90 protein-coding genes, 1 tRNA gene and 6 pseudogenes (1 of these 97 running past the window's edge) are annotated in these 115,343 nt (G+C 54.8%); 47 read left to right on the forward strand and 50 right to left on the reverse strand.

Annotated features, from left to right (window positions below):
- Nucleotides 1-107: pseudogene (locus tag ACR0J0_RS12445) on the forward strand (IS5/IS1182 family transposase); the annotation flags it as partial.
- 496 nt (nucleotides 108-603) lie between these two features.
- Here ACR0J0_RS12445 and ACR0J0_RS12450 read toward each other — a convergent pair.
- The gene (locus ACR0J0_RS12450; protein WP_480664667.1) at nucleotides 604-867 is read right to left on the reverse strand and encodes a hypothetical protein; all 264 of its coding nucleotides are present in this window, start codon (nucleotides 865-867) and stop codon (nucleotides 604-606) included.
- Nucleotides 774-1,052: pseudogene (locus tag ACR0J0_RS12455) on the reverse strand (transposase); the annotation flags it as partial. The pseudogene ACR0J0_RS12455 and the gene ACR0J0_RS12450, both read right to left, overlap by 94 nt.
- Before the next feature lie 878 nt (nucleotides 1,053-1,930).
- Here ACR0J0_RS12455 and ACR0J0_RS12460 point away from each other — a divergent pair.
- The gene (locus ACR0J0_RS12460) at nucleotides 1,931-2,422 is read left to right on the forward strand and encodes a transposase (protein WP_480664401.1); all 492 of its coding nucleotides are present in this window, start codon (nucleotides 1,931-1,933) and stop codon (nucleotides 2,420-2,422) included.
- 1,043 nt (nucleotides 2,423-3,465) lie between these two features.
- Here the strand turns inward: ACR0J0_RS12460 and ACR0J0_RS12465 are convergent.
- On the reverse strand, nucleotides 3,466-4,272 hold the full coding sequence (locus ACR0J0_RS12465) for an alpha/beta hydrolase (protein WP_480664403.1): 807 nt from the start codon (nucleotides 4,270-4,272) through the stop codon (nucleotides 3,466-3,468).
- Between the two features lie 201 nt (nucleotides 4,273-4,473).
- Nucleotides 4,474-4,728, reverse strand: coding sequence for an integrase core domain-containing protein (locus tag ACR0J0_RS12470; RefSeq protein WP_480664405.1), 255 nt, complete (start codon nucleotides 4,726-4,728; stop codon nucleotides 4,474-4,476).
- Between the two features lie 736 nt (nucleotides 4,729-5,464).
- On the opposite strand from ACR0J0_RS12470, the gene ACR0J0_RS12475 reads away from it, so the two are divergent.
- Both ACR0J0_RS12475 and ACR0J0_RS12480 read left to right on the forward strand, forming a co-directional pair.
- A complete protein-coding gene (locus ACR0J0_RS12475; RefSeq protein ID WP_480664407.1) occupies nucleotides 5,465-6,925 on the forward strand; it encodes an oligosaccharide flippase family protein in 1,461 nt (486 codons plus the stop codon).
- Nucleotides 6,926-7,072: 147 nt separating this feature from the next.
- Nucleotides 7,073-7,590, forward strand: a pseudogene (locus ACR0J0_RS12480) (DDE-type integrase/transposase/recombinase); the annotation flags it as partial.
- A gap of 216 nt (nucleotides 7,591-7,806) precedes the next feature.
- On the opposite strand, the gene ACR0J0_RS12485 reads toward ACR0J0_RS12480, so the two are convergent.
- The 3 genes from ACR0J0_RS12485 to ACR0J0_RS12495 all read right to left on the reverse strand — a co-directional run bounded on the left by ACR0J0_RS12485 (nucleotide 7,807) and on the right by ACR0J0_RS12495 (nucleotide 9,973).
- Nucleotides 7,807-8,652 carry a sulfotransferase domain-containing protein gene (locus ACR0J0_RS12485; protein ID WP_480664409.1) on the reverse strand — a complete coding sequence of 282 codons (846 nt, stop codon included), beginning with the start codon at nucleotides 8,650-8,652 and terminating at the stop codon, nucleotides 7,807-7,809.
- Nucleotides 8,653-8,805: 153 nt separating this feature from the next.
- On the reverse strand, nucleotides 8,806-9,480 hold the full coding sequence (locus tag ACR0J0_RS12490) for a transposase (RefSeq protein ID WP_480664411.1): 675 nt from the start codon (nucleotides 9,478-9,480) through the stop codon (nucleotides 8,806-8,808).
- Between the two features lie 49 nt (nucleotides 9,481-9,529).
- Nucleotides 9,530-9,973, reverse strand: a complete 444-nt coding sequence (locus ACR0J0_RS12495) for an IS3 family transposase (protein ID WP_480664413.1) — start codon at nucleotides 9,971-9,973, stop codon at nucleotides 9,530-9,532.
- 362 nt (nucleotides 9,974-10,335) lie between these two features.
- Between ACR0J0_RS12495 and ACR0J0_RS12500 the strand changes: the two genes are divergently transcribed.
- Both ACR0J0_RS12500 and ACR0J0_RS12505 read left to right on the forward strand, forming a co-directional pair.
- A complete protein-coding gene (locus tag ACR0J0_RS12500; RefSeq protein WP_480664415.1) occupies nucleotides 10,336-11,511 on the forward strand; it encodes a right-handed parallel beta-helix repeat-containing protein in 1,176 nt (391 codons plus the stop codon).
- 280 nt (nucleotides 11,512-11,791) lie between these two features.
- Complete coding sequence (locus tag ACR0J0_RS12505; protein ID WP_480664658.1) at nucleotides 11,792-12,103, forward strand: transposase; 312 nt, start codon at nucleotides 11,792-11,794, stop codon at nucleotides 12,101-12,103.
- Here ACR0J0_RS12505 and ACR0J0_RS12510 read toward each other — a convergent pair.
- Nucleotides 12,077-12,928, reverse strand: a complete 852-nt coding sequence (locus tag ACR0J0_RS12510) for a glycosyltransferase family protein (RefSeq protein ID WP_480664417.1) — start codon at nucleotides 12,926-12,928, stop codon at nucleotides 12,077-12,079. The genes ACR0J0_RS12505 and ACR0J0_RS12510 overlap by 27 nt on opposite strands.
- Before the next feature lie 369 nt (nucleotides 12,929-13,297).
- On the opposite strand from ACR0J0_RS12510, the pseudogene ACR0J0_RS12515 reads away from it, so the two are divergent.
- Both ACR0J0_RS12515 and ACR0J0_RS12520 read left to right on the forward strand, forming a co-directional pair.
- Nucleotides 13,298-14,027 (forward strand): annotated as a pseudogene (locus ACR0J0_RS12515) (transposase); the annotation flags it as partial.
- Nucleotides 14,027-14,413 carry an HAD-IA family hydrolase gene (locus ACR0J0_RS12520; RefSeq protein WP_480664419.1) on the forward strand — a complete coding sequence of 129 codons (387 nt, stop codon included), beginning with the start codon at nucleotides 14,027-14,029 and terminating at the stop codon, nucleotides 14,411-14,413. The pseudogene ACR0J0_RS12515 and the gene ACR0J0_RS12520, both read left to right, overlap by 1 nt.
- On the opposite strand, the gene ACR0J0_RS12525 is transcribed toward ACR0J0_RS12520, so the two are convergent.
- The 4 genes from ACR0J0_RS12525 to ACR0J0_RS12540 form a co-directional block, all read right to left on the reverse strand.
- A complete protein-coding gene (locus tag ACR0J0_RS12525) occupies nucleotides 14,367-14,495 on the reverse strand; it encodes a hypothetical protein (RefSeq protein WP_480664668.1) in 129 nt (42 codons plus the stop codon). The genes ACR0J0_RS12520 and ACR0J0_RS12525 overlap by 47 nt on opposite strands.
- Nucleotides 14,496-14,577: 82 nt before the next feature.
- A complete protein-coding gene (locus ACR0J0_RS12530; protein WP_480664421.1) occupies nucleotides 14,578-16,773 on the reverse strand; it encodes a GumC family protein in 2,196 nt (731 codons plus the stop codon).
- A gap of 21 nt (nucleotides 16,774-16,794) precedes the next feature.
- Nucleotides 16,795-18,117 carry a polysaccharide biosynthesis/export family protein gene (locus ACR0J0_RS12535; protein WP_480664423.1) on the reverse strand — a complete coding sequence of 441 codons (1,323 nt, stop codon included), beginning with the start codon at nucleotides 18,115-18,117 and terminating at the stop codon, nucleotides 16,795-16,797.
- The gene (locus ACR0J0_RS12540; RefSeq protein ID WP_480664425.1) at nucleotides 18,101-18,673 is read right to left on the reverse strand and encodes a hypothetical protein; all 573 of its coding nucleotides are present in this window, start codon (nucleotides 18,671-18,673) and stop codon (nucleotides 18,101-18,103) included. Before ACR0J0_RS12540 ends, ACR0J0_RS12535 begins: the two co-directional genes overlap by 17 nt.
- Nucleotides 18,674-19,467: 794 nt before the next feature.
- On the opposite strand from ACR0J0_RS12540, the gene ACR0J0_RS12545 reads away from it, so the two are divergent.
- The 7 genes from ACR0J0_RS12545 (at nucleotide 19,468) to ACR0J0_RS12575 (ending at nucleotide 35,897) form a co-directional block, all read left to right on the forward strand.
- Nucleotides 19,468-24,072, forward strand: a complete 4,605-nt coding sequence (locus ACR0J0_RS12545) for a MupA/Atu3671 family FMN-dependent luciferase-like monooxygenase (protein ID WP_480664426.1) — start codon at nucleotides 19,468-19,470, stop codon at nucleotides 24,070-24,072.
- Between the two features lie 38 nt (nucleotides 24,073-24,110).
- Nucleotides 24,111-30,386 carry a type I polyketide synthase gene (locus tag ACR0J0_RS12550; RefSeq protein WP_480664428.1) on the forward strand — a complete coding sequence of 2,092 codons (6,276 nt, stop codon included), beginning with the start codon at nucleotides 24,111-24,113 and terminating at the stop codon, nucleotides 30,384-30,386.
- A 347-nt stretch (nucleotides 30,387-30,733) separates the two neighbouring features.
- A complete protein-coding gene (locus ACR0J0_RS12555) occupies nucleotides 30,734-31,090 on the forward strand; it encodes a holo-ACP synthase (protein ID WP_480664659.1) in 357 nt (118 codons plus the stop codon).
- A gap of 458 nt (nucleotides 31,091-31,548) precedes the next feature.
- Nucleotides 31,549-32,469 (forward strand): glycosyltransferase family 2 protein, encoded by a 921-nt coding sequence (locus ACR0J0_RS12560; protein ID WP_480664430.1) that lies wholly within the window; start codon nucleotides 31,549-31,551, stop codon nucleotides 32,467-32,469.
- The gene (locus tag ACR0J0_RS12565; protein ID WP_480664432.1) at nucleotides 32,469-33,728 is read left to right on the forward strand and encodes an O-antigen ligase family protein; all 1,260 of its coding nucleotides are present in this window, start codon (nucleotides 32,469-32,471) and stop codon (nucleotides 33,726-33,728) included. Before ACR0J0_RS12560 ends, ACR0J0_RS12565 begins: the two co-directional genes overlap by 1 nt.
- A gap of 79 nt (nucleotides 33,729-33,807) precedes the next feature.
- Nucleotides 33,808-34,767 (forward strand): glycosyltransferase family 2 protein, encoded by a 960-nt coding sequence (locus tag ACR0J0_RS12570; RefSeq protein WP_480664434.1) that lies wholly within the window; start codon nucleotides 33,808-33,810, stop codon nucleotides 34,765-34,767.
- Between the two features lie 317 nt (nucleotides 34,768-35,084).
- Entirely contained in the window at nucleotides 35,085-35,897 is an 813-nt protein-coding gene (locus tag ACR0J0_RS12575; RefSeq protein WP_480664660.1) for a sulfotransferase, read from the forward strand.
- A 33-nt stretch (nucleotides 35,898-35,930) separates the two neighbouring features.
- Here the strand turns inward: ACR0J0_RS12575 and ACR0J0_RS12580 are convergent.
- Nucleotides 35,931-36,249: pseudogene (locus ACR0J0_RS12580) on the reverse strand (integrase core domain-containing protein); the annotation flags it as partial.
- A 405-nt stretch (nucleotides 36,250-36,654) separates the two neighbouring features.
- On the opposite strand from ACR0J0_RS12580, the gene ACR0J0_RS12585 reads away from it, so the two are divergent.
- Nucleotides 36,655-38,631: a right-handed parallel beta-helix repeat-containing protein gene (locus ACR0J0_RS12585; RefSeq protein ID WP_480664435.1), complete on the forward strand. Its 1,977-nt coding sequence runs from the start codon at nucleotides 36,655-36,657 to the stop codon at nucleotides 38,629-38,631.
- A gap of 312 nt (nucleotides 38,632-38,943) precedes the next feature.
- Here the strand turns inward: ACR0J0_RS12585 and ACR0J0_RS12590 are convergent, their stop codons facing one another.
- Nucleotides 38,944-39,597 carry a sugar transferase gene (locus ACR0J0_RS12590; RefSeq protein ID WP_480664437.1) on the reverse strand — a complete coding sequence of 218 codons (654 nt, stop codon included), beginning with the start codon at nucleotides 39,595-39,597 and terminating at the stop codon, nucleotides 38,944-38,946.
- 1,039 nt (nucleotides 39,598-40,636) lie between these two features.
- Here ACR0J0_RS12590 and ACR0J0_RS12595 point away from each other — a divergent pair.
- Nucleotides 40,637-41,119 carry an IS6 family transposase gene (locus ACR0J0_RS12595; RefSeq protein ID WP_480664661.1) on the forward strand — a complete coding sequence of 161 codons (483 nt, stop codon included), beginning with the start codon at nucleotides 40,637-40,639 and terminating at the stop codon, nucleotides 41,117-41,119.
- Nucleotides 41,120-41,565: 446 nt separating this feature from the next.
- Here ACR0J0_RS12595 and ACR0J0_RS12600 read toward each other — a convergent pair whose 3' ends face one another.
- The 6 genes and pseudogenes from ACR0J0_RS12600 to ACR0J0_RS12625 all read right to left on the reverse strand — a co-directional run bounded on the left by ACR0J0_RS12600 (nucleotide 41,566) and on the right by ACR0J0_RS12625 (nucleotide 47,220).
- Complete coding sequence (locus ACR0J0_RS12600) at nucleotides 41,566-41,895, reverse strand: TOBE domain-containing protein (RefSeq protein WP_480664439.1); 330 nt, start codon at nucleotides 41,893-41,895, stop codon at nucleotides 41,566-41,568.
- A gap of 319 nt (nucleotides 41,896-42,214) precedes the next feature.
- Nucleotides 42,215-42,880, reverse strand: coding sequence for a D-lyxose/D-mannose family sugar isomerase (locus ACR0J0_RS12605; RefSeq protein WP_480664441.1), 666 nt, complete (start codon nucleotides 42,878-42,880; stop codon nucleotides 42,215-42,217).
- Nucleotides 42,881-42,897: 17 nt separating this feature from the next.
- Nucleotides 42,898-43,824, reverse strand: coding sequence for a carbohydrate kinase family protein (locus ACR0J0_RS12610; protein ID WP_480664442.1), 927 nt, complete (start codon nucleotides 43,822-43,824; stop codon nucleotides 42,898-42,900).
- Between the two features lie 37 nt (nucleotides 43,825-43,861).
- Nucleotides 43,862-44,863: a glucokinase gene (locus ACR0J0_RS12615; protein WP_480664662.1), complete on the reverse strand. Its 1,002-nt coding sequence runs from the start codon at nucleotides 44,861-44,863 to the stop codon at nucleotides 43,862-43,864.
- Nucleotides 44,864-44,881: 18 nt separating this feature from the next.
- A pseudogene (locus tag ACR0J0_RS12620) lies at nucleotides 44,882-46,186 on the reverse strand (GH1 family beta-glucosidase); the annotation flags it as partial.
- Between the two features lie 2 nt (nucleotides 46,187-46,188).
- Entirely contained in the window at nucleotides 46,189-47,220 is a 1,032-nt protein-coding gene (locus ACR0J0_RS12625) for a LacI family DNA-binding transcriptional regulator (RefSeq protein WP_480664444.1), read from the reverse strand.
- 217 nt (nucleotides 47,221-47,437) lie between these two features.
- On the opposite strand from ACR0J0_RS12625, the gene ACR0J0_RS12630 reads away from it, so the two are divergent.
- From ACR0J0_RS12630 to ACR0J0_RS12695, 14 genes are all read left to right on the forward strand, one after another.
- Nucleotides 47,438-48,706, forward strand: a complete 1,269-nt coding sequence (locus ACR0J0_RS12630; protein WP_480664446.1) for an ABC transporter substrate-binding protein — start codon at nucleotides 47,438-47,440, stop codon at nucleotides 48,704-48,706.
- Between the two features lie 65 nt (nucleotides 48,707-48,771).
- Entirely contained in the window at nucleotides 48,772-49,779 is a 1,008-nt protein-coding gene (locus ACR0J0_RS12635) for a carbohydrate ABC transporter permease (RefSeq protein WP_480664448.1), read from the forward strand.
- Nucleotides 49,780-49,782: 3 nt separating this feature from the next.
- The gene (locus ACR0J0_RS12640; RefSeq protein WP_480664450.1) at nucleotides 49,783-50,931 is read left to right on the forward strand and encodes a carbohydrate ABC transporter permease; all 1,149 of its coding nucleotides are present in this window, start codon (nucleotides 49,783-49,785) and stop codon (nucleotides 50,929-50,931) included.
- Nucleotides 50,932-50,940: 9 nt separating this feature from the next.
- A complete protein-coding gene (locus ACR0J0_RS12645) occupies nucleotides 50,941-52,596 on the forward strand; it encodes an alpha-glucosidase (protein WP_480664452.1) in 1,656 nt (551 codons plus the stop codon).
- A 3-nt stretch (nucleotides 52,597-52,599) separates the two neighbouring features.
- A complete protein-coding gene (locus ACR0J0_RS12650) occupies nucleotides 52,600-53,682 on the forward strand; it encodes an ABC transporter ATP-binding protein (RefSeq protein ID WP_480664454.1) in 1,083 nt (360 codons plus the stop codon).
- A gap of 83 nt (nucleotides 53,683-53,765) precedes the next feature.
- The gene (locus ACR0J0_RS12655; RefSeq protein WP_480664456.1) at nucleotides 53,766-54,518 is read left to right on the forward strand and encodes a sugar phosphate isomerase/epimerase family protein; all 753 of its coding nucleotides are present in this window, start codon (nucleotides 53,766-53,768) and stop codon (nucleotides 54,516-54,518) included.
- Entirely contained in the window at nucleotides 54,518-55,591 is a 1,074-nt protein-coding gene (locus ACR0J0_RS12660) for a LacI family DNA-binding transcriptional regulator (RefSeq protein WP_480664458.1), read from the forward strand. Before ACR0J0_RS12655 ends, ACR0J0_RS12660 begins: the two co-directional genes overlap by 1 nt.
- Nucleotides 55,584-56,333 carry a basic amino acid ABC transporter substrate-binding protein gene (locus tag ACR0J0_RS12665; RefSeq protein WP_480664460.1) on the forward strand — a complete coding sequence of 250 codons (750 nt, stop codon included), beginning with the start codon at nucleotides 55,584-55,586 and terminating at the stop codon, nucleotides 56,331-56,333. The genes ACR0J0_RS12660 and ACR0J0_RS12665 overlap by 8 nt, the downstream gene beginning before the upstream one ends.
- A 63-nt stretch (nucleotides 56,334-56,396) precedes the next feature.
- Nucleotides 56,397-58,043, forward strand: coding sequence for an amino acid ABC transporter permease (locus ACR0J0_RS12670; RefSeq protein ID WP_480664462.1), 1,647 nt, complete (start codon nucleotides 56,397-56,399; stop codon nucleotides 58,041-58,043).
- Complete coding sequence (locus ACR0J0_RS12675) at nucleotides 58,040-60,013, forward strand: beta-galactosidase (protein ID WP_480664464.1); 1,974 nt, start codon at nucleotides 58,040-58,042, stop codon at nucleotides 60,011-60,013. Before ACR0J0_RS12670 ends, ACR0J0_RS12675 begins: the two co-directional genes overlap by 4 nt.
- Before the next feature lie 144 nt (nucleotides 60,014-60,157).
- On the forward strand, nucleotides 60,158-61,282 hold the full coding sequence (locus tag ACR0J0_RS12680; protein ID WP_480664466.1) for an extracellular solute-binding protein: 1,125 nt from the start codon (nucleotides 60,158-60,160) through the stop codon (nucleotides 61,280-61,282).
- A 118-nt stretch (nucleotides 61,283-61,400) separates the two neighbouring features.
- Complete coding sequence (locus ACR0J0_RS12685) at nucleotides 61,401-62,513, forward strand: ABC transporter ATP-binding protein (protein ID WP_480664468.1); 1,113 nt, start codon at nucleotides 61,401-61,403, stop codon at nucleotides 62,511-62,513.
- 12 nt (nucleotides 62,514-62,525) lie between these two features.
- Nucleotides 62,526-63,446: an ABC transporter permease gene (locus ACR0J0_RS12690; RefSeq protein WP_155148465.1), complete on the forward strand. Its 921-nt coding sequence runs from the start codon at nucleotides 62,526-62,528 to the stop codon at nucleotides 63,444-63,446.
- Complete coding sequence (locus ACR0J0_RS12695; RefSeq protein ID WP_480664471.1) at nucleotides 63,443-64,708, forward strand: ABC transporter permease; 1,266 nt, start codon at nucleotides 63,443-63,445, stop codon at nucleotides 64,706-64,708. The genes ACR0J0_RS12690 and ACR0J0_RS12695 overlap by 4 nt, the downstream gene beginning before the upstream one ends.
- A gap of 37 nt (nucleotides 64,709-64,745) precedes the next feature.
- Here ACR0J0_RS12695 and ACR0J0_RS12700 read toward each other — a convergent pair whose 3' ends face one another.
- The 10 genes from ACR0J0_RS12700 to ACR0J0_RS12745 all read right to left on the reverse strand — a co-directional run bounded on the left by ACR0J0_RS12700 (nucleotide 64,746) and on the right by ACR0J0_RS12745 (nucleotide 75,988).
- Nucleotides 64,746-66,665, reverse strand: coding sequence for a beta-galactosidase (locus ACR0J0_RS12700; RefSeq protein ID WP_480664473.1), 1,920 nt, complete (start codon nucleotides 66,663-66,665; stop codon nucleotides 64,746-64,748).
- Nucleotides 66,662-67,522 (reverse strand): SMP-30/gluconolactonase/LRE family protein, encoded by an 861-nt coding sequence (locus tag ACR0J0_RS12705; RefSeq protein ID WP_480664475.1) that lies wholly within the window; start codon nucleotides 67,520-67,522, stop codon nucleotides 66,662-66,664. Before ACR0J0_RS12705 ends, ACR0J0_RS12700 begins: the two co-directional genes overlap by 4 nt.
- Entirely contained in the window at nucleotides 67,519-68,124 is a 606-nt protein-coding gene (locus tag ACR0J0_RS12710) for a 2-dehydro-3-deoxy-6-phosphogalactonate aldolase (RefSeq protein ID WP_480664477.1), read from the reverse strand. Before ACR0J0_RS12710 ends, ACR0J0_RS12705 begins: the two co-directional genes overlap by 4 nt.
- Nucleotides 68,121-69,014 (reverse strand): 2-dehydro-3-deoxygalactonokinase, encoded by an 894-nt coding sequence (locus tag ACR0J0_RS12715; RefSeq protein ID WP_480664479.1) that lies wholly within the window; start codon nucleotides 69,012-69,014, stop codon nucleotides 68,121-68,123. The genes ACR0J0_RS12710 and ACR0J0_RS12715 overlap by 4 nt, the downstream gene beginning before the upstream one ends.
- Before the next feature lie 4 nt (nucleotides 69,015-69,018).
- Nucleotides 69,019-69,786 carry an SDR family NAD(P)-dependent oxidoreductase gene (locus tag ACR0J0_RS12720; RefSeq protein ID WP_480664481.1) on the reverse strand — a complete coding sequence of 256 codons (768 nt, stop codon included), beginning with the start codon at nucleotides 69,784-69,786 and terminating at the stop codon, nucleotides 69,019-69,021.
- A complete protein-coding gene (locus ACR0J0_RS12725) occupies nucleotides 69,786-71,495 on the reverse strand; it encodes an IlvD/Edd family dehydratase (RefSeq protein WP_480664482.1) in 1,710 nt (569 codons plus the stop codon). The genes ACR0J0_RS12720 and ACR0J0_RS12725 overlap by 1 nt, the downstream gene beginning before the upstream one ends.
- A 25-nt stretch (nucleotides 71,496-71,520) precedes the next feature.
- Entirely contained in the window at nucleotides 71,521-72,861 is a 1,341-nt protein-coding gene (gene melA, locus ACR0J0_RS12730) for an alpha-galactosidase (protein WP_480664484.1), read from the reverse strand.
- Entirely contained in the window at nucleotides 72,858-73,706 is an 849-nt protein-coding gene (locus tag ACR0J0_RS12735) for a carbohydrate ABC transporter permease (RefSeq protein WP_480664486.1), read from the reverse strand. Before ACR0J0_RS12735 ends, melA begins: the two co-directional genes overlap by 4 nt.
- 1 nt (nucleotide 73,707) lies before the next feature.
- The gene (locus ACR0J0_RS12740) at nucleotides 73,708-74,634 is read right to left on the reverse strand and encodes a carbohydrate ABC transporter permease (RefSeq protein ID WP_480664488.1); all 927 of its coding nucleotides are present in this window, start codon (nucleotides 74,632-74,634) and stop codon (nucleotides 73,708-73,710) included.
- A gap of 94 nt (nucleotides 74,635-74,728) precedes the next feature.
- Nucleotides 74,729-75,988, reverse strand: a complete 1,260-nt coding sequence (locus ACR0J0_RS12745; RefSeq protein WP_480664490.1) for an ABC transporter substrate-binding protein — start codon at nucleotides 75,986-75,988, stop codon at nucleotides 74,729-74,731.
- Between the two features lie 138 nt (nucleotides 75,989-76,126).
- Between ACR0J0_RS12745 and ACR0J0_RS12750 the strand changes: the two genes are divergently transcribed.
- The 8 genes from ACR0J0_RS12750 (at nucleotide 76,127) to ACR0J0_RS12785 (ending at nucleotide 85,998) form a co-directional block, all read left to right on the forward strand.
- Nucleotides 76,127-76,933, forward strand: coding sequence for an IclR family transcriptional regulator (locus ACR0J0_RS12750; protein WP_480664492.1), 807 nt, complete (start codon nucleotides 76,127-76,129; stop codon nucleotides 76,931-76,933).
- A complete protein-coding gene (locus ACR0J0_RS12755) occupies nucleotides 76,930-77,988 on the forward strand; it encodes an ABC transporter ATP-binding protein (RefSeq protein ID WP_480664494.1) in 1,059 nt (352 codons plus the stop codon). The genes ACR0J0_RS12750 and ACR0J0_RS12755 overlap by 4 nt, the downstream gene beginning before the upstream one ends.
- Nucleotides 77,989-78,135: 147 nt before the next feature.
- A complete protein-coding gene (locus tag ACR0J0_RS12760; RefSeq protein ID WP_480664496.1) occupies nucleotides 78,136-79,095 on the forward strand; it encodes a dihydrodipicolinate synthase family protein in 960 nt (319 codons plus the stop codon).
- The gene (locus tag ACR0J0_RS12765; protein WP_480664498.1) at nucleotides 79,086-80,018 is read left to right on the forward strand and encodes a 4-hydroxyproline epimerase; all 933 of its coding nucleotides are present in this window, start codon (nucleotides 79,086-79,088) and stop codon (nucleotides 80,016-80,018) included. Before ACR0J0_RS12760 ends, ACR0J0_RS12765 begins: the two co-directional genes overlap by 10 nt.
- Nucleotides 80,015-81,253, forward strand: coding sequence for an NAD(P)/FAD-dependent oxidoreductase (locus ACR0J0_RS12770; RefSeq protein ID WP_480664500.1), 1,239 nt, complete (start codon nucleotides 80,015-80,017; stop codon nucleotides 81,251-81,253). Before ACR0J0_RS12765 ends, ACR0J0_RS12770 begins: the two co-directional genes overlap by 4 nt.
- Nucleotides 81,254-81,262: 9 nt before the next feature.
- On the forward strand, nucleotides 81,263-82,288 hold the full coding sequence (locus tag ACR0J0_RS12775) for a trans-3-hydroxy-L-proline dehydratase (RefSeq protein WP_480664502.1): 1,026 nt from the start codon (nucleotides 81,263-81,265) through the stop codon (nucleotides 82,286-82,288).
- A gap of 125 nt (nucleotides 82,289-82,413) precedes the next feature.
- The gene (locus ACR0J0_RS12780; RefSeq protein WP_480664504.1) at nucleotides 82,414-83,544 is read left to right on the forward strand and encodes a tetratricopeptide repeat protein; all 1,131 of its coding nucleotides are present in this window, start codon (nucleotides 82,414-82,416) and stop codon (nucleotides 83,542-83,544) included.
- Nucleotides 83,545-83,784: 240 nt separating this feature from the next.
- Entirely contained in the window at nucleotides 83,785-85,998 is a 2,214-nt protein-coding gene (locus tag ACR0J0_RS12785) for an NADP-dependent isocitrate dehydrogenase (protein ID WP_480664506.1), read from the forward strand.
- A gap of 279 nt (nucleotides 85,999-86,277) precedes the next feature.
- On the opposite strand, the gene ACR0J0_RS12790 is transcribed toward ACR0J0_RS12785, so the two are convergent.
- The 12 genes from ACR0J0_RS12790 to ACR0J0_RS12845 form a co-directional block, all read right to left on the reverse strand.
- Entirely contained in the window at nucleotides 86,278-87,387 is a 1,110-nt protein-coding gene (locus ACR0J0_RS12790; protein WP_480664508.1) for a peptidoglycan-binding protein LysM, read from the reverse strand.
- A gap of 41 nt (nucleotides 87,388-87,428) precedes the next feature.
- A complete protein-coding gene (locus tag ACR0J0_RS12795; RefSeq protein WP_480664510.1) occupies nucleotides 87,429-88,691 on the reverse strand; it encodes a type 2 periplasmic-binding domain-containing protein in 1,263 nt (420 codons plus the stop codon).
- Between the two features lie 22 nt (nucleotides 88,692-88,713).
- Entirely contained in the window at nucleotides 88,714-89,499 is a 786-nt protein-coding gene (locus tag ACR0J0_RS12800) for a PP2C family protein-serine/threonine phosphatase (RefSeq protein WP_480664511.1), read from the reverse strand.
- 3 nt (nucleotides 89,500-89,502) lie between these two features.
- Nucleotides 89,503-90,474 carry an FHA domain-containing protein gene (locus ACR0J0_RS12805; RefSeq protein ID WP_480664513.1) on the reverse strand — a complete coding sequence of 324 codons (972 nt, stop codon included), beginning with the start codon at nucleotides 90,472-90,474 and terminating at the stop codon, nucleotides 89,503-89,505.
- Between the two features lie 205 nt (nucleotides 90,475-90,679).
- Nucleotides 90,680-92,860 carry a serine/threonine protein kinase gene (locus ACR0J0_RS12810; RefSeq protein WP_480664515.1) on the reverse strand — a complete coding sequence of 727 codons (2,181 nt, stop codon included), beginning with the start codon at nucleotides 92,858-92,860 and terminating at the stop codon, nucleotides 90,680-90,682.
- 338 nt (nucleotides 92,861-93,198) lie between these two features.
- Nucleotides 93,199-94,485, reverse strand: coding sequence for a dynamin family protein (locus ACR0J0_RS12815; protein ID WP_480664517.1), 1,287 nt, complete (start codon nucleotides 94,483-94,485; stop codon nucleotides 93,199-93,201).
- Entirely contained in the window at nucleotides 94,482-96,524 is a 2,043-nt protein-coding gene (locus tag ACR0J0_RS12820) for a dynamin family protein (protein WP_480664518.1), read from the reverse strand. Before ACR0J0_RS12820 ends, ACR0J0_RS12815 begins: the two co-directional genes overlap by 4 nt.
- Before the next feature lie 66 nt (nucleotides 96,525-96,590).
- Nucleotides 96,591-97,451 carry a hypothetical protein gene (locus ACR0J0_RS12825; RefSeq protein ID WP_480664520.1) on the reverse strand — a complete coding sequence of 287 codons (861 nt, stop codon included), beginning with the start codon at nucleotides 97,449-97,451 and terminating at the stop codon, nucleotides 96,591-96,593.
- Nucleotides 97,452-97,474: 23 nt separating this feature from the next.
- Nucleotides 97,475-97,876 (reverse strand): hypothetical protein, encoded by a 402-nt coding sequence (locus tag ACR0J0_RS12830; RefSeq protein ID WP_480664522.1) that lies wholly within the window; start codon nucleotides 97,874-97,876, stop codon nucleotides 97,475-97,477.
- A 33-nt stretch (nucleotides 97,877-97,909) separates the two neighbouring features.
- Nucleotides 97,910-99,634: a dynamin family protein gene (locus ACR0J0_RS12835; RefSeq protein WP_480664524.1), complete on the reverse strand. Its 1,725-nt coding sequence runs from the start codon at nucleotides 99,632-99,634 to the stop codon at nucleotides 97,910-97,912.
- An 8-nt stretch (nucleotides 99,635-99,642) separates the two neighbouring features.
- Nucleotides 99,643-101,655, reverse strand: a complete 2,013-nt coding sequence (locus tag ACR0J0_RS12840; RefSeq protein ID WP_480664526.1) for a dynamin family protein — start codon at nucleotides 101,653-101,655, stop codon at nucleotides 99,643-99,645.
- Between the two features lie 2 nt (nucleotides 101,656-101,657).
- Complete coding sequence (locus ACR0J0_RS12845) at nucleotides 101,658-102,053, reverse strand: hypothetical protein (protein ID WP_480664663.1); 396 nt, start codon at nucleotides 102,051-102,053, stop codon at nucleotides 101,658-101,660.
- A 789-nt stretch (nucleotides 102,054-102,842) separates the two neighbouring features.
- Here ACR0J0_RS12845 and ACR0J0_RS12850 point away from each other — a divergent pair.
- The 3 genes from ACR0J0_RS12850 (at nucleotide 102,843) to ACR0J0_RS12860 (ending at nucleotide 103,968) form a co-directional block, all read left to right on the forward strand.
- Nucleotides 102,843-102,927, forward strand: a tRNA-Leu gene (locus ACR0J0_RS12850).
- 403 nt (nucleotides 102,928-103,330) lie between these two features.
- A complete protein-coding gene (locus ACR0J0_RS12855; RefSeq protein ID WP_480664528.1) occupies nucleotides 103,331-103,534 on the forward strand; it encodes a hypothetical protein in 204 nt (67 codons plus the stop codon).
- A complete protein-coding gene (locus tag ACR0J0_RS12860) occupies nucleotides 103,531-103,968 on the forward strand; it encodes a hypothetical protein (RefSeq protein WP_480664530.1) in 438 nt (145 codons plus the stop codon). The genes ACR0J0_RS12855 and ACR0J0_RS12860 overlap by 4 nt, the downstream gene beginning before the upstream one ends.
- A gap of 982 nt (nucleotides 103,969-104,950) precedes the next feature.
- Here the strand turns inward: ACR0J0_RS12860 and ubiV are convergent.
- From ubiV to ubiT, 3 genes are read right to left on the reverse strand one after another with little or no spacing between them, the layout of a single operon-like run.
- The gene (gene ubiV / locus ACR0J0_RS12865) at nucleotides 104,951-105,859 is read right to left on the reverse strand and encodes a ubiquinone anaerobic biosynthesis protein UbiV (RefSeq protein WP_480664531.1); all 909 of its coding nucleotides are present in this window, start codon (nucleotides 105,857-105,859) and stop codon (nucleotides 104,951-104,953) included.
- A 4-nt stretch (nucleotides 105,860-105,863) separates the two neighbouring features.
- Nucleotides 105,864-106,841 (reverse strand): ubiquinone anaerobic biosynthesis protein UbiU, encoded by a 978-nt coding sequence (gene ubiU, locus ACR0J0_RS12870; protein WP_480664664.1) that lies wholly within the window; start codon nucleotides 106,839-106,841, stop codon nucleotides 105,864-105,866.
- On the reverse strand, nucleotides 106,841-107,383 hold the full coding sequence (gene ubiT, locus ACR0J0_RS12875; RefSeq protein WP_480664533.1) for a ubiquinone anaerobic biosynthesis accessory factor UbiT: 543 nt from the start codon (nucleotides 107,381-107,383) through the stop codon (nucleotides 106,841-106,843). Before ubiT ends, ubiU begins: the two co-directional genes overlap by 1 nt.
- A 136-nt stretch (nucleotides 107,384-107,519) precedes the next feature.
- Here ubiT and ACR0J0_RS12880 point away from each other — a divergent pair, with 136 nt between their 5' ends.
- Together ACR0J0_RS12880 and ACR0J0_RS12885 are read left to right on the forward strand one after the other, a co-directional pair.
- Nucleotides 107,520-109,028 (forward strand): UbiD family decarboxylase, encoded by a 1,509-nt coding sequence (locus ACR0J0_RS12880; RefSeq protein WP_480664665.1) that lies wholly within the window; start codon nucleotides 107,520-107,522, stop codon nucleotides 109,026-109,028.
- Complete coding sequence (locus ACR0J0_RS12885) at nucleotides 109,025-109,606, forward strand: UbiX family flavin prenyltransferase (RefSeq protein WP_480664535.1); 582 nt, start codon at nucleotides 109,025-109,027, stop codon at nucleotides 109,604-109,606. Before ACR0J0_RS12880 ends, ACR0J0_RS12885 begins: the two co-directional genes overlap by 4 nt.
- A 54-nt stretch (nucleotides 109,607-109,660) precedes the next feature.
- Here the strand turns inward: ACR0J0_RS12885 and ACR0J0_RS12890 are convergent, their stop codons facing one another.
- From ACR0J0_RS12890 to ACR0J0_RS12900, 3 genes are all read right to left on the reverse strand, one after another.
- A complete protein-coding gene (locus ACR0J0_RS12890) occupies nucleotides 109,661-110,272 on the reverse strand; it encodes a HupE/UreJ family protein (protein ID WP_480664537.1) in 612 nt (203 codons plus the stop codon).
- Between the two features lie 331 nt (nucleotides 110,273-110,603).
- The gene (locus ACR0J0_RS12895; protein WP_480664539.1) at nucleotides 110,604-110,909 is read right to left on the reverse strand and encodes a hypothetical protein; all 306 of its coding nucleotides are present in this window, start codon (nucleotides 110,907-110,909) and stop codon (nucleotides 110,604-110,606) included.
- A complete protein-coding gene (locus ACR0J0_RS12900; RefSeq protein ID WP_480664541.1) occupies nucleotides 110,906-111,496 on the reverse strand; it encodes a hypothetical protein in 591 nt (196 codons plus the stop codon). The genes ACR0J0_RS12895 and ACR0J0_RS12900 overlap by 4 nt, the downstream gene beginning before the upstream one ends.
- Between ACR0J0_RS12900 and ACR0J0_RS12905 the strand changes: the two genes are divergently transcribed.
- The 3 genes from ACR0J0_RS12905 (at nucleotide 111,446) to ACR0J0_RS12915 (ending at nucleotide 113,263) form a co-directional block, all read left to right on the forward strand.
- Nucleotides 111,446-112,333, forward strand: a complete 888-nt coding sequence (locus ACR0J0_RS12905) for an IS481 family transposase (RefSeq protein WP_480664666.1) — start codon at nucleotides 111,446-111,448, stop codon at nucleotides 112,331-112,333. The two genes, ACR0J0_RS12900 and ACR0J0_RS12905, sit on opposite strands and share 51 nt — an antisense overlap.
- A gap of 170 nt (nucleotides 112,334-112,503) precedes the next feature.
- Nucleotides 112,504-112,779, forward strand: coding sequence for a hypothetical protein (locus ACR0J0_RS12910; protein ID WP_480664542.1), 276 nt, complete (start codon nucleotides 112,504-112,506; stop codon nucleotides 112,777-112,779).
- Between the two features lie 10 nt (nucleotides 112,780-112,789).
- Nucleotides 112,790-113,263, forward strand: a complete 474-nt coding sequence (locus ACR0J0_RS12915; RefSeq protein ID WP_480664543.1) for a phage holin family protein — start codon at nucleotides 112,790-112,792, stop codon at nucleotides 113,261-113,263.
- A gap of 3 nt (nucleotides 113,264-113,266) precedes the next feature.
- On the opposite strand, the gene ACR0J0_RS12920 is transcribed toward ACR0J0_RS12915, so the two are convergent.
- On the reverse strand, nucleotides 113,267-114,436 hold the full coding sequence (locus tag ACR0J0_RS12920) for an acetate/propionate family kinase (protein WP_480664544.1): 1,170 nt from the start codon (nucleotides 114,434-114,436) through the stop codon (nucleotides 113,267-113,269).
- Nucleotides 114,429-115,343, reverse strand: the 3' portion of a protein-coding gene (locus ACR0J0_RS12925) for a bifunctional enoyl-CoA hydratase/phosphate acetyltransferase (protein ID WP_480664545.1). The gene runs 480 nt beyond the window's last position; the window shows 915 of its 1,395 coding nt (coding positions 481-1,395); its start codon lies beyond the right edge, outside the window; its stop codon occupies nucleotides 114,429-114,431. Before ACR0J0_RS12925 ends, ACR0J0_RS12920 begins: the two co-directional genes overlap by 8 nt.

Below are 115,343 nucleotides of genomic sequence, written 5' to 3' on the forward strand. Positions count from 1 at the left end.
TCGGCAGACTCAAGGACTGGAGACGCGTCGCAACCCGCTATGACCGCTGTCCCAAAGTACTCCTTTCTGCCATCGCGCTCGCAGCAACCGTCATCTATTGGTTATGAATCCTGACCCTAGCGTTCTGACGGCCCCTGTTTTCAAACAGAAATCCATATTTTCGCGTTGCATCACACCTTGCCACGCCCTCGGCTTGTCCCGGATCAAGCGCTCCAGATTGAAAAACTCCAACGCACGGCGAGAAGACTGGCGGCCTGCGGTAGATTAATTGCGGCGAAATCCAGCGCGCCATCCTGCAAACTGAGCCAATAATGTCTGGTGGGTTTGTCGAAGCGAGATTGGATATATGCAATCAGTTGGTTGCGCGTCGTCAGTAGGTCAATCCAGGCCGACGGCTGACTTAGTCATCCCCTCAAACTCACACACATAAGGTTGATCGAGGGCAATCAGACTGGGATTCAGTAATTCGTGGGCCGGACGTGCCGAACAGGCAGTGTAGATCAGGAAAGTCCAGAACAGATCATCCGTCAGTCCTTCATGTTCGTAGAGAAGCTTTACGTCATCAAGATCTCGTGGATGCTGGTGATCCACGGCTGCGTGGAGTTAACCGCCAAACAAATCTTCGAATGAGACGATCTGCATTTCTGCATAGCCAAACGCGTCCGCTACAGCGTCTGAGCTCGCCCGGGTTTCGGGGTCAGGAACAACGCCGCGCGTGACTGACGAGGTCTCAATTTTGGCTTCTGCACCCTCCAGACGCACAAGCGCGCGGGTGGCACCGCCCCACTCTGGTTCAGGGCGTCCATTGTCTCCTCCCAGAGCCCCGCCAGTGTCCAACACCGGAACTGCAGGTAAACGCTCGGCCACTTCCCGAACTCCCCGGGCAGGTCGCGCCTTGGGGCACCCGTCCGCGCAATCCAGAAAATCCCATCAAGAACAAAGCGGTGTTTGGAAGGATTGCGCCCGTTCGGGGCGCGGACCGCTAGGATGAACCGCTCACAAAACGCCCATTCCTCGTCCGACACCAGGTCTCGTGCCAAGTTGGTCTCCATCGCAGTTGCCAGCTTGAATCACGCTCACCGCGCCATCTGAATCCCTATTGTCAACACGCCCTAACGTGCCCTTTTCATTTCCCGACAAGCTTCAACGAGTTCTAGTCCGACTTTAACAGCCGATTGAGTGCAAGTAGTACTACAGCCACTGTAGATCCCGCAAAATACGAAACTATGCAGATAAATAAGTTCGCGCCGAGAAATACGGCAATCACCGATGCGGCAATGCCAGCAGATAATCCAAAAAGGCCGTACGCCGCCACCATACTTGCTCCATTTCACCTCTAGATTGTCTCGCCTAGGGTCATTACAGCTATGTGTATTACAGAATGCCGACTTGGCGAACGCCAACATCTTTAGTGGCAACCGATCAGCGTAATCTTGCCAACAGATATTCGGTGCTAATGATGCAATGTCTTTTGTGCGTGTAAAACGGGTCGCGGCCTTCGAAGTCATAGGAGGTAGAAGTCAACTTGAAAAAGATGGCCTTCCCTCTGGCACGTGGATGAAAGCGGAAGCTTGTTGACTTTCGGATGAACAAAACACCAACGCGGACCGCTCAAAGGTTGGTTCCAAACAACGCGCAAGCGTCTGATTTCGCTGGCTGAGGGGGCTTGGAGATACTCTTGGATTGCAGGGTTTGCGACGAAATGAGAGAAAGCCCTGCAACTTCCAAGGCCCCATGAAGCCGAAACTCCGCGCCCCTGAACAGGACGATCTGCTGCGCCCACGCCTGACCGACATCATCGACTTACAGCACGATTTCGCGCGCCGAACACGCTGTTCTATTGGGAGTTCTTTGAGCGAATAATGGGATGTACCGGCTGCTTCACTCAGCAGGTTAGGCATTGTCTATTTCTGCAAGATGGAGAAGTAGCATGGCGAAGTCCATAATTGTTGAGCTGATGTCGATAGACATCGGAATTTGCAAATCTGCCGTTTGTCCCGAGAAGAACCAGAAGCAGCTTGACCTGCAGGTGCACCATCGCGTTCGGTCCCGCCTGGTGTCGCGTCGAACTGCAACTATCAACCAGATCCGCGCCTGGCATTACGGTGCGGAAGGGGCTGCGTGCTCGAAGAGCTCGTTCGAAACGATCTTGGAAGAGCGCAAAGACGTGATATCCCTGCGGAAGCGTTCGATCTTGATTGGCCTTTATGGTGATTGGTTTTGGCTTGATGATCGGATCGATACAGTTTCGAGGGAGATCGAGTTGATCAGTCATGCCGAAGAGAACTGCGTCATCGTCATGACCATCCCCGGCATTGACGCGAGGATCTCGACCGCGATGGTAGCAGCAGTTGAAACGGGTGAGGCAGTTTGTCGAGGGCGCGACTTCGCGCCATGGGTTGGCCTTGTATCCCGTCAATAGTGCACAGGCGGGCGATCGGTCCTGGGGCGCATCACCAAACGCAGTAGCCAATGTTTGCGAATGCTCTTCGTTCAAGCAGTCAAGGTCATTTTGATGCGCACAAATTGATGGCCGGACTTCAGCTTCGGCGACGGGTTGCCCAAAGCTGCGGAAGGCATGAACAGCAACAAATTGGCAGGCGCCTGGCCAAAAAACTGGCGCGAAGGGCATGGAGCATATTGAAACATAAAACGGCGTTTGACTCACCAAGAGATGAGGTTGCTATCGATGTCAAAACTCCGAGATAATCCAAAGGAATTCGAGACTGACAAAAAGCATGGAACGGAAAATTTCCGCCCCCAGTATCTAACGGCCCATACGGTCTGCATAGACCTTGTAGGTACTGAGATCACAGCGCGCGCGTAACCCCAACAAGACCACGGCCCGCGCGTCGGCCAACAGGCCGAATACATATGAGCGACTCCCGAGAACATACCAGAAATTACTTGCGAACAGTGGCTGGTACATACAAAGGGGCCGATAACAAAATAGAAATTTTTTGCGTGATGGATTGGACCAAGAAAAATCCTCTGTCGTTCTTGCCTCAACCCTTCCAATACGCGCGTCGGAAACAGGGGGTGGGATTGATGCTTCCACTCGAATTGGGCACTGCGGCTTGTTCGAAACCTTAGCGAAATGGCGTCATACACGCCCGAGAAGGTGGGTCAGACCGGCATGCAGCAATTTCGAGAGTTACCCCCGCTCTTGCAATTTTGGCGGTCTAGCGTGCTCTTTTTCTATGAGCTCTTGCGTTCGGCAGCATCGTGGCTTGCGTCGAGTTCGCTGACCAACTGCCGCAAGCGGATCGGCAAGGAAGGTGTGGAGTGGCTGCTGACCAAGACCTGCGCGTCTGCAATCCACAATAGATCAGACAGGTCGCCACTTGGCTATCCACAGTAAAACAAGCTCAAGCCAACCGAACGAACCGGTTTCAAACTCGCCGCTCGCGCCGAAAACCGTGGAATGCGCGAATTCTTCGCTGTCTCGGAACAACTGCTGCCCAACTACTTCTTTAGAAATGACAAGACCTCGCTGGCAAAACCCTGCGTCAATAGATTCGAATGCGTGCCATTGCGGTACGTATGAAACTCCTTTTCGTCGGGAGCTTCCGAAAAAAGTGCCTCGGCCCATTCTAACGGCAGTGCCTTATCCTGAACTCCATGTCCGAACAGCAAGGGTGCTCTAACATGAGCAATATCGGCTACCGCCTCATGGCGCTCATTCCACATAAGCAGGCACATTGGTATGCCCTTCAAGCGCTTACTCTGATACCTACAAAGCTTATCGAAGCCGGCCTCGACAACGAGGCCTTGCACCTCGCGATTTCTGGCCACGTGGACTGCTGGCGAAGTTCCCAAACTGAATCCATAGATGAACCTCTTTTCGGCTGGAACGGGCTCCGGCAAAATCGCATCGAGTTGGTCATAGAGTGCCAGTGCATCCCCCTTTATTGATATCTCTGAAGGACGACCAGAAGCGCCATTTTGACCGCGATAGCGCATAATAACGATGCCGATGCCAAGAGACGCAAAGCTTGCCATATGCTGCGCCATCCTATCTATACCCGCGAAATTGCCGCCAAATGTCAGCAGAATTGGAGCATCCCCTTCGCGTGGAGTAATCCAAGCCTCAATAGACGTTCCGTCGCCGCCAGCAAACTTGACCACCTCATACATCGAAAGGTCCCCTTCCGGACGCACTGCATCTTGCGGAAAGCGATAGATCGAGTGGGTCTGGTAATACCAGATCGCCAAGATAGTCGAAAGAGCGACTGCTAGTACCACCAGTGCCACGAAATGCAGCGTGCTCATTAACAGACTCCAATCAATAATAGCTAAAGTGTCAGTAGCTGTATCATCTGGAGCAAAAAAGGGATGCAGGAGTCAATCCAAGTTGGAAGATGCGAACTTAGAAAAATCTCTACACCCAGGTTGACAGGCAGTTCAGAGATTGTGACCTGAGACCCGAATTTCCACCAGCCGTTGGGAAAATCCGATGGGTGATTTTTGGCCTCATGTGGCCTTATTCTCCAGTCTCGATTTCGTGGCAAATTCCCACGGTGTGAGATTGCCGCGGGACGAGTGGGGTGTGTGTCGGTTTGTGTCTTCCTTCGATGTGGTGATCTTCTCTCTGGCCTCGGTCAGCGATTGGAGCAGGGTTTCGTCAAAGAGCTCTTCCCAGAAGCTGCCTTTGAACGCCTCGATGAAGTCGCTCTGCATTAACTTGCCCGGGCGAGGTAGTGACAGTCGATCCGGGTCACCAGGCACCGTCTTAAGACTGCCATGCTAGTCAGTTCCGTGCCATTATCACTGACATTCGTTCTTGGTTATCCGCGTCGCGCTTTGATCGCGGTCAACTCCCGCTTGACACGTAGTCAGGATAGCGATGTATCTGCAACCAAGGTCACGCACTCACGAATGTAGGCGTCCACGTTAGGCAGCACACGGAACCTGCGCCGGCCGGCAAAGGCATCCGGGACGAAGTCTAGGCTCCACCGCTCATTTGGGCACTCTGGCACCAACATTGGCCTTCGCGCCCCAGAGCTTTTCTTCATCGGCCGCGCTTCCTTACCTGCAAACTCTCTTCGCGATAGAGTTGCCTCAGCTACTTCTTGTTGACCTGCCAACCTTAGCGTTCGAGCATCAAATGCACGGGTCGATAGCCGAACCGCCGACGTTCCGCAGCGACCTGGTTCATCGCCTTGCGCAACTCGGCATTATCCGCTCAAATGCAACGATACCGAACGCTCGACGCCCAGAACGGGTCTCAGTCCAATTGCGATTGCATATGTGCTCCACCGAGCATTCAGTGAATGGGACGGGATAGGTGTTGACCAAAGCCGTTTCCAGGAAGAACTTACCGGGGTGAGAGTCGGAGATTTGCTCCATTTTTTTGGTTGCACGAGGGTAGATCTTGTAGATAATTTATTTACTTGATAAGAATTCTGCCCTAAGGCGATGGGCCACATGTTAACTAGTTAAAAATATTGAGGAAAACGGCCTAATGCCCTCCGACTTCTCAAAGGTTGGTGAGGATGCTCGCTGGGTTGCCGCGATGAACTTCGTGGCGGTTGGCTTGAAGTTTCTGACCATTCCGATACTCGCTAGATTCATCGGCGCAGAGGAGTTTGGGGCTGTCGCGGTTGCGATTGCCGTGTTTCAGCTCATGTCGATGATGTCGGTCCACAGCGTGAATACCGCGCTTGTCGCGGCCGAGGAACACAGTCCGGAATTGTGGCACACAGCATTCCTAATCACCTTAGGTTTGGGTCTTCTTGTGTCGATGACCTTAGTTCTATTTGCACCGCAGATTAGCCAGCTCCTTGGTGCGCCTAGTTCTAGAGTGTTCATCCAAACGATAGGTTTGATTGCTCCTCTGACATTTGTTGCCGAGTTTTTTGTATCCTTGATGAGCAAGAATCTTACCTTTCGGAAGCAGGTTGTTCCAACCATTGTATCGAATCTGGCGTCCGGATTCTCTGCTATTTTGCTTGTTTTTCTGGGGTTTGGGGTCTGGGCATTGATGGCGCAACACATTGTGTTCTCAATTGTGCGCGTAATCGCCATGTCCGTTGTTACGCCGTTTCGTCCACGCATTTACTTCAACTGGCCATTGATTAAGCCTGTGCTGCCTGAAGCAGCGCGGAGCCTTACTGCGATGATAGGCCACTACCTTTCTAACCAGGGTGTGGTTCTAATTGTGACGCGAGTGCTGGATGCCGCCGCCGGCGGGATATTCTTCGTTTGCAACAGGTTCACGGTCCTACCCATGGAAGTTCTGGGCTCCAGTCTTGGTCGCGTAATATTTCCAAATTTTTCGAAACTTAGCCGCGAGGGCGGCGATAGAAAAGAGCTTCTGAGATGGGCACTATCAGTTTCTTCCACAATCCTTTCTCCCATCTATTTCGGGATGTGGGCGGTTGCAGTTCCAATCACGGATGTTCTGTTGGGCGCTCGATGGTCGGAGATTTCTTCGATCTTCGCCATAATGGCAATCGCTGGAGCCTTAAAAGGGCCGCAAGGCGTTTTCTCGTCGTATTTCCAAGGAACTAACCGGTTTGACTTACTTGTGAAGGTGAATTTTCTGAATGCTTTGCTCATATTAGCGTTCGTTACCATGGGCGCATTTCTCAATGGTCTCACTGGTGCGTGCGTAGGAATACTTGCCTCACGTTTCATTACAGTTCTGCTTACTGGAATTGTAGTGTTCAGAATTGAGGCGATGGACTCTGTTTCGGGGTTCTATTCATTCATTCCGAGTATGATAGTGGCTTTTATTATGAGTGTGGTCGTGTTGCTCTTCATATCCCAGGGAGGGGTTTCGGCATTGCATTCGGCGGTTCAGCTAGGACTCGGCGGAATGTTGGGATGTGCCATTTATGTTGGCTGCCTTAGAATCTTTCTGCCTCAGGCACTTCGCGAAGTTATACAAGTCTTGAAGCCGGCATCAGCCCGGCAGCTTTGACCAATCTCAGATAGGTGAGCTCTGAAGCCCATTTTTCAGCCATTTGTGATTGGAGTCTTCCGCGACGAATTTCTGGCTGGGAGAAGGAAAGGGGGCGATGAAAGCAGCGAGATTTACGGACGCACAGAAGGCATTTGTTTTGAAGCAGGTTGGCCGATCAACGTCAAGAAAGTCTGTAGAATTTACCGCTAGATGGAGCTGTAATTGCGGGACAGATCACCAAAACGGCGGTGAAGGCCAATCTGAGGGAGGATCGCTCGGATGCCATGAGGCCCAATGAGGTGTGAGCAATGGACTTCGTTTTTGATCAACTCGCGACTTGCCGTAAGCTGCGCGTCCTGACTGTGGTCGATACACTGTCGCGCCTCTCACCCATCATCGATCCAAGGTTCAGCTGCAAGGGTGAAGACGTTGTTGCCACGCTGGAGCGGGTGTGCCGGTAGATTGGCTATCCGGCGACGATGCGGGTGGATAATGGCAGCGAGTTCATCTCGCGGGATATGGATCTGTGGGCCTACCATAATGGTGTCCCGCTCGACTTCTCACGCCCTGGCAAACCGACCGACAACGCCTTCATCGAAGCGTTCAACTCCAAGTTCAGAGCAGAATGCCTGAACACGCATTGTTTCCTGTCGCCGGCAGACGCTTGCGAAAAGATGGAGGATTGATCCTGATCGGCCCTAGCCTGTCGCTTTGAACTCAAAAGAAGCCGGACGGTTGCAGATCAAACCAGCACGGATCGTGGTAAAAGACTAGCTTGAAGCCAGAATTCACTCGGCGACATTCCTCAAAATTCGGGGGAGTTCGGAGCTTGGCTCACAAGATGTATTTGAAATGGCTGAGGGATGCCCAATATTGGTTATCGCCTCTAAACGTCCACCTTAAAGGGACCAGTCACCAAAGTCCTGGCCAGTTAGCGACCTAAGACGCTGTACATCTTCGAGAACATCCTCCGCCATCCTCTCCTTAACGGATTCTGAAACTCGCAATATTGGAGTTTTCTTACGCGTGGAAAACATAGGCCGGAGCTTTTCGCGAGTTTCCGGACTTAAAGTACTCCAAAGATTATGGAGACGTCGATTCCTTCTAACTCTTTTGAACGGACCGCTGAGTGATGATAACTCGCTGGATGAGTTTGCATGACCAGTCCGAGCAAACGTAATCTTTTGAACGCCAATAAAATCCAGAAACTCGTCAAAAAAAGACTGAGGATTGGCCTTGAGAGACGAAAAACTCAAAACCCTAATCTTATCTTGAGGAAAGAATTCGAGGTATCTCTCTAGGTTTGCGGCGTACTTGCTGGTGTCCAATAGATTAGAGTAAAAGCTACTACCAACAAGATCGTCCGGATTTGGCGGGTTGCGCCCGAGTGCTTGCGCATGCTCATAGTGCGAGATCATTCGTTCGACTGGATCGCGTAAGATGTAAACCAGGCGAACATTCGGGCAATGATCACGTATGCGGTTAGGAACGCCAGGAAAAATTGACTGTTTTGCATAGTTGGGGCTGATTTCACCATGAATCGGCTTGGACGGGTCGAATAGGCCAGAGTACCACAACGGCCCTCTTTTCCAATTCAAGGACTCGACAAAGAAATCCGTTTCTTTTTGGCGCGAAAGCCCAATCACTGGGTGCTCGGAAAGGTGCTCATAAAGGGTCGTGGTTCCACATCTCATAGCTCCAATGACGATAAAATCCGGCACAATCAAATTGTCTTTATCAATCATCGATTATTCCCCGAGTGGTGGGTCTATGCGATAGCCTAGCTCTAATACCCGTTCAAAACTGCAAGTCAACACTTTGCAAGTTTGCTAAACTGTTTCACAATTTGACAAGATATCCAGGTGCAGGTTTCTGTCATTTTTTGAACGGATTTGGTCTTAGGTCCTAGTGATAGACCATCTTTTGGATGTCTCGGAAAGGGCTTCCGGAACAGCGGACGTAATGTCTTTACCGAAAGTGGGCCGCCGTGATTGAACTACATGGGGCAGCTTAGCATCATTGCAATCTTGACCTAATGCGTCGTTGAAGCCAATTGCAATAGGAGAGTTCGCCGCGCGGAGCGAGCCTCGGCTCACGTGCCGCTGTCTAGCCACTGTTTTTGGCCCGCGGATCGTAGGTTTCTCAAATATAATTTTCGCTAATAGGGGACGCACATTGTGCGCCTGCTTCGGGCTTGTGTGATTGTACTGTCTGAGCCAGTCAATGATGACAATCTGGGCCTGCCTCAGCGAGTAGAAGATCTCCAGGTTCAGCAGTTCGCTCCTGAACCGTGCATCGTTGGCTCTTGATGTAGCAGTTCGGCACCGGCGGTCTGTCCAGATAAATGATGTGAACTGGTTGCCCTGATCCGTGCTCATGATCTTAGGCGGGCCGAAGCGGTGCATGGCCTCATTCAGCGCGTCAACGCAAAATCCGGCCTCCAGCGTGTTCGATATCCGCCAAGTCAGAACCTTTCGGGTGTGCCGGTCCAAAGTCGTCACTAGATTCAGGAGCCCACGTCGCTTGGGCAGATAGGTGATGTCTGCGGCCCAGACCTGAATGGGTCGAGCCACCCGCAAACCGCGCAGCAGATAGGGATAGGTCTTGTGCCCTTTCGCCGCCTTACTGGTGTTGGGCTATCTGATAGATGGGCATCAAGCCCATCAGCCGCATCAGGCGACGGATGCGCTTCTCGTTCACCAGATGGCCTTCGTTGCGAAGATGCTGGGTCATCTGCCGAACGCCAAAGAAGGGCGTTCCCAGAAACTGCTCGTCGATCTGGCGCATCAACATCAGGTTCATCGCCGTCTCGCTCTTGGGCGTGTAGTAAAACGACGGCCGCGAGGTCGACAGCCACTTACGCTGCTTGACACTCGACAGGTTGGTATTGGCAGGCTCAACCATCTTGCGCCTCACTTGCCGATCCATGGCTTGAGCTTTTGTGACAAAAAAGTTGGCGACAGCCAACTCCCCGATCTTCGCGTGCAGTTCTTTGACCTGCTCTTCGTCGATCTCTGGGGACTTCTTTCCGCCTGGTTCAAACACGCCGAACGCGCTTTCCAGCATAGCGCGTTTGCAACAGTGGATCATCGTGGGATGGACGCCAAATTGGCTGGCAAGCTCAGCCACAGTTCACTCACCCTTCAAACCCTCAAGCGCGACTTTCGCCTTGAACTAGGGCGAGTGGTTCTTCCGTTTCGACATCTCTGATCTCCTCTTCGTCGAAGATCAGCAGACAACAAATCGCAGCTTACGTCAGTGTCCGAAATTCAGGGGGGTAGCTCAGGGCACTCCAGAGTTCCGGGCCAAACACAGGGAACATTCCGGTTATGTTTATGCCTCCAACCAATTGTTGCCATTGTGTGCGCGTCGTCCCGAAGCTAACGTTAAGCAACTATCGCAGCATTGGGCAGGTTATGGAACCAGAAGTGATCATCTACGATGTGAGTGAACTCGCTGCTGCTTATGAGACGCTCTCTCAGTCGACTGGCGGAACGATCTTTGTTTCGTCTGGCTCTAATCTAGGCTCGATCAACCTGTCCAATGGCGGAGATCAGGCGGTCACGATTGTGTCGGAGGACGCGCTCAATCCTGCCGTGATAGAGTCGATTGATCTCGAGAACGTGAGCAATCTGGAGATTGACGGCGTCTTGGTTTCACGAGATGCGGGCCGCATGCTCAACATTGAAGCCAGCACGAACATCGCTATTCGAAACACTGAATTTGCGTCAGATTCCACTCAAACACTGACCGAAGGTTTGGTGGGCACATCGACTCAGGGCGCTGACATCGGGATCGTCCGCGATACTTCTGGCCTGACTCTCGAGAACAATGAGTTTCACGGTTTCTTCCAGGGTATCACCATGTATGAAACAAATGATGTGCAGATCAACAACAACGAGTGGTACGAATTTCAGGGCGATGGAATCCGGATGGAAGGGGTTCAGCGCGTAGATATCATGAACAACAACTTCTATGATTACTACGGATCTCCCCAATCTGTGAACCACTCTGATTTCATTCAGGTCTGGTCTGTCAACTCGACAGAGACGATAACCAGCGATCTCCGTATCATCTCTAACACGATGCATACGGGCGACGGGACGGCGGCGCAGGGAATTTTCATCAATAATGAAGCATTTTCCAAGCGCGGAATTGGTGATTACTATCAGAACATTGAAGTAGCTGATAACGTGATTTATTCCGCGATGTGGAATGGTATACGAGTCAACGGAACCGATGGTGCTGTGATATCGAACAATACCTTGCTTTGGAACCAGGACGCCTTCGTAGAGTTCGAGGATGGTCGCGTTCTCTCCCAAACCCCCACCATCCGAGCCGATAACTCCATAAATGTCGAGACGTTCGACAATATTGCGAGAACCGTAAGGGTCAACGATGTTGATCAAGAGCAGAACGTGATGCTGGAATATCGGCAAGAAAGCTCAAGCACCTACGCCTATGACTTGTTCCCGGGGCTGAATCTGGGGGCAGACGCCACGCTCGGCGACCTCGCTCTGGTTGAAGGTAGTGGCGTGGAGGGAGCTGGCTCTTCGCTCTCGCAACCGGGTCAGGTCGAAGATGCGCCGAGCGAGAGCGAGTAACGACTATGCTCTGGCATACACGATTTTGCTTTTCGGTCTGACATTCATCCGATATTGGGCATCGCTCAGCCATTCTCAGTACATCATTTAAGCCAAGCGCGGACTTCCTCTGATTTTTGACGAAAGTCGCTGGGTGCGTTCTGGCTTCATGCCAACCTTTCACCACGATCCGTGCTGGTTTGATTTGGATGGCGGCAATGCATTCAGTACGCGTCTACCAATTTCAGTGAACCTCTCAATGGCGCACAAGACCAAAAGTCCAGAACCAATAATCCTTGCTATGGTATCAAGGTGGGAAATAACGACCACAGAGAACGACATTAATTTCGGATATTGTCGCCAGTGGCAAACAAGGATCTCTATCCCCGGGCGGAAGCAGCGCAAGACAACGGTGAAGCACGACAAGCGCCGATACAAACCCCGCAACCGGATCGAGATCATGTTTGGCAGGCTCAAGGATTGGCGCCGCGTGGCAACCCGGTACGACAGGTGCCCGAAGGTCTTCCTCGCAGCAATCGCCCTCGCAGCTCTCGTCATCTATTGGCGATCAGTCCTGACCCTAGGATTAATCGCTTTCCATTCCATAAGCTGAAATGTGCCTTCTGGCAACGACTTCAGGGTCCAGGAATGAAAGGTCCAAGGCTGACAAAGGATGTCCATTTGAATACCGACGCGCGGCCTCGACAAAGTCCGCCGATGTCAAAGCGTCGCGAACCTGAAGCGTATAGTCATTTCCAATTCGTTCAGCTATTTCAGCACCAGCCTCGAATTTGGGAAAAATCGCCGGAGTTCCAATGGACAAAGATGTTATCAGACTTCCTGAGTTGAATTGGCCGCAAAAATTAAAAACGCATGCATTACTAGACTTTATTAGTGATGCCAGTTCCTGATCTCCCAATGCATAATCCAAAATCACTACGCGCTCATCGCTACCTCGTGCCGCTTCGACATCGCGTCGATACGAGCTTTCGATCCGTCCCGCTACCACCAAACGCGAAGCCTTCAGTTTCGCCGAGCGGAACTCGCGGATCATTTCCGATACCCGCTTATATCTCTTGATATATCCGAAAGTGAGAAAAACCGTATCTTGCGGATGAAAGCCAAGACGGCTTCTAGTATCCTCAAGCTGAAAACCACCAAAATAGTTTATGAAGTTTTGGTGCATGACCGTGTGAAACCTTGCGCTCGACAGTTCTGGGAATGAACGCAATAGGGTGATGCGCGCTCCTGAGGACAGCATGGCTACATCTGTTACCTTGCGGAAAAACTCCTGTCGAAGAAGATTCCACACCTCCTTTTGACGAGGACCCCATGCATCGTGCGGTTCAAGGTTGTGGGCAGTCCAAACCACTTTTCCACCGGCATCCCGAATACGTTCCATCGTTCGTAACATATTTCGCGCATAGAAGTCGGCCACCGCTGAAAACCGGCTTCCTAATCTATTGTGAAAAACTCTCTCCGGCCAATGGACATGCATTACTGGGGCGGATCTGAAAGCGAAACTCGGATTATAACTTGATAGTTGAACGCCCTGCATTATCAGAGCCTCAGATAACGTCTTAATGAAAGGGTTATCGTTCCTAACCGTATGGGCAGGGTACATAAGGACGTGGCGCCGGCTCAAAGCGAGGTGCCCTCCTCATGAAAATGCTGCATTCGGTCCGCTCCTTCAGCCAAGCAAACTCAACATGGATGAAATTGAGTGCCTAATCAACAGGTGTTGATTTGCTCCCCTGAAAAGTCCTTGATTTGAGGTTAGCCTGTTCTCCAACCAAGGAGACAAGCGGTGAAGAGAAGCCGTTTCAGCGAGGGGCAAGTTATTGGTGTCCTGAAGGAGCAACAGGCTGGGCTTGGTGCGAAGGAGCTTTGCCGCAAGCTGGGATTAGCGACGCGACCTTCTACAAATAGCGGTCGAAGTATAGCGGCATGGAGGCTTCAGACGCGCGTCGGCTAAAGACTCTGGAATCTTAGAACGCCAAACTAAAGAATATGCTGGCCGAGCAGATGACGAATGTGGCGACGCTGGAAGAGATGCTCGGAAAAACTTTTGAAGCCCAATTCGAGGAGGAATGCTTTGGATCGGGCGATGAAGACCAAAGGCCACAATCAGCGACGCGCTTGTGCGTTGGCCGGGATCGATCCACGTGAATATCGGCGTCGGCCTAAGCACCCTGCCGACACGGAACTGCGGGCAATGATGAAGGAACTGGCGTCCGAGCGGCGCTGGCTCGCCTATCGTCGTCTGCACATCCTGCTGAAGCGCGAAGTCTGGGAGGTGAACTGGAAGAAGCTGAATCGGCTCTACCGCGAAGAAGCGTTAACCGTTCGTAAACGGGGGGGGTCGCAAGCGCGCAGCCGGGACGCGGGCGCCTATCGCGATCCCGCGCGGCCCGAACAAGTGTTGGTCGCTCGAATTCACGTCCGATGCGTTGGAAGATTGTCATCGGTTCCGCGTACTGAATGTCATCGACGACTTCAGCCGTGAACGCCTCGCCGCCTTCTTTGACACATCAATTTGAGGAGTGCGTGTTGCCCCAAGTGCATTGCGTTAAGTGGGCCTCCCCGAAAAATCGAACAGGCTTTGAAGGTAAGCGGTCTGGAGAGTTATTTTGGCTCAAACCTAAACAGTCCCTACATAGTCAACAGTTGGAAACCTGAACCTGACCTTTTCCTCCACGCCGCCCGATGCATGGGATATGCACCAAACTCCTGCATTGTTGTGGAAGACAGCGCGGTTGGAGTTCAAGCCGAAAACGCAGCCGGAATGACCGCGCTGCTCTACGCGCCACATTCCACTGAAAGTTCAGAAAAAACTGCCACTGTTTTCAATGATATGTCTCGACTACCAGAGCTCATTAAAGCCGTGGAAGTCGAGAAAACGGAACCAGGCAAGGTGGGCTGAAACCACCGGTTACGGCCTTATCGCCCGCGTTGTATTCCTTGATCATCCCAATGATCTGCTCGTCACTAAATCTGTGTTTCATAATCCATCCTTCATTTGGACGAATACTATCACCTCAATAACCTGATTTCAGAGAGCTAGGTCAATATCTTTGATATAGCGCTCTAAGTGTAGTTGTAGGTTGGAAGGCGTTCAAAACGAAGAGCGCGTTTATCCGGTGCAATCGTTAGGCATGCACCGATGAGCATTTCGCGGATGACCGGTACGCCTGACAGCACCCGATTGGCTACTCCAGCTGAAGTGCGACCCCAAGTAAATGCTGCAACCGCTCCGGTAATAAATGATGAGTACTCAAGTGCGTCCCCGACGTGTGCGAGAGCAGGTGTGTCAACAATGACCACATCATATCCGATTCCGCCTGTGTTCGGTTTCCCGATAAGTTCGGACAAGCCTAGATAATCACTGGTCGATCTTTCATCTGGAGCACGAGTTCGAAGGAATGACAGTCCGTCATTTATTCGATAGATATCATTCCCTTGGAATGCGGAATCCTCAGAGTTCCCTGGATGCAAGCTTAGAATGGGCGCGAACGCGTTGGACAGGGATCTCTGATGTCGATCGCCATCCACAAGAAGGACGGATTTTCCCATCGACGCCATGTAGAACGCAATATTGGAAGCGAGTACTGACTTACCTTCATTCTGAAGAGGGGAAACCACCGCAATTGCGCAATTACCGCTTGGTCCGCGTTCGATTTCATAAACTACGCGACGAATGGACTCGGCGAAACGAGTGCGAGGTGCATTTATTGCGTAGCTAAGTAGAGCGAGATTCATGCGTTCAGAACGCGAAACCTTCCTCTCGAGATGCAAATTCTGGAGATCAAGACTGCGCAATTCTCTATGAGAAATTCGCGGAATGGTGCCCAGATATGGAACTCCCAGCGATCGCGTTACATCGTCTGACCGGCGCATTCCGTCGTAGACCTGCTCCAAGGCAAACACCAATGCCATGCCAATGATTAGCCCTCCAATGACGGTTCCTACAGCCACCACCGCAAGGCTTGGATTCGAGGACTTGCTTGGCGGTTGTCCATGTTCAATAATTCTTGCCGGACCTACGACGTATCGAGACGATCTAAGACTATCCTGCTGGCGATCAAGCAACACAGCTTCTTCGCTGCGTAACGCATCAAGTGCTCTCTCCTGACGCAACAACTCGTTTCCGACCTTGCTCGAGTTTGCCAAGCCTACGGCCAACTTGGTGCCATAGTCCTCCAATGATTTCAGGATCATCAAGTCACTTTCAATCGAGCTGAGATTTGATCTTCTCAACCAGTTCAACTCGGATCGGTATCTTCTATGTAGATCCTCCTCCGCTTCCAGCAAACCCGCGTTACTGTCTGACGATGACGCCCTTCGTGAACGAAGATCACCAATTAAGTTGGCCAAGGATTGCAACTCAGAAGACTCCAGTTCTGAGGCAATGTACAAGTAGTCTAGGTGCTCTTGATTAGTGATCTTTTCAGAGGCCAGATCAATCACGTCAATCGCAATGGAGTAATCCGCTATCTCTCGACGCTTTTCCGCAATTCGACTGTTGTTTTCCTCTATCTCTCGCTCAATCTGCGTGACTGAGCCCTCGTCGGGCAAAGAAATATTCAGTCTCAGCTCGGAGATTCTATTTTCCGCTTCACGCATCTCCAACGTAAGCTGGGAGAGTTCAGATTCTACCCAAGCGGCTGCGTGCGCGGCTTGATCGACGCGAGCCCTCTCAAAGCTGGATATGTATGCTTCGGCGACATCATTCACAACATTAGCAGACAAGATCGGATCTAACGATTCATACCGAATAGAGATAATGAATGTCTCACCCTCGCGTTCAACAGACAGTCCTTCCCGTAACTGCTCAATAGCTGCTGCTAGGATGCTTTGCTCGTCTATTGAATCTCCCGCCTCTTCTAGGAGTTGCTTGGCCAAAGTGAGATAGGGTTCCTGGCTAGCAACATCCCTGAGAACGATCTCCGAATAGATCTTGTTAATTTCGGAATCCACCACAAGTCGCTCGGCAAAGAAGACGTTTGGGAGCGTCGGCGAGTTGATTCCGTCCAGGTTTCGAGGGTCAATAGAAATCAAGGACTGGCTGACATACTTCTGGGGTGTGGTGAAGTGGTAGTAAAGCCCAGGAATCAGTAGAAGAAAAACGGGGAGAATTACATATGCAATTCTTTGCCGTAGGATCTCGATTGCGTGACGTGCAAAATCAGATAAATCGAAGTTACGCGCGTGTCTGGCTGCGCCCTCATTGCGATGGCCCTCGACTTGATAATCCTTCCGGAAGCTTTTGCTCTCCGAGTTCATCGCTGTGCCCCTACTTAACAATCAATAACTGTCTTCAACGTATAGATTGACGCTTACATAATCCCCTGGCAAGAGTTGACTATCTGGCTGGGACTCTGTGGAACCGAGGAGTTCTCCGTTTCTCCAGATCGATGTGATCAGCTCCAGATCCTGGGAGGATTCAGGTTCGGCAAGCGCCAGGGTTCTAGTTAGATTCGAAATTCGTTCTTCGACTTCCAAAAGAGACGCAACTATTTCCGCCCGCTCGTTAATCGCAGCGATTGCAATCTCGGCCCTTTGCGTTCGCGTGTCGCGATCAGCACGAAGTATCGATACGTTTGCGCTAATCAATGTCCCCTGTGCGGATAGCATGAGCGTTTGTGCATCAGAAAGTTGAGTTTGTAATCTGCTCAAACGATCTGCGGTCAACAGTCCGCGCTCTGAAAGGCTATTGAGCTCTTCATAGGTTTGTTCAAGTTTCGATGCATGCGCAGAGGCGAGCTCCAGTTGGTCTTCCATCAGGTGTACTCTATCTGCGAGCGCATCCGAGGACGCTTGGTTGAATGATACTTCATCTTCAAGAGTCGCAATTATTCTCTTAATTCGATCTCGATGGGCTAGAACGAGTTGATTGAATTTCTCCTCAGAGAGGTCCAATGGACGTTGGATCGGTGCCATATTCGGGTCGTTCTCGGCAAGCGCCAGCGTTGCCCAATGTTCAACCAAAAGTATCGAGCGGCGCGTTTTGGCAGACTTGAGGTCAGATGCCAACTGAATGATCTGAGCTTGTGACATTTCCTCATCCAGAACACTTCGGATCCCACCAGCGAGTGCTATGGCATGGCGCACTGTCATGCCGGTGTGGAATTGTACTGCTCCCGGTGTTGTCACCGATCCTCCAACGAAAACCGGCGCCCTTTGAGCCACCCTCAGATAGACTTCCACACCGGCAAGAGAAATTTGTCGGATTTCTCCGTTTGGCTGCATAATAGAGGTGGTCGTCCCGGCCAGTGAAAGCTGAATTTCGGATTTCAGTTCCTCGATCGTCTTGCCCGACGCTTGGAGGCTTCCAACAAAAGGAAACAAAATTCTTCCGTTTATTTCAACTTTAGACATCTCCCGAACACTGGGGAAGCCAACCAAAGAAAACTCGATCTGGTCTCCGACCAGTATGGTCGCGTCCAATAGTGGCGCCTTTTCGGTTTGTGCATGTACTTTCTCGTTGGGAGCAATCAAAAGTACTAAAAAGAGTGCTATGGAAAGAAGAGATTGAAGTACACGCAAATTGTTCGAGGCGTGTATAGTACGGTCTGCAAGGATGCTGAGACCTGTATTGGAAATGAACTCGTCAACGAAACATTTCATTCGCATACTCCCAAAGTTCTAACTCTGGCTCCATAATCGTCATTAGCTTTTCCATTTGGGCGCTTGATGGCCTAAAATCGTCGCGCCCTCTTTCGTTATAGCTATAGATTCCCAAGTTGGATCCGAAAACGCGACGATACTCTCGCTTGAACTTTTCCAAGTCGTCCAGGAACCCAATAATTGAGAATGCTTTCATGTTTTCCTTCGCTTGATCCAAAGCTTTCTTTTCGGCACCAGAGGGTATCACCGGCGTACCGGAAAAGAACCTTAGGAACGTTAGGCCGTGGGCCCTCGCGACAGGTCCTTCAAGGTAGTTGTCAAAGTCTCTCGGGATGAACCCATCCCTAGATGTGTGGAGGAAGTTCGAAATCGTCCGCGTTACCGGGTCGCGGAGAAGCGTAACAAATCTGTACGAACTCCCAAAATGGCGACGATACAACTCGTCGAACAATACATGGCCAAATACCAGCTGTACACCATGGCACATGTATGTAACCACGAGCTTACGCCGCAACTCATACACGTTTTTGCTGTTCTCGAAGTCATCGAATTGCAAGTCATTTCTGTCCTGTCCATCGATAAGAATTGCGGATGCTCGACGTGTTGCGTTTGCATCCACCACTCCAATTTTTCGACCGAGAGGCACGGTCGCGCTTAGCGCCTCCGAAATTGACGTCCCCCCGCACTTCGGAATATGCATGTAAAAGCAACAACTTGCGGGTCGGCCAGATACTGTAGCGACAGTTCTTCGTGAATACGTTCGGAAGCGCCTTAAGGCTGTGGTCGCCCTTGTCTTCACTTTAATCTCAGCCCTTTCGAACGTAGAACCACTAACTTACTGAGGGTAACATACGTATCTTTGGTGAGCATTGAAAGGCAATCTCCGAAAACTTTCTCGTATGGACCGGTAATTGTGTGGCGTCATGCTGTCGTCTTCAGCGCCTTCTGACAATTGCTGTTTGATCCGAAGCGGCATTCGCGTGCCCTTCGACGGCGCGATGCCGATCCAATGCACCCGACACAGCTCTTGTCCTTCCCCCTTGCAGCCGGGCCGTTAGACATCAGGAACCGCCCTCACACAATCCAACTCACTGAAGATTAGACTGAATGTTGCAAAAACCCGAGCCGAAACCTCAGATCACTTGGGAATTCCGGGTTGGGAACAGTTTTTCCAATAGGTACGGATTGTCTTGGGCTTGTAACCAGATACGTTAGCGGACTTGTAACCAGATACGTTAGGAGTGGCGCGATCTCGGATGATAAGCTAACCTTTCCTTTATGTCTCTGCGCTGGGGCGAGGGAAGTGTTATTGGAAGTGGTATTGCTAGTGTTATTGAGTGAGGGTTCATTATGCTTGAGACGGTCGCAAAGTTAGATACACCTAGCGCTGCGTCAGCGATTTTTGTTGGTGACGGAAGTCTATTGGTGACATGTGCCGAACTTTTCTTGTCTTCAGGCCATTCTATTGCAGGTGTTTCGTCTTCGTCTGAGGAGAACCTAAGCTGGGCGATCAACAGGGGCATCTCGTTGCTCGGGCCGGCGAAGGATCTAGACCTTTCTGGTTTGGAGTTTGATTTCCTATTTAGCGTTGCGAATTTGGAGATTTTGCCTGATCAAGCGATCGGGGCAGCAAAATCTATGGCGATCAATTTCCATGATGGCCCGCTTCCCCAATATGGTGGATTGAATACACCTTCTTGGGCGCTACTGAACGGGGAAAAGCGATACGGCGTGACGTGGCACGAAATGGTCGCTGATGTTGATGCGGGCCGCATCGTTAAGTCCCTGGAGTTTGAAGTTTCACCAAAGGAAACGGCCTACAGTCTGAACACAAAGTGTTACGCGGCTGCAACAGAGGCATTCCAGTCGATCATCGATGAAATATCTGCGAGTAGTCTTGAACTCTCTCAACAAGCGAAGGCACCCACGATCTACAAGAAGTCTCTTCGACCCAGCCAGTACGGGTTCATTGATTTTTCTCAACCTTCATTTGACATAGAACGTCTCGTACGTGCGCTCGACTACGGCGCCTATGATCACCCGCTCGGCCGTGCTAAAATCTGGTTGGAGGAGGGACCCGTTGTTGTGTCCAGGGCAAGTTCGGCGGCGTCGGACGACAATACTGCGGATGCTGGGCGCGTACTGACTATTGAGCCAGATAGCATTACCGTCGCAACTGGACACGGGGTCATAACGTTGTCCGGGATCCTTAGTTGCGACGGAAAGCCTGTCAATCTGAGCACCACATTGCAAAGGGGCCAAAAGCTCCCCCTCATTGGTCGCGATCTCCGGGAACAGATCGATGGTCAGCTGCCGGACTTGGCAAATGCACATGCATCATGGATTGAGGACTTTAGGGCTTCGAGCCCAGTTGATGTAGTTTATCCGCGGACTTTAGGAGATGGTTCGAGTACGCACGAAGCCAGCAATCAATTGCCATTGGGGGCTATTGAGACTGATGTACCGACATTAATTGCCGGCTTCTCATCTTGGCTGGCGATGCTCTCTAACAAGCTACACGTTTCCATTGCTTTAGAAGGTTCGCAATTCCTTCAGAAAGAACGCATGGCGCAAGGATTAGTCCGCGAAGACGTGTTACTCAATTTGGAGATTGATCAGAGCGCCAAGATTTCAGGCTTGGTTTCCGAGGTTAGACGAGCGTCCGAAAAAATTGTGGCAAGGGCCCCAATACTATGTGATGCAATTGCTTGCCTCGCTGACGAGGGCGAGCGTGACCGGGCGGTCGGTGCATTGAATGTGGGCGTTTACGTTGGCAACGGTCGTCCCAAGCCAAGATCTATCACGTTACACGTCGACGAAAATAGCCAAGAGCTATCTCTTGTCGTTGATCCGAGGGTTCACGATCGGACGGTTGCCGAAGTCATGGCGAAACATCTTTCGTTCTTCCTCGAGAAGTTTGTGGACGCACCAGGCAGCCAGATTCAGCAATTGCCCTTAGTCCCTGACAATGAAAAGGAGGTTTTTGATCGACTAAATCTAACGAACCAAGATTTTAGTGACGCCTGCGGCATTGATGAAGTCATATCCGCGATGGCCCGTGAGTTGCCCGATCACCCGGCCGTCGAGTGGAACGACGTCGTCCTATCCTATTCTGACCTAGAGGAACGTGCGGAGAGTTTTTCTAGGTTGCTTCTCCAAAAGGGGGTTGGAGCGCGCAGTATCGTTGGGCTTTGTATGGCGCGTACTCCGGACCTTATTGTCGCGTTACTGGGTATCCTTAAGTGTGGCGCTGCCTACCTACCTCTAGACCCGAGCTACCCGAGAGATCGTCTGCTGTTTATGTTGGAGGATTCCGGGGCGGAATTGGTTGTAACAGATCCAAGTAGCGCTGAACGAATCCAACATTGCGGTGCCGATACGGTCATGGTCGCGGACACACCGAGCATAGGCGGCATCAAGGCGCTTGAGCGAAGTTCTGGCGATCTTGCGTATCTGATCTATACTTCGGGATCCACGGGGAAGCCTAAGGGCGTGATGGTCACTCATCGCAATGTCCTTAACTTTTTTGCGGCAATGGATGCCCGTGTGCCAAGTGAGTCTGGTGGACGCCTGTTGGCCGTTACCAGTCCATCCTTTGATATCTCCGTCCTGGAACTCTGCTGGACCCTGTCTCGTGGCCTCACAGTGATTTTTCAATCACAAGACGCAATCGCCCACAGCAATGGCCCAGGTTTCAGCCTATTTTACTTTTCCTCCGACGCGGCGTCGAGGGGCCGTGAGGCGTATAGGCTTTTGCTGGAAGGAGCTAAGTTCGCTGACGAGAATGGCTTTGAGGCGGTGTGGACGCCAGAGCGGCATTTTCATTCATTTGGAGGATTGTTTCCCAATCCGGCAGTAGCAGGTGCCGCGGTTGCTGCAATCACAAATCACATACATGTCCGAGCCGGAAGCTGCGTGTTTCCGCTACATCACCCAATTAGGGCTGCCGAGGATTGGGCTTTAGTAGACAATTTGAGCGATGGCCGTGCAGGCATCGCGCTTGCTTCTGGTTGGCAGCCGAATGACTTCGTAATTCGCCCTGAGGCATTTGAAGAGCGCAAGCAGCATATGATCGATGGGATTGGCCAGTTGCGCGATCTTTGGCGCGGAGAGAAAGTGGCATTTCCTGGTCATGCAGGGACTCCAGTCGAAGTTTCGACGCTGCCAAGACCTGTCAAAGATGACATTCCAATCTGGATCACAGCAGCCGGAAATCCGGAAACGTTCGAGGTTGCGGGGAAAAACGGCTGCAATGTACTGACCCATTTATTGGGTCAAACCTTCGAAGAGGTGGCTGAGAAGGTTGCAGTCTATCGAAAGGCTTGGGTTGAAGCCGGGCACGCTGGGCAAGGCAAAGTGACTCTCATGCTCCACACTTTCGTCGGGGATGATCACGACTCCGTACAGGATGTGGTTCGTGAGCCAATGATGAACTATCTGCGCGGCGCAATGGACCTTGTAAAAAAGGCTTCGTGGTCGTTCCCGACGTTTGTACAACGCGGCCAGGAAACTGGTCGGACACCGGCGCAACTGTTCGAAGAGGAGGAACTCACAGAAGATGAGACCCAAGCTTTGCTGGAGCATGCATTCCAAAGATACTACAAGACCAGCGGGCTCTTTGGTGCACCAGAAAACTGCGTCGACATAGTTCGGAAGTCGGCGCAGATCGGCGTTGACGAAATTGCTTGCCTGATCGACTTCGGGATTGAAAAGAGCTTAGTCCTCGATCATCTCCCCTATATAAAGAAAGTGATGGATTTGGTCCGCGCGGAAGTCCCGGTCGACGCGAAGGCGTCGGTTGCGAATGATATTCTGAGCAAAAAAGTCACTCATTTACAATGCACTCCGTCGATGGCTTCGATGTTAGTAGCCGACAGCATTGGGAGGGCGGCTCTAAGTGAGTTAGACGTAATGATGGTAGGGGGAGAAGCTTTGCCATTGTCGCTCGCAACCGAGCTACGATCGAACCTTTCGGGAGAGTTTCTAAATATGTACGGACCGACTGAAACCACGATATGGTCCGCAACTCAAACCTTAGACAAAATTGGCGACTTTGTTCCTCTTGGTACACCTGTGGCAAACACTTCAATAAAAGTCGTCAATGAACACGGCGCGGAGTGTCCAAGCCTTGTGCCGGGTGAGATTGTCATTGGCGGGTCAGGTGTAACGAATGGCTATTGGAAGCGACCTGATCTGACTTCAGAACGCTTTATCTCAGACAGATTGGCAGATCATCAAGGAAAGCGCCTCTACCGAACCGGAGACTTAGCACGCAGACATAGCACAGGGGCTATAGAGTTTCTTGGACGCATTGATCACCAAGTAAAGATTCGGGGCCATCGGATCGAACTAGGGGAGATCGAAGCTGCGCTAAGCTCTCATTCGTCGGTGAGAGATGCTGTCGTGCGGCTTTGGGCCGAGCCTTCAGGTTCGCAGCTTGTTGGGTATGTCGTTCCAGTTGACGGTCAGACTGTGGTGGACACTGCAGCACTTCTTGAGGAAATTAGCGAGCGCTTGCCGGAAGTGATGCTTCCAACGTCCATTGTGAGTTTGTCGAAGCTGCCGCAAACACCAAATGGCAAGATTGATAGGAATGCCTTGCCTCCATTGGCTTCCGTCGCCAGACAAAGTGAAGAGGTAGCATCCGCAAACGATCTGGAAGCTTCGATCGCGTCGATCTGGTGCGAAATGCTGGGGATTCAGTCGGTTGGAATGACGGATAACTTCTTTGACCTCGGGGGGCACTCTTTGCTCGTGGTGCAGGTCCAGCGCTGCATAAAGCAAGAGCTGAAGCGTGAGGTCCCAATTACGGATATGTTCCGTTTCACTACAATTCGCGCTTTGGCGGAGCACCTTCAGGATGGAGAAACTCAAGAGACCAAAGGCGCTATGCGTGGTGTGGACCGTGCATCAATCAGGCGCAGCCGGATGACCCGTGGACGCTCGAGAGCATAGTGAGTCAGTGATTTTAGTGTTGTGTAGGGGGCAATCGAATGGTTCAGTCGTATGAAGGTGACAATGGCGACGCCATCGCAATAGTGGGCATGGCGGCGCGTTTGCCTGGTGCCCGAAACCCAGACGAGTACTGGCAAATGCTAAAAGCCGGCCGCCTCGGCACCCGTTGGCTTACCGATGATGAACTCCTCGCAGAGGGCGTGTCACCCGAGGAATTAAGGGATCCAAACTACGTCCGGGCGGCTAACCTTTTGTCAGACATGGAAATGTTTGATGCGGGATTCTTCGGCTTTAGCCCTCGTGAGGCCGATATTCTTGATCCTCAACATCGGCACTTCCTAGAGCTGTGTTGGGAGGTGCTCGAAGACGCCGCGCATATACCGGAGAATTTCGACGGTGCTATTGGTGTGTACGCCGGTTCGGGCATGCAGGCGTATATGCCCTATAACCTTCTATCGAACCCGGAACTTGTAAACGATGTGGGCCTGTTTCTTCTCCGGCACACCGGAAACGACAAGGATTTCCTGACGACGCGAGCTTCTTATCTTTTGGATCTGCAGGGGCCAAGTATCAATATACAAACTGCATGCTCAACGTCTCTGGTCGCGATCCACGAGGCGTGTCAGAGCCTGCTGAGCGGCGAATGCGACATGGCCCTTGCTGGAGGCGTGACGATTGAGTTGCCGCACCGCCGAGGATACCATTATGCCGAGGGTGAAATCCTTTCGCCCGATGGGTTGTGCCGAGCGTTTGACGATGCGGGCACAGGAACCGTATTCGGCAGCGGCGGTGGATTAGTAGCGCTGCGCAGACTAGAAGACGCATTGGCAGATGGCGACAATGTGCGCGCAATCATAGTAAGTAGTGCAATAAATAATGATGGATCGCAGAAGGCAGGTTACCTTGCGCCCAGCGTAGACGGACAGGCTGGTGCTGTCGCTGAGGCTCTTGCGGTCGGAGGCATATCTCCTGATACGGTGTCATACATTGAAGCTCACGGTACAGGAACAGCGGTCGGTGATCCCATAGAGCTCACCGCTCTCAGAGAGGCCTATGGCACAAATCTTCCGTCTGAAAGCTGCGGTATCGGGTCAGTAAAGACGAACATCGGGCATCTTGACACTGCGGCGGGGGTTGCGAGCCTAATTAAAGTGGTTCTGTCACTTGAGAATGAGGCTTTGCCACCAACATTGAATTTTGAGAAACCAAACAGCCGGTTCAACTTCTCAGAAAGCCCATTTTACGTACAGGATACCCTGCAAACTTGGCCAAGAGCATCCGCACCCCGGCGCGCTGGGGTAAATTCCCTCGGAGTAGGGGGGACGAACGCGCATGCCATTCTTGAGGAGGCACCGAAGCGGACCCAAAAACCTAGTAGCGAAGGGTTTAAAATTTTCCCGTTCTCGGCGCGGACCGAGAAATCCGCTGATGCATTACTGAACAAGTGGAGTCTATGGCTTTCGAACGAGAATAAGGGTGTCATAGCAGATGACGCTGCGTTTACGTTGCAAACCGGTCGGCGCCAATTCGACCACCGCCGCGCCGCTATCGCAACTGACCTAAGTGAACTGAAAGACGTTCTGCGTGATCGAACCGCTAGCAAGCGCTTTACGAAGGGCAAAGCAAATTCGAACAAGCCGGGTGTCGTGTTTATGTTTCCGGGTGGCGGGGCGCAGTTTCCTGGGGTCGGGCGCGAGCTCTATGAATCACTACCAGTATTCCGAAGCGCAATTGATGACTGCATCGCTTCACTCCCAGGGGAAGCACCTGCTGATCTGAAAGAAGCAATGTTTGCAAAGCAATCTGACCTAGAGCGCATTGGCCCGATATTGGCACGCCCCACCTATGCATTGCCCACACTGTTCGCGCTTGAATATGCTTACGCCCGGCTATGGATGTCCTGGGGCATCAAGCCGACAGCAATGATTGGTCACAGCGCAGGCGAGTATGTAGCGGCATGTATCGCCGGTGCGCTCACGCTGAAGGACGCCTTGGCAATCATCTTTATCCGCGCCCAACTTTTCGAAGTCGTTCCAGAAGGCAGAATGGTTTCTATCGGTTTGCCAGAACGGGAAGTAAGAGACCTTATTGGTGAAAATCTCGATATCGCTGCCGTGAATGGAGAGTCGGCATGCGTTGTTTCGGGCTCCGAGGCTGCAGTAGAGGAACTGGCGCATAAGCTTTCAGAGCGGGACATTCCGCTAAATAAGTTAAGGATAAATGTGGCGGCGCACTCGCGTATGCTGGACTCACAGTTGGAGGGCTTTCGCCGTAAACTGGAATCGATTAGGTTTTCCGATCTATCAGTCCCATGTATCAGCAACTTGAACGGGGATTGGGCATCTGGCAACGACATGACTACTGTCGATTATTGGGTGCGTCATTTAAGGAACACGGTTCGTTACGGTGACGGCATCTCGAAGGTTTTGGAAAAGCCGAATCAGATTCTCCTTGAGGTTGGTCCGGGGCAGAGCCTTGGAGCACTCGCACAGCTGGCACAATCCGATCACGAGCCCATCAGTGTGCTTTCTTCTACTCGCGCGCCTAACGAAGTAGATTCCGATCTTGCTTTCGCAATGACGACAGCAGCATCTCTTTGGTGTTGCGGAGCTGACATTGACTGGGCGGTGCTCCGAGAAGAAAGAGATCACAAGAAAGTTGCTCTGCCGACTTATGCGTTTGAGAAGGAATATCACTGGATTGAGCCAGGAAGCGGAGGGTATTTACCCGTCGCCGACTCGGAGCAAAGCGAGGTATCCCTCTCACGGATTGAGAACATTTCAAATTGGTTCTCGACGCACGAAATGATCAAGATCCCGTCATCAATCGGGACGGAAGATTGTACTGGTCGTTGGCTGATCTTCGGTGATGATTGCGATTTACATCGAGAACTTGTGGAGCGGATCGGGATTGGTGGCGGAGTAGTTACTTCTGTTTATCGCGGTGACGAGTTTAAAGCGGGGGATCGGGGCTATTGGGTTGCGCCCGGAGACTGGGAGTCTTTCGAGGCGCTCGTGGATGCATTAGAGCAAACTGGAGGCGTCCCTACGAAGATCGTTTACATGTGGCCCTTGGTTGAATTGGAGCAGACTGACTCCTTCATGGGAGCAATTGGTTTTTGTCGGTCCCTTCAGCTGAGCGGCGCGGGAGGCGAACATCGAATTGCTTTCACGACGGGCCTTTCTCCTTCGAATCCTGATCAGTTGCGTGCGCGTCCTACCCAATCCGCGTATTTGGGGCTTAGCAGAGTACTGCCCAGGGAGTGTCCGGGCCTATTTGCACAACAGATAGATCTCGTCGACGTCGGGGATGCCGCGAGCGCAATTCTTGAAACCATTCTGGAGCCGGCACAGCATGAACTTGTAGTTTATGAGGCAGCCAAAAGGTTAACGCAGCGACTTGTTCCAACCGAAACCCAGATCGCGGACGGATTACCGGATCGATTGCGAGAAAACGGAGTCTATTGTATCACAGGCGGGCTTGGTGGCATTGGGTTGAAGCTGGCAAATTATTTGTTCGAGACAGCGCAAGCGAAACTAGCTCTGATTGGACGGTCAGAATTGCCTCCTCGAGAAAAGTGGTCGAGTGAGATCAGTGCTGCACCATTTTCCCAAATGACAGAAGTTCTCCAGGCGCTTATTGACTTGGAGTCCAGAGGAGCAGAGCTGTGCATTGTAAAAGCGGATGTAACTTCAGAAGCAGAAGTAGTTAAGGCACTCGAAAAAATCGTAGAAAAGTTCGGACCGATAAACGGGATCATACACGCAGCTGGCACTATAGATGATGGGCCGCTTGCTTCTAAAACTGCAGATTCAGTGAAGAAGGTCCTAGCCCCGAAGTGGACAGGGACTCGAGTTCTCGACAAATTGATCCCGGATGGTTCTGTGGACTTCTTCGCAGTGTTTTCTTCTACGAGCCTACTGATCGGTCCACCGGGACAGGCTGACTATGCCTCGGCAAATGCGGTAATTTGCGCACACGCCTTAGCTCGAAAAGACGGTCTCTGCATCGATTGGGGCGTTTGGTCCGGCGTTGGTCTTGCACAAAAAACATATGGTGCGGTGTTGCCCGATGGCTGCGTTGAGGATCATCCATTTCTCGGCATCAGAAGTTCGCAAGAATCGAGTGTTTGTTACTCTGCGCTCTATCGACCTCATGATCTTTGGGTACTAAACGAGCACCGGCTCGGCGGCGTTCCAGTGTTTCCTGGCACGGGCTATGTCGAGATTGCAGCTGCGGCGGCTCGTGTTGAGCTTGACCAAAGCACGCTTGAGATCCAAAATCTCTCCTTTGAGGCACCTATGCGATTTGCGGGTGATGTGCCGCGGCTGGTTTTGACTTCTCTGAAGCCATCTGCACTCGGCTACGAACTGGAGATTGCGAGCAAGTCTGTTTTCGGAGATACGACTACAAGGCATGCAGTTGCTGAAGTGCATTCGCCGTCAGAGCACGAAATCCCTACTTGGGCGGACACGTTGCTCGGGGTTCGCGCTGAAGACTGCGAACAGATTGGTATTCGGCACCCCGATCCGGAAGTTCTGGAGTTTGGGGAAAGATGGCGTTCAATCAAGTTCGTCGGCACAGCGCCGGAAGAAATCACACTTGGACTCATCGAGTTGCCGTCTCGGTTTGATGCAGATTTCAATACTTTTGAGACACATCCTTCTCTACTGGATATCGCCGCAACAATCGGGTTGCAATCGATTGAGGATGGATATGGGAATGATGGTCTCTACGTGCCGATTTCCGTGAAGAGCGTGAAGCTTTACGCACCGATCTCGGGAAGCCTCAAAGCGATTGCCCGTTTGGTCGATGCTGAAGTTGGGCGTTTTGCAGTATTTAATGTTGCCGTGACCGACGCTCAGGGCCGGTTGCTGGCGGTGCTTGAGCAGTTTGCCTTGCGACGAGTCTCTTTGTCGACGATCAACGCTAATATTGAGGAAGAAGGGTCGTCACTGATCGAAGAAATGGTGACAAAGGGTATCCGGGCGGAAGACGCGGACGAGGTTTTTGGTCGCGTCTTTAACAGTAAATTGAGCCGCCTCACCGTGAGTTCGATTGAGTTACCGCAGTTGCGGCATGCTTTGTCTGTCTCTCTTGCGCCGACCCAGCAGAGAGAGCCCAATCGTTCAGAAGGTCCTTCCGGCGATTACGCAGACAAAGTTGAAGGAACGATTGCAGAAATCTGGAGCAATCTACTTGGAGTGGAGCGTATTGGTGTTGACGATGACTTCTTTGATCTCGGCGGTCACTCTCTTGCGGCGGTTCGCTTGTTCGCACAAATTCGAAAGGCATATGGCGTTTCACTTCCGTTGTCTTCTCTATTTGAGGCACCGACAATCAGCAAGCTTGCGCTCTTGGTGAAAGAAGAAGCAGATATTCCAGAAGAGCAAGCCGCGGACTCGGTGAAACAAGACGTGACGGAACCTGTAGCAATAGCGTCGGTTCAAGCGCCGGAGGCCAAGCGCGCATGGTCGCCGCTTGTACGCATTTGCGCAGGCGAAACTGGCCGGCAGCCATTGTTCGGCATCCATGGTGCGGGTGGAAATGTGTTGTACTTCAACGCTTTATCTCGGCATCTCGGCGGCGATCAACCGTTCTATGCTCTCGAAGCGCTCGGTGCAGACGGCAGGAATGTGGAGCCGCACCAGACAATCGAAGAGATGGCGGCTTGTTATCTCGATGCAATCCGGACGATCCAGCCACATGGGCCCTACCATCTAACCGGCTATTCTGGTGGTGGTGTTATTGCCTATGAGATTGCCCAAATGCTTCGCAAAGTGAATGACAGGGCAGAATTGGTGATAATGCTCGATACCATTTGCCCTGCGGCGGTTAGTAGGAGTGCTACTCCAATTCAACACTTTAAAAATGCACTAAAAAATCCAAGGTATCCGATCGCTTTGCTCAGGGCGTTAAAAAAGCAAAAAGACACCATGCGGGCTCAGGCCGATATGCTGCTTAGAACGGTGGATCATGCGATGCGTGGAGATGATCTTCCCTTGGATGCTATAGAGTTTAAAATTAGCCGACACTTTGCCAATGTTCAGCGCAAATACGAGGTGACTGGCTATCCCGGTGATATTGTCATAATGCGTGCCATGGAGGCGGGCCTCTTTTTCACGCGAGGTGGTAAGCAGCTTGGTTGGCAGGACTATGTATCCGGCTCGATTGAAGTGATTGAGTTTGATTGTTCGCATGCAACAATGGTGAGCGAACCCACAATCGGAGAAGTTGCAAAGACGATACGCCGCCATCTCGACGCAAAGAACGTAACGGATTTGGGTGGCGCGGATGAAAGACTAGTGTCGTAGCAGTGGCTGAAAAAAGACTCATATACGTATCCTATTTGCCGCTTGGAGGTATTCGAGGAGTCTTTTCGGACACATCGTTTCCAGCGAACATTCTGGAAAAAGCTTCGCGCTACCGATGCGAGGCTGACCGAGTCTCATTCCTTGCGTCTCACCATCTTCAGAGATTGGTCGCCGCCAGTTTTATTGGTGTTGAACCACGCGATGTGAATATTCGGCACTCCAGTACCGGGCGACCGGAGATTCGCGTCCCGGGTGTCCATGGCCCGCAAATACCGCAGATAACTGCCTCAAGACGCAGAGGATTGATTGCGGTTGCTGTCTCCGATGTCCCGACCATAGGAATTGATGTGGAGCTAGATTGCCAGATCGAAGAAGCTATGGATCTCCTTAGTCCATTCTTGGCACAGGAATCCTTGGCGAGAATCTCGCTAAGTGTTGGCAATGAATGCAATCTGGACTTTTTGACTTCATGGACATTGATTGAGGCATGTGGAAAGGCGGTTGGGGACGGTCTGCTTGCTTTCGATGGAGATTTGACGATCAGGCAAGTTGCAAAGAGGAGGTATTATTTGACTTCGTCAAAGGGAAGTTGGCAAGGTTTGAGCCGAAGAGTCCACAATGAGTATGTTATCGCTGTTGCCTGGACGGCTTCTGAAGCGCGTCCCGAAATAAGATGGCTATGTGGCGAAGACCTGTTCCGATGACTAGGTTTTGACCTAAAGACCTGCCCCTGAAATGTCCAGTGTTTAGGTTTAGTCTGTTCACCAAGGAAGGATACAGACTTGAAAAGAAGAAACCGTTCCGGAGTTTAACAGATCATTCGAGTTCAGGAAAGGTATGAAACTTGGCATAGTTCGAATGTCGATGGCGCACCGACTGTCAAAGGATGTTAGAATCTGACAGGTGTTGTTTGGATGCAGCTAAGGGTCAGACCTCAACAGAGAAACTAAAAAGTGCGGTCACTAAGGAGAGCAGGCCGAAATCTGTCAATTGTGTCCTTCCCTCGGGGAACTGGGCCACTACACTGGCTCCGGAAGGGGATTAGTCATGGCGAGGAAGCGACATTCGAACCAAGATATCTTGAAGCTGCTGCGTGGACGGTACTGATTGCCGACGCCTGAGAAATAATGTAGATTACACACGTAAATGGTTGAGTAAGTATATGGCTAAAGGTAATAAAATCCTTGTTGCAGTGCTCACTATGTCCAAGGCTGCAGCTGATCTTGAAGGGCTGCTAAATGGTCTTCGATCGTTATTGATGCCTAAAGGTTCAGAAGTCTATTTTGTTCTCATTCAAAACGGTGTCTCATCACCGACTATAGGCTCGAGCGAATTAGGCCTTACCGATTATAGAAACCCAAATGTCATTTCTGTGGAGAGGTTGGGCATTCCGCAGGCTAGGAATGCTGCATTGAAGTATGCGCAGGAAATGGGTTTCGATTGGTTGGCTTTCTTCGACGACGATGCAATCCCAGATCCCTATTGGATTATCGAGTTATTGGCTCCAACGAGTCGCGGCGGAGTAGATGCTGTTGCCGGGCCTCAGGTGCCTGTGTTCGCCGGAGATACCAAGACGAGGATAAATAGTTCCAAAGTCTATCAGGAGATGAAATGCGCATATGGCACTCAAAGGACATGGGCTGCGACCAACAATGTTATGTTCTCGGTCCAATTTACTGAGGAAATGGGTCTCGAGTTCAACGAGGAAATGCAGTCGGGCGGCAGCGACAAAGAGTTCTTCCTTAGATTCCATTCCTCTGGAGGTAATATTTTTTGGACGGATCGAGCAATTGTTGCGGAGAATATACCGACAAGCCGCTTAACACTCTCATGGATACGTCGCAGAGAGTGGCGCAAGGGAGCTACGGAATTCACAATTCAGAGTGGGGTTCATCGGAGTTTCCGTGCAGCTTCGCTGTGTGCACTTAAATCCATTTACTACTTTCTATCTGCAGCTATCAATCTGCTTCAGACCCTCGACAGCCGAAAATCAGGCTACGTAGATGCGATCGCAGACATAAGTCACGCAGCGGGGCTGGTTTTTGGTATTTCACCTTACTTTCGGCCTCGGAAATATACCTAATGCTTCCGGCGGAATATGGACCAAACCAGATCGGTTCGACGGACGTATTTTCCAAAGTGGTAACTGTCGCATATGCGCTATTTGTGTATTTAATTGCTACTGGATTGTTTGCGCCACTTGGACTTCATCCGACACTTTGGCTGATGGCGTATGCAATATTTATTTTACTAGTTGTTTCAAACTTTGTTGAGTTTCTTGGCGAGGTTATTGACAATCTCGTTTATGTACTTTTTGGGCTTCTTTGCTTGGTGTCCGCGTTATGGTCAGCTGCCCCGGAAGACACGGCCCGCTTTGGAATTCAAGCAACATTCTCGATTCTGATTGCATTGTTTATTGGTATGCGACTCAAGCCTACTGAGCTGTTTTATACTTTTTTGATAGTCTCGGTTCTCGGAGTTGCTATGTCTTGGATCAATCAGGGAGGGTTACTTTTCTCGCCGGTGAATGATAATGGTCTCTTTAGAGGTGCATTCGGTGGAAAGAACTCGTACGGAGAGGCCGCAATGGCGTTGGCTCTGGCATGCCCGATGGCCCTGTTCCTGCTGAGTTCGCGACACGTCTTCATAAAGCTTGCATTGACTGCCGTTCTTGTGGGGGGCTTCCAATTATTATTGAAAAGCCAATCCGCTTCGGGACTGCTGTTGTCAATCGGCGGGGTCATTCTCGTCGTATCAACGCAGATTTTCTTCCGGAGCAAGCTGGCCAGAGCCTTGATGGCGCTATTTTTCTCCATTGTAGTTTCACTTGCTTTAATTACAGCAATAGTGTTTGGCATTGACCTCTGGGGCGCACTACTCGATTCAGTCAACAAAGAAAGTACCCTGACGGGAAGAACTGTTCTATGGGGCCATGCAATGGCGCTTATTCAGGAGCACCCAATTTTGGGAATCGGCGCAAATGGGTTCTGGAATGGGGCCGAGTATAGGAATGAAGTAAGCGCGCTACAGAACATTTATGGTGATCAGGTTCTATCTTTTCATAACCTGGCTTTTGAACTCGCGGTATCCCTTGGAGTATTCGGGCCAATAGTTCATGCCTTAATGGGCTTGAAGACCTTCAAGCTTGGCCTCCTCTATGCCTTTCGGAATGGAGAACCACTGGGTATTTGGGTCTGCGTTTTAGTACTGTGCCTTTACGTTCAGGCTCTTTTTGGCACGACCCTCTATAAGCCACATGAAGCATCTCTGATGCTACTGGTTAGCTTTGGCGTTTCATTGGGCAGAGCCGTCTATCGCGTTGGGGCACCGTATGATTCCTAAGGTGATTTCAAGGGTGGGGAGGTGTGATGTCGACGCTCGCCGTCGGCGCCAATTGTTCGCATCCGGTAGGGAAATCCTTGTGGTTATCCCGACGCTCAATGAAGAAAGGAAGATAGAAGAGTGCTTGCAAAGCCTATATTCTGGTTCGGTGCGCATGGAAGACGCAAGCGTGTTTGTAGCCGATGGCGGCAGTGAGGACAGAACACTAGAGATTTTGACCAAACTATGTGAACAGTATCCGAATCTTCACATAATAAAGAATGAGCAGCGCTTGCAGTCAGCTGCCGTAAACTTGGTTTGCTTCGATCATGCAACGGAGGATCATAAATATCTTGTTCGTTGTGATGCTCATAGCATTTACCCACCAGATTTTGTGGGCCAAGTGGCGGACGGTCTTGCAGGCGACCGGATTGCTTCGTTGGTGGTTTCGATGGATGCTAAAGGAGACTCTGGATTCGGAGAGGCCTTGGCATGGGTGGTTGATACCCGTCTAGGATCCGGCGGCGCTCCCCACAGAGGTAAGAGTATTTCTCGAGAGGTTTCCCATGGGCACCATGCTGGCTTTAATATTCGCTGGTTTCGTGAGATTGGGGGATACGATGAGACTTTTAGCCACAATGAGGATGCGGAATTTGATCTGCGATTGACGAAAGCGGGTGGCGTAATCTGGTTAGAAAGTAGTCTCGGAATTACTTACATAGTTCGTAGGACGCCTTTCCTGCTTGCCAAACAATACTATAATTATGGTTTGGGGAGGGCCAAGACCCTACGGAAGCATTCAATGATGCCGCAACCTCGACAACTCATTCCTGTCGTAAATTTCTTGCTTCTGGTCTCGTCCTTTCTAGGATCTTTTATTGATCCTCTTTTCTTGGTTTGGCCCCTGACTTATTTCGCGATATTGATCGCAGTATCGGTGTGCTGCAGTGTTTCCTTGGGAAAGCTTCATGGAGCTTCAGCTGGAGTGGCATTGGCCATTATTCACAATTGCTGGGCAATTGGTTTTTTAAAGGGTGTGTTCAGGAGAAATCAATTTTAACGGAATACCCTATCTGACTTGGTCCATTGTTATGTTTTGGAATGTGAGGACAGAGAAAGGCGAACATGCGGCACAAGCCGGAGGAAATAGTTCAGAAGCAGCGTCAGTTGGAGCGCCTCATCTGCCAGACATGCCACACCAGAACAGGGGTGGGAGTCGTATGTTAGGCGGGAAACACGATATGCCTGTCCTACTGACTCATAAAATGGGCCGTAATGTCTCAAGGTCGCGTTCAATGGACACTCAATCAATTACTGAGCTTTCAGAACAATCAACTTACGCTATCACAGGTACCAATTCCCCTCTATCGTGAAACTATGAAACTTTTGGGATACATACCAAAGCCGCTTAAAACTTCGTTTGGTGGCTTAGCGCTAGAGATTGGTGCACATGCCCGACTTGCTGTGAGTAACACTATTTCTGGTAGAACTCGACCGACTAAGAAGTTTGTTATCTTTGGGCGTGGGCGATCTGGCTCAACACTACTTGTTGATATGCTCGATAGTCACCCTGACATCAGATGTCTCGGTGAGATCATGAGGTACCCTCCTATCCGACCAGTACAATACGCGGAAGCCGCTTTGGGTTGCGCAGGTGGAAATGTTGTCGGATTCAAGTTGCTAAGCTACCAGATAAGGAATCTCTGGCGTGACTCTCACAAGAGTAACTTGCGCCAATGGATAGTCGATAACAGGGTCATAGTATTTAGAGTGCAGCGCAGTGACTTGCTCCGCCACGCGGTTTCCAACCTATACGCTAGACATCGAAGGGCATTTCACTCTACAGACGCGAAGTCGAGTTTTCACCGCCCGTTTCATATTGATCCAAACGAACTGATTAAGTGGATGGAAGGCAGCGAAGGCCATTTAGAATTCGAAAATTCTTGGTTGGAAGATATTGAATTCGAGAATATCACCTACGAATGCGATCTTGCAGATGGCGTTCAGCAAGAAGCAACGAGAAACCGACTATTGGACATACTTGAGCTGGATAGAAGCGAGTATGCTACCAAGTATAAGCGCGTAACTCCAAGGTGCCTTCAAACTCTGATCGAGAATTATGACGAGGTTCACAGGCACTTGAAGGGCACGAAGTACGAGGTGTTTCTTCCGACGGGTGCTAAAGATTGAGCATGCTTAACCTGCTCCCCTGAGAGTTCGAGTTTATAGGTTAGCTCTGTTCAGGTTTTGGCCTTCCTTTGACCGGTTAGCATATTCGTATGGCGTCAGGCCGGCGAGGTTCGAATGAGGCCGGTTGTGATTCGCGCCATGCCGCAATCATGCCGCAATCATGCGGCAGGCATGGCGCAGAGATGGGAATTGGCGTTCGTTCAGGCATTTTGTGATTCTAGTCGGCGCGCCATGCCGTAATCATGCAGCAGGCATGGCACACAGATGGGAATAGGCGTTCGTTCAGGCATTCCTCTCGCATCCGCCCGCTGGAGATTTCGACCACGCCGTGCTGCGCTGGCTTTCCCGGCGCGCCGCCCGATCTGTTAGTTCCAATTTGATTGTAAGTGCATGATTGGACTGGTTTCCATTAAGATGATGCATCCGGGACCCGGTGGTCGGTCGTCCAATGCACTGCGGCAGATTCCCGCCAACAATTGGTCGCATCAAGTGGGATCTCGCCGATCGCATCGCCTCGCTAATGACAATACTCAGAGCGCTAAACTATATACCGCTTAGATCTTCATTGTGGACTGGATCTGGACGGTATGTTTCTCGGACAGGGACAATGATCCACATAAAAGACACAATAGCATGGCTGATTTAAGCCCAAACGGAAACATTGGCTTCAATTTAGCCACTTTAACTTGGCCTAGCGAACGGTCGCTGCCAGCGTCCCGAAGTTAGCATCGAAGCAGAAAGAGAAGGAAAACAGGTCATGGAACCAGAAGTGATCATCTATGATGCGAGCGAACTCGCTGCTGCTTATGAGACGCTCTCTCAGTCGACTGGCGGCACAATCATTGTTGCATCTGGCGCTAATCTAGGCTCGATCAACCTGTCCAATGGCGGAGATCAGGCGGTCACGATTGTGTCGGAAGACCCGGCCAATCCTGCCGTGATAGAGTCGATTGACCTCGAGAACGTGAGCAATCTGGAGATTGACGGCGTCTTGGTTTCACGAGATGCGGGCCGCATGCTCAACATTGAAGCCAGCACGAACATCACTATTCGAAACTCTGAATTTGCGTCAGATGCCACTCAAACACTGACCGAAGATTTGGTGGGCACATCGGCTCAGGGCGCTGACATCGGGATCGTCCGCGATACTTCTGGCCTGACTCTCGAGAACAATGAGTTTCACGGTTTCTTTCAGGGCATCACCATGTATGAAACAAGTGATGTGCAGATCAACAACAACGAGTGGTACGAATTTCAGGGCGATGGAATCCGGATGGAAGGGGTTCAGCGCGTAGATATCATGAACAACAACTTCTATGATTACTACGGATCTCCCCATTCTGTGAACCACTCTGATTTCATTCAGGTCTGGTCTGTCAACTCGACGGAGACAATAACCAGCGATCTCCGTATCATATCTAACACGATGCATACGGGCGACGGGACGGCGGCGCAGGGAATTTTCATCAATAATGAAGCATTTTCCAAGCGCGGAATTGGTGATTATTATCAGAACATTGAAGTATCTGATAACGTGATTTATTCCGGGATGTGGAATGGTATACGGGTCAACGGAACCGATGGTGCTGTGATATCGAACAATACCTTGCTTTGGAACCAGGACGCCTTCGTAGAGTTCGAGGATGGTCGCGTTCTCTCCCAAACCCCCACCATCCGAGCCGACAACTCCATAAATGTCGAGACGTTCGACAATATTGCGAGAACCGTAAGGGTCAACGATGTTGATCAAGAGCAGAACGTGATGCTGGAATATCGGCAAGAAAGCTCAAGCACCTACGCCTATGACTTGTTCCCGGGGCTGAATCTGGGGGCAGACGCCACGCTCGCCGACCTCGCTCTGGTTGAAGGTAGTGGCGTGGAGGGAGCTGGAGCTTCGCTCTCGCAACCGGGTCAGGTCGAAGATGCGCCGAGCGAACCTGTGTCGCCGCCGCCCGAGAGCGAACCAGTGTCGCCGCCGTCCGAGAGCGAAACCGTGTCGCCGCCGTCCGAGGGCGAGACCGTGTCGCCGCCACCTGAGGACGAGACCGTTGTACCACCCGCAGAAGAAGAAGTTGAAGACAATCCCGACCCGGTGACCGAGCCGAGCGGCGAAGCAGGAATGACCATTCACGGCACCTCAAGCGCCGAGACCATTTCTGGAACAATCGGCGACGATAACATTTTTGGCTATGATCGTGCCGATGTCATTTTTGGCGGAGACGGCAATGACCTGATAGAAGGCGGCGGGGGGTTCGACGACCTCAACGGCGGGCGCGGAGATGATGACCTTCGTGGCGGATCAGGCCACGATGTCCTTAACGGTGGAGAAGGCGCCGACACTCTTTCGGGCGATGCTGGCAATGACACGCTCAACGGTGGCGAAGGTTCAGACGTGATTCAAGGGGGCCGTGGAGGAGATCTGCTGCACGGAGATGCTGGCAACGATTTCTTGTTCGGCGGGATGGGGTCTGACGAGCTATGGGGTGGTGAAGGAGACGACACAATGACCGGTGGAGGAGGGCGTGACGTATTCCACATAGGCCCTGCGAGCGGAAACGATATAATAACCGATTTCCGAATCGGGAAGGACCTCCTCGCGCTGGAATCTGATCCAACGAGCGCTATCCAGACGGACAATGGGTTGCTATTGAGATTTGTTGACGATAGCAGTCTGCATTTGGACGGTGTTACTCTTGAAGAGTACCAGACTGAGTCGGAATTTTTCCTACTCTAACTGTCTTCAAGGGTTTAAGTAACATAATGTATTGATAGTCCAGACACACTGAGGTTTGATTGGCCTCAGGTGTCTGGACCACCGCGCGCCGGTCCTATTTTCCTAAATCCAATACGAATGAGTGCTGAACTCTCCCTTCAAATTCCCTCGTTGCATTGACGTTGCACACTGAAATCAGGCCACTGATTTTTTGGTTATCCGTCCGAATATCGACGGATCCTGTGTAACGGCAGTTTCATTCGATCCGGGGGCAGTTAGAACTACTCCATATAGTATGCATGGCCTCTATTTCTAATCCTATTGGTCAAAGCGTCAGCACGATCCTCGTTGGACGAGAACAACATGAACTGTTTTGAAAACCAGCCAAATGTCGCGCATAAATGTCCAGTTTCCAACATACTCAGAGTCCATTTGAACCCGTTCTTCGTATCCGATTCCACTTCTGCCATGCGTTTGCCAAACTCCAGTTATTCCGGGGCAAGCGCGCAGGTAGCTATGCAACTGTCTTCCATAGTATGACATTTCGCCACTCTGTATCGGACGAGGTCCTACGATACTCATGTCGCCCCGGAGCACATTGATAAATTGCGGCAGTTCGTCGAGGCTGGACTTTCGGAGAAAACTTCCAATGAACGGAATGATTCTTGGATCATTCTTGATTTTTCGGCTGCGGTTATACTCTTTTCGGATTTCCGGGTCAGACTTGAGAAGCTCTTCTAGCGCTCTCTCCGCATCGACCACCATTGTTCTAAATTTGATGCATTGAAACCTTTTCCCATTAAAACCAATGCGCTCCTGCTTGAAGAATACGGGGCCAGGCGCGAAAAGCTTCACGAGTACAATCACCAAGAGAAACAGGGGTAAGAACGCAATGATGGCCATTGTCGAAAAGACGACATCAAAGGCGCGCTTCGATGAGCCCCCAATCGGTGATGTGTATGTGGCAGAGTTGACGACGTCTTCCATTCGTTCCCCCAGTTACTAGTTACCGAAATTTCTTCCAATCGCCGCAGCAGAATACGACCACTGAAAGTAAGCCCGGAGGGAACACCTATCGGAGACTGTTGAAAAGGATCCTCGGGCAAAGCCCGGTTAAAAACTATCCCACCATTACAATCCAAAGCGAAATGCACCACAAATCTCGTCGCCGCGTACCAATACGCACAAATATTTATGATGCCCCACTCCGAGCACACTAATAGGAACACAGTACTACAAGGCTAGAGTTGAGCGCAACCATTTCTGTCCTTCCCCGTAGAACTGGGCCACTACACTGGCTGCAGCAGGGGGTCTTTCATGGCGAGGAAGCGACACTCGGACGAAGACATCTTGAAGTTGCTGCGTGGAATCGAGTTGAAGCTGAGTGCTGGATCGGATGTGGCCTCAGCGTGCCGCAGCTGAATAGCCCGGAGAAAGAGAACGCGCGGTTGAAGAAGATCTTCACCGAACTCGAACTGGACAAGCTCGTTTTCAAGGAAAGCCTTAACCACCTTAAGCCCGGGGCCTGACCACGGAGAAGCTCCGTCAGGCCGTCATCCATACACGCCAGAAGCTCGCGACGTCCGAGCGGCGGACGTGCCGGGTGCTCGGCTTAGGTATACTAGGTGTGGCCTCCATTATGGGGCCAAGCGCATTGACTGAGTTTAATCCGAGTAATCTGGCACAACTGGCAATCCTTGGGGCGGCGCTGTCCTATGCTTTTGCCGGTGTCTGGGGCAGAACTGCCCTTTCGGGCCAACGACCACTTGTGAACGCACTTGGTATGCTGATCGGCAGCACAGTGCTTATGTTTCTGATTGTTCTGTTGCAAAGTTTTGCTGGCCGATCACCTATTTGTAGATATCCACGGGAAGCACGTTGAACTGCCCGCCAATGACTTTGGGCAGGTTCTGTCGCAAACTCTGCCTCACCTGCCAGACCGAACGCAATTCTGTTAACGCGTGCTGGGACATAACCGGAGCAAACCGTGGCGATCTCATGTAAGGGCACGCATTTTCTGAAAGACGTGATCTTGCATGCGGTTTTTTCTACCTGCGCTACGGCGTGTCATACCGGGATCTGGAAGAAATCATGGCGGAACGTGGGCGTTGATCTGGATCATGCAACGCTAAACCGCTGGGTCAGCCGAAATGGAGGCCTCATTGCTGAAGCAGCGCGGTATAGAATGCGCCCCGCAGACTGTTCTTGGCGCATGGATGAGACATATGTGAAAGTGAAGGGCGAGTGGGTTTATCTTGACCGAGCGATCGACAAACACGGCAAGACACTTGAACTCATGTTGTCCGAGCGCCGGAATAAAGCCGCAGCGACGAAGTTCTTCGCTCGCGCGTTTGACGTGAACGGTCTACCGCGCAAGATCGTCATCGACAAAAGTGGCGCCAATACAGCTGGCATCAAGGCGATCAACAAGATGCTCATATGCTACGGCCGTCCGATCCCAATCGAAATGGTCATGCGGAAATACCTCAATAACATCATTGAACAATGATCACCGGTTCATCAAACGAAGGATCAGACCCATGCCGGGATTCAAATCTTTAACTTAAGCCGCATCTATCCTGGCGGACATAGAACTGGTCAACATGATCCGCAAAGGTCAATTCACTCTCGAACTCCATCCGTTTCAGCAGTTCGCCCAACTTGCGGGGTAAACCGCTCACCAATTCCACTGATGCTCTGCCATCTAATAAGTTTGCAACAGAACCAAATGGTCTACCGTTGCTTCGGGAAACAGACAGCGCTCAACGTTCCAAGCGGCAACTGTGAACTCTGCAGGCAAAAGTGCAGACTGTGCCACGCCACCCAGTTGCACTGCGTTCATAGCAGGCAGGGCGGACAACAATGCCCTATGAGCTCCGGCCGTGCGAAGGGCCGAGAGGATACTCGCTCTCTGTTCGTCCGTGACCGCTGGCAGGTCCGCAAAGGTCTGGGTAATCACAGTCTTTGCCCCGTCGCCTTATCAAAAAGCCGCAGCGCGTTTGGCTTCAGGCTGATGCGTGTTTCGCCGATTTTCGCTGCGTGGTCCTTACCCACCAAAACAGTGAAGGGTTGATCAGCAGTCACCCCGTGCAACAGGCGGTGGGCACCAAGTTCTTCAAGGATGTCAACGCGGAATGTGACACTGCCGTGATCGTCCAGCACAACATCCTCAGGGCGAATACCCATCGTGACCGCCCCAGAGTAAGCCTCTTGCACAGACAACGGCCCGCCATAGCCGTTGATCCGGACCTGCCCCTGACCCATTTCCGTCTCGATCAGGTTCATCGGCGGGGCACCCATGAACGAGGCAACGAAAGTTGAAGCCGGGTTGTGATAAATTTCGGAGGGGGTGCCGACCTGTTCGATGCGGCCAGCGTTTAGAACGAAGATGCGGTCTTGGAGGCGTTGTCAACTGTGCGGTTCGACGACATTAACATCGCGGGATGGCCGACCTTTGATCTGTCGACCGTTTGCAATCCGACCGATGACACGGTCGAGCGTTTCATCTGGCTGTTGGAACGACGGTTGGCAAACCCCGCGAAACAAAGCGAGACGATTCTGATCGACCCCTATTTCGTGCCCCGCGGGACTCACAGACTGCTTTTTAGTAGTCGGATACCAGCAGGAAGTCCGGCTCTGCGTCTTCTTCTATGGTTGCAAAGCGCGGGATGGGGTCCTCGAACACGTTGTCAGTTCGGTCGTCGTTCACGGTTGAGACCTCGCCAATCAGGCAATCGCCTTTTTCCGCCCAGAACGCGTGCCAAATGCCGGGCATCAACGTTACGCTTTGGCCGGGCTTCAAACGCAGCAATTCGCCGGGCTGAATTGTGACTGGACAGCTATCGCTGGGAACCACCACCGGGTTGTCACGGTCGATCCCGCCATCGGGGTCCGAGGCATAAATTTCCATCACCAGATCGCCGCCACCCCGGTTGATGATGTCTTCAGCTTTGACGATGTGGCGATGCATAGGAGACAGTTGCTTTTCCCGCGAAGCCAGTAGCTTTTCTGCGTAGAGCATCCCCCGGCCTTTGTTCAGGTCCTGAACGTCGCCATTGCGAAGCGTAAAGAGAAACAAACCTAGCTCATCAAAACGGCCCTGACCGTAGTCGGTGATGTCCCAACCAAGACCGCGACTACGGATGTCCTGTGCCTGAGAGCTGCGCATCTGTTCGGGTGACCAGGTCGCAAAGGGCGGCAGAACCGCCCCGAATGAGTGGATGAAAGCCTGTGCTTCAGACTTAATTTCGTTGATTTCTGATCTTTTCATCTGCGTCCCTCGTGGGGTCAAAGTTCATGCGCCCAGGGCGGGTTCGCCCCAGCGCGGGAGACGGTGATGGCAGCCACTTTTGCACCTTTCAAAAGGGCGGCCCGCAAGTCGCCTGTGCTCAGTGCTCTTAGTTCGGTTTTGGACAGCCGGCCCAACCGGTCCAGCTCGGCCAGAACTCCGGCGTTGAAAGTGTCCCCGGCACCGACCGTGTCAGCCACTTCGACTGCCTGAACTGGCACCGAGGTTTCTGAACTGTCCGCCAGATAGCCGACAGCACCCTCGCGACCACGGGTGACGATTACCACTGCAGGTCCTGCCTGCAGCAGCAAAGGAACCTTTTCTGCCAGAGTTTCAGGCCCTGGGATGATCCAGTCCAGATCCTCATCTGAAACCTTCACGATATCGGACTGTGCAATCATACTATTCAGCCGGGTACGATATCGGGTCTGATCCTTGATGAATCCGGGTCGGATATTCGGGTCCAACATAACTGCCCGATCCGATCCGTGGCGATTCAGCAGCGCGGCGTAGGCGTCTGCACAGGGTTCGCAGGCGAGGCTGATACCGCCGAAATACAAGGCCGAAGCGGCGGGCAATTGCGTCGGCATGTCCTCGGGCAATAGCATTCGGCCAGCCGAGTTTTCGTCTACAAAGCTGTATGTTGCGTGCCCATCCTGAAGTTGGACAAAGGCTAGCGTCGTGGGGCGGTCCGAATGGATTATATGGCTTGTGTCCACGTGACTGTCTTGCAGCGCTTCCGCCAATTGCTGGCCAAACATGTCGGAGGACAGGCCGGTCAATAGCCCGACCGGTGCACCCAGACGCCCAAGTGCAATAGCGGTATTGAAGATCGCGCCTCCCGAGTGGGGCACGAACCCTTGCGCACCTGAGGCGGTCGGTTCGGCGATCATGTCGATCAGGGCTTCACCGCAGCACAGGATCATGCCGAGGTCCTTTCTGTAATGGGGTCAGGCGGCCAGTTTACCGCGCGAGCGCACTTTTGCAGAAATTGTTAGCGCCAACAATGCCAAATTCATCCTGTTCGGACACATACAGGTTCATTGAGCGGCGCAATTCACTGAACCGCCCGCCAGCATTGAAGGCATCCCGGAACGCATCCTTAAACAGCCATCGGTTCTTTTCGGCCACTCCGCCTACAAGAAAGACACCGCCTGTGGGCATGAATGCAACGGCTAAATCGCCCATCAATGCCCCAAGATGGGTTGTGAACATGTGGGCTGCTTTGACGGCGACCGGGTTAGTTTTTGATTGCGCGTCCTGTAAAATATCCTTGGCGGTGCGCAGTGGGGCGTCAGATTGGCCAGCGGCCAAGCTGGCCGCCTTGTAAAGAATTGGCAAGCCGGTACCGCTTAGGAACATTTCCGCTTCCAAAACGAGGCTGTCGTCGAAGAAACAGTCCGGGGCGACGTGGCGAGCGGCTTTGAAGATTTCCACTTCATCCTCGTGGCGAGGTGAAAGACCAACATGCCCGCCTTCACCGGACGCAGTGTGGTATCGCCCTTCCGAATACAACAGAGCACCAACGCCAAGCCCTGTACCCGGGCCCACCACTAGACGCGTTCCAGCGGGTGGGGTTGCTGCCCCCTGCAGAACTTCGACATCGTCGCCAGTGATTTCGGCGACGGACCATGCAGCGGCAGTAAAGTCGTTGATAACAAACGTATGCTGCGCGCCGGTTGCCTTGCCTATGTCGCGCTCTGACAGATCTAGATGCGCATTCGTCAACCGGATCGTCCCGTCCTTGACCGGGCCAGCTCCGGCCGCAACGACAGCGCGGGGATCGGTGCCAAGCTCGTCGCGCAGGCTGTGAAAGGCGTCCAGCAACTCGGACAGCGAGCCGGTCGGGTATTTGCGAAGGTCCGTCAGTTCTCCGTTTGAAATAACACCCAGACGGGTATTGGTTCCGCCAATATCCGCAACAAGGTTCCAATGTTCGTGCATGGCGCCTGCAGGTTGGGCCATCGGCAGAGAAACGGAACTTCCGGCCAGAGCGGTTTTCAACGCGTTGTACGACGCCTTGGGTGTGCGCTCCAGCGTATCAAAGTCGACGTCGACCAGCCCGAACCGCTTTTCATAGCCAAAGGACCATTCGTAATTGTCCAGCAACGACCAAATGAAATAGCCCTTGACCGGTACGCCTTGCTCAATTGCGTTTTGGACTGCGGCCAGATGTCCGTTCAGGTAGTCGATGCGGTCGTCATCCTGCTGACGCTCGGGGCTGGCCATGCCGTTTTCGGTGACAAAGATCGGCAGATCGCCAGTGTGATCGCGCATGGTGCGTGTCAGGAAGCGTGTCAGGGCGTCAGGCTCAATCTCCCACCCCATCTGGGTCTTGGGCAGCGGGCCGGGGATTTCCTTCAGGCTGGGCCACGCAGTTTCATCGGGCGCAATCAGTTTGCGGGTGTAGTAGTTCAATCCGCACCAGTCGACGGGTGTGCCGATGGTGTCGAAATCGTCCTGCCAGCCAGAGGGTAGGTGAGGTTCCAGCCCGTCCAGCACGTTTTGCGGATAGGCTTTATTGAACACCCCGCTCAGGAAAAAGCGGTTATAAATTCCGTCATAAAGATCAGCAGCCTTGCGTGCGCCGGGGCTGTCATCGGCGGGTTCAGCCCATTCCAGATTAAACACAGCGCCCAAGTTGGACATTCCCAAACCGCGCATCGCCTCAATGGCACGACCATGAGCAAGCAGGACATGATGCATCGCACGGGCTGTGGCGCGGATGTCGCGCAGGCCCGGTGCGTGATGGCCTTCAAAATGGCTCAGCCAGCTGACGCACCAGGGTTCATTGATTGGGGCTACGCTGTACATGCGGTCCCCGACCCGGCCCATTATAATCTCGGTGAAATCTGCGAACCAATGTGCGATATCGCGATTTCGCCATCCGCCAAGATCGGCGAGGGGCGAGGGCAGCTCCCAGTGGTACAGGGTCGCACAGGGGCGAATGCCGCGTTCCAGAAGTGCGTCGGCCAGGCGATCGTAATAGTCCAAGCCAGCTTGGTTCACCGTACCACGCCCTTCGGGCAACACGCGCGCCCAACTGGTTGAGAAGCGATAGCAGTCGAAACCGGCATCACGCACCAGATCGAAATCCTGCGGATAGCGATGTAGATGGTCACAAGCCAGATCGCCATTCTCATTGCGCACCACATTGCCGGGTGATGCTGCAAATGTATCCCAATGGGTCTGCCCAGCGCCGCCCTGAGCGTGTCCTTCGATCTGGTAGGCAGAAGTTGCAACGCCAAAGAGGAAGTCTTTGGGGAAATCCGAACGCGTGTATTTCATTTTCAGAACCTGTTTGGGGCGGGGCCGGTCGAGCCGCCAACTACCAGTTCGGCCTCCAGCAATCTAGTTTTTACGGGATCTTCCGGGGATTTGATGCGCTCGATCAACATCTCTGCCGCCATTTCACCGGCCTGACGAACCGAGGATCGGGTGGCCGTGAAAATCGGCACATCCTGACCGTTCTTGAGGTATGAGAGGTCGTCATCATGGGCAATGACCGAGACATCTTTTCCCATTTCCAACCCCGCCTCGTTTAGCGCGCGCCGCACGCCAATGGCAGAAATCATCGATGACGTCAGAATGGCGGTTGGCGGTTCATCCAGACGCAGCATGTCGCGCGTTTCGTGATGCCCATAGACCTCGGTCATCTCGGCGCTGCGCATCAGATCGGGGTCGGGGGACAGGCCGGCATCATCTAGCGCCTCAAGATACCCTGCACGTCGGCGTTGGGCGAAATCCATATCCTCAAGCCCGTTGATCAGCGCGATGCGGCGATGTCCAAGATCGATCAGAAACCGGGTCGCGCGCAGGAATGAGCTTTTATTGTTCACGTCAATCCAATCATAGGGCACGTCCACGCCAGTTGATCTGCCGTGTACGATGAACGGCACACCCATCCGGTTCAAGACCTCGATTCTGTGTTCGTTGACCTTTGGGCCTTGCAGAACCACCCCATCGACCGCGCCGCGTTGAAACAGGCTGCGATATGCCTCCTCGATCGAGGTGTCGTCGGCGTTGGTGAACATCATGTCATAGCCATGATCTCCATACTTGCGGGCGGCACCGGCGACGAAATCCCCGAAGATCGGGTTCACCATTTCATGCTGTGACGAACTTGGGATCACGTGACCAATTACCATGGATCGTCCAGTCGCCAAGCCCTTGGCTCGGCTGTTCGGACGGTATCCGTGTTTGGCTGCGGCGGCCTGAACACGAATGCGCGTGTCCTCATTTACCTCGGGATAGCCATTCAGCGCGCGGCTGACCGTGGTCTGGGACAGGCCGAGAATTTCTGAGAGCTGCTTTAGGTTCATCGTCGATTCAAAGCGCCTTCAATTTTTTCTGTTTCGTGTATTGCGGGCGGTTTTCACCCTTAGACACGTTTTTCCCTGATTGGGTTTCAATATTAATATTTTGGGGCGCAGTAAACAGATTATTGACATATTTTGAATGTTAGCGGATAAAGCTCAACATCCAAAGCGCTTTGAAAATGAGTCTTGCAGGCGCTTAGTAATGTTGGGAGGAAGCTTCATGAAACACTCGCTTTATGCAGGAGCGGCGACGTTCGCCCTGATGGCGGGCGCGGCGCAGGCCGACAAGGTTACCGTGTTCGGCCCATGGCTGGGGCCTGATCAGGAGAATGTCGAAAAGGTGCTGGATGGCTTTGCCGCCGCAACCGGGCACGAATACGCCTATGTCGGATCGGATAGCTTCGAACAGCAAATCAGAATCGATGCCGAGGCAGGGTCGGCGCCCAATGTAGCAGTGTTCCCCCAGCCCGGCTTGGCTTCGGATATGGCCAAGGCGGGGTTTCTGACACCGCTTGGCGATGGGACTGCAGACTGGATTCGTGACAACTATGCCGCCGGGCAGTCGTGGGTTGATCTGGGGACCTATGCGGGTCCTGGCGGCCAGGATCATCTGTATGGCTTTTTCTACAAGGTCGACGTGAAGTCGCTTGTCTGGTTTGTGCCCGAGAACTTTGAAGATGCCGGGTACGAAGTCCCCACCACGATGGAGGAACTGAAGGCGCTGACAGACCAGATCGTGGCCGATGGCGAAACGCCGTGGTGCATCGGTTTGGGCTCCGGTGGCGCGACTGGCTGGCCGGCGACCGACTGGGTCGAGGACATGATGCTGCGCACACAATCGCCTGAGGATTATGATGCCTGGGTCGCAAACGAGCTGAAGTTCAACGATCCGAAGGTTGTTGCTGCGATCGAAGAATTCGGCGCGTTTGCCCGCAATGATGACTATGTGGCCGGTGGTGCCGGTGCAGTTGCCACAACAGATTTCCGCGACAGCCCGAAGGGCATGTTCAGCTCGCCTCCGCAGTGTTACATGCACCGCCAGGCCTCGTTCATTCCGGCCTTCTTCCCGGAAGGCACGGTTGTAGGTGAGGATGCTGATTTCTTCTATTTCCCGGCGTACGAAAGCAAGGACCTTGGCAGCCCTGTACTGGGTGCCGGTACGGTTTGGGCGATCACAAACGACAGCCCCGGCGCGCATGCGTTGATCGAATACCTGCAAACGCCAGAGGCGCACGAAACATGGATGGCGCTGACCGGCTTCCTGACACCGCATAAGGGCGTCGATACCTCGGTGTTCTCAGACCCGACTTTGAAGAAGATGAACGACATTCTTCTGGGGGCGACAACCTTCCGGTTTGACGGGTCCGACCTGATGCCAGGTGGTGTGGGCGCGGGCACGTTCTGGACGGGAATGGTCGACTATACCGGGGGTACTCCGGCGCAAGAGGTTGCCGATGAAATCCAGTCTTCCTGGGACGCATTGGACTAATCGATTGAAACCGGGCGACCCGCAAAAGCGGGCCGCCTGACCCCTCCGTCGCAAGGGAGAGCGGCATGCATCCGGCATTTCAGGGCCTGCTGACCATCGCCATCGGCGTGTCAGGTTGCGTGGGCTATTTCTACCTATCCAATCAGTTTCTGGACAAAGTTCTGTTCCCGCCTCGCGGGCCGAACGCTGGCCGTAACATCAACCGCGCGAACATGATCCGGCCTTGGTTGTTCCTGTTTCCGGCGTTGGCTGCGTTGGGGCTGTATCTGGCCTATCCGGTCGTCGAAACGCTGCGCCTTTCGCTGACGGATCGGGTCCCGGGCGGTGGGTACGAATGGGTTGGCTTGGACAACTATGTCCAGATGGCCAACGAACCCAAGTTTTGGGAAGCGATGCGCAACAATATGTTCTGGCTGATCGTCGTGCCCGCCATGTCGACAGCCTTTGGCCTGCTTGTAGCGCAACTGACTGACCGCATCCGTTGGGGGAACATCGCCAAGTCTCTGATCTTTATGCCCATGGCGATCTCGTTCGTGGGGGCCTCGGTCATCTGGAAACTGGTCTACGACACCCGCCCGGCCGAGCAGGATCAGATCGGCATGCTCAACGCGCTGTACCTGTTTTTCGGCGGGACCGAGCCGCAGACCTGGCTGACGATCCCTTTCTGGAACAGTTTCTTCCTGATGGTTGTCCTGATCTGGATTCAAACCGGGTTTGCCATGGTCATTCTGTCAGCTGCCCTGCGTGGCATCCCCGAGGAGACCGTCGAAGCGGCCATTCTGGATGGCGCCAACCCGTTTCAGATCTTTTTCCGGATCAAAGTGCCTCAGATCAAGACAACAATACTGGTCGTATGGACCACGATCACGATTACCGTTCTGAAGGTCTTCGACATCGTCTTCGCCATGACCAACGGCCAGTGGGAGACGCAGGTTTTGGCCAACTACATGTATGACAAGCTGTTTCGGGCCAATGACTGGGGCGTGGGCTCAGCCTCGGCCATGGTGATCATGTTGCTGGTCGCTCCGATCCTCGTTTGGAACGTGCGCAATGCGCGCAAAGAGATGGAGTAGGCCGTGAACGATATTGCTGGAACCAAACCTGCCCTCAGATGGGTAGTTCACGCCTCGGTCATCTTCCTGGTGGTTCTGTGGGTCGTGCCAACTCTTGGGCTGCTGATCTCATCCTTCCGCACGGCTGACCAGATTGCGACCAGCGGTTGGTGGCGGTCGCTGTTTCCGTCCGAGCAGAACCTGACTCTGCGCAGCGCGGCACCTGACACGCAGGTGCTGGAAAACGGAATGTACGTGATCGAGGGCAACCTATTTGGCGACGAAACCAAAGCCGCGATTTCAAAATGGGGTGTCAGCTCCAGGGCCGTTGATGCATTCGCCCCCGGAGATACTGCAGAATTGCGCAAAGGTGGGACAATCACGGTCGATGCCAAAGGCAACTACCGGATGCAGAACTTGGAGGAGTTCACGGGCAGCCGCGGGTCACGTGTCTTCGTAACGGCCGAATTGCCCCCTGAGTTCACCTTGGACAATTACCATAAGGTCTTGCTGGCCGAGGACAGCACCGACAGCATGGGGCGGGCGTTCTTCAATACGCTGACCGTAACAATTCCGGCCACCATTATCCCGATCCTCGTTGCAGCTTTTGCGGCATATGCCTTGGCGTGGATGGATTTCCCCGGACGAGCGCTGCTTATTGCTGCCGTCGTGGGTTTGCTGGTCGTCCCACTGCAGTTGGCCCTGATCCCGCTTTTGAAATTCCACCTCAATATTGGCATTGGTAAAGGTTATCTGGGGGTCTGGCTGGCCCATACTGGTTTCGGCATGCCTCTGGCGATCTACCTGTTGCGCAACTACATGGCCGGGCTGCCTCGAGACCTGATCGAAAACGCACGGGTTGATGGCGCGACCGAATTCCAAATCTTTACCAAGCTGATCCTGCCGCTCAGCTTCCCGGCGCTGGCGTCATTCGCAATCTTCCAGTTCCTCTGGACGTGGAATGACTTGTTGGTCGCTAAGGTCTTCCTGATCGACGCGTCGGGCCAAACTACCGTTATGACCAACCGCATCGTCGAGCTATTGGGCACACGCGGCGGCAACTGGGAAATCCTCGCCACGGCGGCATTTGTTTCAATCGCCGTACCGCTGGCTGTCTTCTTCGCAATGCAAAAATACCTGGTCCGTGGCCTGTTGGCCGGGTCCGTCAAATAGAGGCGTCTGATGAACGTGCAGAACACCGTGGAACTCAACAAAGCAACCAAAGCATCGTCCGACTGGTGGCGTGGCGGGGTCATCTATCAGATCTATCCGCGCAGCTTTCAGGACAGCAATGGTGATGGAATCGGAGACTTGAAAGGTATCACCCAGCGCTTGGAATACATCGCTTCGCTGGGCGTTGACGCCATCTGGATTTCTCCGTTCTTTAAGTCGCCGATGAAGGATTTCGGGTATGATGTCAGCGACTATCGCGATGTCGATCCGATGTTCGGGACCATGAAGGACTTTAAAGAACTTCTGGATCGCGCGCATGTGCACGGTCTGAAGGTGATGATCGATCTGGTGCTGTCGCACACATCGGATCAGCACCCATGGTTCAAAGAAAGCCGGTCCAATCGCGAGAATGACAAGTCCGACTGGTACGTCTGGGCTGATCCCAAGCCCGACGGCACGCCGCCGAACAACTGGCTGTCGATCTTTGGCGGTTCGGCTTGGCAGTGGGATTCTCGCCGCCTGCAGTATTACCTGCACAACTTCCTCACGTCGCAACCGGACCTGAATTTTCATTGCGCGGATGTGCAGGATGCCTTGTTGGATGTGGCGCGGTTCTGGTTAGATCTCGGCGTCGATGGGTTCCGATTGGATACCATCAACTTCTATTTCCACGACAAGCAACTGCGTGACAATCCTGGCCTGCCCATGGATCAGCGCAATGCTTCAATCGCGCCGATGGTGAACCCGTATAATCATCAGGATCACCTCTATTCCAAGAGCCAGCCCGAGAACATTGCCTTCCTTGAGCGGTTACGCGCGCTGACCGACGAGTATGAGGGCCGCGCCTGTTTGGGCGAGGTCGGTGACGCACAGCGCGGACTCGAGATCATGGGCGAATACACCAGCGGCGATAAGCGCATGCACATGTGTTATGCGTTTGAGTTCCTGGAAAAGCGCGTTTTGACAGCGACTTACGCCAAGCAAGTGTTCGACCAACTGGAAGAGAAGGCGGGCGACGCGTGGCCATGCTGGGCATTCTCGAACCACGACGTTCAGCGTCACGCGTCCCGGTGGGAGTTGGACGACGCGGCGCTCCGTCAGCACGCAGTTCTGATGATGTGCCTTCGCGGATCAGCTTGCCTGTATCAAGGCGAGGAACTGGGCCTGCCCGAAGCGGATGTTCCCTTTGAGCTCCTGCAAGACCCCTATGGCATTGAATTCTGGCCGGAATTCAAAGGGCGCGATGGTTGCCGCACGCCTATGGTCTGGGCCGCGCAGGACGAACAATCCGGTTTCACTTCAGGAACCCCCTGGCTACCGGTTAGCCAGACTCAGGCTGACCAAGCTGTTGACCGATTGGAACAGGAGGCCAACTCGATGTTGCACCACTATCGCCGCGCCATCGCGCTGCGTCATGCGCATTCTGCGCTGATGTCCGGTCGGCAGATCGATATGAAACAGTCGGGCCCAATCCTGTCGTTCCTGCGCGAGAATGGCACCGAACAGGTGTTCTGCGCGTTCAATCTGGAGACAGAACCAGCAAGGGTCACTCTGCCGGACGGCGAATGGCAGGTTATCGGGGAGGAATTGGGCAGCGTCGTAGGGGCGGGTACAGTGACCCTCGGCGCGGCCCAATTCTGTCTGATGCAGCGGGTGCGGGGGTAAGCTATGTCGGAACTCAATCTCACGGATGTGGCGAAGACCTATGGCAATGTCGATGTCCTCAAGAACATCAATCTGGATATTGAACGCGGTGAGTTGATCGTGTTTGTCGGTCCCTCCGGCTGCGGTAAATCCACTTTGTTGCGCATGATTGCGGGGCTCGAAAAGATCACCGGCGGGACGCTGGAGATCGAGGGGCAGGTCATGAATGACGTTCCCCCGGCACAAAGGGGCATCGCAATGGTGTTCCAGAGTTACGCGCTATACCCGCACATGACGGTGCGCGAGAATATGGCCTTTGCTCTGAAGATCGCCAAAATGCCGTCGGACGAGGTAGACGCAGCCGTCGAGCGCGCTGCTCGTATTCTGCAGCTTGAACCGTTTCTGGACCGCCTGCCCAAGGCTCTGTCCGGTGGTCAGCGCCAGCGGGTCGCCATTGGTCGGGCCATCGTGCGTGATCCGAAGGTATACTTGTTTGATGAACCTCTTTCTAACCTTGACGCCGCTTTGCGGGTCGCTACGCGGATCGAGATCGCACGTTTGAAAGAGGCGATGCCGGACAGCACGATGATCTATGTCACTCACGATCAGGTCGAGGCGATGACGTTGGCCAGTCGGATCGTGGTCCTTGCCAACAAGGGAATTGCGCAGGTGGGTACACCGCTTGAGTTGTACGAAACGCCTGACAACGAGTTTGTCGCCCAGTTCATTGGCTCCCCGGCAATGAACCTGTTGCCGGGCGTCATCACGCAGACTGGAGAGCAAACCGTCGTAAAGCTTGATGGCGGCGGGACCGCGGTTTCCGACATCGCCACAACAGAGGCAGACGCGGGAAAGCAAGTGAACATTGGGGTCCGTCCCGAGGATTTTCACCCAGTCGACGCCAATCCGATTTTGGAAGGTGTCGTGGATTTCACTGAAGCTCTGGGTGAGGTCACGCTGCTCTACTTCGCAGCCAAGGACGGCGAAGACGCCACTATCGCCAAACTGCCGGGTGTTCAGAAAAATATGCGGGGACAAAGTGTCGCCGTATCAGCAGAACCGGAAAAGGTTCACCTGTTTCATCAGGGGCTTTCCATGCGGCATTAACCCAGGCGGCAGCCAAGCTTGACAAGAGCAGCGTCCCTGTTTCAAGCTAATTGAAACGTTTCAATTGGCTATGGCACCTGTCTATGCGAATTTCGGCGCAGCTTTATACCGTGCGGAAAGTTGGGGATCTAAAGACCCAGCTTGAATTGGTTGCGGGCTGCGGATTTACCGACATTGAAACCATCGGGTTCCACGACAGCACGCCAATTCAGGTCGCGCAGCTGGCTCAACAGGCGGGGCTTACCGTTCGGTCCGCACATTTTGATTGGACCGAGTTCGAAACCCGCTTTGACGAAATAGTGGACTTTCTAGGGCTGGTGGATTGCCCAGTGGCCATCATGCCTTGGTTGGCGCCCGAAGAAAGACCCCAATCAACTGACAGCTGGGTCGCGATGGCGCAGCAACTGACCGTATGGGCCGACCAGTTGTCGCATCATGGGGTTCGCCTGGCCTATCACAACCATGATTTTGACCTACTGGGGCGAATTGGTGAAACACCGTTGGACATCATCCTGTCGCATCACAACCTGCACTGGCAGCCAGATCTGGGATGGCTGGTTCTAACTGATCCAAACCCGATCGAGTTGCTGCGCAGGTATTCCGACAAGATCGTTTCCGTTCATGCCAAGGACGTCAACCCGTCAGGCGGGCAGGGCGATGAACGTTGGCGCGACTTAGGCCACGGAGTGGTTGATTGGGCTACGGTTTTGGGTGTTTTGGCCAACAGCAATTGCGCCGATCTGTTTGTCGAACATGACGAAACGCCAAATGCGCCCAAGACATTGCGAACAGGGCGCAAGTATCTGTCCCTGCATCTGTTGGCTGGGGCAGGGTAATGGCCCGCGCGACCATCAAATCGATCTCCAAGGAAACCGGTTATTCGGTCGGGACGGTTTCGAATGCGTTGCGAGGGTCAGAGACAGTCAGGGAAGAAACGCGAACGGAAATTCAAGCCGCTGCTGCCCGACTTGGCTATCGCGTGAACATGGATGGGTTGAAACTGCGCACCAATAAATCCTACCGCGTTGCGGTTTTGGTCAGTGTGTCCGCCGATGCAGAGGAAGAGTGGGAAGGCGTGGAATTCACCCGTATTCTGGCTGGGATTTCGACCGCTCTGAAAGGGTCTCGGTATGAGCTGAGCGTTTTCAATGTAGCCAACCTGGAAGACGCGATGGGGGCATTGAGGAAGATCGTTCAGGACGGGCTTGCCGATGGCGTCATCTTTTCTGGAACGCTGCATCACGATCCGCGCATCGCTTTTCTTCAGCAAAACGCATTCCCTTTTGTCACAATGGGGATGAGCGACGGCGAAACCCCTCATGCCTATGTAGATATCGACAGTCAGGCAGCAGCTTACGATGCGACCGAGCGACTGGTGCGATTGGGGCATCGGCGCATTTCCTTGGTGAACCCTCCATGTGATCTGATTTATGCGACGCAACGCCAACAGGGGTACGCGCAGGCATTGTCAGCCGAAGGTTTACCAGTCGATTCCTCATTGATTTTCAACGGACCGACGACGGCGCGGACCGGGCGGCAAGCCTTTGAGGCAATGATGCAACTAACCGATCGTCCCACGGCATGCATTTGCGCCAACGAAGCGATGACCCTGGGTGTTTTGTCCGCTGCTCACAAGGCAGGCGTCTGCATTGGGCAGGACCTGGTCGTTATCTCGACGGATGACCTGCAACTCAGCCGATACTTCGTGCCGCCGCCCAGCACCTATTATGTCCCCATTGAGGAAACCAGCCGCCTGCTGGGAGAGTTTATCCTGAAAGCTCTGGACGGGGCGAAGCCATCGGAGACCCAAAAAAAGATCAGGGCCAACCTAATCGAGCGGCAACCTGACACCCATGCGCAGAAAAGTGCGCACAACGTGAACCAACAGAGGAGTACTGAAGATGATTAAGAGACTATTGGCTGCAGCAGCAGTGACTGCCATCTTCGCGCCAACGGCGTTTGCTGCTGATCTTGAGGGTCGTGTGCTGAAGATCGGCACCGACGCAACCTATCCCCCGATGGAAACCGTAGACGAGACGACCGGGCAAATCGTGGGCTTTGATGTCGACGTTATGAATGCAATCTGCGAGCAGGTTAACTGCGTCCCGAATTTCGTGAACACTGCGTGGGACGGTATTTTTGCGGCACTTCAGCAGGGTGAATTTGATCTGGTGATTTCAGGCGTTTCTATCACGCCAGAACGCGAGGAAAGCATGGACTTTTCCGAGCCGTACATCGTCGTCAGCCAGGCAATCCTGTTGCAGGTCGATAATGCCGACATGACGCTGGACGATTTCAAAGCGGGCGGGCAGAAACTGGCCGCGCAAACGGGAACCACCAACGCGCAACTGGCCGAAGAACTGGTCGGGCGTGAGAATGTCAGCCTGTACGACAACTTTTCGGCCGCGATTCTGGCGCTGCAGAATGCGGATGTGCAGGGCGTCATCATCGACGGCACCTCGGCCGCAGCATATGAACAGGAATTTGCGGGCGAGCTGACCGTAGGGATCACCGGTCTGCAGTCGGATCCGTTGGGCATCGTGTTTCAGGAAGGCGACGCCACAGTTGATGCCATCAATGAAGGACTGGCGGCTATCAAAGCCGACGGCACGCTGGACAAGCTTGTCGCAAAATATTGGGGCACGGAATAACCGCCCACAGCTCAAGTGACCCGACGGCGCGCACGTCGGGTCAAATCTCAGCAGAGAGGTTTCATGACCCGTCTAAGCTCGATCCGCCCGAGCAATCTTGTTCTGCTCGCCGCCGCTCCGTTCATTGTCTATCTGTTTGCATCATCCTCGAAATACCTCAGATCGCTGACGGCGATCCTTGGGATCGGTGATAATGCGGGCCCGATTTTCATCGGGTTCCTGTTGGTGCTTTCCGTGGCCGTTCTGGGGTACCTCAGCGCGCGTGTGGCCAGGTTTCGTGATGCCGCTCCGCGCTGGTCGCGTGTCGTTGCAATTGGCGCACTGCCGGCGGCTGCCGCGCTTTCTGTCCTGAGTTTCGTGGCGCCCCACGCCCTCATGCCATTTGCTGAATCCGTGTTCTTTCACGCGCTAAGTGAGAACACTTCAACCTTGATCGACCGTTCCTCGCAACCGTGGGCGCTGTTCCCAGACGCCGTTTTGCGAGTTCAGGCGGGGCTTCAGGCGGTTTTGATTGTCTACGCGCTCCTCATTGCGGCGATCGCGGTAAGTGGACACCTTCCCTCAAAGGTTCAGGGGATCACTCAGCCCGGGTTTGAGATCCTGACCGGCGCGACGCTGTTCTATCTACTCTTCATGGCGCATTGGCAGTTTGCGACAGGCGTCGCGATCACGTTCAGGGCGGCTATTTTCGCTTATATATTTGCCGCCATTCTGGGCTTGATTTGGGTCGGGCTGCAGTCGTTTAAGCCCAAGGCACGTACGACGGTTGTATACGGGTCGATCAGTCTAACGCTGCTGGCTGTGTCGGCTTTCTTTTTCATGCAACCACAGGTCAACTACGTGCTTGTTGGCAGCACCGAAGCCCGTATCGCAATCGTGCGTGGCACGCCGCAGGCGCAAGCGGACAATATCCGTTTTGGCGAGTTTGAGGGCGGCGGTGAGCAACAATACCGCATCCGCAGCGCCACCGACCCGGCCAGCGCACTTGAGCAGATCGAAACCGTCGACAGTGTGTCCGGTGCATTTGTTCCGATTGAGACCCACACGCAGGGCCATCCAGTGATTTGGCAGACCAGCTTTCTGCCGGACAAGTACCGAAATCCGGCGCTGACCTTCGCCGTTCTTGGCTTTCTGCTTCTGACCCTGACCATTGGTGGTGCGCAGCACAAGCTGCATCCGTTGGCAGTCGGATCCGAGTTCTTCGTGGATACCATCCGGGGCATTCCGATGCTGGTGATCATCCTTTACATCGGTCTGCCATTGGCGGGGGCAGTCAAAGATGCGACGGGCGGTGGTATCGACATGACCAACATGACGCGCGGTGTGATTGCCATTTCCGTCGGATACTCTGCCTATATGGCCGAGATTTTTCGCTCGGGTATCGAAGCGATCCCGCGCGGGCAAATCGAGGCGGGAGGATCACTTGGCCTGTCGCGCTGGCAGACCGCACGGTTGATTATCCTGCCGCAGGCTTTGCGTATCGTGACGCCGCCCCTGGGCAATGAGTTCATCGCCATGATCAAGGACACATCGCTGTTGTCCATCTTGTCGGTGCGCGACATGACACAGCGTATGCGAGAGTTTCAGGCGGCCAGTTTCCTTCCTTTTGCGCCATTTAACACTGCGGCCATCCTTTATGTCGTAATCACCTTGGGTTGCGCCAGTTTCCTAAAGTGGATTGAACGCCGCACAGCGAGGGAAGGCAGATGAGTAAGCTTGAGCTTGGCGTTTGTTATTACCCTGAACAATGGGACAGATCACTGTGGCGCGACGATGCTGAACGGATGGTCGAAATGGGTCTCGACTGGGTGCGTATCGCGGAATTCACCTGGGGGCTGGTTGAACCCGTGCGAGGCCAGTTCAACTGGGATTGGTTGGACGATGTGATCGGCATTCTGGGCGAGGCCGGTCTGCGTGTCATGATGTCGACGCCCACGGCCTCGCCCCCGAAATGGCTGATTGATGAGTACCCTGAGATATTGCCGGTTGGTCCTGATGGTCGAACCAGAGGGTTCGGTTCTCGCAGACATTACTGCTTTTCCAGCGATGTCTACCTTGCCGAGGCTCAACGGATCGCGACCGAATACGCCCGCCGATACGGGCAAAACCAGTTTGTACACGCCTGGCAGATCGACAATGAATACAACGATCATGATACGGTGCTCAGCTATTCGGTAGCCGCGCGGGACGGGTTTAGAAAATGGTTGTCAGACCGGTACGGTACTATCGAAACCCTGAACCGAACTTGGGGCGCAGTGTTCTGGGGATCGGTCTATTCCGATTTCGATCAGATCGAGTTGCCCAACGGATTGGTTGCAAATCCAAACCCGACCCATGCGTTGGACTTCATGCGCTATTCTTCCGACCGAGTTCGCCTGTTTAACCGGGCACAGGTGGACATTCTGCGCGAGTTTTCTACGGGCCGGGACATTACCCACAACTTCATGGCGGGCAGTTTCGAATTTGACCACCACGCCGTAGCCAAGGATTTGGATATCGTTGGCTTCGACAGCTATCCGCTGGGCAACCTAATAGGTTCCACGCTGTCAGATGATGACAAGCGCCGATACCTTCGAACCGGTGCACCGGATTATCAGGGTTTTCACTGCGATCTCTATCGCAGTCAGGGCAATGGGCGGATGTGGGTCCTGGAGCAGCAACCTGGCCCGGTCGATTGGGCATCCAAAAATCCGTCGCCTGCTGACGGAATGATCCGGCTGTGGACATGGGCTGCCTATGCGCATGGTGCCCAAGCTGTGATGTTCTTTCGATGGCGTCAGGCCAAATACGCGCAAGAGCAGTTTCACACCGCGCTGTTGCGATCAGATGGTAGCATCGATCAGGCTGCAATCGAAATGGCGCAAGTTGCGGCGGAACGCGCCGCGCTTCCAGCGGCAGAACGAGACCGCGCACAAGTGGCAATGGTGCTAGATTACCCATCAATCTGGGCCGCAAATATACTGCCCCACGACGAAGACTTTCCTAACACTCATATAGCGCGAGAATGGTACGCGGCACTGCGGTCCCTTGGGGTCGATCTGGATTTTTTGGGTCCGGACGACGATATCTCGGGATACGCTCTGATCGTTATTCCGCAATGTATGATTGTCTCGGCCGAGTTGGCCACAAAGCTGAAGGGATGCGGTGCGCGCCTTCTGATTGGTGCCCGCTCTGGTAGCAAGACGGAAGACATGCACACGCCGCGAAATCTGGCCCCCGGAGTATTGGGGGATCTGACAGGCGTGAAGGTCCTGCGGGTCGAATCACTGCCCGACCTTGCGGAGGAATCGGTGCATCTGGTGGATGGCGCAACGCACGGTTTTTCCGGCTGGCGCGAGATTCTGGAATCAGATGCCACTGTAACAGCACGTTTTTCCAGCAAATACCGGGACAACAGCCCAGCGATTGTCCGTTCAGATAAGGCAACCTATCTGGCAATGGTTCCCCGCGGTTCGTTGTTGAAGTCTGTCCTTCAAGAGGTTTTGAAATGGGCGGAAATTCCCGTTTTGGATTGCGGTTCTGATCTTAGAGTCACACGTCGTGGGGCACTGAGTTTCGCCTTTAACTTTGGGGATACAGAGCGCCGCCTGCCTGCGAGCGAAACGCGCAATTTTCTTGTGGGCTCGTCTTTGATCCCGTCCTGTGGGGTTTCAATCTGGGCTGATGACCCTGCGAATTGAATTTGGCTGGATGCAAAGTGAAAGCGCCAACTGGATATATGAAATTTTTCAACTGTCACTTTTGGCCTGACAATACCGCCGCAAAGTTCTAGCGTGACAACCATAACAACAAAACAACACAGTCCAATAACGGGAGATCCAAAAATGGCTGAACGGAAAAACCTTTCCAGACGCTCTGTCCTGAAAGGCGCGGGGGCGGCTGCTCTGGCTGCGCCTCTTTACAGCAAGAGCGCGCTGGCATCTTCGGGTGAAATCAACATTCTGATGTGGTCGGATTACCTGCCGCCTGCGTTCCTGCAAGAGTTTGAAACTCTGACAGGAATCAAAGTGAACTACACCGGCATTGGGTCGAACGAAGAAATCATCAACAAGATGAAGGCCACCAAGGGCCAAGGCTTTGACATCGTCTCGCCGACCAACAACCGCTCTCTCCAGTGGGAGCCGCTGGAACTGCTGCAGCCCTTCGACATGAGCAAGGTTCCGATCGATCTGGTGAACCCTGCAATGGCGCAGATCGGCACCGATGCGTGGAACTTTGGCGACAGCGGCGTGCACTGGTTGCCACACATCTGGGGCACCGAAGGCATCGCCTATCGCACCGACCTCTGGCTGCCCGAAGGCGATGCGCCGTCCTATGGCGACGTCTGGTCGGAAGAGAACGCAGGCAAGACCATGGGTCGCGCGCATTCGATGATGCTGGGTGCAGGTCTGTATATGGAGCGCTCAGGCGAGATGGAGCCGGGCTCTGTTTGGGCCGCATACGGCGACGAAGAAACCATGCGCAAGGTCTGGGGCCAGATCACCGACTGGTGCATCGAGCGGAAGAACCGGATCAAACTGATCTGGAACGATGCCGACACCCAAAAGAACGGCCTGCTGAACGAAGGCGTTGTTGTTGGTCAGACCTGGGATGGTCCGCCGCTCGCACTGAAATCGGCGGGTGAGCCGGTCCACTATCAGGCTCCCATCGAAGGTGCGATGGCATGGGTCGACGGTATGTCGATGCCGACCGGCGCGCAGAACATCGATCAGGTCTATGCCTTTATCGACTTCGCGTATCAGGCCAAGCCTGCGGGTGTTGCCATTGACAGCCACGGCTATAACTCGCCGGTTCTGGGTGCGGACCAATATGCCGGCGACACCTACAAAAAGAACTTTGCCGAGGCCTATCCAGGCGACTCGCTGGCGAACCTGAACCCATGGCCTGCTGAGGCTCCGTGGTACGCCGAAACCCGGACCGAGTTCGTCAACAAGTTCAAAAGCGCTTAATCGCTATGCAAACCTGCCCTCCGCCAATGTGCGGAGGGCTATGAACCCGCGCGTCGTGACGGCGTGACGGATCCATTTTCGGTGCGAAGGGGAATCGCGCCAGACGGAGATACCAAAAATGAGTGCAGGGGTCGGTGTAGATCTTGAAAACCTGTGGATCCGCTTCGGAGACTTTGTCGCCGTGCGGGACGCCAATGTGAATATCAACGGGGGCGACTTCTTTTCGTTCCTCGGCCCCTCGGGCTGTGGTAAGACGACGATCCTCCGAGCGGTCTCGGGCTTTTTGGACCCCAGTGAGGGCAAAGTCCTGATCGGCGGAAAGGATATGCGCGGTATTGGGCCGAATAAACGTCCGACAGCACTGATTTTTCAGAACCTTGCGCTGTTTCCGCTGATGAAAGTCTGGGAGAACATCACCTTCTCGCTTGAGATCAAGGGAGCCAGCACCGCTGAGCGCCGAAAGCGCGCCGATGAGCTTTTGGACATGATCGCATTGCCGGGGCAGGGCGACAAACTGCCGAGTGAGCTATCTGGTGGTCAGCGTCAGCGCGTCGCGATTGCCCGCGCCCTGTGCGCCGAACCTGATGTGCTGTTGCTTGACGAGCCGCTGTCGGCGCTTGACCTCAAGCTGCGTCAACACATGCGCACCGAATTGCGCGAGATCCAGCAACGCGTCGGCATCACTTTCATCTACATCACCCACGACCAGGGGGAAGCTCTGACCATGTCGGACAATATCGCCGTTATGCGGGCGGGGGTGATAGACCAGATCGCTGATGGCAAGACGATTTACAATGATCCGAACACCGCATTTGCAGCGTCATTTGTTGGGGAAAACAACGTGTTCCGCGGCAAAATTAAACAAGTCATGGGGAATGAGGCGCTAATCGCGACGAACCGCTCCGGTGATTTGGTGGCTCGCATTTCGACTGCCAATCAAGGGAAAATGAAAGAAGGCGACGACGCCATGATGTTCATTCGCCCCGAAGCATTTGCGATTGCCCCGGATGGTGCCACAGGCGATCACTTTGTGACCGCTCGGGTGAACCATGAGGAATTTGAAGGTAACGTCTTCAATATCTTCACCGAAGGCGACGGCGGCAAAGAGATCAAGGTGTCTCTGCCGAACCTCGGCCAGTCCTTCGAGGACCACACCGGCCAGAACATCACGCTGGAATACGAGACCCGCAATGCGGTTTTGGTTCCGGCTGGTGAACTGGCCGCAGAATAAGGAGGCCAGACAATGCCCGGCTTCCTGAAAGAATTCTTCAACCGTAACGGCACCGGCATGGGGCTCGCGATCTTGGGGCTCGTCCTGTTCTGGACCATCGGCCTGATCATCCTGCCCCAGCTGTCGATGCTAGACTTTTCCTTCCGTCCGAACCTGCCACCGCCAGAGATTGGTGGGCCCAAGGACGTCTATACGCTGGAGAACTACAAATACCTGATCTACGGACCCGAAGGGGGCAGCCAGTCTTATAATGCTGTCGACCTGCGGGTGTTCTTCCGGACGCTGATTGCGGCGGTCTGTGTAACGATCTTCAACCTGATCATCTGTTATCCGATCGCCTATTACCTCGGTCAGTCCAAGGGCAGCCATATCCGCATCTTTGCGATCATGCTGATCATCCCTTACTGGATCAACGAGATCCTGCGGGCCTTTGCGTTGCGGATCATCTTTGGCGAAACCGGTGTTCTGAATACCCTGTTCATGGGGTTGGGTATCTTTGATACGCCATTCGACTTCATTCGCAACGACATCGCGCTCTATGCTGGTCTGGGCTATGCCTACATCCTGCTAATGATCTTCCCGATGTATAACGTCATTGAAAGTCTGGACGGGAACCAGATCGAGGCCGCGCGTGACCTTGGTGCGCCCTGGTGGCGGATTCACTGGCGGGTGGTCATTCCCTATGCCAAGCCGGGCATCAGTTCTGGCTGTACGATGGTCTTCATGTTGAGCGCCGGTGCGCTGGCTGCACCGCAGATTCTGGGCGGGCCCTCGTCCTTGTGGTTCACACAGCTGATCTATCAGCAGTTCAACGACAACAATGACTGGCCGCAAGGTGCAGCTTACGCCATCGTTCTTCTGGTGACCTGTATCCTGTTCGTTCTGGCGATGATGCGCCTGTTCAAGGTGAACATGGGGGACATCGGGAAATGAACAATTCCTTCCTTCGTGTAAGCATCTGGGCCTATCTGGTCATCTTCTTCCTGTACCTGCTTGGTCCGTTGGTGATCATGTCGGTCACGGCGTTCAACTCTTCGGCTTTCCCGAGGATGACGCCGTGGGAATGCCTGACCTTCCAGTGGTTTGGCGAGCTGTTTCAGGATCAACGTATCCTGAACGGCATCAAGAACTCGCTGATCATTGGCGCTGGCACAGTTGTTCTGTCTGTGGCAATGGGTCTGGCCGGTGCGCTGATGCTGACCCAGATCTGGCCTAAGCTACGCGCGACCTACTACACCATCATAATCGCGCCGATCCTGATCCCGGGTGTTGTTCTGGGTATCTCGACACTGGTGTTCTGGGATCGGATCAACCGGATGCTGGGGCTGGGTGCTGACAGCTTTCTGTCGAACGGTATTTTCCTGACAGTGATCGGCCAGTCCACCTTTATCGCCAGCTATTGCATGTTGGTGCTGGTGGCGCGTTTGCAAAGGTACGACATCGCGTTGACCGAGGCAGCTTTGGACCTTGGCGCGACACATGCGCAGGCATTCCGCAAGATCTTGCTGCCTTTCATGCGTCCCGCGATTGCGTCGGCGGCGGTGCTGGCGTTCCTCGCCTCGTTCGAGAACTACAACACCACCACATTCACCTTTGGTGAGTACCCGACGCTGACGATCGAATTGGCACAGAAAGTCCGCTATGGCATCACGCCTGCGATCTCGGCACTAGCCTTCCTCATCGTGGCGTTGACGGTGTTCTTTGCGCTGCTGAATGAAGCCAAGCTGAAACGTCAGGAATTGGTGGCAGCGGCTCGTAAGAAGGCAACGGTTGAAGAACTGGCAGGCAAGATCAAACTGCCGAGCTTCTTTTCAGGTAACATGGCTGCCGTTTTGCTCGTCGTGTTCGCAGTTGCCACAATCACCGTGGTTGGCACCGCGACGGCCTATAACCCCGGCCAGTGTATCGCCAACGTCAAAGAACAAAAACGCCTAGAAGCCGAACAGCGTATTCAAGAATTGCGCAAGCAGCGCGAGGAACAACGCAAAAAGCGTGAGGCTGAAGAGGCTGAACAGGGTGGCGCACAGCAATCCACGCCTAAGCCATCTAACAATAGCGGCTTTGGCAACGTGTTCGCCCCAAACTCTTTGGGCGGTGATGCAGAAGAAGAGGGCTCAGATTCCGAAACTCCGCCGTCTAACAACGGCGGGTTTGGAGGGGCGTTCGACCCCAACAGCCTTCAAACTGACCAATAGGTGCAGTGTCTAAACAATGAAATGCGCCCGAGGAGGTTTACCCCTCTTCGGGCGTTTCGTTTTTCAAAATTGCAACATCGCAGGCGTCAATGACCTGACCATTCCACGCAACCGGTTGGGCGTTGTAGTTGATAAGGAAAGTGTGGGCAACGGTATCGCGGCGTCGCAGTCCCTCAGGCATCGGGTTCAGGGCCACTCCGGTCTCGCGCGCCGCCATTTCGATCACCCGGTCCCACAGTGCCTCATCCGGAAAACCCGCCAGATACCAGAGGCCCTTTTCGCCTATCAGCGCAGGTGTTCTGTCCGCAAATCTCAACAATTTGGAAGCTGATCCGGACAGCCGATCAATCCAATGCTGCGCTGCGCCGCCGCCGTTGACCGGCCGCTGCACGTTGGGTGGTAGCGTCTCGACCAGATCGACCTCGCAATTCAGGCTGGTCAGATCCGGGCGACCTTTTGCCGGGATCTGGAAATCATGTGTGATTGCACCGCTGCGCGGTCCAAGGATGACCAGATCGCCCCCTTCGGTGAGCCGACGCTCCAGATCACTGTCCAATGTCGCAAGCCCGGGGGCAAGAATGATTGCATAGCCATTGTTCGGGATGTCGGTTGGCGAAACGAAATCAACAGAAAGACCAGCCCGTCGCAGAGCCCGATAAGCCGAGAAGACCAATCTGAAATAGTCAAATCCGGCGCCCTGCGGCTGTGTTGTCCATGCCCAGTCGGATGCATAGTCGAACAGGATGGCGACCTGTGCTGGTGTCTGAACCACGTCGCCGAGGTCTCTCAGAGTATCCGCGGTCTGTTTCGCCTCGGTCAATCCGGGGGCAGGGCGGTTGTCCGGTGTCAGCAAACCGGCATGCATTTGCTCTTGCGCAAAAGGTGCTTGCCTCCAGCGAAAATAACTGACGACCTCGGCCCCATGCGCCACGGCCTCAAGCGACCAAAGCCGTACCATGCCGGGCAGGGGGGCTGGATTGTAAGGCGCCCAGTTCACCGGTCCGGGTTGCTGTTCCATCACCCACCAACGCCCACTGCCGACTGCCCGATATAGGTCATGGTGAAAGGCTTGCATGTCCGGGTCGCCCTGTTGGAGGAATGCAGTTTTATGAGCCTCGTCAGCTTCCAGCCGGTCGGAAAGGAACCCGATCGGATAGCTGTCCCATGTGGCGATATCCAGATCCTCACCGACTTTGAAATGGTCGAAATCCAGAATCCGCCCCATGTAGTTGTGCAACAGCGGTGCATCTGTCAAAGGACGCAGCACATCAACTTGAGCCTTGTTGAATACGGCCACCTGATCCGAGCTGAAGCGTCGGAACGCCAGCACGTGCGCTGGATTGGGTTCGGTCACTGTCAGGTTGGGTAAATCGATCTGGTCGAAATCGCCGTACTCCATTGACCAGAATATGTTGCCCCATGCCTCATTCAGCGCATCAATGCTGGTGTATTGGTCCTTCAGCCAAAGCTGAAAGGCGTGCAGAGCAGATGGGCTGTAGCTGACCGTGGTGTCGTGACATCCATATTCGTTGTCGATCTGCCAGGCGGCGATATGAGGGTTACGTCCATAGCGTTCACCCATAGTCCGGGCAATGCGGACGGATTCCTCAATATAGCCCAGATGGCTAAAGCAGTAATGCCTGCGCGACCCGAACTTGCGGGCATTTCCCTGCGCGTCCACTGCTAACATGTCTGGATGTTTTTCGATCATCCATCGCGGAGGCGTCGCGGTCGGGGTTCCTAAGACAACTTTAAGCCCGGCATCTCCCAACGTTTCAATCGCACGGTCCAGCCAGTCAAAATGCAGCTCGCCGGGCTTGGGCTCCATCCGGCTCCATGCGAACTCGCCGATCCGAACCCAGGCCAGCCCCGTTTCGACCATAAGGGCTGCGTCTTCGGCCCATTTGGCTTCGGGCCAATGTTCCGGGTAATAGCAAACGCCAAGTTCTGCTTTCATAGAAGGACTCTGTGTTCCGATTGACCCTTGCTGACGCCCATGGCGGCAAAGGTCATGCCATTGGTTGGTTGGGTTCTTAGCGCGTCGGCATCCAGACCATCGCGCGCCGTGGTGCAGAACAGAGTTGTCAGATCTTTTCCGCCGAACGCAGGGCATGAGGTGTGCGCGGCCTGAAAGGGCACTGCCCGCAGAAACCGACCAGTCGAATCGTACGCGGCAACACGGCTGGCACCCCATTGGGCGATCCAGACATTGCCGTCAGCATCAACAACCGCGCCGTCGGGATAGAGGCCATCGTCTCTCAAATCCAGAAACACAACGCTTTTGCCGTCAGGCCAGCCAGAGTCCGGGTCAAGGGACCTGCGCATAACCTGTTGCGTGACCGTATCCGCGTAATATGCGCAGGATCGATCCGGTGCAAAACAGATCGTATTCGAAATTGTGACACCCGGCACCAGCTGGCGAAGCTCTCCTTGCCAGAACCGATAGATCGCGCCTGCCCTGTCTTCCGCGTTCTTCCCCATGGTTCCGATCCAGAACCCGCCCCAAGGATCCGCGCGCCCGTCGTTGGAACGCGTGACTGGGTTGTCCGCCTCGAGCGGTACGATCAGATCTTTTTGGCCACTGAGCAGCTCAAACCGCCACAGCCCGGTTTCAGAGGCCAGCAGCAATACATCATGGTCCACCCATCCAGCGGCCGAGACGTGTTCGGAAAACTGCCAACTGTGTTGTTCGCCTGCGTCTTGCGTCATCAATCGCTTGTTGACGATATCGAACCAGAACAACTGTTGCCGTTCCGGATGCCATAATGGACCTTCGCCAAGCTCGCATGGGCGGTCGTCAAAAATAGAACTCATCCAGCGGCCTCATCGTATGCTGCGATGATCCGGTTTGCCCGATCCGCAACGTCAGGAACCGCCATGCCAGGTTTGAACAGGGCCGATCCGATGCCGAATCCATCGGCGCCAGCCTCGATCCACTCGGCGAAGTTTTCCGGACCCGCGCCACCGACCGCATAAACCAGAGTGCCGGTTGGCAACACAGGCCGTAAAGCGGCTAAACCGGTCAGACCGGCCATGACGCCGGGAAACAACTTCAACCCGGTGGCGCCAGCCTTGAGCGCGGCAAACGCCTCGGTTGGGGTATAGACGCCAGGCCAGCTCTGCATATTCATTGCGACAGATCGGGTGATCACATCGGTGTCGCAATTCGGCGAAACGATCAGTTTGCCACCGACGCCCGCAACCGCCTCTACTTGTTCGGGGCTCAGCACAGTTCCAGCACCGATGAGGGCTTGGTCGCCAAACTCTGTGGCCAACAAAGCAATGCTGTCCAGCGGATCGGGCGAATTCAGGGGTACTTCGATCTTATCAATGCCTGCGTTGATCAGGGCGCGGCCCACTTCCACGGCCTCGGAAGGGTTTAGGCCGCGCAAAATTGCGATGATAGGGCGGTTCATGCGGTTTGCCTCGTTAGTTTTCGGGCCTGCGAAAGACCAGCCAAGGTGCATTGCGTGGCATTTGCAGTCTCCACGAAAGCCCCCTGAAGTTGCAGCGCACTGGCATAGATTTGAGAGATACCGTCGGCCCCGATAATCGCCAGTTGCTGCCCCAGCCAATAGGGGCGCGTTGCGGCCAGTTCCGCACCGATCAAAAGCCCGGACAATCGGGACCGGGCGGTCGCCTTGTCCTGATTATGCAGCAAATCCGCAGCGCGAAGGCCAAACAGGCGCGCGGCCAGTTGCTCGGGCTTCGACAGTGTGTCAGCGGCGGCTTCGGCAAAAGCGACCTCGTCCCAACCGTCTCCGACCGAGTGTTTCAATACCGATTGCTTGCTCAAAAGCTCAAACATCTCGCCAGTCATGAAGGTTCGAAAGCTCACGATTTCTCCGGCGCTGACCTGAACCCATTTTGTGTGTGTCCCGGGAAGGCAGATGACACCGTCCCAGTTCTGATGGTTTGCCAAAAACCCGGCGATTTGGGTTTCCTCACCGCGCATGACATCCGGCGGCGTGTTCTGTTTCAGGCCGGGCACAACAAATGCCCGTATCCGAGCATCGGTATTCGGCACGCGAATTGGTGCCACCGGAACCGGGGCTGAGGGAACAGCCGAGTACGGCGCCTCAACCCAACCTTGCCGCGCGCCGACCATGCCACAGGCCACAACGTCGACGGGATCGGCATCCAACCAGTCTTCGATCAGGTCCAGCAGTGACGATTCAAACTCATCTTTACCGAGCCGCGCCATACCAAGGTCAGACTGCGCCTGAGCCACGACTGTTTCCCCCTGCATCGCCCAGGCTCGCAGATGAGATGTTCCCCAGTCGACTGCAATCCACTCTGCTCTCATGGCGTTACCCCGTAACTACGACACCGCCATCCACTGCCATGCACTGGCCGGTCATCGCGCGGCTGGCATCGGAGGCAAGGAACAATGTCGGTGCGATCATGTCTTCGGGAGTCAGGTGTTCTTTCAGGCATTGCCGGTCCATATGGGCAGCCAGATCCTCGGGTGTGGCCCACATGTCCAACTGCTTTTGCGTCAGGACCCATCCGGGGGCCAACGCATTCACGCGGATTTTTTGCGGCCCCAACTCGCGCGCCAAAGACCGTGTCATCCCAGTGATCCCGGCATTCGAAGTCGTATAAATCGGGTAACCCGCATTCCCCATCATATAGCTGATCGAGCTGAAGTTGACGATTGATCCCCCTTTGCCGGCCATTTGGCGCGCAGCCTCCTGACAGGCGAAATAGTAGGCCTTGAGGTTCACCTCGATCATCCAGTCCCAGAACTCGGTAGTTGTTTCATCAAGCGAGTGGCGTTTGTCATTGGCTGCGTTGTTGATCAGTACGTCCATTGGACCATGGGCTTCTGCCGCTTTTTGCATCGTGACGTGCAGCAATTCCGTATCCGTCATGTCGCCTTGCATGAACAGGGGCGCACGTCCGTGCTTGTCCCGCATTTCCTCAACGAAAGCACTGGCGTCTGAACGGCCGATAAAGGCAACGTTTGCGCCTTGGGTTAAAAACCCATCCGTCAGGGCTGCCCCTACGCCAGAGCCGCCGCCGGTGATATAGACCGAAGCGCCGTTTAGATCGGGAAAAGTGGCTGGTTGATCCATCAGTGGCTCTCTCTGGTGACAAGGCGGGTGTCTTTGCCGACAAGGAAATCAAGATCCGCTCCCTGATCCGCCTGCAGCACGTGGTCGATATAGAGTTTTGCGTATCCGCGGGTGTAATGCGGATCGTCCGGTTGCCACGCGGCGCGGCGTGCGTCCAGTTCCTTTTGGTCGACCAGCAGCTCCAGTTCGCCCTTACTGGCGGAAACGCGGATACGGTCGCCGGTTTTGACCAGCGCAAGCGGACCGCCAGCCTGTGCTTCAGGGCTGACATGCAGGATAACGGTTCCAAAGGCGGTGCCGGACATGCGGGCATCCGAAATGCGGATCATGTCACGGACGCCTTCCTTGACCAACTTTGCCGGGATAGGCATGTTTCCAACCTCCGGCATTCCGGGATAACCTTTTGGGCCGCAACCTTTGAGTACAAGAATGGTTTCGGGCGTTACCGGAAGATCGTCCCGATCGATATTGGCCTTGAGGTCCTCGATGCTTTCGAAAACGTAAGCTTCGGCTTCGGTTTCCAGCAGGGCATCTGTTGCCGCCGAAGGCTTCACAATGGCTCCGTTCGGTGCGAGATTGCCGCGCAGGACTCGCAGACCAGCGGCGGGTTTCACCGGGTCGTTGAAGGGGCGGATGACGTCTGTGTTGAAGCACTCGGCACCTTCGTAGTGGGCTGAGATATCCTTATTCAAAACAGTTTTCGCAGGCCGCAAAAAGGATTTGAGCTCGGACAACACAACAGGAACGCCGCCAGCATAACAGAAGTCTTCCATCAGGTATTTGCCCGAGGGCATGCAGTTGACCAGCAGAGGGATGTCCGACCCAATTTCGAAGTCCTTGAGTGTCAGGTCCACTCCAACACGACCGGCCAGCGCCAGCAGATGGACTACGGCATTGGTCGATCCGCCCACGGCAGCGTTGGCCAGAATTGCGTTTTCAAATGCTTCTTTAGTCAGGATGTCCGAAGGCTTCAGGTCTTCATCCACCATCTCAACGATCCGTTTTCCGGTCAGATGCGCCAGCGCCATCCGGCGGGCGTCTACAGCGGGCAGGGCAGCGTTAGTGGGCAGGCTCATTCCCATCGCTTCGACCAAAGACGCCATCGTTGACGCCGTGCCCATGGTCATGCAGACACCCGCGCTGCGCGACATGCCGGACTCGGCGCTCATGAAGTCCTTCAGGGTCATCTCTCCGGCGCGCACAGCTTCGGAGAACTTCCACACATCCGTTCCCGACCCAATATCCTTGCCGCGGTACTTCCCGTTTAACATCGGTCCTGAACTAACGACGATCGAAGGCAGATCGACCGAAGCCGCCCCCATCAGCTGCCCCGGAGTGGTCTTGTCGCATCCACCCAGCAGAACGACTCCGTCAATCCCATAGGCGCGGATCGATTCCTCGACATCCATGGCCAGCAGATTGCGGAATAGCATGGCTGTGGGCTTCATTTGCGTCTCGCCCAGTGACATCACCGGGAACTCAACCGGGAAGCCGCCAGCCTCCCACACGCCGCGTTTGACGCCCTCGGCCAAGTCACGCAGGCCCGAATTGCAGGGTGTGAGCTCGGACCACGTATTGCAGATGCCGATGATGGGGCGGCCATCAAAGGCGTGATCGGGAAAGCCCTGGTTCTTCATCCAAGACCGGTGGATGAAACCATCCTTGTCCAGCTTGCCATACCAATGCTGTGAGCGGCGTTTTCTTATCATTGTTTTCAGCCTTCTAAAGTTCGGTTCAGGCGGCCTTGGCGGGTTTGCACCAATCGGGCAACCAATCGGCGTGCGCGACTAACAGATCATTTACCATGCTGCGGATCTGCCGCAGATCCAGCTCGGCAGCTGTATGAGGATCCATCATGGCCGCGTGATAGATATGTTCGGGGTTCTGCTCAACCAAAGCCCGCACTGTCAGCTCTTGCACGTTGATCTGCGTGCGCATCAGGGCGACCAGCTGCGGGGGAATGTCCGTGACGACCGATGGCTGAACGCCATTGGAATCCACAAGGCACGGTGTTTCGACCGCAGCGCCCAAAGGCAGTTGCGGAATTTGACCGGTGTTGGGCAGGTTGCCGTAAGCCACATAAGGGGTGTCAGTTGCGATCGCGTTCATAAGATCGGCCGCAAATTCGTGGCTGCGGACGACCTCGATATTACGCCCGTCGGTCAGGGTTTTGGCCTGTTCTTTCCAGTTTGCGACCTGTTCCTCGCATCGGGTTGGATATTCATCCAGAGGGATACTGAACTGCTCGATCAGATCTTGCCGTCCGTCTTTGATGAACCAGGGAACGTATTCGGCCAGATGCTCCGAACTTTCGGTGCAGAAATAACCCAGATGGTCCATCACCTCGTACCGCACTTTGTTGGGACAGCGCGGCATCAGTAGCGGTGGTTTGGGGATGCGCCCGTTGGCATAGCCCTGACGCAACGCCGGATAGAGATCACGGCCTTCGTGTTCCAGCCGCAAGAAGAAGGCGACGTGGTTCACACCGGCGACTTTGTACCGGAATTCGGACTTCGGCAGGTCCAGATCGTGGGCCAGTTCCTCAACCGTGTTTTGTACCGAATGACAAAGCCCCACATGTTTCAGCGCCGGGAACCGCTCGGCCAGGGCCCACGTATTGATGGCCATAGGATTGACGTATTGCAGCAGCGTCGCGTTCGGGCAGAGCTGCATCATGTCCTGTGCCACATCCCACAGTACCGGAACCGTACGCAGGCCGCGCATGATGCCGCCAACACCCAGTGTATCCGCAATGGTCTGGCGCAAGCCGTATTGCTTGGGGATTTCGAAATCCGTCACTGTGCAAGGCTCGTATCCCCCGACCTGAAAGGCCGTGATGACGAAATCTGCACCGTCCAACGCGGCACGGCGATCAGTGTGAGTGGACACGGTAGCACCGGTTCCGACAGAGCGTATCATTGCCTTGGCTACGGCTTCACTTTCGGCAAGACGTACCGTATCGATATCCATCAGCGCAAAGTGGCTGTTGGCAAGCGCTGGGGTCAGCAGAGCGTCGCCCACGATATTCTGCATGAAGATCGTGGAGCCCGCGCCGATGAAGGTAATTTTTGTCATTTTACAGCTCCGAGGGTCAGGCCCGCGATGAAGTGTTTCTGCATGAGGAAGAACATGGCCACCGGCGGCAGCGCCGCGACGATGGAGCCGGCACTCATTAACTGATAGGCTGCGCGAAATTGCGCGTTAAAGCTGGTGATCCCGGCGGTCACAGGTTGGCTTTCTGCGCCTTGGGTCAGGACAACAGCCCAGAAGTAGTCGTTCCAGATAAAGGTAAAGATCAGCACGCTGAGCGCCGCAATGGCGGGTTTCATCAAGGGAAGAACAACGTACCAGAAGATCCGCCATTCGCTGATACCTTCAACGCGCGCCGCTTCGATCAGTTCAAAGGGCAGGGCGCGGATGAAGTTGCGCATGAACAGCGTGCAGAACCCGGTTTGAAACGCGATGTGGAACAGGACCAGCCCGGTTTTGGTGTTGTAGAGGCCCAGTTGCAGGGTCAGATCGCGCACCGGAACCATCAGAATCTGGAACGGTACGAAGTTGCCCGCAACGAACATGAAGAAAATCCAGAGGTTCGATTTGAATTTGTAGATTCCCAGCGCAAAGCCGGTCATGCAACTCAGCGCGACGGCTCCGATCACCGTTGGGATGGTGATCAGGAACGAATTCATCAGATACCGTGGCATGTCCGAGTTGAAGAAGACCTGCCCATAGTTGAAAGCGCCTTCAAAACTGGATGGCATGCCCCAGTAATTGGCGTTGGTAAAATCGGCCGCGGGTTTGACCGAAAACAACGCGACTGCAAGCAGAGGCCCCAGCCAAAGCAACAGTGCCAAAGGCAGCATGGCCTGATAGGTGATTTGCGCCGCGCGGGGTTGTTTTTCGATAGGTTTGGGAAACATCTCAGTGCCCCTTTTCTTCGCGGTACATCGACCACAGGAAATAAGCGATGAAGCACAGCATGATGAGGAACAGGATCACCGCGATAGCAGCGCCATATCCCATGCGGAAGCCGTATTCGGACAAGGCGACCTCGAACATGTAATAGGCTAGTACGCGGGACGACCCGAACGGACCGCCCTGGGTCATGATCGAGATCAGGTCGAAGGAGCGCAGAGCGCCGATGATCGTCACGACAAAGGCGATGAAAGTCGCGGGGCGCAGTTGCGGAAGGATGATGTGCCAGAGCATCCGAAAGCCCTTTGCCCCGTCCAGGCGACCTGCCTCGATCTGCTCGGGGTCGACGGCGTTCAGGCCGGTCAGATACAGGATCATACAATAGGCCGTTTGTGGCCAAAGACCGGCGAAGATGATGCCGTACGTAACAAACCGTTCGTCGCCTAGAACGTTTAGCGGGCCGAGACCAAATAGGCTGAGGAACTCATTCAACAGACCAAAGGTCGGATCGTAGAACCACGTGAAAACAAGGCCGACGACGACCTGTGAAATAACAAACGGGAAGAAAAACAGCGACTTGTACAGGCGAATGCCCCAGACGGTCTGGTTCAGGAACAACGCGATGAACAAGCCTGCCGGGATTGCCAGAAGATACAGGATCAGCCAGATCAGGTTGTTCTTGAGCGAAGTATAGAACGCATCGCGGTCAACCCACTCCCAATAAAGGTCTTCGTAGTTTCGAAAGCCGACATATTCCGCCGCCCCAAGCCCGTCCCACTCATAGAGCGACAGGTTGAAGGATTGGAACACCGGAATGATCACGTAGACCATGAAGAAAAGCAGGCCCGGTGCCAGAAATAGCCAGGGCGCAATGCGCTGTTGGTTTCTGTGGAACCAGCTTTCCTGTTCGGGGATATCGACGGCAACGGTCATGAGAAATCTCTGGGGTCGAGGGGCAGGCGGGACGCAACCCGCCTGGAAATTGGTTCAAGTGCGGCCCAGCATGGTGCGGGGCCGCAGCTACTCATCAGTTTTCGTAGATGCGCTGACGTGCTCGTTCCAGCTTGGACAGGATGCGGTCGGCATTGTCCGGCTTGACCATGAACTCCTGGAAGCCTTCCATCGATACTTTGGCCATTTCGGCCGGTGCATCGCGGTCCCAGAATTGGGCAACGCCACCGGGGCTGTTCGACGACAGCATGGTGAAGCCTTGCTGCAGGAATTTGTCGTCGTCCACAGAAGATTGAGCGTTGACCGGCAGCTGGCCCAGGTTCGACCCATTGTTGATCTCGGTCTGTTCGTCGGGAGAGACAACAAACCGCAGGAATTCACGTGCTGCTTCTTTGTTCGACGCATTGGCAGGGATGTGGAACGTGTCGGTCGGGGCGTCTTCGGCCAGTTCAACATCTGGGTTGATCGCGACGAACTGGTAGAAGTCCAGTTGATCATCGGTCAGGCCAGCCTCGCGCAACGGTGCCACGGCAAAGTTGCCCATCAGATAAGCGGCGGCTTCTCCGTTGACCATGAAGGGCAGAGCCTCTTGCCAGCTATAGGTCTGGTGGTTGTCGATGAATGCGCCCATGTCGATCAACTGCTTCCAGTTGGCGAAGGTTTGCTTGACACGGTCATCCTCCCAGCTGACTTCGCCATTGGCCAGTTGTTGATGAAAATCAAAGCCATTTGTTCGCATGTTCAAGTAGTCAAACCAACCACCAGCGGTCCAAAGAAACTTGGTGCCGATGGTATAGCAGGCCCGGCCTGAGTCGACGATCTTCTGGCAGTTTGCCAGCTCTTCTTCCCATGTGGTCGGCTCACTCAGACCCAGTTCGTCAAAGATGTCTTTGCGATAATAGACACCCCACTGGTAGTAGGTGTAGGGCACGCCCCACTGCTTGCCGTCGATGGTCATCGCGCCTTTGGTCGACGCGAGGTTGTCGGCAATCGCCGGCTCGGCCCACAGGTCGGACACATCTTCGAACAGACCGGCATCAACGTATGGTTTCATCCGATTGGCGGCATACCACGTCGCAACGTCGGGCGTATCTGCAGTCAGGAAGTTCCGGATCTGGGTTTTGTACGCTTCACGGTCGATCACCGTGGTTTCGATTTCCAGACCAGGATGTTGTTCCGCAAAACGCTCGATCATCGCTTCCATCGTCGCACGCGGCGCGGGGTTCGATGTGTCGAGGAAGATTCTCAGTTCGCCGGTGAGTTCGGCAGCGACAGGTGCAGCGAGTGCGACACTGGCTGCCAGAGCCGCGGCAGTGCGCGTGAACATGGAATGCATGGTTTCCTCCCTTAGCTTCCATTTAGTTCCAAATAATGAAACTGTGTTTTATATATTGAAAACTACACATCGACTCGGTTAGTCTTGTCAAGACCCTTGCGCCGACGGCCTTGGGAAACGGGAGGAGAATGAACATCCGTGGCTGGTGACGGTACAATAGGAAAAGCATGTGATGTGCTGGATCAGGTCGCGGCTTTTGCCCGCCCGGTTCGATTTGCTGAATTGCTGGACAGCAGCGATTTCCCCAAGGCGACTCTTTATCGGTTTCTGCAAACCCTGACCAATCAGGGCATGTTGTCTTACGATCCCGAGCGGCAGACTTATGCGCCCGGAATGCGCTTGGTGAGGTTGGCCCACGCCGCGTGGACGCAAAGCTCTTTGGCGCCAATAGCACGGCCGTTTCTGGACGCTCTCAGCCGCGAGACGGGGGAAACCGTCCATTTGGCGCAGCTGGATGCCGGTCAGGTGTTGTATGTGGACAAACGCAACGCGGCCCAGCCGATTGAAATGTTTTCGCAGGCCGGTAAGGTCGGTCCGGCCTATTGCACCGGTGTTGGTAAAGCCATGATGGCGTTTCTGGATGAAGATGCGCAAAACAGGGCGCTTTCTCAGCAGAGTTACCACCAGTTTACGGAAAAAACGCTGACCTCAGAAAACGCGCTGCGCGCCGATCTGGAATTGATCCGAGACCGAGGCTACGCCGTCGACGATGAAGAACATGAGCCCGGCATCATTTGCATAGCCTGTCCGATCCTGACGTCGACCGGCCGCATGCTGGGCGCAATCTCGGTCACCGGGTCCACGGAACGAATGGATTTCGATCAACTGGAAACCTGGGTGCCGCGCGTCCGCCGCGTCGCCGAGCAGATTGGATCAGAAGCACAAGCCTGGCGGTTTCCCGAAACCCGCCCGAATGTAAAAAACGACAGGATGCAAGCAACATGACGGGTGTAACTCTGAATCAAGCGGTTAAACGCTACGGCCAGACTCAAGTCATTCACGGTATCGATCTTCAGATCGAGGATGGCGAGTTTTGCGTGTTTGTTGGTCCCTCGGGGTGCGGTAAGTCCACTCTCTTGCGGATGATTGCGGGCCTTGAAGAAACGTCGGAGGGCCAAATTCACATTGGTCCACGCGATGTGACGCATGTAGACCCAGCCAAACGCGGTGTTGCGATGGTTTTTCAGACCTATGCCCTCTATCCGCACATGACCGTAGCCGAAAACATGGGGTTTGGCCTGCGCATGAATGGCGTGGCCAAGTCTGATATAGACCAAAAGGTTCAGGAAGCGTCGAGTATCCTGAAGCTTGACCAGTACCTCAAGCGCAAGCCCAAGGCATTGTCTGGCGGTCAGCGACAGCGGGTTGCTATCGGTCGCGCAATTGTTCGTGGCCCTGAGGTGTTTTTGTTTGACGAACCCCTGTCCAACCTCGACGCGGAGCTACGCGTTGAAATGCGGGTCGAGATTGCACGGCTACACAATGAAATCGGTGCGACCATGATCTATGTGACCCATGATCAGGTCGAGGCAATGACCATGGCCGATAAAATTGTGGTGTTGCGCGACGGCAGGATTGAGCAAGTTGGTGCGCCGATGGACTTGTATCGCGATCCCGACAACCGATTTGTGGCCGGTTTCATAGGGTCTCCGGCGATGAACTTTCTAGATTGCGACTTTGTGGACGGAAAGGTTTCGCACCCGGCGCTTAGTGAGCCGTTGACAATCCCAGTCAATGTGCCTGCGGGATTGGACAAAGTAACCCTGGGCATCCGTCCGGAACATATCGAAGTTGATCGTTCGGGCGACACTTGCTCAGTCGATCTGACCGAGGCACTTGGCGGTGTAAGCTATTCATACCTGCTGACGCCGAACGGAGATAAACTGATTGTCGAGGAGCGGGACGACCAGCGCAGCAGGCAGGGTGACAAGATCGGCATCGTCGTTCGTCCTGAACGGGCTATGTTGTTTGATCCGGACACGGGCTACAGGCTCCGCTGACGTCTTCGCGAACTTTTTTTGGGCGCGTCTGGTCATCGATCAGGCGCGTTTTCCTTTTTTCTGGATTTTGTATCCAATATCCGTTATGGCGATTCCGAAGGGCTTGCCAAGCCGCCCCAAACGCCGATTGTTTTAAGGAAGCACCCCATGTCGACCAACGTTTTCACCGGCACGATGCCGGCGCTGATGACACCATGCAAACCTGACCGCACCCCTGACTTTGACGCATTGGTGCGCAAGGGAAAGCAGATGATTGAAGCGGGCATGTCGGCGGTGGTCTATTGCGGATCAATGGGGGATTGGCCCCTGTTGACCGATGCGCAGCGGATGGAAGGGGTCGAACGCTTGATCGATGCTGGATTGCCCGTCGTGGTCGGTACTGGCGCTATCAACACCAAGTCCGCTGTCGCCCATGCAGCCCATGCGCAAAAGGTGGGCGCAGTTGGCTTGATGGTCATTCCACGGGTTTTGTCGCGGGGTAGCTCTCCGACCGCGCAAAGGAACCACTTCAAGGCAATCTTGTCTGCCGCGCCGGAAGTTCCGGCAATCATCTACAACAGTCCATATTATGGCTTTGCCACCCGCGCGGACCTGTTCTTTGCCCTGCGCGTCGAACATCCGAACCTGATTGGCTTCAAGGAGTTCGGCGGCAAGGACGACCTGCGCTACGCCGCCGAGAACATCACCAGCCAGGACGATCAGGTCACTCTGATGGTGGGTGTGGACACCGAGGTCTACCACGGCTTTGTCAATTGCGGTGCGACTGGGTCGATCACCGGGATCGGTACAGCCCTGCCGCGCGAGGCTTTGTTGCTGGCGTCCTTGTCAAAAAAGGCGGCAGATGGAAACGCCGAAGCCCGGCAGCGGGCGCAAGAGCTGACCGAGGCGATTCAAGTGCTGTCCAGTTTTGACGAAGGGCCGGATCTGGTGCTGTACTACAAGCACCTGCTGGTGCTGAACGGTGAGCCGGAATATCGCCTGCATTTCAACGAAACCGATGAATTGACCGATGCGCAACGTAACTATTGCGAACAGCAATACGACCTGTTCCGCACCTGGTTTGCAGAATGGTCCAAGCAGGGTGGGGTGATCACTGAATGCGAGTGATCGACAGCCACACCGGGGGTGAGCCGACGCGTGTCATTCTGGACGGCGCCCCCGATCTAGGCTCCGGATCGTTGGCGGAGCGCGCCCGGCGATTGGCGACCCAGCATGAGGCGTTCTATCGATCTGTAATGTTGGAGCCGCGGGGTCAGCCCGCTATGGTTGGCGCCTTACTGGTCGAACCTGTTGATCCGACGTGTGTCACAGGCGTGATCTACTTCGACGTGGACGCCGTTCTGGGAATGTGCGGGCACGGGACCATTGGCCTGGCCGTAACGCTGGCGCATATGGACCGAATTGGCATCGGCAGTCATCGGATCGAAACCCCAGCCGGCGTGGTGACGGTTGAACTCCTTGATCGCAACACCGTCACCGTGACAAACATCGAAAGCCGCAGAGTTCGCCAAGGCATTGAGCTTGACGTCCCTGGTCACGGCAAAGTGACAGGAGATGTGGCTTACGGAGGAAACTGGTTCTTTATCGTCGATCCCAGCCCGATACCGGTGAATCCCGGCAATATCCCGAAGCTGACCGATATGACGGTCGCCATTCGCAAGGCGTCAATTGCGCAGGAGGTTGGCGGCGAAGAAGGCGAGCCGATTGACCACGTCATCTTTCAGGATGCGTCGCCGGACCCGTCTGTCCACAGTCGCAACTTCGTTCTTTGCCCTGACGACACTTACGACCGTTCGCCGTGTGGCACTGGGAGCTCGGCCCGGCTGGCCTGTCTGGCCGCAGATGGGCGCCTGGCACCCGGACAGGAGATCGTACAGGAAAGCGTTATCGGCAGCACATATCGATTGTCTTACCAGCCGGGTCGGGAAGGGGGCGTGATCCCGTCAATCACCGGGCAGGCGTTTGTCATGGCAGATTCGAAACTGCTGTTCGACGAAAATGATCCTTTCAGGGCAGGGATCGAGACATGACCCCACAGGTTGTTGTCATCGGTGCCGGTGTTATTGGCATTACGACAGCGCTCGAGCTTCAACGACGCGGGCACTCTGTTCTTGTAGTGGATAGGAAAGGTGTCGCCGCAGAAACCTCGGCGGGCAATGCGGGGGCTTTTGCGTTCTCTGAAGTGGAGCCGCTGGCGACACCTGGTATAATGCGCAAGGCCCCGATGTGGCTGCTGGACCCGTTGGGCCCTCTGTCTATTCCCCCAGCATACGCATTGCAAATCGCACCCTGGATGTACCGTTTTTGGCGCGCTAGCCGATCAGGTCGCTACAAGGACGCGCTGAGCGCACAAGCGGGCCTGATGGAACTGTCCCGCCAAGCGTTGGAACGGCTGGTTCCATTCGTGAAAGCAGAACCGTTGCTGCAACGCGATGGGCAGATGCAGCTGTATGAAAGCGATGCAGAATTTCGTGCTAGCCTGCCGACTTGGGACCTGCGGCGCGAACATGGGGTCGAATTTGAGCTACTCAAAAGCCCTGCTGCAATAGCAGAAAAGCAACCCGGTCTCAGCGCGCGCTTTACCCATGCAGGTTTTACTCCGAACTGGCTGAATACTACTGACCCCAAGAAATGGGTGGATCATCTGGCGCAGGTCTTCTGCCACCGAGGTGGCCAGATTGAACGGCGGGACGTTCGTGCGCTGGCACCGTTGGAGAATGGTGTGCGGATCACATTTTCGAACGGTTCTCTGGAGGTTTCCAAAGCGGTGATTGCGGCAGGCGCATGGTCTCATCACATCGCTCGTACTTTGGGTGATAGCATCCCTCTGGAAACAGAGCGTGGATACAACACGACGTTGCCCGAAGGTGCATTTGACCTGCGAACGCACCTGACCTTTTCGCGCCACGGCTTTGTGGCTAGCAGGATCAATGGCGGTGTACGTGTCGGCGGGGCAGTGGAACTGGGCGGGCTGACCCTGCCACCCAATTTCAAGCGTGCCGACACTCTGCTGAAAAAGGCCACGGAATTCATGCCGGGCCTGAAAACTGAAGGTGGCACGCAGTGGATGGGGTTCCGCCCTTCAATGCCTGACAGCCTTCCGGTAATCGGCGCTTCACCCAATGCGCTCAGCGTTATTTACGCGTTTGGCCACGGGCATCTGGGCTTGACCCAATCTGCTGGAACCGCCGAACTTGTCGGAGCGATGATCGATGCGGTCGAGACTCCGATTTCCCTAGTGCCTTACTCGGCCACGCGGTTTTAATGAGGGCATATGCGCAGCACCAAAACCATCCACGTTGTTTCTGCCCACGCGGAAGGCGAGGTCGGCGACGTCATCGTAGGGGGTGTATCACCACCGCCGGGTAAAACCCTGTGGGAGCAACGCTCTTTCATTGCGCAAGACCAGACCCTACGAAATTTCGTGCTGAACGAGCCCCGCGGTGGCGTATTTCGTCATGTCAATCTGCTGGTTCCGCCCATTCATCCAGAGGCGGATGCCGCCTTTATCATTATGGAGCCTGAAGACACGCCGCCCATGTCCGGCTCGAATTCGATCTGTGTCGCAACGGTTTTGCTGGATGGCGGGATCATCCCGATGCACGAACCCGAGACGACTCTGACGCTCGAAGCGCCCGGAGGGCTGGTCCGCGTGCGAGCCGAATGCCGGGACGGCAAGGCAGAACGAGTATTCGTTCAGAACCTGCCGAGCTTTGTCGACAAACTCTCGGTCCCTTTGGAAGTTCCTGGCATTGGCACCTTGACTGTTGACACAGCCTATGGCGGTGACAGTTTTGTCGTGATCGACGCCAAATCCCTTGGGTTTGAGATAACTGAGGATGAGGCCCACGACATCGCGCGACTGGGCGTCGCGATCACCAATTCGGCCAATGAACAATTGGGGTTCACGCATCCAGACAATCCGGACTGGAACCACATTTCTTTTTGCGCCTTCTGCGGACCGCTCGGGCAAACCGCAACGGGGCTGCGCGGCAAATCCGCCGTTGCGATCCAACCCGGCAAGGTCGACCGTTCACCCACCGGAACAGCCGTCTCCGCGCGCATGGCTTTAATGGCGGCGAAAGGGCAGATGAGGGTTGACCAGACGTTCGAGGCAATATCGATCATTGGTTCGCGCTTTACCGGCAGGATTGTTCAGGAAACTCAGGTCGGCGGGCGCGCGGCCATTATCCCCGAGATTAGCGGCCGTGGTTGGATCACTGGCACGCATCAGCACATGCTGGACCCGGACGATCCCTGGCCGGGCGGATATCGCCTGAGCGATACCTGGGGAGTCTGATCAATCATCGCGATTGCTCCTGTGACTTTTTCGTATCACTTACAGATAGTTGGCTGCGCGCCTCTCTTGAGAATCTGTGTCTACCTACCACCTTAAGGTGAGTGGTATTCACCTGCGGAGCCCATATGCACATACGCCTTGCAGCATTAATTGTTGTGTTTGCCACCTTGCTGCTGTCGTTAAACTCCACCCCTTCCTACTCTCAGTTGTCCGCTTCATGTTTGGGGAACAAGGGCGGCTTGACCAAGGTGGTTGCGGCCTGCACGACGCTGATGAATGCGGAGGGACTAACCCCCGTGCAGCAAAACGCTCTCCTAAGGGCGCGTGGCTGGGCCTACTACTGCGGCAAAAGGTATGACAAAGCGATCGTGGACTATAACAGCGCTTTGAAATCGCTGCCGGGTGACTCAGTTTCGCTGCTTAGGCGGGCTTTCGTGCATGACGTTTTGGGCAATGTCGACGCTGCGGACTCGGATTATTCCGAAGTGCTGCAATCCGACCCCGACAGAATCTCAGGGCTTTTCTACAAGTCGAAATTTGACGAATGGCAGGGAAAGCATGCCGATGCCATGAAAGGATATGAGCGGGTTCTTGAAATCGATCCTGATTACAAGAACGTGGGCCAGTATTTGCACCGAATGCATCATGAACTCTATGGGATCGATGGTGCAAAAGAGTTTCTGAAAGAGGCGAAACGGCGATGGCCAAATCAAGTCTGGGTTTATGATACCCAGGTTCAATTCGATCTGATGTTTAGCCGCGATCATGAAAGTGCGATGAACGCCCTGACACAACTGGCACAACTCAAACCCGGAATAGAGTACGAAGCATTGCTGCCGGCGATTGTTCACCTGAAAATTGGAATAGAGGAAGAGGGGATCAAATACGTCAAGGATTATGCGGAACGACATCTGGAATACGACTTGGCCAATAGAAATCTGATCGGAAGATGGTACCAAAAGGCTCATAGCATGCTGGTTATTGGGCAAGACCGACAATGGATGTATCGGTATTTGCTTTTAGCAATGCTTGAACGGCCGGACCTGGCCAAGAAAGAGATCGCTGCTTTTCTCAAAAATTCAGGAAAAAACGGTCGACGCGCAATTCTTCGTATCATCCGCGGCGCGGGGATAGAGGTGTCGCAAGAAGCATGGGCGGGCTCTGTCCAGCAATTGAACAAAGCGATAGACGAGTATCTCGATCATCTCGGACGGACCAGCGGCTTTAGGAAATATGGGCCTCCGGAAAGAGGCTAATGCCGCGCCAATAGCGGTTGTTAGTACGCAATGAACGCTCAAATTCTGCGATTTCAGCAACCCCGTGTCAATTTGCGCGGCCTCTAGACGATTGATCCCGGGCCAAACGTCATTTATGGGAGGCCCTGTCAAAACAGAGTCACCGTTGGGCGGTAGGTTAAACGCGCCCATCCCTCGCCACGCATTTGTGGCACACTCTTGGATCGCACGCCCCGAAAGGCTTAAAAAAGGTAAAAGAATATGGCAGATAAATCGAACTTCGACATATTGTATACCATTGTAGACGAAGCGCCCGAGCTGGCCAGCGCCTCGTTCCTGCCCATCATTCGCAAGTTCGCTTCGGCGGCGGGCGTCAGCGTTGGTACCAAAGACATTTCCCTTGCGGGCCGTATTCTGGCGACCTTCCCGGAAAACCTGACCGACGCACAGCGTATCACCGATGATCTGGCCGCTTTGGGCGAGCTGGTAAAAACCCCCGATGCTAATGTGATCAAGCTGCCGAACATTTCGGCCTCGGTCCCGCAGCTGGTGGCGGCAATCGAAGAGCTGCAGTCGCAGGGTTACGATATCCCGAACTATCCTGAAGAGCCCTCGACAGATGACGAGAAAGCAATCCGCGCGCGTTACGACGCCATCAAGGGTTCGGCCGTGAACCCGGTTCTGCGTGAAGGTAACAGCGACCGTCGTGCCGCCCGGGCCGTGAAAAACTACGCGCAGAAAAACCCGCATTCGATGGGCGAATGGATGTCGGACAGCAAAACAAAAGTGTCCTCCATGTCCGGCAATGATTTCTATGCCAATGAAAAATCCGCCACCATCACCGCTGCGCAAGCCGGCGATGCCAAGATCGAATTTGTTGGCAAGGACGGGAGCGTGACTGTTCTGAAAGATGCCTGGCCTCTGGCGGAAGGCACTGTTGCCGATGCGACCTTCATGTCGGTCAACGCACTGTCTTCATTTCTGGCGGACGCGATTGAGGACACCAAAAAAGACGGCACCATGTTCTCGCTGCATATGAAGGCGACGATGATGAAGGTCTCCGACCCGATCATTTTCGGCTATGCGGTAAAGGTCTGGCTGGCGCCGGTGTTCGAGAAGTTCGGTGCAGAGCTGGACGCTTTGGGTGTGAACCCGAACTCGGGCCTTGGTGATCTGTTGGATCGCGTGAAAGACAATGCCGACATCATGGCGGCAATTGATGCGATCAAGGCAGACCGTCCTTCAATGTACATGGTGGACTCGGACAAGGGTATCACCAACCTGCACGTGCCTTCGGACGTGATCATCGACGCCTCGATGCCCGCTGTGATCCGGGCGGGCGGCAAGGGCTGGGATGAGACCGGCGCCAAGGGCGACACCAACTGCGTGATCCCAGATCGTTGCTATGCGCCCGTCTATGACGAGACCATCAACTTCTTCAAGGCCAACGGCGCACTGAACCCGGCCACTGCCGGTGCCGTGGCAAACGTGGGCCTGATGGCGCAAAAGGCCGAGGAATACGGCTCGCACCCGACGACCTTCGAAGCACCCGCCGACGGCACCATCCGTATCGTTCTGACCAATGGTGACGTGCTGCACTCGCATGACGTCGAAAAAGGCGACATCTGGCGTGCCTGCACCGTCAAGAAAGCGCCGATCGAAAACTGGATTCAACTGGCGATGGATCGTCAGCGCCTGACCGGTTCCGAGGCGATCTTCTGGCTGGATGCGAACCGCGCCCATGATGCAGAGCTGATCAAGTACGTCAAACCAGCGCTTGAGGCCACGGGCGTAGCTGACAAGTTCCTGATCATGGCCCCGCGTGAGGCAACCCGTCAGTCGCTGGAGACCATCACAGCGGGCAAGGACAGCATTGCCATTACCGGTAACGTGCTGCGCGATTATCTGACCGACCTGTTCCCGATTTTGGAACTGGGCACCTCGGCCAAAATGCTGTCGATCGTCAAACTGATGAATGGCGGTGGACTGTTCGAGACGGGCGCGGGCGGTTCGGCACCGAAACACGTGCAGCAGCTGGTCGAAGAAAACCACCTGCGCTGGGACTCGATGGGTGAGTTCTGCGCTTTGGGTGAATCGCTGAACTTCCTGGCCGACAGCAAAGGTAACGCCAAAGCAGGTGTTCTGGGTGCCGCAGCCGAAGCTGCTACGCAAGGCATTCTGGACAACAACAAGTCGCCCAGCCGCAAAGTCGGTCAGCCCGATAACCGCGACAGCCACTACTGGTTTGCACGTTACTGGGCCCAAGCTTTGGCCGCGCAGTCGGATGACCCAGAACTGGCAGCCGAGTTTGCTCCGGTCGCCAAGGAACTGGCAGACAAAGAAGGTCAGATTCTGTCCGAACTGGAGTCTGCACAGGGTGCGGCAGCGGACCTGGGTGGGTACTATCACACCGATCCGGCAAAAACTGCGGCGGTCATGCGTCCCAGCGCAACACTGAACGCGATCATCGACTGATAGACAGTACCCAGGCCCTGCGGCGTGGGTGTTTTTGTTATTTGAGACAGTTGCACGAAAAAGGGCCGACCCCCAAAGTCGGCCCTTTTTGAGTGAGTGGTAAGGCCAGAGCCTCACCGGTACAGTTGAATCCATGTTAACCCGTCGACAATTTTTCGGTATTAGGGGTTTCCCGTAGTCATTCGGGTTCCACCAAAGAACAAAACGCTGATCCTCTGGATTTGAACGAAAAAGGGCTGGTCAGTAGACCAGCCCTCGGACACTCGGAATTCCGAATGATCAGTTTGAAGCTGCCATCAGCTTTTCGTTGTGTTCGCGCAGCGTGTCCGAAACGATTGCGTACCATTCGCCGGATTCACGCATCTCGTTCAGGCCTTTGTTCAGCATCGCCAGGTACTGCTTGCCGAACGGGTTGCTGCGGTGGCTGATGAAGCGCAGCGAGGACAGCGAGGTCACGAAGGGGTTTTCAACCAGATCGTTCTGGTTCAGGCCCATTTCCACCATGGTGTCCGAGAACAGCTGAACTTCGAAGGTCGCAACATCTGCGGTGCCGGTCAGAACGGCGTCAAGGCATTCGCGCGCGGTGATCGGCTGCATCAGCGTCATGGTTTCGCCGTTGTGCAGACCTTCCTGCTCCATATCGTGGATGAACCAGCCGTCCATACGGCAGACCGTGGCGCCTTGAAGCTGATCAAAGGTCGTAGCGCTTGCATACTGACTTTCCGGGAGCGTGTAGAAGCCAACCACGATGTCATAAACCGGAACGGACGAGTCGAACTGAGTGCAGCGCACTTCGGTTTCCCAGGACCATTCGTAGGTACGGTTGGTGCAGTCCGGCATGTTCCAGGCCATCGACACGTCGAACGCGCCGAGCGGCAGCAAGGTTTCCAGATGCGAGTTCCAGTCGTCGACGAAGCTGACCGAATAGTCGCGCGCGTTGCCGCCACGCTGCAGCGCGGTGGTTCCAAGACGGGTGATCGCGCCGCCGCCGTTCAGCGATTCATCGGCGAATGGGGCCCAGCCGTTACCTGTAACCAGCTTGATCGGCGGCTGATAGACGCTCGAACGCTTGACGCTGGCTGCACGGGCTTCTTCCGCCGCGATGATTTCCTGGGCAGTCTGACCGTTGGGCAGGCTACCGTCGGCACAGGGCAGGGCCAGAACCAGACCCGGCTCAAGTGCGTTCGGGTTGGTGATGATGTTGCGGTTTGCGTTAAAGATCGGCTGATAGTTTGAGGTGCCGTACGCTGCAATGGCGATGGTGGCCATCGTGTCGCCGTCTGCGACCGTGTAGTTTGTACAGGCTTCCTGTGCTGCGGCTGCGCCGGCGCTCAGGGCAGTGACGGCGGTGGCCGACATCACAACTTTCTTCAGATTTAATTCAAACATGTCCACTTCCTCCAGACTTTTTAGTCAGGCCAATTGGGGCCTTAGCCATTTTCCATTTGATGACGCAGAGCGGTTGAAACGATGTCTCGCCACTCTCCGGATTGCTGCATGATCGCCAGACCCTGATTGAGCGTCTCAAGGATCGCTTCCCCATCCGGATTATCTTTGTGGGTCATGACGTTAAGCGACTTGATTGCCGCCAGATTGGGGTTCTCGATGATACGGTGCTCATAGCCCAGCCGTCCGATCGCTTCGACAGCCAGGTGCGCTTCGATTGCTACGATATCGGTTGTGCCGTCCATAAGTGCATGAAAGCACTCATCCGGGGAAACCGGGCGCATAAGCGTGATGGCCGGTTCGTACAGCCCAACGGCATCCATATGTGACAGTGACCAGCCTTCGGGACGGCAAATGGTTGTGCCCGCAAAATCCGCATATGTCAGCGTTTGCTCATAGCCCGAACCTTCGCGGGCAAAGAACGTGTCCACAACTTCGTAGAACGGGTTCGAGAAGTTGTATGTTTCGCACCGCGCACGGTCCTTTTCCGACAGAGCCTCGGCCTCTTCGCAGTTCGGACGCGACCACGGGAAGGTTGCATCGAACGCCAGAGTCGGCATCAGCAGATCCAGATGTGACGACCAGTCGTTGACGAACTGGATCTTATAGGACTGCTCGGGCGCGGCGCGCAGCATCGCGGTTTCGACCAGATAGGTGTAGAGACCTCGATTTGGCAGCGCTTCGTCCGTGAAGGGCGCGTAGTTGCCACCTGTGATCAGCAGTAGTTGGCGGTCACGGATCTCCGGGCGTTCTCCGCCATCCGCGTTGCGGATCAGCGCAGCGGCCTCGGCCCGGGCCGCTTCGATTTCTTCCTTAGCTGCGGCTTTTGCTTCAACAACCGCGTCTTCGCTGGCTTTTTTGGCCTCAGCTTCCGCTTCGGCAACCCGGGCTTCTGCTTCGGCAATGGCTTTGGCGGCGCGATCTTCGGCAGCCTTAACCAGCTCTGCGGCCATCTCGGCGGCCATAGCCTCGGCTTCGGTTTGCGGAGCGGCCGGAGCACGCCCGATGTCTTCCAGACAAGGCATCGTCAGAACATCACCGACCCGAATGATGTTCGGATTATTACCGATCACATCCCGGTTCGCGTCATAGATGATGCGAAAATCTTCGGTCGAATACACTTCGATAGTTAGCTCACGAAGGCTATCGCCGCGTTGAATTTCATACGTTGAGCACGCCTGTTGCGCCGAAGCTGTGCCCGCTGCGGCAGCAAGTGCCAGGCTGGATATGATCAGATGGGGTCTCATGGGTCCTGTTGCTTTGCCTTGTTTAGTTTTTTGTGAGTTTCACGACGCCGATCGAAGCGTTGTCCTGATCCGGATCGCCTTTGGTCTTCAGCGCTTTCTGCAGCGTTCCGGCGATGTCTTGCGCAAGTCCGTTTGCGTTGGCCTGAAGAATGGACTGAATTTCCGCGTTGCTGAGGTATTGCAGGCCATCGCTGCCCAAAACCAAAATATCCGAGGGCGTAAGATCGAGCGGGTCTTCGGGGCAATCGACCTTTGGGATTGCCGCCCCCATGATGACTGATGTCAGCTGATTGCGGTCGGGATGCGCAAGGGCCTCGGCCTCGGTCAGGGTGCCCTCGGCCCGCTGAGCATCGATCACCGGCGCCATTGAGTGGTCTTCGTTGATCTGAGACAACGTGCCGTCCCGGAACAGGTAAAGCGGACTGTCACCGATCGAGATCCAGAACAGCCGCCGCCCCAGCAAAAGGACGCCCAACAGGGTCGACCCCATGTTGAATCCGGCACCTTGCTCTTCGCAATGGTTGGCGATTGCCGCATTGGCCTGCATTGCGGCCAGGGGTAGGGCGTCGATCAGGGCGGATTCAGACGGTGTGCCAGCTTCAAGCTCCGCATCCAGCGAGTCACGCCAGGCCTGGATCACCAGTTCCGAGGCCACTTCACCTGCTGCGTGCCCGCCCATGCCGTCGGCGACGACGACATATCCAGCGTTCGCTGCGTCAAACATACGTGATGCAACCGCGTCTTCCTGCGTTTCGCGCTGGCCCTTGTCCAGGATCAGCGCAATATCATATGCCGGTGTCGCCAGCATCTATCAGGAATCCCGCCAGTCAAAGCCGTCATCACAGAAGGCGGCAAAACGGATCGAGGTTTCGCTGATCCGGATCAGGTCGCCGCTCGACAGGGCGACGGTGCTGAGAACCGGTTTACCATTCAGGCGCACCAGGTTGGCTTTGCCGCCGTGGCCCAGATAGCATTTGCGATCTTCCGGGTCATAGGCAATAACCGCGTGGTTGCTGCGGGAAATGCCAGTGTCGCCAAAGTCCAGCTGAATAGCCTGATCGTCATTGCGGCCAATCTGCATCAAACCTTCGGTGAGTGTGACGCTGGCACCGCGACCCGGACCGCCGGTTACAACCAGCCACCCGACCGGGAAGGATTGTTCGGCATTTTCGGTTTTCGCTACTGGTTCCGCTGTTTCAATCAGGTCCTGAACATGGGTGTCGGCGCGTTCGAAACCCAGGAATGTCGTCTTGACGCGGCCACGGCGATCCTCAGCCAGAGCGGGCTGCGGTTCCTGCGGCGCTTCGGTCACTGGTTCTTGGACGGAAGGCTCGTTTGCCACCACATTGACAACCTGTTCGGGCTCGGAAACCTCCACCTCAACGATGGTTTCCTCGACTGCTTCTTCAGGGGCGGCTTCGGCACTTTCCGCGGCTGCGGTGTGCAGCGTCACGACAGGCTCGGCTTCAGGTGTCTCGTCGGAAACGTCCTGCACCTCTGCAATGACTTCCGCCACAACGACGTCATCTTCCGCTTGAGCTACTTCGGCGTCTTCACCCTCGGAAAAATCGGGCATCTTTTCTTCGGGAACCAACTCTTCGGCTTCTTCGTAGCTGTCGGAAGACGACATGTTGCCACCAGCCAACGCTTCGCGCAGCGCGTTAAAGTCAGCAATCGGTTCGGCTTTTTCCGTCTCGGTCGCTGAAGTTTCTTCGGCTTCGGTCTCTTTGGGTTTGCCGGCACCTTCGAGAAGCCGGCTAAGAGGGCTTTTGTATTTAAACATGGTGTCGACACCTTTGATTTTGGCATAGGACAGGCGTCCTATGGAGCTGCTTCTAACCTCTGCGCGCACTTGCACAACGGCACGAATATTTCTGATAACAAACTCACTTTTGACTTCCGCGGCGGGCCGGTTCCCGCCAGGGGCGCCAACTCAGGCGCTGCCCTCAGCAAACACACGCTGGCAGATCACGTACGAACCGGTCAGATCACTCCTGCGCCAACGGCATGTTGGCATTTGTCTCGACCCCAATGCGCAAGACGTTGAACCTTGCCTGAGGTTGATTTTCGGAAACAAGCGCTGCCAGCAAGGCATCCAGGCTTTCCGCGGCATTAACCGTCGTGCCGGAATTCGCCTCAGAGACCAGAACATCGCCCTCCTGCAATGTGCCCTCCGCTTCAGGTGGTACAGAACTTATCACTGTCTTCCAGCCTTCGCCGTCTTTGTTCTGAATGGTAAAGACATAGCCGTTTTCCAGACCAAGAACGCGCATGGCCGGAAGCGCCAACAATCCGTTTTGGGGACGCGTTTCACCCAAAGGCCGATACCGGGCAGAGACGCGGATATAACCATCCTGATCCACCTTCAGATCATTCAGCACCTGAGCGGCAAAACTTGTGTCCGCTTGTACGGGTTTGCCATTCAGAGTGTAGATCGTTGCACCGCGTTGAACCCACTCACCGACAATCGCCGGGTCCATGTCTGCGTCAACTCCGGTGACGGCGATCACGTTCCCGGTCGAAGCACGTCGCCGAGATGTCTGAAACGGAATTTCCACGTCCCAATGCGAGAATGCGACCTGCTGCTCCGCCAGTTCAACTGGTTCCGCTGGAATGGCCGGAGCGGCCTCTGCAGGTGCTGCTTCCGCCACCTCAGCTTCAGCTACTTCCGTAGCTGCGGTTTCTACCTCGTCCGTGGCGACCGGGGTTTCCTGGGCCTGCTCGACAGGCTCTGGCTTGGCTTCCGCTTCCGACGGAGTGGGCTCAGCTTGTACTTGTGCTGGTTCAACCACGGCTTCGGAAACCTGCTCGACTGGTTCCTCTGCGGGTGTATCAACTGCTGCCGTTTCTTCGACGACGCCTGTCTCTGCCGGCGTTTGCACGGACGCGGTCTCTTGTGGAGGAGTTTTTTGCTCTCCGGACATCAGAAAAAACCCGCCCGCCGCCAAGGCCGCGACGACCGCCGCGCCGACCACAATTTTGCCCGCTCCGCTTGATCCGTTTTTGACAACGGTATCCACGGCAACTGCGGCTTCCTCTTTTGGCGTGAACTTGGCCAGTTCGTCGTCTTTTTTGTCCTCATTGCCCAATGCAATGTCGGTGTTTCCTGCCAGAAGAGCGGTGACGACAGCTTCGGCATTCTCGCTCTCGGCCTTAATTCTGGCCTTTTCCGCTTCTTCGTCTTTGTGGTCCATCGCAACAATCACGGAAACGGGCCGGTAATCGAAGCTGTCGAACATCACACTGGGACCGCGGAACATGCGCAACCAGTCCAGAGCGGTCTGCAGACGATCGGTTGCGTGAACTTCCATCGCCTTGTCAATGGCCTCCAGGAACCCTTCAGGGTATCCTTCAAAGCGCCCCGCCAGCGGCGAGTAAGGGTCATCCTGACCGTTGTTGAATGCGTTCAGACGGGTCTGACCATCGATCGGTCGCTCACCGCTGATCGCGTGATACAAAGTCGCCGCAAGAACATAGAGGTCACTGCTTGGCCCTTGTTCTGCGCCGCGAACGTAAAATTCGTGGGGCGAATACCCGTCCTTGATGACGCGCAGGGTCAACAGCGCAGCAGACTGGTTTGCAGCCTGTTCCCGGGCTGCGCCAAAGTCGATCAGAACCGGATCGCCGTTTTCATCGATCAGAATGTTGTCGGGCGAGATATCGCGGTGCAACATGCCACTTTGGTGGATGAACGAGACCGCGGACAGCATTTTCTCGGTCACCTGAATGATAAAATCTGGTCCCGCTTTGTTATCCTGGTTTTCCACGTAATCCAGCAGATCACAGCCGCGGATGTAGTCCATTGCTATGTACGCTGTGTCATTGTCTTCGAAAACCTGATGCACGTTGACGATGTTGGGATGCACCAGGCGCGCATGGTTGCGGGCTTCCTGAATGAACAGATCGATGATCGAACGCAGATCGTCCTTGTAACCCGGCTCAACGGGTTCAACCAAATCGCCATTACGGCGGCAAAGTGCACCCGGATAGCATTCCTTGATCACAACTTCGCGTTCCAGGCTGTCGCGAGCAAGGTAAGTGATCCCAAATCCGCCATTGCTGATAAAACGCAGGATTTCGTACTGCCCGCGCAACAGCTTGGCGCCGGGTTGAAGTCCTTCAATTTTCGGTTCGTCGCGCGTCGCGCCGACGGCCTGGTTGTGGCTCATTTCTTTCCGCCCGTTCTAATCGTTTTGCGGCTTCATACCTTGGGCAAACAGCCCGCGAACTCACAACCAAACACAACCGCAGGACACTGAAGAACGTTAGACGTTTCAAATTTGACTTTATTGGGGCCGCCTCATGGCTTCACTAAGAACCAAGCTTGTGAGAAATCAATATATGGGTTCATAAAACCCGACCACATCTATATATAGGATTTACCTTGGCAAAATCTGCGGACTGAATGCCCGTATTTTGGAGAATGGTCTCTGATTCCGAAACAATCGCCATGCGATTCTTCGGGTCTCGAATCGCTGCGCTGCGGCTCAATTATAGCGAGAAGGGGTCAGGTTCCGGTTTTCGGCTGCACTGAATCCACCCGGCTGCCGGCCCAGGCGAGATTGTCGCTGAGCTGCGCGAGGATGCTGATCGCATCCTTTAGTGGGGCATCACCGCTTTCGAATTGCAGCAACAACAGCAGGTCGGTGGCCTTTTCGAACTCACCGGGAATCCAGTCTGCCTCTGGGGCGATTTCGCCGCCCTGCTCCAAACGTTCGGCGAAATCTTCAACAATTTCCTGACAGCTGTTCAGGAAAGCGGCTGGTTCGATGTTGGACGTCTCGCGGAGATCATCGTAGATGCTTGCAATCGCCGCCAGCCAGTCCTCGAGGATCGGGTTCTCAAGCGGGGGAAGGGCGGATTCCAGCGTCGCGTGGATCGAGGGCGCTTCAGTTTTCGAGGGTTCCGCTTTTCCGATGTCCAGACTTTCCAGATAGGGCAGAAAATCCTGCTCGAGATCCTTCTGTGCGGCTTCCAGGTCTTTCAAACGCCGCGCTGACGCTATTTCCAGAACCTGCTCAGCCAGATTCTGGCCGCCGCAGGTTTCCCAAAGATCAAAATCTGGCTCAGGTTCTTGCGCCATAGCGCGGACAGCGACTGGGGTGCCGATGGGCACGACGGACCGGAACATGTCGCCCTTTTCCTTCTCCAGACGGGCCAAAACGCGATCCAAAGCGTCGCGCACCGGGGGAAGGTCTGTGTGGGTAACAGCAAGCAAACTGTTTGAGCGCAGCTCTTGCGGAACCTGTGCCCACAGGTGGCGCTCGGTCTCGCGCCAGGCGTTGGTTCCGTTCGTGCACCAAATCGCACAATCGACATAGGACAGCAGGTCCAACGTTGGTTTGTAGGTGTCATCAAGCGCACCCGTGCCCGGCAGATCGAACAGAGAAATTTCCTGCAGCGCGGGTGTGTTCAGCCCAACCGAGATGAAATCCGGGTTGTCGGCCGCAGCTTTCTCCAATGCGATTCCGGAATAGACTTTGGGTTCCTTGTCCCACCACCCAACAGTGGTTTCGGGGGCATCGGCATAAGCCACAATGACCAAAGGCAGTTTCAGGTGCTGAGGGCCGGTTGGCAGAATGTCGGCCCCGGCCAGCATGTTGGCAAGGCTGGATTTCCCGGCGCCGAATTCTCCGGCGAAACCGATATTGACCGCATTCGAAAGCCGTTCGGCATGGGCCAGAGCGCGCTCGCGCATCTTGTCCAAGGCCGCATCTGACGGCAGGGTTTCGGTAGCGGTCAGGAAGCGCTCGAGCTTGCGTACTTCCTGTTCGGTTCCGGGAAATTCAATCATTCCGCAGCCTCTGCTAATTTCTTGTCGGCACTATCGGTGCCGAACACTGCATCCAGATCATCTGCAACCCGTTGCGCTTGATCGAATGCCGCCTGCGCTTCTGCGCGTACATTGGTTTGGCCGGTTCCGACCCGTTGTTCAAGATGTCCGGCCAACAATGCCAGGTAATGGTCAAGCACGGTGTTCAGGCGTTCCAGCAGATCAGCCCTGGCCGTATCGACCAGATCGTCGCCAATCATCTCGAATTCCTGTACGATCATCCGTTCGGCCCTAGAGACCACGCTTTTGCGCGAGATCAATCGCGACAGCCAGCTTACGCGCAACTCGACGGTTATGCCCCGGGTCAGTGCGGTGGTATCCGGGCGGAACCAGCGAACCGCGCTGGTGTTCATCCGGTTGTCCGTGGGATCTTGCCAGCCGGGCAGGGCGCGCAAAGCCGCATTGCTGTTCATATCTATAGCATAAAGCTCGCTGAGCATGCGTTGCCGAACAACCTGCGTGGCACCCTGAACCAATTCGCGCATACGATCCCGCAAGGGCGAAAAGTTCAGTTCGGTTTCGCCCCCTTTGGCCAGCAAGGGCGAGTCGCCGTTCGGTCCGCGAACGACGCCTGAAACCGCCTCGGCCACGGTGTCATCCATAACGCCGCGCAAGTTGGCGAGAACGTCATCCATGTCGTCGATGATCTCTGACGTTTTCTGCGAGACCAGCGCGCGCAGTTCAGCCAGCGTCTTGTCGTTATCGTCCCCGTCGGTCACGTCGGCAGTACCGTCATCGTCGATCGCACGCAGATGCGCTTTGGACCGTTCCAGTTCACCTTGGGCAAAACTGTTTAGATGCTGCCATGCCATCTTGAGTTGTTCATCCCGAGGTCCCTGGGTCAACGCATTTGTGACATGGCGGCGCAGATCCGGCAGACCCGAGGCAATCATTGCGGCAAAGCGCAGTACACCTTCGCGGCTGATCGGGCCGGGGCCTTGTTTGATCTCTTCGACACCGTCCAGATACTGCTTCATCTGCTCGGGATGCGCGCGCAGCCAGGCCAGGACGTGATCGTGATTAACACCCGTTTCGTCGCCGGTCAGCGCATAATGGGCCCACTGGGCGCTGCCCATCAGAACATCGATGTCGGAATTGCCAAGAGCTTTCTCCAGACCATCCAACACGTCCGCCCGGACTTTGCCAGCGTCCTCTGCGCCGCCCCCCAACTCATCCACGCGGTTTATGAAAACCACGATCTGACCCAATTCCAACGCCTGCATCAGGCGGAACAATTTGAGGTCGGCCCGCGAAAGCGCCTGGTGCGCAGACAGAACAACCACAAAGAAATCCGATTCCTTGAGGTACTGACGCGAGATTTCCTCGCGGATCAATAGCGGGTCATTAACGCCCGGTGTATCGGTTACGGTCAAAGGGAAGGGGAAGTGGCCGATGTCGAAATAGACCTCGGCCTTCCGGGTAATATCGCTGTACAGACCGCGGTCCGAACCCGGATCGTGTTCCTCTCCATCGGTGGGATCATCACCTGCGCAGACATAGCGGGCCAGATCGTCCGAGGTCAGGTGTTCCAGATCGTGATGCTGGCCCAGCAACTGTTCATAGCTGTCGCCAAGACGCAGTTGGGCGCGGGTCTTCATCGCCTCGACCTGCTCTTCGATCATCTCGCGTTTATAGCTGTCCTCGTCATCCGGAAACATGTTGCGCAGCTCTTCGCCCTCGGCGATCAGCGCCTGCCATTGGCGGTTGTCGAAGAAATGAAACTCGGCCCCTTCGGTGCGGCCTGATGGATGCCCGAAATGCATATCGGTTATCACTGTCGTCCAGGGGTTCACATCCGACGGCAAGTATTCGGCCTGTCCGGTAAAGCCGTTGATAAGGCGTGATTTTCCAGCCTTGATCTGCCCAACAAATGCGATTGATGGCTTCAGATTCGAAAGATCATTTACGATGCGCGAAATGAACTGACGGGTTTCGTCATTACTGACCCCGTTCATGTCTTCGGCAATACGGATTAACTCGCGACGGTTGTTTTCACTCATACTGTTACCCTGGAAACTGATAATCACGGATTGAATTAGTCGAAAAATTGAATGTTAAGGGCGCAATCATTCGGCACGCCCCGTCAGAGATGTCCACACGTTCACGATGGCGCCAAGTTTACGTGCGTCGTGAACAACCATGGAAAGTTGGTCGCCGTCGTTCAATACGGCCAGTCCTGGGCCTTTGCCACCAGAAGGGCGCATCACAATCAACTGCGGGTGACCCAGCTCTGCGGCCGCATCACTATCCCATCCAGCAAGATCGCGGGCGAATTTGCCCAGCAAGCTCTGATCGGCATGCAGCGGCTGATCCTGGGCGCAATCGCCGCCAGACTGAATTGTCGCGCCGTCTTGAGCATTGGCTTGAATGCGACCCAGAGCAAATCGTTCCGCGTCGCCATAGAATCTGCTGGCCAGACCAGCCGGTTCATCTGCTTGTTCATCAGGTGCGTCGGTCTCTGGATCGTTTGGCACCACGGACATAATGGGGTCTGAAGGAAGTTCTATAGACGTGCAGGCATTTGCGATTTCACTGAATGTTATGCCGACGTCATCCGCCTCAAGCATGGTATCCGGTCGCAAAGAAACCAAGTTCAACGGCGCTGGCGCTGCGGCGATATCAGAAACCAGTTGGGCCAGTTGGCCAGCCAGCGCCTCGCGTTGTTCGGTTTCAAAATCCGGCGCAACGCCGAACCGAACGCGAAATACGTCAGTAACCCGAGAGCTGTTGACTTCAATCGCCAGACAATCTCCATTGCTGGCCGTGAATTCCAGCCGGCGCGGTAAGACAGTGCCACGGATGGTTTGCAGCACCTTTTCGCGACGCTCGACAGCACTATCACCCGGAAGAATGACAGCCGGGTCCAGCCGCGCTACCGATGAGCGGCCAATATCCTCGAGCAGGTCGAGTATGTCTGTATCCATCATGCCGTGACCCCCTCTGGTCCCGTCTAAACTGCGGCCGCAACCGGCCCCAGGCTGAGATGTGATTTCGTCAGCGCCAACCCAACGTTTGCGCTATTGCGGCAGATGTAGCAGACCACATGGTCTGGATAAGCCTGCGTCCGCAAGAAAATGTTCAGCCTATCCTTCGAAAACACCGCGATTTCCCCAAATCCCGGGTTTTCTGAAGCCGCGCCCTCTGATTGCCGCAGCAATGCTTCAAACGCACTCACGCCACGGCCCTGAAACAGGTTCGCGACCGCGATCGCCAGCGTGTCCAACGCCTCGGCATCTGCCTGGTCGTTGACGCTGGCCCCAAGCAACATCCCCGTTTCCATATCGACGTACCCGGCCGCAACGCAGTCGGGTATCGTTTCCATGGCGGTTTTCAGTGCGTTTTCGATAGACATCCGGTGCCCCGTCTTTTCCACCTTGGAATCACGTTACAAGACATGCCATTCAGCCCCGCTCTTATTGCCGGTTTTCGGGATCGATGGAACGTCTTCTTTTGCCCGGCGGGCACTATGTTCCGCCGCGATTTTGTCGAACTCCTCAAGGAATGCATTGAAAACCTTTTTCAGCCCTTCAGGGTCTTCAGGAAGGTCTTCGCCCACCGTGATTTCGCGCCACATCGCTGATGCACTAAGCGACGAACCAGCTTCGACATTCAGCAGGTCCTCAAGCGTTTCGGTCTCGGTTTCCTGAACTGCACCATTTGGCATCGGAACGACCTGTGTTTCGATCAGGCCGCTCGTTTCAGGCTCCGGTTCAAACTCATCATCCGAAGCGCCGGATTGCTCGGACAGCAAAGCGGCAATCGACGAAACGGATACATCTGCGCTTTGCGTTTCTACGGCGGGTTCGTTGGCTTCAACCTGTTCAGGCGTGTCCGCCAACTTGTCCCCAAGTGAGGACATAAAATGGTCTTGGCTATCCGGGTCGGCTGCAGGTTGCTCGCCTTCCGCCTCAACCTCAAGGTCGATGGCCTCGTCCTCTTCCAGTTCGTCCTCATCCAGTTCCAGAAACGCGTTTTCGGTGGAAGGCGCATCCGTTATGTCGCTCAGGTTCAGCGGTTGGCTGGGCGTTTCGCGGAAGAAAGACCGAAGTTCATCTTCTTCTGTGTCCACCGACGGTGTGACCTCATCCGGTATCGCCGCCATTTCGGCCCGCATCCGCTCCGCCTCATCAGCGTTGATGCGGGGCGCGCGTTCGGTATCGTCTGCGCGAAGCTCGACACGGGCAGGACGTACCGGAAAGCTGGTGACAACGTCGTCTTTCTCATCCTGGTCCGTCTGACTCAGAACGGGATTTACCAACTTCAGAGGTGTCGTCTGATCCGCGCTTTCGGCACGTTTACTCGGCCGGAACGGCTGTACCCTCGGGGTTTCGGCAAGGCTGTTGTCGATCTGATATCGCGCCAGCATGTCCGCGCGGTTGTCCATGATCTGTTCGGTGATTTCAAGAAAGCTGTCCACCATCTTGCCGCCACCGCTGCGACTCCACAGCTCGGCATCGCCGCTCTTGTCACGTGCCGTGATCGCGTCGCGAGCCGAGAACAAAATCGACCGGTTGAACAGGTGTCCAGCCTCTCGATTCACGCGGCGCAGCACTTTCTGGCGGTCCTTGGAACCCAACGTATCGGCACGGGTAACCAGCAGCAACGAGTTGTGCTGCAACCGTTCCGGCAAAGCCACCCAAGTCGCCCGCTCAGTCTCGCGCCAGGCTTGCGTTGCGTGCGTGCACCACAGCACCCCGTTGGCCTGACCAACGGCGCGGCGCCAGACGTCTGTTGAAATCTTGGGGTCCGAGATACCGGGCGTGTCGATCAGATCAACCGCCTCTAGAATGTCAGATTCGAGGAAAATGCGAACGAATTGCGCGTCGTTGACACCGACGGATTCCAAATTATCCAGCTCGATGTCTTCGCGTGAGCCATCGTGGCGCTGAACGTATGCGGATTGTTTGCCCCAGCTGAACCAGACCGGCGGCAACTGCGTAGCCGTTACCTGAGTCGGCAAGGTATGCGACCGAAGCAAAAAATTCATCAGCGTAGATTTGCCTGCGCTGAATTCTCCCATGAGTGCAAAGACGGGCTTGCGGCGGGACCACTGCTCGATGCGTTCCCATGCCTTGGGCGAGACGAAACGGGTTTGTGAGTCTTTTGCCATATCGCTACTTATGCTGCCTCGTTACTAAGATCTTTCAGGATGTCGCCTAGAATATCGTCTCGCGATTTCTGTGGCGTCAGTCCTGCCATCAGCGCTGCGTTGCGATTGGGGTCATTCTCGGCCGTGGCCGAAATGTTCAGCAACGTCTCCTTCTGCTCGCGCATGAAATCCGAAAGGACGGCGCGCACGTTTTCCAACACTGCGGCAACCTGATTTTCCTCGATATCTTTGGTGATCGAGTTCGCCTCTGACGCGATCAGGCGTGTGTAATCCGCCGCGTAGGCTTCGAATCCTTTACGACGTTGCCACCAACGACGCCACCAGGTGCTTTGTAAGTCCAGCGCGATGGTTCGTCCAATGCCCAGCGGTGGCGGGACACGCGGAACAATCGGCGCTTCGATGCTGAATTCACCCAGATGGTTACCCAAAATCTTCTGGTACAGGGCCTCAATGTCCGTCGCCGCTGCACTGTATAGCGCGCCAGCGTCTTTGCGCATCGACCTCGCAAAGCTGAAGTACGCCGCTTTTTGCAGCGTCCGCAGCCCTGCAGGGTCATACTGCCAGGTGCCTTGTTCACCGTTCAACTCCAGATGCGCAATCAGCGAATCCGTCGCGCGTTTGACAAAGTTGGATTCAGCTGAATTCAGCCTTTCCAAGACTTTGGTACGCAGGGAAGCGGTCAGTTCAGCCGCTTTCTTTTCGTACTGATCTGCGATCGTAGCAACCGCTTCCTCGGGCGACACGCCGTCCAGATCACGGACCAAACCTTCGCCGCCCGAAAGATTCTTGGCAACTGCAGTCGCGCGAATCTGGCTGGCGATGTTGCGGGCACGGTGGCGCACGCGATCCAGAAGGCGGTTGCCTGCGCCCTCAGCGATGCGTTCGTTCATTGCTAACAACAGATCTGGCAGCCCAGACAGCGCCCAGATCTTGTCGAGCGAGGGGGCCTGATCGCCGAACCCGGCAGCCAGATAAAACGTGTTCAATGCCTCGCGTGATTCATCAGACAGAATCTCGGGATTTCCCGTCAATGCGGCCTCGGCCCAAAGCGCACTGCCGAAAACGACGCTTGTGTTCGCGTCGATATTGTTTTGCTTCAGTGTGTCCTGAATCCGATCACGGATTTCCGGCACCTGATTAACTGGGTCGGCCAGTTCGTCAATCCGATTTACAAACAGGATGATCTGGCGATTTTCGAACTGCGCAATGATCCGCATCAGCGCCATGTCCATGGTCGTCAGAGCCTGGCTAGCAGCCAGAACAACGACGCAAACTTCGGACCCGCGCAGGCTGCGCAAAGTGATCTGCTCGCGCACCATGAATGTATCGTTTACACCGGGTGTGTCGCAAAGTTTCAGCGAGATGGGATATTGCGGAATGTCCATGAACAGTTCCGCCGACTTCGTCACATCCGCAAACCGTCCGGTTTTTGGGTTGATGTCCGGGTCGTCTTCGTCACCCAGGCACACATAGCGCTGTATCAGTTCTTCGTCGAAATAGTCGTACTGATGGCTCTGCCCCAGGATCAGGTCGAAATGCTGGCCCAACCGCGCTTCGGACTTCGCCTTCATCTCGCCGATCTGGCGGCGAATATCGTCCATCTCGTCATCGGCACCGGCCCGGTTGGCCAGTTCGCCGAGGCGACCGCCGCCGACCATCAGGTTGTCCCACTCCTCCTGTTCGAAGAATGTGAATTTGGCCTTTTTGTCCCCTTCTGTGCGGGTGTTGATGTTCAGCGTGGTCACCACCGAGGTCCACGGGTTCACGTCCGACGGCAATAGGGCAGGGCGCCCGGCAAGGATGTTCACGATCGAGGACTTGCCCGCCTTGACCTGTCCGACCATTGTGACACTGGCCGTGAAATTCTCCATCCGTGTCTTGAGCGTGGCAAGCCGTGCGGACGATCGCGCATCCGCCACCTCTGTCAATTGGTCGATCTGTGCCGTCAGCGAGCTCATGGCCGATGTCATGGGCGTCAGCGCTTCATTTCCGACTGACAAAAGGTGGTCGTTGCGCGCCATGTTCAGCCTCCGGTTCCTGTCGCAGCCAACTGATGTGCTGGCGTGCTCGTCAAAGTGTCGATGCGGGCGATCAGGTTCAGCGCATTACCCAGAATGGCAGCCTCAGCCCCTGGCGAGATCGATTCATATGCGCGGCAATCTGCCAGCACCTCAATCGAGCTGAAACGTTCACTGTTCTCGAGGCGCGCGACGCGGCGACCGGTCGGAAAACCCTCGGATTTGCTCTCAGGCAGCGGCATACGAGAATTGGCAAGCAGGTATTGCCGCCCCGAGTGCGTGCGAAGCGAAATGCCGAAACCAGTGTTTGGATATTCCCGGTTCAGGGCTTTGAGTTCACCAAGAAAACTTTCGCGCGCAAGACCAACGGCTTCTTGCTCGGCAGCAGCGGAGTTCATCATTTTGGTCACGGTTCAGACCCTTGTACTGGAGTTGAGCGAAAAACTCGTACGGCGCCCGTGGGCAAAAAAGACTCATTAACTCCCAGCGCCCATCAATTACTTTCAAGGCGGTCTTATTTTGACGCGAATAAGATTTTTTGGCGTTTGAATTGTGGCGCAATTGTGTTGGCGACGTAGGCTTCACCCGCAACCTTAGGGCGTATCACGCACTAAAGTGAGTGTCGGGTCAGTTTGTCGCCAGGATTGGTTCACAACAGGAGTCTTAAACCGTAGTGCGTGAAAAGAAGCGCGCGGTATTACTGTAAATTATTGATGTATATTATTATTTGTGGACATTTTAAGCTCTCCGCTCCGCTAGGTTTGCCTTGGAGCAAACGAAAGCCAAGAAGCCTCCAGCCGAACGGTCGATCTTGTAGCTCGCACACACTCACGTTTCGATCAAAAGGTCACTCAACGTAAGCGCGTTTAAGTTTGTAGATAATTCGCACCTAGTGTCTCCAATTTGTAAACAATTGCAGCGACTGGTTCGGTAAGATTATTTGTTATTTATTTTTTTGAAAATACCTGAAACTCACGACGCTTTTCAGTAGCGTCATCTGGCAGCGCAGGCACGAGGTGACCCTCGGTCGACCACCAAGTCACCTAAACGTCGCAAACGTTCTGCAAAGCGCTTTTGCGATTGTTGCGTGTTCGCTGTCAATAATCTTGCACGCGGTGTAATTTTCCCTCTCGCACTCTGCTGAAAGCTTTGCTATTCACCCCCTCATTCTGGCACGTCGTGTCAGGGTTGCGGGTGTGGCGAAATTGGTAGACGCACCAGATTTAGGTTCTGGCGCCGCAAGGCGTGGGGGTTCAAGTCCCTCCACCCGCACCACGCTGTTTTCCCAAAGAAAAATCCTGGTCACCTCTGTTGTTGAATAACGGGCGGAATTTCAGTTTCCCACATTGTTTCCCAGTTTCCAGTTACGGTTTTGTTCTATTCCGCATTCAGAGTCGGCGCGGTTAAGCGCGCTGCGAAAGCCGTTTTTGGTTGGCTCGGCTACGGTACTTTCTGACCATCTCGAGCGTCTTGTAGGCGCAAGGGGCTCGAGCGTGCGAAAGCGGCCAATTTTCAGAACATTTGTGAACGAATGATCTTGCGCTGATTTTAGAAACCCGTAGCCAACGGAACAGTATACCACGGCAGTCCTTCCTGACAATTCCGAAGCAGTGTCTGACATCGACGCTGTACCGCCAACTACCCCTAGGAAAACGGTCGCAGGAACCTTAAACCGGCGTTGGCCGATCAGGTCGAGATGCGCCTGCTGCCCAAGTTGCGCGGCATAGAAGTAGAAAACCTCGGCGGCCAAATTCAGAAGCTTTCGGATTATGTCGAAGTGGATCTCAGCGATTCGGAGCTGGCCGAAGCAATCCGCGAATATGTTCGGCAGGCCGAAGATGAAACAGGGCAATTTGTGTGGCGGGGGGTCACGCGCGGATGAGGCTGATCCGCCGGCCTTGGGCGCAACGTGCCGAAGATCCTGATGAAGCGATCTTTGGCCCGGCGGATTGTCCGCTGGGGGATGCGAACGCACGAGAAAACGCTCGATCCCGACACGCCGTCCTTTTGACGCGCGGTGATCAAGAGCTGCGTCTCTTTCCCTATCCCAAGACCGGTCTCAGCAACGCGGACGTAAAGGTCGCCGGATTACCCGCCCGTCCAAAGATCGGATTTGAGCCTCGTACGGAAGAAGAAGAGAAGGCAGTTGCGGCCTCAGGGTCAGATTCCGCCGCGCTCCGGGCAAACGTCGGCTTAACCGAAACCTCTCAGAGTGAGTTTTCGTCCCCTGCCGAAATGGGTTCCACACTGGGCGGAAAAGAAGCAATGGTGATGGACCAGCGGTTTCGGCATCACCGATTTACCGAGAACACATAGCCGGCAGGTGAGTTGCAGAGGCCGGCAGCTGCGGTGGCCCGGATGGCGAAGGCCGGGGGAAATCAAGCGACTGATCCATCGCCGCCGTGCGAAGGCCTCTTAATCGGAAAGCGGCAACCAAATCGTCTTTCCGGTTTCCTGTCCCGCCCAATCTCCGTTTCCGACTGACCATCCTCCTGGATGCGGGTGCGGGGGTTTTCAACCGGTTCCAAGCTCTACAAATAGGGCGTCAGGCAATAGAAATTCTCTGATTTGGGGGCTGGTTTGCCCCAGATTTTAGCCCTCAGCCCTCTAAGCATTATAATCAGTGTTATGTTCATAAACTGTGCGCCACATACTTTGTCGTTTGACACAGATAAATCCAAGCGCCCCGAAAAATAGAGCAGTTTTTAACAAGGCAGGCAACTTGGCGTACGTCATTAAATCTCACAAATAGACCCAGTAATGGGGTATCCGTTCGCCTCTATCAACCGCTGCGCCACTTTCACTAACATCGGTCGCGCGTTCTCAATTTTCCTCGCTGAAAACCCGTGCATTTTTTCCTTTTTTGTTTGTTGGGGCATACATCTACCAGGCGTTGAACAGGATGGTCTGGACCGTTCACCCGTGATCAGAAGTGGTGGTTGGGATTTTGGAGCGGTTCAAGACGATTTTGGTTACTCTCTGAAAAGCGCAAACCGATCAACGAACTGATCTGGAAACGATTCTGCAAGACCATGAAGCTACGTAGCGTTGCGGCATTGCCGGCAAGGACAATCCCGGATGCCATCAACACAACTGCGCAGGTTTTCGTCTTTGCGACCCTGCTGCAGTGGTTTCTCAACCTACCTATCGTGCCCCGGAGCATTATTGATTAATTGCGCCAAAAAACTATGTCCAAAGCAGTGGAAGTCTTGCCGCTTCCCGATTCAGTTAACCCCTGGTCGAGCCCCATGACCGCAACGTGGCGACAACGCATCGTTTGCCGCCGACGTCACAGGTTTTACGAGCGTTGACCGTCGGCACCGGTCCAGGCAGCGCCACAGGCTCCTGTCAAAAACCCATCACTCAGGCGGATGTTTGCGTCGACGGATTGCAGTTCACGTGCCAACTCTCCCGGTGTGAGGTTCTGATCGATCCGCTGGCGATACAGCCCACAAAGCCGCGTGAACCCGCGCGATTGCGGGGAAAGGCGTAAGGCCCTGACCCCGGCAGCTTGCAGTTTTTCGATCTGATGATCAGTACATGCGTATGTATCAGACAGCGTCTGCACCCCGTTCATTGCCAAAAAGGGCCTTCCATCTCGGGTTTGCACGTCCAACCCATCCGGGTCATCTTCGCATGCAAACTGGCAGTTGTCCTTGGTTCGACCATGCAGCCGAGCGTGATAACAGCGCCCGGAAATCGCCAAGGGTAGCCGCCCATGGCCCCAGGCCTCTACTGCCAGATCCAAATCGCCAGCAACTTTCGCCAGAGCTTCGACCGAACTGATGGGCAGTTCTGGCGGCAGACAAACGCGCCGCGCGCCGCAAGAGGCCAGCCATCGCAGCGTGCCTTCGTTGTAGACGTTGACAAGCGGTCCAACGGAAAACTGGGTGTTCTTAGGTAGATACGCCAGCGCCGTCAGGTCGTTGATTTCGACAGTGACACCCATCTCGATCAATTCCGCAGTCAGCTTGCGTTCGCGTTTCAGCGTCACCAGAGCAAGGCTTGTGAGGGCAACGTCCTTCCCGGCATCTGCAAGTCTGGAAAGCGCTTCGGGAATTCGGTCCTGATAAAACGGCAATCGTTTGGAACACACGAGTTCACCTACCACGACGCGATCCACGGGCGCTTGTGCCAGTTCGGTGTAAAAATCGCTCCAGGTTTCAGCGGACCAAAAGAATTGAGCGGGCCCGACGGTTAGTTCCATTTGGCTATCTCCACGTCTTTTTGTAAGCGCCAGTCGTCATGGCCTGTCCCTCGGACAGCCGCGCGAGCATTCCTTCGGGTAACGGGCGTCCTGCATCCAATGCGTCTACAGCTGCGCGGAAATTGCGGACGACCTGCGCGACGTAGGACTTCGACCGCTGCCGCCCTTCGATTTTCAGAGCCGTCACACCGGCCTTTTGCAATTGCGGGATCAACTTTTCGGCGTTGAGGCTAACCGGATCTTCGAACAGATGCCCGGTCTTCTCTCCCGCGGAAAAACACCCTTTGCACAGCGTCGGATATGGCGCGGGCTCACCCTTGTCGACACGGTGAATGAGATACCCGCCGAGGCGGGCGTCCAATACGCCATGATCTTCGGTGTAATCCACATGGCTGGCGGGCGAGCAGACGCCGTTCATGTTCGGGGATAGTCCAGTGGCGTAAGACGATAGCGAACAACGCCCCTCGGCCATGACGCAAAGCCCACCAAAGACAAAAACTTCAGTCTCAACATCGGTTTCGGCATTGATCGCGGCAATCTCGGGCACGGAAAGGACACGCGGCAGGACGACCCGTTTGACGCCAAAGGTGTCGGCATAGAAATTAATGACATCGGCATTGGCCGCAGCTGCCTGCACGGATAGGTGCCGCCGCAATGTCGGGTGGTTGCGGGACGCATGATCCAGTAAACCGAGGTCGGCCAGAATGACCGCATCTGCGCCACAGACCTCGGCATCGTTAATAGCTCGGTGCCAGATTCCCTCGTCGCCTGCACGTGGGAACGTGTTGATGGCAACCAGCACTTTTGCACCGTGCTGATGCGCAAAGTTAACCCCATCGCGCATTTCCGTTCGATTGAAATTCAAACCGGGGAAGTTGCGCGCATTGGTTTCATCATTAAACCCGCAATAGACGGTATGCGCCCCCGCCTTGACGGCGGCGCGCAAAGCAGCGGGGGTGCCTGCCGGGCAGACAATTTCCATTACCATATCGCTGAATCCTCTGGCCGTGTCAGGCAAAGGCCCGTCCGGTTTTCCGCAAACGCAATCAGGTTTTGTAACGGGCGCGCAAACGGTCCTGACAGCGCGGCCGCCTCTGCGGCCAAATCCAGCTCGGCGTCGTCTATGGCGTTGCGCAAAGCCAGCACTGCACCTGTGTCGCCCTCGACCACCAGATCACGTGAAAAGAACAGGGCATCTCCGTCAAAGGCGCCGTGGACCAACCCAAGCAGCGCCGCCAGAGGGCCGGATATCCGCGCGGACGCAACCGTGTGCCGCCTGGTCAATTTTATTTTTGGCTGCCCGCCATTTGGATTGAGGCGCAGGACAATCGGCAGATCGACCGGATCAAGAACGAATTCCGTCCGGTCGTATTCGCCAAGACGATTGAACAGGCCGGGATGGTTCCTTGCGATTTTGCGCGCAAACACCGTCAGCGAAAGCGACAAAGGTGCAAGCGGCAATGCGCGCAGACCCGCCGCCAACACGGCAGGGCAATACGGCATCGGAATTTGAGGATCGGACAAACAGACCTCCTGCTGCCTCAACAAAGCTGATTATGGCTGCCTTCCTACGGTGCGCGCTCTGTGGGGGAATTGACTGTTGTCAATTCTGGCCCGCGATCTTGTTGCTAGGAGAACGGAAGTTTTACGGAGCTTCCTCATTCGCACTCTACCGCCATACCCCACGCTTCGCCATTTCCTGAGCTGGTGCGAAACAACGGATCAGTTCCGCTCGATTCCTGATCCGGTTTCGGTGCGCCACCAAATGACCGCGGTGCATCGGGCCGTGTTAGAGGCGCAAGGGCCGGTTTTGCAGTTTGATCACCCGTTGAGTGATCGAGACGTGCGATCCGACGTCCCCGTCGTTGTGAACATTTTCGGAACCACCGCACGTGTTGCGGCCGGACTTGGTGTAGATTTGGACGGGCTGGATGGGCTGGGGCAGTTTCTGGCCGCGCTTCGCGCCCCAGCCCCACCGGATGGGATACGCGATGCTTTTTCGCGTTGGCCAATGTTGAAAGCGGCGCTTGCAACCCGTCCCAAAATCATCAAATCGGCACCCGTTCAAAGCATAGTACACATTGATGCCGACGTTGATTTATCGATGATTCCGGTTCAGACGCATTGGCCGGGCGATGCTGGGCCGCTTATTACATGGCCGGTGGTGATCACCCGCCCTTATGCTGGCGAAGCGGACAGCGTTGGCGGATACAATGCGGGCATCTACCGTGTGCAGGTACTTGACCAAAACCGCCTGATCATGCGCTGGCTACCACATCGCGGCGGTGCCGCCCATCATCGCAGCTGGGCAACGCACAACGAAAAGATGCCTGTTGCAATCGCTCTGGGTGCGAACCCGGCAACGCTGCTCTCGGCGGCACTACCGCTTCCGGAAAACGTATCGGAAATGACCTTTGCAGGCGCATTGAACGGTTCGCGCCCACGGATGGTGCCCGCCAAGACCGTGCCCCTTCTGGTCCCGGCGGACGCTGAAATCGTGCTGGAGGGTTGGGTAGCACCAACCGAGACCGCGCCCGAAGGCCCATTCGGCGATCACACCGGCTATTACAATCCGGCTGAGCCATTTCCTGTGATGCATGTCAGCGCAATAACCCACCGGGAAGCGCCGCTGTATCTATCCACCTATACCGGCCGCCCACCAGACGAGCCCGCGATCATCGGAGAGGTGTTCAATCGTCTCGCCCTGCCCACTATCCGTGCTCAAATTCCGGAAATACACGACCTCTGGCTGCCGCCGGCTGCCTGTTCCTATCGCATCGCGGTTGTCAGTATCGACAAGCGTTATCCGGGACAGGCGCGGCGGGTGATGATGGCGCTTTGGGGAATGCTGCCGCAGTTCAGTTACACCAAAATGATTGTGGCGGTGGACACCGATATCGACCCCAGAGACTGGGACGACATTGCCTGGGCGCTGGCGACGCGCATGGACCCGTCCCGGGACGTGATGTTATTGGAGAATACCCCCATGGACTATCTCGATTTCGCCTCCCCCCAGCCTGGGCTGGCGGGCAAGATGGGCATAGATGCCACCACAAAAATCGGCAGCGAAACGAGCAGAGAATGGGGGGACGTCATGCACATCTCGGACGCGGATTTGGCTTTTGCCGAAAAGCTGATCGCACGCACTCTGCCAGAGCTGCGCCAATGACTTCGCCGCGCGTCGTATTGGGCGTTTCCGGAGCATCAGGGGCAGTTCTTGGGCTGGCAGTGGCGAGATTGCTGTTGGCGCGGAATGTCGAAACGGATCTGGTTGTCAGCCCGGCCGCAAAACTCACACTGGCGCAGGAATGCGGCCCCGATGCTTTTGACGAACTTTGCAAGCTGGCGACCCGCTGTCATGCCAATCAAAATGTAGGTGCCAGCATCGCATCGGGCTCGGTCCCTGTGTCCGGGATGATTGTCACGCCCTGTTCCATGCGATCTCTGGCAGCAATCGCGAATGGTCTGGATGATAACCTTTTGACGCGCGCGGCCAGTGTGCAACTCAAGGAACGTCGGCCACTCGTTTTGCTGACCCGCGAAGCGCCGCTGACGCTGGCGCATCTACGAAATATGACGCTCGCAGCGGAAATGGGCGCTGTAATTATGCCCCCGGTTCCGCCATTTTATCTGGGACTGCGCGATATGTCCGGTGTCGTCGACCAAATAGCGGCGCGCGCCGTCGATCAACTGCGAGTTTGCGAACCGGTGGCTGAGCGCTGGCAGCCTTCGGAAGAGCAAGCCTGATACCCAAATCCGACCACCTCTAAATCCAACTACAGTGTTAGCCCTGGCGGAAAATCACAGGAAAAAGTCTGCCCGCTCGACCACCCAGTTCATCGCGATCAGGCTGGCGGCGGTGGCGACGGCTGCGCGGGAACCGATCCAGATAGGCCCTGGCTGCTTACGCAGAAACAAGACCAGCGGCCAAACCAGTAGCACGATCAACAACTGCCCGACTTCGACACCGACATTGAAGGCCAGCAGGCTGTGCCAGACATTTGGTTCATCCACGCGCAGGATCTGGTGCAGCATTAAGGAAAAACCAAACCCATGCAGCAACCCGATACCCGAGGTGATTGCAAAGGCCCACAGATCTACGTGTCCTTGCTCCGGCGGTCGGACGGCCATCACGGCGGCATAGATGATCGACAAGGCAATCAACAGTTCAACCGTTGATATGAACCACGCGCCACTGGGCGCGATGCCAAAGAAACCAAGGATCAGGGTCACCGTATGACCAAGAGTAAAGCCGGTGGCTCGCGCCAACAGGCTGTGCAGGTTCATCGCACCGATGATCATGCACAGAACGAACAGAACGTGGTCCGGGCCTTCCAAAATGTGGCGGATGCCTTCGACCAAAAAAGGTCGAGGCCGCAGCAGCTGCCGAGCCTGACACAACGACCGGGTCATGCATCGGGCCTGTAGCGCGAAACGTTCGGGTCTGATGCCCGTCGTTGTCCAATATCAGGTTCGCCGTATCCCCCTGCCCCGGCAGGCCGGGATGGGAGGTGTAGAGCAAGCTGTAGGTACTGACCGACCCGGCATAATAGCGCAGATGGAGGTCTACCATTACGTCGCCTACATAGGTCTCATCCTGCGCGGCGAACACATCCCCGTTGGCCGGTGCGCTCTGCGCCATTGCCAAAGTTGCAAAGCCCGGCTCCGACCCCAGAGGATGCAACCTCAGAGCCATGATCGAAGCTGTCTGAGCCTGCCCGTCCACTGAAAGCGTCAGTGTGCCTTAGGCGAGTGTCGCCAACCCACTCGGATCGCTAAGTACAGCCGGCAGATCGACGTAATACATCAGCACGCCGTTTTCGACCTGATTGTGCGTGTAAGGTGCAGGTGTGAGCTGCCTGCCCGGGCCTTCTGGGCCAACAAACTCGGCGACCACATGGGACATCGGCAGGCGAAGATAGACGTCCAACCTCTCGTCAGAATGCACCAAATGATGAACCCGCACGTTCTGGTTCAGATTGAAATGCGAAAAAGCGGCGTTGCCGGTCATCCAAAAGACTAATGCAATTGGGAAAACAATTGGTCTCATGAATTACCTCCTTGCAGGAAAGCCTGATTTTTCATTCGGGCTTCAAGGATCGTCAGCCCTGAAAGGAACCACGAACCTTCTATTTGCTCGACGTCCAGGGCGGCCCGGTACGAAACAACCCGCTGGTGCATGTGCCCCCAGTGACCGGCACTGACCCATGCGTCCCATCGGGCCAATATCTGATCGCCACCGATTGCCGAGGGTTTCACATCCTCAACGACCAAGTTTCCAAAGTCTTTGGTCTGAGCATTTGCATCGGATGGCAACGCGACTGTCAGGCCTCGGTTCAGTTTCGCCTTGATTTCTGGTGCGCGCTCTGAAGCGACAAAGTTGCATAAGGCGCGCGAAATTCTTGCATCTTCCGTTTCAAGGCGCGCGGCGGCCAGATTCGAAACAATGGCCTCGGTAATTTGTGACGCCGTTGCGGTAACGGGAACGGTTTTTGACGGAAAGCTGAACTCGACCGTGGTCGACCTCAGGGCCCCAGAAATTACGACGGTCGTTAGCTGGACCGCAACGCAACCTTTGCAAGGCAAATCTGCCGAGAGGACACGCACGCCATCAGAGCAGCAATACAGCGGTCGCAAGCTTCGATCTCGGATCTGAGCAGAGAGCTTGGGATCAACCCCAAGACGGTCGCGAAGTGGCGCAAACGCCAATCTGTCGAAGACCAGAAGACTGGGCCGCGAGAGCTGCGCTCAACCATTCTTAGCCAAGACGAGGAAGCTATGGTCGTTGCGTTCCGGTGGCACACCCTGCTGCCACTGGACGACTGTCTCTATGCTTTGCAGCCATCAATTTCACATCTCACACGATCTTCTCTGCATCGCTGCTTGCAGCGTCACGGGATATCACGCCTTCCAGACATGGATGGGGACAAGCCCAAACGGCAGAAGTTCAAACGATATCCCATTGGCTATTTTCAAATCGATATCTCCGAAGTCAGAACCGAAGAAGGAAAGCTATTTCTCTTTGTGGCCATTGACCGAACCAGCAAGTTTGCGGTGGCGCAACTGGTGGAGAAGGTCAATCGCAAGACGACGTGGAAATTCCTTGAACATCTTCTGAAAGCCGTACCTTACCGTATCCACACGATTCTGACGGACAACGGCATCCAATTCGCCGAGCAGCCGCGCAATCGCAACACTATCTATTCCCGGCCCATGCGGTTCGACATGATCTGTGAGGCCAACGGCATCGAGCATCGGCTGACCAAGCCAAACCATCCGTGGACCAATGGCCAGGTTGAGCGCACGAACCGCACGATCAAGGGCGCAACCGACAAACGATACCACTATGAAAGCCATGATCAGCTTCGCACACATCTGGCCGACTTCCTTGATGCGTGCAACTTCGTTCGTCGCCACAAGACGCTCTCTGATTTCACGCCCTACGAATACATCTGCAAAATCTGGACATCATAACCAGATCGGTTCATCCTAAGTCTGATCCACCAGATAACCGGGACGGAACACCTAATGCTCGATTTGGCACACGCCCCTTTCCCGAATTCAAAAAATCGAATTAACATGGCTCGCGACAAAGGAAAAAATCGCGAGCCATTTTTTTACGCTCCCGTTCAAGGACCTGAGTGATGGTAACCAAAACACAGCTTGAAGCTGAAGTCGCAGAGTTGCGTCGCCAGTTGGCCGAACAAAGTAGCGCGCAGACCGCAGCATCGACCCCAAAAGAAGATGAGATGTCTGACCTGGGCAAATCGACGTCGGAGGGAATTGCCGACAGTCTTGAAGCATGGTCCACGCAGATCGAAGAAGTGATGACCGAACTCGAAGAATTTCCGCACAAAAAGCCGGTCCTTTTCGCACTTGGCATCTTCACGCTTGGCTATCTTTTAGGCCGATCCCGGTAGGAGCCCGATCATGAGCCGCATTTCACGCAACATCTCGATCATTCTGCGCGCCGAAAGGCTAATCGCCCAAAGACAATTGGCCGTCGCTGCCAAGCGCACGGGGTTTTATGCCGCCGCCGGGTTGGCCGTTGGCCTCGCGGTCATCATGTTAAACGTCGCCGGGTTTTTCTGGTTGTCCGAGACGATGTCAAAATCTCTGGCGGCTGTCATAGTGGCCGGGGTGAACCTTGTTCTGGCCGTGCTCCTCGCCTTGGTGGCGAATTCCATGACCGCCGAAGGCGACACCTCTGCAGCGGTAGAATTGCGGGACATGGCGCTGCACGACATCGAGGAAGAAGTGACCGACAGCCTCGCGGAGGCACGCAACACAATTGTCGGCCTCAGGCGTGACCCAATTGGCATGTTGTCGCCCGATATAATCAGTTCGCTTCTTGGCGTCCTGCTGCGATACGCGCGGCGCAGAAAGAACAAACCGGATCAGTAGAGATCAGGCCAATCTGGCCGCTGCCCGCGCGATGACCATCTCTTCGTTCGTAGGAATGGCCAGAATTCGTACCCTGCTGAAGTCCGTCGACAAAACGGTGCCGTTATCCGCATTTCGGTTAGGGTCCATTTCAATCCCGATCCAACGCATGCCCTCGCAGACCATCTGCCGGATACGCGCAGCGTTTTCGCCGATGCCTCCGGTAAAGACCAAAGCGTCGATGCCTTCCAGCGCGGCGGACAACGCGCCCAGTTCCCTACGGATGCGGAAGACGTAGTATTCAATAGCCTTTCGCGCGTCCGGGGTATCAGCGGCCAGAAGGGTGCGCATGTCCGAGGACATGCCTGAAAGCCCAAGAAGACCGGATTTACGATAAAGGGTTTCGGCGATTTCCTCGGCTGTCATCCCCTCCTGCTGCATCATGTACAGCACGACGCCCGGATCCAATTGTCCGCTGCGGGTTCCCATTGGCAAGCCATCCAGCGCCGAAAACCCCATGGTCGAGGCGACGGCACGCCCGCCTGAGACCGCACACATCGACGCACCATTCCCCAGATGAGCGATGACCACGCGGCCATCATAAAGCCCCGGCGCGATGTCCTTCAGCTTTTGCGAGACGTAGTCGTAGCTTAGCCCGTGGAACCCGTATCGTCGAACACCCTTGTCGTAAAAGTTCTGCGGCAGGGCAAAGGTATCGTTCACCCATGGGTGCGCACGGTGAAACGCGGTATCGAAGCATGCGACCTGAGTTGTGCCCGGAAACGCAGCACTGGCAGCCCGAATTCCGGCAAGGCTGTAGGGTTGATGCAGGGGTGCGAACGGGATGAATCCACTCAGGGTTTCAATGACGCCTTCATCCACCACAACGGGTTCCGAATAGACCGGCCCACCATGAACGACCCGGTGGCCAATGGCCCGGACGTGAATATCCGGCAGGTATTCACGGGTGAGTTCAAGGAACGCATTGATGGCCTCGTCATGCGTTTTCGTCCCCGAAAGTTGTCGGTCAACAGACCTCCCACCTGCGGACTGAGCCAAGAGCCGCGGCGCATCCCCCAGCCGTTCGATTTGACCGCGCCAGCGCATCCTGGGCCGACGATCCTCAGTCAGTTCATAAAGCGCGAATTTCAACGAGGACGACCCGGCGTTCAGTGCCAGAACATGTTCAGCCATGGATTTTGCCTTTATTCGCAATTGCATGCAGCGCCGCCACGGCGCAAGAGGCCAGCCGCGAGGCGTCATCATCCGCGCGGGAGGTCAGAATGATTGGTGCTGCGGCACCAACCACGATTCCCGCGGCTTCGGCATGAGAGATATAGGTAAGCTGCTTGGCCACCATATTCCCTGCCTCAATGTTCGGCGCCACCAAAATGTCCGCCGCCCCGGCAACAGGTGATGTGATACCCTTGGTGCGCGCAGCGTTCAGGTCCACCGCGTTGTCCATGGCCAATGGACCATCGACCAACCCGCCGGTGATCTGCCCGCGTTCTGCCATTTTGGACAACAGCGCAGCGTCGACCGAAGATGGCATATGCGGATTGATCGTCTCTACCGCCGACAACACGCCAACCTTGGGCACTTTGATGCCGATGGAATGGGCCAGATGAATGGCGTTTTGAACGATGTCGGCTTTGGTTTCGAGATCGGGTGAAATGTTTACGGCCGCATCGGTGACCATGATGGGCCGTGACATGCCCGGCACGTCCATAACAAACACATGCGACAAACGCCGCCCCGTCCTCAGGCCTTTCTCGCGGCGCAAGACGGCCCGCAAAAGAACATCCGTATGCAGATGCCCTTTCATCAGCATCCGAGCTTTGCCCTCCACGACCAGATCGACGGCACGATGCGCGGCCATCTCGTGGCTGTCGACCTCGATGATTTCAGTTCCGGATAAATCAGCGCCAAGCTCGGTCGCAGCAGCAGCAATTTTGTCGGGATCGCCGACAAGTATCGGAGTGATTATGCTGTTTGAACTCGCCAACAAAGCGCCGCCCAGTGAGTTCGGCTCTTCCGGGGCGATGACGGCTGTTGGCATAGGGTCCATGGGGCGCGCCTTTTCCAGCAGAGCGTCAAAATG

It is taken from the genome of Ruegeria sp. BF12, assembly GCF_056538705.1.

What these genes read in the sequence shown, in the direction of transcription:
- ACR0J0_RS12675 (WP_480664464.1), top strand. Translation starts at nt 58,040, where the DNA reads ATGAGTAAGCTTGAGCTTGGCGTTTGTTATTACCCTGAACAATGGGAC.
- melA (WP_480664484.1), bottom strand. Translation starts at nt 72,861, where the DNA reads ATGACAAAAATTACCTTCATCGGCGCGGGCTCCACGATCTTCATGCAG.
- ACR0J0_RS12910 (WP_480664542.1), top strand. Translation starts at nt 112,504, where the DNA reads ATGGTAACCAAAACACAGCTTGAAGCTGAAGTCGCAGAGTTGCGTCGC.
- ACR0J0_RS12805 (WP_480664513.1), bottom strand. Translation starts at nt 90,474, where the DNA reads ATGTTTAAATACAAAAGCCCTCTTAGCCGGCTTCTCGAAGGTGCCGGC.
- ACR0J0_RS12830 (WP_480664522.1), bottom strand. Translation starts at nt 97,876, where the DNA reads ATGTCTATCGAAAACGCACTGAAAACCGCCATGGAAACGATACCCGAC.
- ACR0J0_RS12705 (WP_480664475.1), bottom strand. Translation starts at nt 67,522, where the DNA reads ATGAGTTCTATTTTTGACGACCGCCCATGCGAGCTTGGCGAAGGTCCA.
- ACR0J0_RS12475 (WP_480664407.1), top strand. Translation starts at nt 5,465, where the DNA reads ATGCCCTCCGACTTCTCAAAGGTTGGTGAGGATGCTCGCTGGGTTGCC.
- ACR0J0_RS12685 (WP_480664468.1), top strand. Translation starts at nt 61,401, where the DNA reads ATGAGTGCAGGGGTCGGTGTAGATCTTGAAAACCTGTGGATCCGCTTC.
- ACR0J0_RS12565 (WP_480664432.1), top strand. Translation starts at nt 32,469, where the DNA reads ATGCTTCCGGCGGAATATGGACCAAACCAGATCGGTTCGACGGACGTA.
- ACR0J0_RS12755 (WP_480664494.1), top strand. Translation starts at nt 76,930, where the DNA reads ATGACGGGTGTAACTCTGAATCAAGCGGTTAAACGCTACGGCCAGACT.
- ACR0J0_RS12610 (WP_480664442.1), bottom strand. Translation starts at nt 43,824, where the DNA reads ATGATCCTGTGCTGCGGTGAAGCCCTGATCGACATGATCGCCGAACCG.
- ACR0J0_RS12915 (WP_480664543.1), top strand. Translation starts at nt 112,790, where the DNA reads ATGAGCCGCATTTCACGCAACATCTCGATCATTCTGCGCGCCGAAAGG.
- ACR0J0_RS12725 (WP_480664482.1), bottom strand. Translation starts at nt 71,495, where the DNA reads ATGATAAGAAAACGCCGCTCACAGCATTGGTATGGCAAGCTGGACAAG.
- ACR0J0_RS12715 (WP_480664479.1), bottom strand. Translation starts at nt 69,014, where the DNA reads ATGAGAGCAGAGTGGATTGCAGTCGACTGGGGAACATCTCATCTGCGA.
- ACR0J0_RS12810 (WP_480664515.1), bottom strand. Translation starts at nt 92,860, where the DNA reads ATGAGCCACAACCAGGCCGTCGGCGCGACGCGCGACGAACCGAAAATT.
- ACR0J0_RS12560 (WP_480664430.1), top strand. Translation starts at nt 31,549, where the DNA reads ATGGCTAAAGGTAATAAAATCCTTGTTGCAGTGCTCACTATGTCCAAG.
- ACR0J0_RS12590 (WP_480664437.1), bottom strand. Translation starts at nt 39,597, where the DNA reads ATGGAAGACGTCGTCAACTCTGCCACATACACATCACCGATTGGGGGC.
- ACR0J0_RS12605 (WP_480664441.1), bottom strand. Translation starts at nt 42,880, where the DNA reads ATGAAAAGATCAGAAATCAACGAAATTAAGTCTGAAGCACAGGCTTTC.
- ACR0J0_RS12835 (WP_480664524.1), bottom strand. Translation starts at nt 99,634, where the DNA reads ATGGCAAAAGACTCACAAACCCGTTTCGTCTCGCCCAAGGCATGGGAA.
- ACR0J0_RS12600 (WP_480664439.1), bottom strand. Translation starts at nt 41,895, where the DNA reads ATGAACCTGATCGAGACGGAAATGGGTCAGGGGCAGGTCCGGATCAAC.
- ACR0J0_RS12820 (WP_480664518.1), bottom strand. Translation starts at nt 96,524, where the DNA reads ATGAGTGAAAACAACCGTCGCGAGTTAATCCGTATTGCCGAAGACATG.
- ACR0J0_RS12660 (WP_480664458.1), top strand. Translation starts at nt 54,518, where the DNA reads ATGGCCCGCGCGACCATCAAATCGATCTCCAAGGAAACCGGTTATTCG.
- ACR0J0_RS12575 (WP_480664660.1), top strand. Translation starts at nt 35,085, where the DNA reads ATGAAACTTTTGGGATACATACCAAAGCCGCTTAAAACTTCGTTTGGT.
- ACR0J0_RS12790 (WP_480664508.1), bottom strand. Translation starts at nt 87,387, where the DNA reads ATGTTTGAATTAAATCTGAAGAAAGTTGTGATGTCGGCCACCGCCGTC.
- ACR0J0_RS12545 (WP_480664426.1), top strand. Translation starts at nt 19,468, where the DNA reads ATGCTTGAGACGGTCGCAAAGTTAGATACACCTAGCGCTGCGTCAGCG.
- ACR0J0_RS12650 (WP_480664454.1), top strand. Translation starts at nt 52,600, where the DNA reads ATGTCGGAACTCAATCTCACGGATGTGGCGAAGACCTATGGCAATGTC.
- ACR0J0_RS12745 (WP_480664490.1), bottom strand. Translation starts at nt 75,988, where the DNA reads ATGCATTCCATGTTCACGCGCACTGCCGCGGCTCTGGCAGCCAGTGTC.
- ACR0J0_RS12720 (WP_480664481.1), bottom strand. Translation starts at nt 69,786, where the DNA reads ATGGATCAACCAGCCACTTTTCCCGATCTAAACGGCGCTTCGGTCTAT.
- ACR0J0_RS12795 (WP_480664510.1), bottom strand. Translation starts at nt 88,691, where the DNA reads ATGAGACCCCATCTGATCATATCCAGCCTGGCACTTGCTGCCGCAGCG.
- ACR0J0_RS12780 (WP_480664504.1), top strand. Translation starts at nt 82,414, where the DNA reads ATGCACATACGCCTTGCAGCATTAATTGTTGTGTTTGCCACCTTGCTG.
- ACR0J0_RS12890 (WP_480664537.1), bottom strand. Translation starts at nt 110,272, where the DNA reads ATGACCCGGTCGTTGTGTCAGGCTCGGCAGCTGCTGCGGCCTCGACCT.
- ACR0J0_RS12765 (WP_480664498.1), top strand. Translation starts at nt 79,086, where the DNA reads ATGCGAGTGATCGACAGCCACACCGGGGGTGAGCCGACGCGTGTCATT.
- ACR0J0_RS12845 (WP_480664663.1), bottom strand. Translation starts at nt 102,053, where the DNA reads ATGATGAACTCCGCTGCTGCCGAGCAAGAAGCCGTTGGTCTTGCGCGC.
- ACR0J0_RS12885 (WP_480664535.1), top strand. Translation starts at nt 109,025, where the DNA reads ATGACTTCGCCGCGCGTCGTATTGGGCGTTTCCGGAGCATCAGGGGCA.
- ACR0J0_RS12465 (WP_480664403.1), bottom strand. Translation starts at nt 4,272, where the DNA reads ATGAGCACGCTGCATTTCGTGGCACTGGTGGTACTAGCAGTCGCTCTT.
- ACR0J0_RS12735 (WP_480664486.1), bottom strand. Translation starts at nt 73,706, where the DNA reads ATGTTTCCCAAACCTATCGAAAAACAACCCCGCGCGGCGCAAATCACC.
- ACR0J0_RS12505 (WP_480664658.1), top strand. Translation starts at nt 11,792, where the DNA reads ATGGTATCAAGGTGGGAAATAACGACCACAGAGAACGACATTAATTTC.
- ACR0J0_RS12690 (WP_155148465.1), top strand. Translation starts at nt 62,526, where the DNA reads ATGCCCGGCTTCCTGAAAGAATTCTTCAACCGTAACGGCACCGGCATG.
- ACR0J0_RS12760 (WP_480664496.1), top strand. Translation starts at nt 78,136, where the DNA reads ATGTCGACCAACGTTTTCACCGGCACGATGCCGGCGCTGATGACACCA.
- ACR0J0_RS12680 (WP_480664466.1), top strand. Translation starts at nt 60,158, where the DNA reads ATGGCTGAACGGAAAAACCTTTCCAGACGCTCTGTCCTGAAAGGCGCG.
- ACR0J0_RS12770 (WP_480664500.1), top strand. Translation starts at nt 80,015, where the DNA reads ATGACCCCACAGGTTGTTGTCATCGGTGCCGGTGTTATTGGCATTACG.
- ACR0J0_RS12775 (WP_480664502.1), top strand. Translation starts at nt 81,263, where the DNA reads ATGCGCAGCACCAAAACCATCCACGTTGTTTCTGCCCACGCGGAAGGC.
- ACR0J0_RS12495 (WP_480664413.1), bottom strand. Translation starts at nt 9,973, where the DNA reads ATGCTGGAAAGCGCGTTCGGCGTGTTTGAACCAGGCGGAAAGAAGTCC.
- ACR0J0_RS12920 (WP_480664544.1), bottom strand. Translation starts at nt 114,436, where the DNA reads ATGGCTGAACATGTTCTGGCACTGAACGCCGGGTCGTCCTCGTTGAAA.
- ACR0J0_RS12535 (WP_480664423.1), bottom strand. Translation starts at nt 18,117, where the DNA reads ATGAAATGTTTCGTTGACGAGTTCATTTCCAATACAGGTCTCAGCATC.
- ACR0J0_RS12785 (WP_480664506.1), top strand. Translation starts at nt 83,785, where the DNA reads ATGGCAGATAAATCGAACTTCGACATATTGTATACCATTGTAGACGAA.
- ACR0J0_RS12645 (WP_480664452.1), top strand. Translation starts at nt 50,941, where the DNA reads ATGAACGTGCAGAACACCGTGGAACTCAACAAAGCAACCAAAGCATCG.
- ACR0J0_RS12530 (WP_480664421.1), bottom strand. Translation starts at nt 16,773, where the DNA reads ATGAACTCGGAGAGCAAAAGCTTCCGGAAGGATTATCAAGTCGAGGGC.
- ACR0J0_RS12825 (WP_480664520.1), bottom strand. Translation starts at nt 97,451, where the DNA reads ATGATGGATACAGACATACTCGACCTGCTCGAGGATATTGGCCGCTCA.
- ACR0J0_RS12485 (WP_480664409.1), bottom strand. Translation starts at nt 8,652, where the DNA reads ATGATTGATAAAGACAATTTGATTGTGCCGGATTTTATCGTCATTGGA.
- ACR0J0_RS12625 (WP_480664444.1), bottom strand. Translation starts at nt 47,220, where the DNA reads ATGAACCTAAAGCAGCTCTCAGAAATTCTCGGCCTGTCCCAGACCACG.
- ACR0J0_RS12815 (WP_480664517.1), bottom strand. Translation starts at nt 94,485, where the DNA reads ATGATTGAATTTCCCGGAACCGAACAGGAAGTACGCAAGCTCGAGCGC.
- ACR0J0_RS12700 (WP_480664473.1), bottom strand. Translation starts at nt 66,665, where the DNA reads ATGAAAGCAGAACTTGGCGTTTGCTATTACCCGGAACATTGGCCCGAA.
- ubiV (WP_480664531.1), bottom strand. Translation starts at nt 105,859, where the DNA reads ATGGAACTAACCGTCGGGCCCGCTCAATTCTTTTGGTCCGCTGAAACC.
- ACR0J0_RS12695 (WP_480664471.1), top strand. Translation starts at nt 63,443, where the DNA reads ATGAACAATTCCTTCCTTCGTGTAAGCATCTGGGCCTATCTGGTCATC.
- ACR0J0_RS12630 (WP_480664446.1), top strand. Translation starts at nt 47,438, where the DNA reads ATGAAACACTCGCTTTATGCAGGAGCGGCGACGTTCGCCCTGATGGCG.
- ACR0J0_RS12670 (WP_480664462.1), top strand. Translation starts at nt 56,397, where the DNA reads ATGACCCGTCTAAGCTCGATCCGCCCGAGCAATCTTGTTCTGCTCGCC.
- ACR0J0_RS12710 (WP_480664477.1), bottom strand. Translation starts at nt 68,124, where the DNA reads ATGAACCGCCCTATCATCGCAATTTTGCGCGGCCTAAACCCTTCCGAG.
- ACR0J0_RS12840 (WP_480664526.1), bottom strand. Translation starts at nt 101,655, where the DNA reads ATGGCGCGCAACGACCACCTTTTGTCAGTCGGAAATGAAGCGCTGACG.
- ACR0J0_RS12655 (WP_480664456.1), top strand. Translation starts at nt 53,766, where the DNA reads ATGCGAATTTCGGCGCAGCTTTATACCGTGCGGAAAGTTGGGGATCTA.
- ubiU (WP_480664664.1), bottom strand. Translation starts at nt 106,841, where the DNA reads ATGGAAATTGTCTGCCCGGCAGGCACCCCCGCTGCTTTGCGCGCCGCC.
- ACR0J0_RS12585 (WP_480664435.1), top strand. Translation starts at nt 36,655, where the DNA reads ATGGAACCAGAAGTGATCATCTATGATGCGAGCGAACTCGCTGCTGCT.
- ACR0J0_RS12665 (WP_480664460.1), top strand. Translation starts at nt 55,584, where the DNA reads ATGATTAAGAGACTATTGGCTGCAGCAGCAGTGACTGCCATCTTCGCG.
- ACR0J0_RS12525 (WP_480664668.1), bottom strand. Translation starts at nt 14,495, where the DNA reads ATGAAACACAGATTTAGTGACGAGCAGATCATTGGGATGATCAAGGAA.
- ACR0J0_RS12895 (WP_480664539.1), bottom strand. Translation starts at nt 110,909, where the DNA reads ATGAGACCAATTGTTTTCCCAATTGCATTAGTCTTTTGGATGACCGGC.
- ACR0J0_RS12460 (WP_480664401.1), top strand. Translation starts at nt 1,931, where the DNA reads ATGGCGAAGTCCATAATTGTTGAGCTGATGTCGATAGACATCGGAATT.
- ACR0J0_RS12860 (WP_480664530.1), top strand. Translation starts at nt 103,531, where the DNA reads ATGAGGCTGATCCGCCGGCCTTGGGCGCAACGTGCCGAAGATCCTGAT.
- ACR0J0_RS12635 (WP_480664448.1), top strand. Translation starts at nt 48,772, where the DNA reads ATGCATCCGGCATTTCAGGGCCTGCTGACCATCGCCATCGGCGTGTCA.
- ACR0J0_RS12615 (WP_480664662.1), bottom strand. Translation starts at nt 44,863, where the DNA reads ATGGCCCAACCTGCAGGCGCCATGCACGAACATTGGAACCTTGTTGCG.
- ACR0J0_RS12550 (WP_480664428.1), top strand. Translation starts at nt 24,111, where the DNA reads ATGGTTCAGTCGTATGAAGGTGACAATGGCGACGCCATCGCAATAGTG.
- ACR0J0_RS12740 (WP_480664488.1), bottom strand. Translation starts at nt 74,634, where the DNA reads ATGACCGTTGCCGTCGATATCCCCGAACAGGAAAGCTGGTTCCACAGA.
- ACR0J0_RS12800 (WP_480664511.1), bottom strand. Translation starts at nt 89,499, where the DNA reads ATGCTGGCGACACCGGCATATGATATTGCGCTGATCCTGGACAAGGGC.